The organism is Streptomyces sp. NBC_00316, assembly GCF_036158715.1.
Classification (GTDB): Bacteria; Actinomycetota; Actinomycetes; order Streptomycetales; family Streptomycetaceae; genus Streptomyces.
Map to the genome: position 1 here is coordinate 6,713,093 of NZ_CP108023.1, position 113,255 is coordinate 6,826,347.

Genomic DNA, 113,255 nt, shown 5'->3' on the forward strand with positions numbered 1-113,255 from the left:
GTGGTCAACGCGTACGGCGACCGGTACCCCTGGGCGCCCTGCATCGCTCAGCCCGCGGTCCGTGCCTACCTGGTGGAGCTGGCGCGCGAGGCGGCGGTGCGCGGCGGCACGCGCGGCACCGAGCTGGAGTCCTGCGGCTGGTACGGCTTCGCGCATCTGCACGCCCACGACAAGATCGCGGGCGTCGGTCTCGGGGACGCGGCGCAGTACCTGATGTCGCTCTGTTTCTGCCCCGACTGCCGGGCCGGATACGGCGCGCACGGCGTGGACGCCGACGATCTGGTCCTCGCCGTGCGCGCTGCCCTGGCGCCGGTCTGGGCCGGGGCCGGCTCCTCGGAGGCCGGCTGGCCGGGTGTCGAGAAGCTTCTCGGCGCCGATCTCGCCGCCGCCACCCTGGAGTTCCGCGGGAAGACGGCCCGCACGCTCCAGGAGTCCGCCGTCGCCGCTGTGCGGACGGCGGCCGCGGAGGGCTTCCAGGTGCTGCTGCACGCCGACCCCGCCCCGTACCGCACCGGTGCGAACGTGGGCGTCGACCCGCAGCACATCCTGTCCGTGGCCGACGGTGTGGTGCTGCCCTGCACCGGTGGTGACGCGGCGCGCGAGGCGGTACTCGGGCCGTTCGCCGGCCGGTCCGACCGGGTGCTCGCCGCCAACTTCACCGTGGTCACCGGCATGGGCGGCAGCCCCGCCACGCTGGAGCGCGACGCCGCGCACGCGGCCTCGCTGGGCGCGGACCAACTGCGCCTGTACCACGCCGGGCTGGCTTCCGGTCCGGACCTGAGCACGGTCGCCGGAGCGCTGTCACGTCTCGGTCGATGACGGAACCGGACCGGTGGGGGCGGCAGGCGCCCGCCCCCGCCGGTCCGTGACCAGCCAGGCCGCGGTCAGCAGCCCCACCGCGCCGGTCAGCGGCAGCAGAACCCGGATGTCCAGTACCGCGATCAGTCCCGCGCCGAGCGCCAGGGCCACCGCGTTCGGCACCATCATCAGCGAGTTGGCGGCCGCGGCCGTGCGGCCCAGCACGGCGTCCGGTGTCTCCCGCTGCACTGCCGCCATCGCGGCGATCAGCACACATGGCAGCCCGGCCCCGACGGCGGCGCTCGCGGCCAGTGCCACCGTGTCGTACGGCAGCGCCCGCACCCCGACCGCCACCGCGAACAGTCCGGTCCCGGCCGCCGTGAACACCCGCTCCGGCAGCCGCCGCAGCAACGGACCGGCCAGCAGCCCGATCGTGAGCGACCCGGCACCCTGTGCCGTGTACAGCACGCCCGCGTACGTGGGGGAGTGCCCGAGCCGGTCGTCCACGACGGCGTAGAGCGCCGCGCCGTTGAGCCCGGCGCACAGCATCGTCACCGAGCCCGTGAGCACGAGCGGCCGCAGCACCGGCGATGCCCACACCTGCCTGATCCCCGCGGCCGGTCCGTCCCGCCGGCCGGTGCGGGGCGGCCGGGCCGGTTCGTTCACCCGCAGGAGTGCGCAGACCCCGGCGGCCAGCGCGAACGACGCCGCGTCGAGCAGTGCGACCGCGCCGCCCCCGAACCGGGCGTACAGCCCTGCGCCGGCCAGCGGGGCGAGAAGTTTCGTGCCCTCGGCCGCCGTCATCCGGAGCCCGTTGAGGTCGCCGAGCAGCCGGGTGTCGACGGTGTGCGCGACGAGTGCCGACTCGGCCGCGTCCATCACGACCCCGCTCGCCCCGTAGAGGACCAGAACGGCGAAGAGGATCCAGATCCGGCCCGCCGAATCGATCGCGAGCAGTGTGGTGAGCAGCCCCGCCATCGCGAGGTTCGCCCCGATCAGCAGAGGCTTGCGGCGCATACGGTCGGCGAGGGCGCCGAGCGCGGGACCGGCCAGCGAGGGTAGCCACATGGCGAACACGGCGAGCGCCGCCAGACTGTCCGACCCGGTCAGGGACTTGACCCAGATCCCGGACGTGAGCCACATCGCCGACGTCCCGAACCCCGTGGCGACGACTGCCACCAGATACAGCCCTGCGTCGCGGTCCCTCAGCACCTTGCCCGCCGCCGACCCTGTCATTGCGCTCCCCGAACCTCGTCCGCCCGCATGTCCGCGGATGCGACTCATGCTGGCGAGTAAGGAGGCACCCGGGCATCGGGCAGATGCCCAGTCCGGCCGGCCCGGGGCGACCGCTCCGGGCTCAGCGCACGACGTGGATCCGGGTTCCCGTGGTGGCGAAGTCCCAGAGCTGCTTGCCGTCCGCGGTCCGCAGGCGTATGGCGCCGAGCCGCTGTCCGGGGGCCGGTTTCGGGGAGGAGTTGTCCACCGCCGCCGAGAAGGCGATCGTGGTGGTTCCGGACAACGCGAAGTAGACGACGTGCTCGACGGGAACGCCGTCGCTTCCGGTGGTTTCGGGGAGGCGGCCGGTGACCGCGTGGCCACCCGGAGCGGGATCCTCCGTGCCGGGCCACACCGGGAACGTGCCGAGCACCTTGCCCGCCTCGTCGACCAGCCAGGCGCGGTCCTGGCCCAGTGAGTAGACCACCCGCTTCCCGTTGCCCGAGTCCGCGGGGACCGCGGGAGGCCGCGGTGCGGCGGGTGCCTTGGCCGCGGAGGCCGACGGGCTGGGTCCGGCCGCCGGCCTGCCGGTGGCGGCGGCCTGCGGGGCGGCTCCGCCGGCCTGGAGCGCGAGCACGGTGACGGCGGCGAGCGCAGCTGCGGTGAGGCCCGTCACTGCTGCCCACGAAGGTATCTGGCGGGCCATCAGGCAACGGTCTCCTCGGTGGCTGTCCCGCCCCGGCGGGGGTCCCGGGGGGCGATCAGCCTATCCGTTCGTATGCCCGGCATCTTCGCCGGCCTGCCGTGCCGGGCGACGTCCCGGGGCGGTCGCCCGCCGACGGGCGTGATTCTCCGGAACTTCTTTTGCCAGAAGCGTTGACGAAACATTTGTGCCGCCTCTAGCTTCAACGCGTCGTACTTCGTACGTCATATATGAGACGCGATACGCGAGATGCGAGAGCCCTTCACCCATGACCTTTGCGCCCACCCCGATTCCGTCCCGCACCCAGTACGTGCTGGAGGCGATCAAGCACGCGATCCTCACGGCGCAGCTGAGACCGGGTCAGGCGCTCGTCGAGACCGAACTCGCCGCACAGTTCGGGGTCTCCAAGACCCCGGTGCGCGAGGCGCTCAAAACCCTCGCCGGTACCGGCCTCGTCGTCATGAGCCAGTACAAGGGCGTCACCGTGCGACTGGTCGACGCGGCGATGGCCCGCGAGGTGTACGACGTGCGACTGCTCCTCGAGCCGGAGGCGCTGCGTCGCTCCATCACCCGCAAGGCCTCGCTCGACGCGGCCCAGGAAGCCCTGGAGCGGGCCGACTCGGCCGGTGACAAGGCCGACCGGTCGCTCGCCAACCGGGACTTCCACCGGGCGCTGTACCTGCCCTGCGGCAACCCGCTGCTGGCTCGGATGCTCGACGAGGTCCGCGACCAGGCCGCACTCGTGTCGACCGTCGCCTGGGCGACCATCCCGTCGTGGGAGCGGGAGGCGGCCGAGCACCGGGAGATCCTGCGGCTCGCGCTCGCCGACGACGCGGACGCCGCGGCCGGCGCCCTGCACGACCACATCGCGTCGTTCGTCCGCCGCGCCTTCCCCGAGGGAGCACAGACCGAGGAAGGCGGGACATGAAACACCAGCACACCGACGAAAGGCCTGTCCGCATGGACCTCACACCGCTGAAGGCGGCCCTCGCAGATGTCGTGGCGATCCCGGTGACCCCGTTCGCCGAGGACGGGACCATCGACACGGCGGCTCACCGCGGACTGCTGCGGCGGCTCCTCGACGGCGGTGTACGGATCCTCACCCCGAACGGCAACACCGGGGAGTTCTACGCGCTCACCCCCGAGGAGCGGCGCACCGTCACCGAGCTGACCATCGACGAGGTGGGCGGACGTGCCACGGTCCTGGTCGGCGTCGGGCACGACGTACCGACCGCCGTGGCCGCCGCCGAGCACGCCCGTGACGCAGGCGCCGAGATGGTGATGGTCCACCAGCCCGTGCACCCGTATGTCTCGCAGGACGGCTGGGTCGACTACCACCGGGCCATCGCCGAGGCCGTCCCCGGGCTCGGTGTCGTCCCGTACATCCGCAACCCGCAGCTCGGCGGAGAGCGCCTCGCCGAGCTCGCCGGAATCTGCCCCAACGTCATCGGCGTGAAGTACGCCGTGCCGGACGCCGCGCGGTTCGCCGCGTTCGCCCGGGACGCGGGCCTCGACCGGTTCGTCTGGATCGCCGGCCTCGCCGAGCTGTACGCCCCCGCCTACTTCTCCGCCGGGGCGACCGGCTTCACCTCCGGACTCGTCAATGTCGCCCCCGGCGTCTCGTTCGCCATGCTGGAGGCGCTGCGGGCCGGCGACCACTCCTCGGCGATGAAGGTCTGGGAGCAGATCCGCCGTTTCGAGGAGCTGCGCGCCGACCAGCAGTCCGCCAACAACGTGACGGTCGTCAAGGAGGCCCTCGCCTCGCTCGGTCTCTGCCGCCGCGAGGTCCGCCCGCCCAGCCGGGTGCTGCCCGAGGCGCAGCGCGCCGAGGTCGCCGCCGAGGTCGCCGGGTGGTCGATATGACACGCGAGGACGGAAGAATCGGCTCCGAGGAGCTGCGCAGCCACCAGTGGTACGGGACGGACGGGCTCCGCTCGTTCAGCCACCGGGCCCGCACGCGGCAGCTCGGCTACCTCCCCGAGGAGCACCTCGGCAAGCCGGTCATCGCGATCCTCAACACCTGGTCGGACATCAACCCTTGCCATGTCCATCTGCGGGACCGCGCGCAGGCGGTCAAGCGGGGCGTCTGGCAGGCGGGCGGCTTCCCGCTCGAATTCCCGGTCTCCACCCTCTCGGAGACGTTCCAGAAGCCGACCCCGATGCTCTACCGCAACATGCTGGCGATGGAGACGGAGGAGCTGCTGCGCTCCTACCCGGTCGACGGCGCCGTGCTGCTGGGCGGCTGCGACAAGTCGACGCCCGCGCTGCTGATGGGCGCCGCATCGGTCGACCTGCCGACCGTCTTCGTACCGGCCGGGCCGATGCTGCCGGGGCACTGGCGCAACGAGGTCCTCGGCTCCGGCACGGACATGTGGAAGTACTGGGACGACAAGCGGGCCGGGCTCATCGGTGACTGCGAGATGGGCGAGCTGGAGAGCGGGCTCGCGCGCTCGCCCGGCCACTGCATGACGATGGGAACGGCGTCCACCCTGACGGCCGCCGCCGAAGCACTCGGTGTCACGGTGCCGGGGGCCTCGTCGATCCCGGCCGTGGACTCCGGGCACGACCGGATGGCGGCGCAGTCCGGACTCCGGATCGTCGAGCTGGTGTGGCAGCAGCGGAAGCTGTCGTCGATCCTCACGGCGGAGGCCTACGAGGACGCGGTCGCCACCGTTCTCGCGCTCGGCGGCTCCACCAACGCGGTCATCCATCTGATCGCCATGGCGGGCCGTTCCGGGGTGAAGCTCGGCCTCGACGACTTCGACCGGATCGCCCGCACCGTCCCCGTGCTCGCCAACCTCCGCCCCGGCGGGAAGTATCTGATGGAGGACTTCCACTTCGCCGGCGGGCTGCCCGGGTTCCTGGCCGGGCTCACCGACGTACTGCACCTGGACCGGCCCACCGTCTCGTACGACACCCTGCGCGAGCAGCTCGACGGGGCACTCGTGCACAACCGCGACGTCATCCGGGGACGCGACAAGCCCCTGGCCGAGGAGGGCGGCGTGGCAGTCCTGCGCGGCAACCTCTGCCCGGACGGCGCGGTGATCAAGCACATCGCCGCCGAGCCGGAACTGCTGCGGCACACCGGACCCGCGGTCGTCTTCGAGAACTACCAGGAGATGCAGCGCACCATCAACGACCCGGCCCTGGCCCTCACGCCCGACCATGTGCTGGTGCTGCGCAACGCCGGCCCCAAGGGCGGTCCCGGGATGCCCGAGTACGGCATGCTGCCGATCCCCGACTATCTGCTGAAGCAGGGCGTACGGGACATGGTGCGGCTCTCCGACGCCCGGATGAGCGGCACCAGTTACGGGGCGTGCGTCCTGCACATCGCGCCCGAGTCGTACGTCGGCGGACCGCTCGCCCTCGTCCGCACCGGTGACCTGATCACCCTGGACGTCGAGGCGCGGCTGCTCCATCTCGATGTCCCGGACGACGAGTTGGCCCGGCGACGGGCTGCCTGGACGCCGCCGCCCGCCCGGTACCAGCGCGGTTACGGCGCGCTCTACCAGGACCAGATCACCCAGGCCGACCAGGGCTGCGACTTCGCCTTCCTGGCACGGCAGGGCGAAGTGCCCGAACCGTACGCGGGCTGACCGCCCCACCGAGAATTCCGGCGCACCGTCTGTTCGGCATACCGAACGACATGCGGCAAGCGCTTACGCAATGCACGCACCACCAGCACTCGCGCCACCGAAACCCGCACTCCCCAAGAAACGGAGACGTGTCATGGCCCAAGCCGCCGCTGTGGCCACACCGCCCAAGGTGCCCCGGCGCCGCTCCGCGAACCCCCGCCGACTGCCCTATCTGCTGGTCGCCCCCGCGGGGCTGCTGATGCTGGGCTTCATCGCCTACCCGATGGTCAGCGTCTTCTACTACAGCCTGCAGAACTACAACGTCACCAAGCCGTGGCGGAACGGCTTCGCCGGCTTCGACAACTTCACCCGCATCTTCACCGAGGACGACCAGTTCTGGGCGACGCTCGGCTTCAGCGCCCAATGGGTCGTCACTCAGGTCGCGCTCCAGCTCACGCTCGGCCTCGCGCTCGCCCTGATCGTCAACCAGACCTTCATCGGCCGGGGCGTCTCCCGCGCCATGGTCTTCTCGCCGTGGGCCGTCTCCGGGGTACTGACCAGCACCATCTGGATCCTGCTGTACAACTCGTCGACGGGCTTCAGCCGTTACCTGGCGGACGCCGGGATCGGCGACTACGGCACCTCCGTGCTCTCCGACACCGGCACCGTCTTCTGGGCCGCGACCGTCGCCGAACTCTGGCGCGGGGTCCCCTTCTTCGCCATCCTCATCCTCGCCGACCTGCAGTCCGTCTCCAAGGAGCTGTACGAGGCGGCAGCGGTCGACGGCGCCGGACGGCTGCGGCAGTTCTTCCACATCACCCTGCCGCACCTGCGGGACGCGATCATCCTCTCCACGCTGCTGCGCGGCGTCTGGGAGTTCAACAACGTCGACCTGCTCTACACCCTCACCGGCGGTGGACCGGCCGGCGAGACCACCACCCTGCCGCTCTATGTCGCGAACACGGGCATCGAGGGCCACGACTTCGGCTACGCCTCCGCGCTCACCACCGTCGCCTTCGTGATCCTCCTCTTCTGCTCGATCGTCTATCTGCGCCTGAGCAAGTTCGGAGGCGACCACAAGTGACTGCCGCACTCGCCGAGAAGCACACCGGCACCGTCGCGGGGACCGTAAGCCCCACCCCGCCGCCCACCGAACACCGCCGCCGCGGGCGTGAGCGCGCCTTCGACGACGTACCGCGCTGGCAGATCTACGTACCGCTCGGCATCTATCTGCTCTTCACCCTCGTTCCGTTCTACTGGATGTTCCTCTTCGCCGTTCGGCCCACCGGATCCACCTCGCTCGTGCCGTGGCCGATGACGGCGGAGCACTTCTCCAAGGTCTGGAACGAGCGGAGCTTCGCCGTCTTCTTCCAGAACAGCATGATCGTCGGCGTCTGCACCCTGGTCGCCACGACGCTCGTCGCGCTGTGCGGCGGCTACGCCCTCGCCCGGTTCGACTTCCGGATCAAGAACGGCTTCATGCTCGCGCTGCTCTGCTCGCAGTTCATCCCCGGCGCGCTGATGCTCGTACCGCTCTTCGAGATCTTCAAGAACCTGCAGATGATCAACTCTCTCGGGAGCGTCGTCATCGCCGAGACGGTCTTCCAGCTGCCGCTCTCCATCATCCTGATCAGCGGCTTCATCAAGAACGTGCCGGTCAGTCTGGAAGAGGCCGCCTGGGTGGACGGCTGTTCGCGCTTCCGGGCCTTCTGCGCGGTGGTGCTGCCGCTGCTGCGTCCCGGACTGATCGCCGTCGGCTCCTTCGCCTTCGTGCACAGCTGGAACCACTTCCTGTTCGCCCTGATGTTCCTCAGCGAGCAGGACAAGCAGACGATCCCGGTCGGCCTGAACACCCTCATCGGCGCGGACAGCGTCGATCTGGGCGCGCTTGCCGCGGGCGGGGTGATCGCCGCGATTCCCGTGGTGATCGTCTTCGCCTTCATCCAGAAATGGCTGATCACCGGCTTCAGCGCCGGTGCCGTGAAGGGCTGACAGCCGCTCAGTGAGGCGCTGTCCCCACCCCCCCGCACGTCGCCCGGTCGAGGAGGACTCCACGATGACCGCACACCCGCTCACAGCCGAGGGACGCATACGGAGGGCCGGATGAACACGGTCCAGACGCCCCTCCCGGTCGTCCTCGCCGGCGCACGCGGCCACGGACGCTGGCATCTCGCCAACATCCGCCGCCTTCAGGACCAGGGCCTCGTCCGTCTCGTCGGCATCTGCGAGCTGACTCCGCTGACCGAGACCGAACTCGCCCCCTTCGCCGGTGAACTGCCGTCACAGTCCAGTGATTTCGGTGACCTCCTCGACTCCACCGGAGCCCGCGTCGCCATCATCTGCACCCCGATCCAGACGCACACCGCACTGGCCCTGACCGCTGCGGCCCGCTCCGTCCACCTCCTGCTGGAGAAGCCGCCCGCCGCGACATACGCCGACTTCGAGCGGATGGTCACCGGCGTGCGGGCGGCCGGCGTCTCCTGTCAGGTCGGCTTCCAGTCCTTCGGCTCGCACGCCGTGCCGGCGATCCGGGAGCTCATCGGCTCCGGGGCCATCGGCGCCGTGCAGGGCGTCGGCGCCGCGGGCGCCTGGGTCCGGGACGACGCCTACTACCACCGGGCGCCCTGGGCCGGGCGGCGCAGGATCGGCACGGTGGACGTCGTCGACGGCGTCCTCACCAACCCCCTCGCCCACGCCGTCGCCACTGCCCTCGAACTCGCCGACAGCGGGACAGCCGAGGATGTGGCGTCCATCGAGACCGAGCTGTTCCGCGCCCATGACATCGAGGCCGACGACACCTCCTGCGTACGCATCACCACCACGCGCGGGTTGCCCGTCACCGTCGCCGTCACTCTCTGCGCCGAAAAGCCGGGCGAGCCCTATGTCGTCGTCCACGGCGACCGCGGCCGGATCACGTTCTGGTACAAGCAGGACCGGGTCCTGGTCCAGCGCGCCGGGCACGGTCCCGAGGAGGCCGTGCACGGGCGGACCGACCTCCTGGAGAACCTCGTCGAACACCTCGCGGGGCGTTCCGCACTCCTCGTACCGCCGCAGCGCACCGGCGCGTTCATGCGGGTCGTCGAAGCCGTACGGACCGCCCCGGAGCCCGTCGCCCTGCCCTCCGATGCCTGGCACACCGAACCCGCGACAGCCTCCACCGGGACCCGCCGGGTGGTTCGCGGCATCGACGCCCTGGTCGCGGCGGGCGCAGACACCCTCACGCTCTTCTCCGAACTCGGCGCCTCCTGGGCGCTCCCCACCGAGGTGAGGTCATCGTGACCCCGACATCCGCACTGCTGAGCTGCGCCGGACGCCCCGTCGGTCGCTATACCTATATGCCCGCGGACGAGGGGCGCCCCTACTTCCACCCCGTCACCACCTTCGCGGGTGTCCCGGTCACCGAGGAACGCCCGGCCGACCATCTCCACCACCTGGGTACCTCGGTCGCCGTCCCGGACGTCGCCGGGCACAACTTCTGGGGCGGCCGAACCTTCGTACGCGGCCAGGGCCCCACCGCACTCGACAACCACGGCGTCCAGCGCCACCTCGGCTGGAAGCTCTGCGACCCGGACGGCTTCGTCGAGGAGCTGAGCTGGGTGGCGGACGACACCGAGCTGCTGCGCGAGCACCGCACCGTCGCCGTCGCCGAACTCTCCGACACCGCCTGGGCGCTGGACTTCTCGTTCTCGCTCACCAACCGCGGCACCGACGACCTCTCCATCGGCAGCCCCGCCACCAACGGCCGTCCCGGCGCGGGATACGGAGGCTTCTTCTGGCGAGCCCCGAAGGAACCGGCCGCGCCCGCCGTGTTCAGCGGCTTCGGCGACGGTGAGGAAGCGGTCCACGGGCGGGTCGCCGACTGGGTGGCCATGACGGGCGACGGCTGGACCCTCGTCTTCGCCGGCGCGACCGAGGAGACCCGGCGCGACCCGTGGTTCGTCCGGAGCGCCTCGTACCCGGGCGTCGGCTCCTCGCTCGCCGCCGCCGAGCGGCTGCCGGTGCCGGCCGGTGCGACCGTCGTACGCCGTGTGGTCACCGTCATCGCCGACGGCCGGCTCGACCGGGCCACGGCGGCCGCATACGTCCGCCGGGCGGTGACCGCATGAGCCGTCCCTGGACCGCCGACCTCGGTGACGGCACCTACCGCAACCCGGTCCTGAACGCGGACTGGTCCGACCCCGACGTCGTCCGGGTCGGCGACGACTACTACCTCACCGCGTCCAGCTTCGGCCGGGTCCCCGGACTGCCGCTGCTGCACTCCCGCGACCTGGTCAACTGGACACTCGTCGGCCACGCCCTCGACCGCCTCGAACCCGCCGCAGACTTCGCCGTGCCCCGCCACGACTGCGGGGTGTGGGCACCGTCCTTCCGGTACCACGCCGGCCGGTTCTGGATCTTCTGGGGCGATCCCGACCACGGTGTCCAGCAGATCAACGCCGAGTCGGTACGCGGCCCGTGGAGCACCCCGCATCTCGTCAAGGCGGGGAAGGGACTGATCGACCCCTGCCCGCTCTGGGACGAGGAGACCGGCGAGGCCTACCTCGTCCACGCCTGGGCGAAGTCGCGCTCCGGCATCAAGAACCGGATCACCGGCCACCGGATGAGCCCGGACGGACGCGAACTCCTCGACGAGGGGCAGACCCTGATCGACGCCGATCTGATCCCCGGCTGGTTCACCCTCGAAGGCCCCAAGCTCTACCGGCACGACGGCGAGTTCTGGATCTTCGCCCCGGCCGGTGGGGTCACCACCGGCTGGCAGGGGGCGTTCCGGTCGCGCGAGTTCTTCGGACCGTACGAGGAGCGCGTCGTCCTCGCCCAGGGCCGCACCGGCGTCAACGGACCGCACCAGGGCGGCTGGGTCCGGACCGCGGCGAACGAGGACTGGTTCCTGCACTTCCAGGACCGCGGGGCGTACGGGCGGGTGGTCCATCTCCAGCCGATGCGCTGGGGTGCGGACGGCTGGCCGGTCCTCGGCGACCACGGCGAACCCGTCGGCGTGCACCCCAAGCCGGTCGCCCCGGAGCAGCCCGTCGAAGCCCCGGCGACCAGCGACGACTTCCCCGGCGGGCGGTACGGCAGACAGTGGCAGTGGATGGCGAACCAGCGACCCGGCTGGACCGTCGAGCACGCCGGGGACGGGCTGCGGCTCAGCTGCGTACGGACCGCGTACGCGCACGACCTGCGGGCCCTGCCCAACGTCCTGGTCCAGCGGCTGCCGGCCGAGACGTTCACCGTCGAGGTCGAGGTCGCCCTCGGCAGCGACGAGACCGGGGCCAAGACCGGGCTGGCCGTGCTCGGCGACGCCTTCGGCTGGATCGGCCTCGAACGCGCCGAGGACGGCGGCATCCGCCTCGTGCACCGGTACGCCGAGACGGTCGCCGAGCACGAACGGGATGCCGAGCACAGCCGCCCGGCTCCCGACGGGCGGGCCCGGCTCCGGATCGAGGTCACTGCGGGCGCCCGCTGCCGCTTCTTCGCCGACACCGGCGACGGGACCGGGTTCTGTGCCTCGGGGCAGCCGTTCGCCGCGACTCCCTGGCGTTGGGTCGGCGCACTGCTCGGCCTTTTCGCCACCGCACCGGCCGGGACGGGACCGGCCGGGACGGCCGCCTTCACCGGTTTTCGCATCACCGATGGAACCGCACCAGAACCGACAGATCCCAGAGAGAAGAGCCGACCATGAACATCTCGAAGACACAGCGGGGACGTGCCGCGGCAGCGATGTCCCTCGCGACGGTGCTCGCCCTCACCGCCACCGCCTGCGGTGACGACGGCAGCGGGGCGGCGGGCGCCGAAGGGAGTGGCAAGGGCAAGATCGTCTTCTGGGACAACAACGGAGGTGTCCGTACCGACATCTGGAAGCAGATCATCGCCGACTTCGAGAAGAAGTACCCGAAGATCGAGGTCCAGTACGTCGGGGTGGCCGCCCCCGAGGCCCAGTCCAAGTACGACAACGCCATCCAGGGCGGCGGCCTGCCGGACGTCGGCGGTGTCGGCGCGGCGATGCTCGCCGGGATTGCCGCGCAGGACGCGCTGGAGCCGCTGGAGGGACGGATCGCCGGGTCCTCCCTCGAAGGCAAGCTGAACAAGGGCATGGTCGCGTCGGTGAAGAATGCCGGCGGCTCCGACGAGCACATGTACAACGTGCCGATCTCCGCCAACAACGGCGTCCTGTACTACCGCACCGACCTGTTCAAGAAGGCGAATCTGGCCGAACCGACCACCTGGGACACGTTCTACCAGGCGGCCGACAAGCTCACCGCCGCCAAGAAGAACGAGTTCGGCTACACCATCCGCGGCGGCGCCGGCTCCATCGCGCAGGCGATGGACGCGATGTACGGACAGTCCGGCATCACGTCCTTCTGGGACGCGAGCGGTGACAAGACCACGCTCAACGACCCGAAGAACGTCGCCGCGCTGGAGAAGTACACGGGCCTCTTCAAGAAGGTCACCCCGTCCGCCGACCTCAACAACGACTTCATCAAGATGGTCGCCCAGTGGGACTCCGGCACCATCGGCATGGTGAACCACAACCTGGGCTCCTACCAGGACCACGTGAAGGCCCTCGGCGCCGACAAGTTCCGCGGCATTCCGCAGCCCATCGGCCCCGGCGGCAAGCGGGTGCAGGTCTCCAACCCGGTCGACGGCCTCGGCCTGTTCAAGTCCTCCAAGAACAAGGAGGCCGCCTGGAAGTTCATCGAGTTCGCCGCCTCCCACGAGGCGAACTCGAAGTTCAACGAGTCGGCGGGCCTGATCCCGGCCAACACGGAGGCCGCCACGGACGCCTGGATCTCCAAGACCGAGCCGACCAAGCTCGCGGCCCAGACCCTCAACGACGGTTCCACCACCATCGTCCAGCTCCCGTACTACCTGCCGGACTGGAACACCGTCAGCAAGGCCGACAACGAGCCCGAGTTCCAGAAAGTGCTTCTCGGCAAGACCACCGCCAAGGCCTTCCTGGACAAGATGGCCGACGAGCTGAACAAGGCCCAGGCGGAGTGGAAGGACCAGAAGAAGAGCTGATCCGACCGACCGTTCTCCCACGGCCGGCGCCCCCGGTGACCGGGGACCGGCGGCGGTACGGGTCGCGCCCCGCCGCCGGTCCTCTCTTCCCGCACGACCGGAACATCCCGACCGCTCGCACGCTGCCGGGCGAGGGCGTCCCCGTACCGGGCGAGGCGCACCGCCCCGGCGCACCGGTCCCGGCGGACCGGATCACCCGGATCCGGGCCCGGCGCACGCAGCGCTCCGTACGTCACCCCACCGCTTCGTCACTTCACCACTCACCGTCGAAGGAACCGCCATGTCTGCACGCATGACTCATGCACGCGCCATCGCCCTGGTGATGGGCTGCGCCTCGCTCGCACTTGCCGTGACCGTTCCCGCACAGGCCGCTTCCCAGAAGGGACACCAGGTGCCCGGGCACCGGGGCATCGAGCGCGCCGTACTGCCCGCGGGCGACGGCTGGGCCGCCGCCGACGGCTCCACCACCGGCGGTTCCGCGGCGACCCCCGACCACGTCTACACCGTGACCAACCGGGCCGAACTGATCGCGGCCTTCCGGGATGCGGGCGACGCCCCGAAGATCGTCAGGATCGACGGAACCATCCACGGCAACGCGGACGCAGCCGGCAACCCGATCGACTGCGAGGACTACCGGACCGACGGCTACACCCTGGACAAGTACCTCGCCGCGTACGACCCGCAGACCTGGGGCAAGACGCTGCCGTCCGGACCGCTGGAGGACGCCCGCGCCGCGTCCGCCGCCCTGCAGAAGGAATCGGTCGAGGTGGAGGTCCCTTCCAACACGACCCTCGTCGGTGTCGGCGACGACGCCACCGTCATCGGCGCCAGCCTCCAGGTGATGGACGTCTCGAACGTCATCGTCCGCAACATCACCTTCGAGGACACCTACGACTGCTTCCCGCAGTGGGACCCCACCGACGGTGAGACCGGTGCCTGGAACTCCGAGTACGACAACCTCGTCGTCACCGGGTCCGACCATGTCTGGGTCGACCACAACACCTTCAGCGACGGCGACCGTCCCGACGCCGACCAGCCGCTCTACTACGGCGACGTGTTCCAGCAGCACGACGGCCTCTTCGACATCGTCCGCGGCGCCGACCTGGTCACCGTCTCCTGGAACGTGCTGAAGAACCACGACAAGACCATGCTGATCGGCAACAGCGACAGCGCCGCCACCGCGGCGATCGACCGCGGAAAGCTCCGTGTCACCCTGCACCACAACCTTTTCCAGGACCTCAAGGAACGCGCGCCGCGCGTCCGGTTCGGCGCCGTCGACTCGTACAACAACCACTTCGTCGCCACCCCGGACGCCCCGTACGGCTACAGCTACGGCGTGGGCATGGAATCCCGGATCGTCGCCGAGCACAACGCCTTCACCCTCGCGTCGCAGGTCGACCCGGCGACCATCCTGAAGAAGTGGAAGGAGTCCCCGATCACCGCCGGGGACAACTACGTCAACGGCCGCAGGACCGACCTGATCGCCGTTCACAACGCGGGAGTTCCCGCGGAGCAGCTCACCTCGGGCGCCGGCTGGACCCCGACCCTGCGCACCAGGATCGACAACCCGCGCGCCGTGCCGGGCATCGTCGACCACGGCGCGGGAGCCGGAAAGGGCTGCTGACCGGCGGGCGGCCGACGACCCGTCAACCCGCCCTCGCAGCAAGCGGATCCCCTCGTTCCCGCACCGCACCGGTCGAGGGGCTCCCCGTGGTGCTGTCAGCGGTCCACCGTGAAGCCGTCGCCCACGGAGACGGCCCGTCCGGTGGTCCGGGCCGCGTGCGCGGTGAAGTAGTCGCCGCCCGCGTCCCGTTCGCCCTCCGCGTGGTTGTACTGCCCGGCGAACATGTGCGTGCCGGCCGGCACCGTCCGCCCGGGCTTCAGCGTCCACCGGTAGACGAGGAATCCGCCCTCCTCCTGCGCCGATGCGGTGAAGTCCTCCACCGGCAGGGAGCGCCACGAACCGGTGGTGCGGACGCCGCCGGTCAGGGCGACGCGCAGCTCGACCGTGAGCGAGGAGAGCGGCTGCGTCGTCCTGAGCGTCACATTGCTCTGCGCCCAGTACGGGTTGCTGTGCGGGTCGATGACACCGTCCCCCCGCAACGGCCCGTCCTCGGCAAGCAGTTCCGGCACGTGCCCCGGAGCCGTCGGAATCGCGGACGGGGCCGAGGCGGACGGGACCGGGGGAGCCGCCGTCCGGCCGCCCCGAGTCTCGCCGCCGCCCGCCGAGGTGGCGACGAACGCCCCGGCGGCCAGCACGCTGCAGACCGCCGCAGCCGCCCCGGTGATCCGCAGCCAGGGCAGCGCGCCCCGCGGCGCGCGTGGAGCGGGGGTGCGGCGGCCGTCCGCCATCCCGCGTTCGACGTGCGCCAGCATCCGCTCCCGGTCGGGGTGGTGGGCCTCGGCCGCCTTGCGCAGCCCCTCACGCACCTCGTGGTCCCTCACTGCCTTCCTCCCCCGTGCTGCACCGCCACCGCCACCTGCACCTGCGGGGCGGGCGTATCGGGGCCGAGCAGGCGCTGCAGCTCCGTCACGGCACGCGAGGTCTGGCTCTTCACCGTGCCCACCGAAATCCCGAGAACCAGCGAGGTGTCCCGCTCCGACAGGTCGAAGGCGTGCCGCAGCACCACGCACGCCCGCTTGCGGAACGGAAGCTTACGGAGCGCCCATTGGACGTCGACCACCGCCGACACATCCGGATCCTCCACCGCGTACCCGTCGCCGCCCCCGCGCGGCGCCCAGAACAGGGCGATCCTGCGGCGCTCGCGCACGGCACTGCGAATCCTGGTCCGGGCGAGGTTGGTGACGACGCCCCGCGCGTACGCGACAGGATGGTCTGCGCGGCGGACCCGGTCCCAGCGGTGCCAGAGCGCCAGCAGCGCATCGGCCGCCAGATCGTCCGCGCCCTCCGCCTCACCGGTCAAGAGATGGGCGAACCGCGCGAGTTCGGCGTAATGGGCCTCGAAGAACTCATGGAACTCGGCGGCAGCGGCATCGTCGTCGACTGGGCCCACGGGTACCTCTCTGTGCACTCGATTCCCTGTACGCGCGCCGTCCCGCTGTGTACGTTCCCCGGTACCGTCCGCGGGGTGCGGGCGGGGAGCCTATCAGCGCACCCCGGAAGCGCTTCGACACGGGTGTGCGATCCCAGTAAGGCGTAACACGGCGAAAACCTGAAGACCCCGTGCGCGAAGGAACAATCCAGCTACCCGCCTGGGGATCTTCACCTACTGAGGGAGTGCCATGCCGGACAGCACCGTGGACAAGACCGACAGCGCCGACGCACCACCAGCCCCCACTGCGGCCGTTCCCGCGCAAAATGCCGTGGACCGCCACTTCTCGATCACTGCCCGCGGCTCCAGTTTCGGGCGCGAGATACGCGGCGGCTTCGCCACGTTCTTCACGATGGCCTACATCCTGGTCCTCAACCCGATCATCCTCGGCTCGGCCGAGGACAAGTTCGGCGCCCACCTCTCCGGCCCCCAACTCGTCACCGCCACCGCCCTGGTGGCCGCCGTGATGACCGCGATCATGGGGCTCGGCGGCAATCTGCCGCTCGCCGTCGCCGCCGGTCTCGGCCTCAACGCCGTCGTCGCGTTCCAGATCGCACCGCTGATGAGCTGGCCCGACGCGATGGGCCTGATCGTCATCGAGGGGCTGCTGATCTGCGTCCTGGTCGTCACCGGGCTGCGCGAGGCCGTCATGCAGGCCATCCCGCCCGCCCTCAAGCAGGCGATCAGCGTCGGCATCGGGCTCTTCATCGCGTTCATCGGCTTCATCGACGCGGGCTTCGCCACCCGCATCCCCGGGGACACCGGTTCCGTGCCCGTCCAGCTCGGTGCCACCGGGCAGCTCTCGGGATGGCCGGTCCTGGTCTTCTGCCTCGGGGTGCTGCTGACCGTCGCGCTGCTGGCCCGGAAGGTGAAGGGCGCCATCCTCATCAGCATCGTCGTGATGACGGCCGTCGCGATCGTCATCAACGAGATCGCCGACATCGTCCCGGCCGCCTGGGGGCTGACCGTCCCGTCCGTCCCCGACGACATCGTGGCCACACCGGACTTCGGGCTCGTCGGCTCCTTCAGCCTCTTCGGGGCGTTCCAGCAGACCGGCGTCCTCACCATCGTCCTGCTGGTCTTCACCCTGATCCTCAGCGACTTCTTCGACACCATGGGCACCGTCGTCGGCATCTCGAACGAGGCCGGGCTCCTCGACGAGGACGGCAAGGTCCCGAACCTCGGCCGGGTCCTGCTCATCGACGGCGCGGCGGCCGTGGCGGGCGGCGCGGCCTCCGCCTCGTCCAACACGTCCTACATCGAGTCCGCGGCCGGCGTCGGCGAGGGCGCCCGCACCGGCTTCGCCTCCCTGGTCACCGGCGCGCTGTTCGCCGTCGCCCTGTTCCTCACCCCGCTCGCCACGGTCGTCCCCGCCCAGGCCGCCGCTCCCGCCCTGATCGCCGTCGGCTTCCTGCTGATGGCCCAGGTCCGGCACATCGACTGGGAGAAGTACGAGATCGCCATCCCGGCGTTCCTCACGATCGCCGTCATGCCGTTCACATACTCGATCACCAACGGCATCGGGGCGGGCTTCCTCGCGTACGTCGTCATCAAGACCGTCCTCGGCAGGGCGCGCGAGGTGCACTGGCTGCTCTGGGGCACCTCGGCGCTGTTCGCCGTGTACTTCGCGATCGACCCGATCGAGCAGCTGCTCGGTGTGAAGTAACCGCCCCGCGCGGCTGGTCGTCACAGCCGCGTCGTCCGGTCCGGCACGGAGCCCCGGCCACCGTGCCGGACCGCACGACCTCTTACGCCTGGAGCGCCGCCTTCATCATCTTCTGCGCGACCGGCGCGGCCAGCCCGTTGCCGCTGACCTCGGAGCGCGCCGAGCCCGAGTCCTCGACGACGACGGCGACCGCGACCTCCTTGCCGGTGGACCTGTCCTTCGCGTACGAGGTGAACCAGGCGTACGGGGTGTTGCTGTTGCCCACGCCGTTCTGCGCGGTGCCCGTCTTGCCGCCGACCTCGGCCCCGTCGATCCGGGCATTGGTGCCGGTGCCCTGCTCGACGACGGTGACCATCGCGCTGCGCAGCTGCTCGGCGGTCGAGGCCGAGACCACCCGCCGGGTGTCGCCGTCCGCGAAGTCCTGCAGGGTCTTGCCCTCCGCGTCCGTCACCTCGGACACCATGTGCGGCGCCGCCAGCTCACCGCCGTTGGCGAGGGCCGCGGAGACCATCGCCATCTGCAGCGGGGTCGCCGTGACCTCGAACTGGCCGATGCCCGTCAGCGCCGTCGATGACGCGTCCATGCCGGACGGGTAGACGCTCGTCGAGGCGCGCACCGGCACATCCAGCTTCTGCGTGTTGAAGCCGAACTTCTCCGCCATCGCCCGCACCTTGTCCTGGCCGAGATCGGCGGCGACCTTCGCGAAGACGTTGTTGCAGGAGTACTGGAGCGCGGTGCGCAGGGTGGCGTTCTCGCAGGGTGCGGAGGCGCTCTCGTTCTTCAGGACCGTGGACGTGCCGGGCAGCGTGTAAGGGTCGGGGCTCTCCGTGCGCTCGTCCACCGAGCTGTAGAGGCCGTTCTCCAGCGCCGCTGACGCCACTACCAGTTTGAACGTCGAACCGGGCGCCAGCGGCTGCCGCAGCGCGCGGTTGACCAGGGGCTTGTCCGGGTCGGCGAGCAGCTTCTGCCACGTCTCGCCGTCCGACGTCCCGCTGATCCCCGTGGGGTCGTACGAGGGGGTGGAGACCATGCCCAGGATCTGCCCGGTCCGCGGCTCGATCGCGACCGCCGCGCCCTTGTCGTCACCGAGCGCCTCGTACGCCGCCTTCTGCACGTCCGGGTCGATCGTCGTCAGCACGTTGCCGGGCGCCGTCTGCTTGCCGGTCACCACGTCGAGGGGGTTCTTCAGCCGGTCGTCGGTGCCGTCGAGCACATGGCTGTAGATCCCCTCCAGCTGGGTCGCGCCGTACGCCTGCGAGCTGTACCCGGTGACGGCGGCGTAGAGCTCGCCCTCGGTGTACGTACGTCTGTAGGCGAGATCGCCGCCCTGGGTCCTCTTCGATCCGGTGACCGGTGACCCGGCCACGATGATGTTGCCGAGCGGCTGCGCGTACTGCGCGATCGTGTTCCGCCGGTTGTGTGTCTCGTCCGCGAGGGCTCGGGCCTGGTACGCCTGCACCCAGGTCGCCCGCCCCAGCAGGGCGAGGACCAGGAGCAGACAGAAGACCGAAGCGCGCCTGATTGTTCTGTTCATCCCGCTGGAGGGACGCGCGGAGAGGCCCGGTGCGTTCCTGTCCGTGCCGGTTCTCACCGTTTTCTCAGACGGCCCGGGCCGGCCCCGGTTCTCAGCCGGCCGGGGCCGTCAGCGTGAAGACCAGCTCGTCGGTCAGTTCACCGCGGGCGTGCGCGAAGCCCCGGTCCTCGCCCGTGACGGTGAAGCCGCACTTCTCCAGCACCCGGCGCGAACCGGTGTTGTCGGCCGCCGCCCGCGCGTGCAGCGGGCGTTCCGGTACGACGTCGAGCAGCGCCCGCAGCGCGGCGGTCGCGAGCCCGCGGCCCCAGTGGGCCCGGTCGATCCAGTACGTGACCTGGCGGTCGCCCGCGGGCCCGTACACCCCGGCGTTGCCGACCACGGCACCGTCGGCGAGCACCGTACGCATCACGATCGAGCCGTCGGCCAGCAGCCGCGCCCAGTGGGCGTCGAACGCGGCCCGGTCCGCCGGGTTCTCGCTCGTGAACGCGGCCGTGCGGACCGCCTCCGGGTCGCACATGTACGCGTAGAAGAGCGGCAGATCGCTGTCGTGCACCTCGCGCAGCGTCACCTCGGGCGTGCCCATGGGTCAGAGCCTCCGGGTGGCGAGCGTCAGCCGGTCCCGCGCGTCGAACAGCGCGTCCTTGACCATCTGCTCGTGCGCGGGGGTGAGCCGGGCGACCGGCACCGAGCAGCTGATCGCGTCGCGGGCCGGCGTCCGGTACGGGATCGCGATGCCGAAGCAGCGCAGCCCCAGGGTGTTCTCCTCGCGGTCCACGGCGTACCCCTGCTCGCGGATGACGTGCAGCTCCTCGATGAGCTTCTCGCGGTCGGTGAGGGTGTGCTCGGTCAGCGCGGGCAGCGTCTCCGGCAGCATCTTGCGGACCTGCTCGTCGCTGTGGGTGGCCAGCAGCGCCTTGCCGAGCGAGGTGGAGTGGGCGGGCAGCCGGCGGCCCACGCGGGTGAAGGGGCGCAGATAGTGCTGGGACTGGCGGGTGGCGAGGTAGACCACGTTCGTACCGTCGAGGCGGGCCAGGTGGATGGTCTCCGTGGTGTCGTCGGAGAGCCGGTCGAGCGTCGGGCGGGCGGCCGCGACGACCTCGTCGCCGTCGATGTACGACGTGCCGACCAGTAGGGCGCGTACGCCGATGCCGTACCGCGTCCCCGTCGCGTCGGTCTCCACCCAGCCCAGCTCGACCAGGGTGCGCAGCAGCATGTAGAGGCTCGACTTGGGGTAGCCGACGGCTTCCTGCACGGCCGCCAGCGAATGCATGCCGGGCCGTCCGGCGAAGTACTCGAGCAGCTCCACCGTCCGCACCGCGGACTTGACCTGTGCCCCACCTGACTCGGCAACCGACATCGCCCTACGCCCCTTCCAGCCCACTTGCGCATCCCTGCGACTTCTTGCCAACACGGAACGCCCGGAAATAGAGTCCCTACATATTCACGATCAGGAACTCTGTTCAGAATACCGAACAACTTCTTGATCTGTGGCAGTGAAGCGGAAGGAAACACGGTGGCAGCAGCACCAGTCTGGAGCGTCGACCCCCGCACCGGGAACCCGCGTGAGCAGGTTGCGGTGGAGGCTACAGCGGAGGAGGTCGACCGCGCCGTCCGGGCAGCACATGCTGTACGGAACTCGCTCGCCGACCGGACCGTACGGGCCGCTTTCCTGCGTACCGCGGCCGATCTGCTCACCGAGGCCGGGGAGCATGTGATCGAGGCCGCCGACGCGGAGACCGCACTCGGCCCGGCCCGGCTCACCGGTGAACTCGCCCGCACCGCGGCCCAGCTGCGGGCCTTCGCCGAGGTCGTCGACGAGGGCGCCTTCCTCGACATCCACATCGACCACGCGGACGACACCCGGACCCCGCCGTGGCCCGACCTGCGCCGCTACAAGATCCCGCTCGGCGTCGTCGCCGTCTACGCGGCCAGCAACTTTCCGCTCGCGTTCTCGGTGCCCGGCGGCGACACCGCCAGCGCGCTGGCGGCCGGCTGCCCGGTCGTCGTCAAGGCGCACCCCGACCACCCCGCCACCTCCGAGCTGTGCGCCTCCGTGCTGCGCCGGGCCGCCGCCCAGGTCGGCCTGCCCGAGGACGTACTGATCCTCGTGCACGGCTTCGAGGCGGGCATCGAGCTGGTCAAGCACCCGCTCGTGGCCGCCGCCGGATTCACCGGCTCGATCCGTGGCGGGAGGGCGCTGTTCGACGCGGCGGCCGCCCGGCCCGCCCCGATCCCCTTCCACGGCGAGCTCGGCTCCCTCAACCCCGTCGTGGTCACCGAGGCGGCCGCCGCCGAGCGCGGCGAGCAGATCGGTGCCGGGCTGGCGGGCTCCATGACCATGGGCGCGGGCCAGTTCTGCACGAAGCCCGGCTTCGTCCTGGCCCCGACGGGCGAGACCGGTGACCGGTTGCTGAAGTCGCTGACCGCGGCGGTCAGCGACAGCGAGGCCGCGGTCATGCTCGACCACCGGATGCGGGACGCCTTCGTCGCAGGGGTACGGGCCCGGGCCGAACTCCCGGAGGTGGACGCGCCCGTCACCCCCGGTTCCGGCGGCGACCACACCGTGTCCGCGGGCTTCCTGACCGTACCGGCGCACCTGCTGGCCGCCGAGGGCCCGCACGACGCGCTCCTGGAGGAGTGCTTCGGCCCGGTCACCGTCGTCGCCCGGTACGCCTCCGAGGACGAGATCACCGCCGTGCTCTCCCGGCTCCCCGGTAACCTCACCGCCACCCTCCAGATCGCCACCGAGGGCGCCGACGCCGACGCCCCCGGACTCCTCGAGGCCCTCACCCCGCTGGCCGGCCGGCTCCTCGTCAACGGCTGGCCGACCGGCGTCGCGGTCGCGCCCGCCCAGCACCATGGCGGCCCCTACCCGGCCACCACCTCCACCTCCACCTCGGTCGGCGCCACCGCGATCGAGCGCTGGCTGCGCCCGGTCAGCTACCAGACGACGCCGGAGGCCCTGCTTCCGCCGGAGCTGCGTGAGGACAACCCGCTGGGTCTGCCGCGCCGCGTCGACGGGCGTCGGGCATGACGGCGGCCGTTCCGGAACTCCCCTTCGAGCTGCGGCCGTTCGGCCCCGAGGGGCAGTGGACGTACGAGGACGGCGTGCTGACCGGACGGGCGGGCGCCCGGCAGGACCGGTTCGTACCGCCCGGTGGCCACTCCCTCGACCCGGCGAGCGACGCACCGCGCCTGCTCGGCGCCGCCCCGGACGGCGACTTCCAGCTGATCGCCCGGGTGAAGGTCGGCTTCGCCGCGGCCTTCGACGCCGGGGTGCTCTATCTGCACGTCGGGGAACGGGAGTGGGCGAAGCTCTGCCTGGAGCTCTCCCCGGCCGACCCCACCATCTGCACCGTGGTCACCCGCGGCCGCTCCGACGACGTCAACTCCTTCGTCGTGGACGGCGACAGCTTCTGGCTGCGGCTCAGCCGCACCGGCAGCGCGTATGCCTTCCACGCCTCGGCCGACGGCGAGAAGTGGACCTTCGTCCGCGTCTTCTCCCTCGGCGACGCGGACGGGGCGAAGGCGTCGATCGGCTTCCTCGTCCAGTCGCCGACCGGAGAGGGCTGCGAGGCGTCGTTCGACCGGATCGCGTTCCGGCCGGCCGGGCTCGACGACCTGCGCGACGGCAGCTGAGCCGCCTCGCACACGCGTGCCCGGCCGCCGAGCGGCCGGGCACAGCAAGGCGGCGGGACCGGGCATGCGGCCCGTCCGGCACTCCGGCACCGACCGGAGTGCCGGACGGGCCGCGTGCGTCGCAGCAGCGCACGACCCCGCACCGCCCACCGGGCCGGCCGGCGCAACCGCGGGCAGGCCCGTCGCGTCCCTCCCCGCATGATCAGAACTGCGACGCCCGCCGATCTCGACGCCGTGGTCGAGCTGCACACCGAGGCCCGCGCCACCTACTACCGGGGCCACCTCCCGGCGCAGGAGTACGCGGGGTCCGCCGAAGTCGGCCGCAGCCGCGCCGGCTGGTCCCGTGCGATCGACCACCCGGACGCCACCGTGCTCTGCGCCGAACGGGACGGAACCCTCGCCGGCATCGCGGCCTACGCCGTACGCGACGGCGCCATGCACCTGACCCAGCTCCATGTCTCCCCGTCCCGCTGGCGTTCTGGAGTCGGCACCGAACTCCACGCCGCCTGCGTCGACGCCTGGCGGCAGGCCGGAGTGGACAGCGCCCGGCTGGAGGTCTTCGTGCACAACACCCGCGCCCAGGCCTTCTACGCCGACCGGGGCTGGACCCCGGTTCCCGGCCACCCGCGCACCGGCACCCACCTCGTGCTGCGTCTCGCGCTCAGCTGACGGCCGAGATACTGCTGCCGCACCGGAGCCCTGCCGAGGCCCCTTGGGACCGGAGTTGGGCCCTGGGGCCCAAGACGTCCGCCCGGTCCCGCCCCTAGCCTGAGTGGTCATCAACCCGTTGGTGGGCAGGTCTGGTTGGGGGAACAAGGCATGTCGGCGATCGGTGGCATACCCGTGTACGGAGGCGACGCCCCGGCACCGGGCGAGGGGCGGCGGGAGCTGCCACGGGCGCTCCGCTCGGCACGGGTCCTGCTCCATGTCCTGTTCGGCGCAACGCTGCTGGGCGGTCTCGGCCTGTTCGGCTCCGCCCTCGCCGTGGACGCGATGGGCGGCGTCGTCATCGGCCTCGCGCTGTACGCGGCCGTGCCCGGAGTCGTCGGCTGGCTGCTCTCGCGACGCGTCTGGACCGGTGGCCGAGGCGTATGGGGCGGCCTGATCGCCGTACAGGTGTGGCTGATCCTCGGCGGACTGGGCAACATCGCGGACGGATCGGTGCACGGCTTCACCCAGCTGTTCGTGCCCACGCTGATCCTGGTGTTCCTCACCCGGAGGGAGAGCCGGGCGTGGTTCCGGCTCGCGACGCAGGAGCGGGCGGACAAGCCCGACTTCTCCCTCGCGCACATGATCACCTGGCGTCGTGACCGGGGGCAGACGGCCCTGGAGTACCTGGGTCTTGTCCTGATCGTCGTGGCGCTCATCGGGGCGCTCGTGCTGAGCGGTGCCGGCGGACAGATCACCGATCGCCTGCAGGCCGCGATCTGCTCCCTCACCGGCAGCTCGTGCCCGGCGGCGGGTACCGGCAGCGACACCGTCGGGGCCGGTGACGACAAGGGCGGTTCGGCCGCCGGCGGTTCCGCCGCGGGTGGCAGCGCGGTCGCGGGCGGCGCCGGCTCGGGCGGCGCTGCGGGCGGTGGCTCGGGCACCGGTGGTTCGGACTCGGGCGGCGCCGACGGAGGCGGCGCGGCTTCCGGTGGGACCAACAGCAGTGGTGGCTCCGACGGCGGCGGCACGAGCGGAACAGGCGGCGCGAACGGACCCGGCGGTACGAACGGAACGGGCGGTACCGCTTCCGGTGGGGGTATCGCAACCGGCGGTACCGCGGACGGTGGCGGCACGGGCGGACCCGACGGACCGGGCACCGACACCTATCCCGAGACCAGCACCGAGCCCGAGGCCACGTACGACACCCCCGTCTCGGACGCGGACTCCGACGACTCCGGCGACTCCGGGAACGGCGGGGACGAGAAGGAGGACTGCGGCGGCTGGGGCTTCTTCGGCTGCGCATGGGACCGCACCACCCAGGTCGTCAAGGGCCTGGCCGTCGACGGTGTCTGGGGTGATGTCACCGGCATCATCGACCTGTTCAAGCCCGAGACCTGGTCCGGCCTGGCCGATTACGGCAAGCAGCTGGGCAGCACGTGGATGCAGGACTCCAAGGACGCCGGGAGCAAGTGGGACAAGGGCGACTACTTCGGTGCGCTCGGCGACTGGGGCAAGGCGTCGTTCAACACCGTGGTGAAGGTCGGCGACGACATGTTCGTCGGCGACGAGGTACGGGACCGCTGGAACAACGGGGAGAAGACGCGGGCCGTCACCGACGTCGTCTGGAACGTCGGATCGCTCTTCATCCCCGGCTACGACGTCGCGAAGGTCGTCGGCAAGGCCAGCAAGCTCGGCAAGCTCGGCAAGGTCGCCGCGAAGGTGGCCGAAGCCGCCGAGAACGCGGGCAACGCCGCGCGCCGGGCCCGCAAGGCCGCCGAAGTCGGAGACATCGACGGTGTCCGCAAGGCCGCCAAGGAGGCCGACGAGGCGGCGGACGAAGCCGAGGACGCGGCACGCAAGACCGGTTGCAGCATCGCCCTCGGCCCCCGGGTGCGCTACGGCGGCACCGGCGGGATATCCGGGTCCGGAACCGGGGTGCTCGCCGCAGGACCCCCGAGCCATGTGATCCTCGCCGACGACGGCTGCGACAAGGACGCCGAGGCCAAGGCGAAGGAGGCCCGGGAACAGGAGCGGGCGGCTCACCTGGAGCAGAAGCGGGCCGAGGAGCCCGACCGCGCGGCCAAGGCGGAGCTGGCCAAGAAGCAGTGGCCCGAGCCCCGGCGCAACGACACCTCCGACCCGCGCAACTACAACCCGCCGGACTGGGCCGCGGACCTCAAGAAGCCGGACTACGGATCCGCCGACAACGGCGCCGGCTACTGGGCCAGCCGCGACCGCAATCCCCCGCCCAACTGGAAGAACGAGTCGTGGCTCCGCTACCAGGAGCAGGTCACCGGCACCGTGCGCGGCCGGGAGTACGTCGTGCCGCACCCCAAGGAGGGCAAGCCGGCGGTGGAGTACGACGGCTGGGACTCCAGCAGGCAGACGTTCCTGGAGGCGAAGAACGGCTACAAGGGGTACCTCTCGCAGACCGAGAAGGGCAGCCTCACCGCGTCCGGCAAGAACGAGTTCGTCACGGAGGCCCGGGCTCAGGTCGAGGCGGCCGGCGGCAAGGCCATCGAATGGCACTTCTCCGATCCGGACGTGGCCGAGGCCGCCGCCAAGGCGTTCCGGGAGGAGGGTCTGCCGATCACGGTCGTCCCCACCAAGCAGCTCCCGAGCAACAGCACCAGGAAGCCCGGGGCGTTCGACTGATGCCCCGCGCGACAGGCACTAGCCTGGCTCGGGCGGTGACTCTGGCCGGACCGGTGGACGACAGAAGACGGAGACAGGACATGCGGCGTGTGGTGCGGGGCTTCTGGGGTCCCCGGGAAGAGTCGGTCGAGGCGGTGGCCGGACGCTGGAAACTGATGCTGGACCGGCTCGCCGGGCTTCTGCCGGCCCCCGGGGCGGGCGGGACGTGGAGCCAGGTCCGCGAGTCCGGACCCGCCACCGACCTCGGCACGGACGAGGCGTCCCTGTTCGCCGCTCTGAAGGTGCAGCAGCAGGAGGCCAGGTACGCCTCGGACGGCGCCGGACTGTATCTCGTCACCAAGGACGGGCAGGGCTGGGAGATCGAGGCCAGGGGCCTGGCGGGCGGCGCCTCGGAGTTCCTGTTCAACTCGATGGTGATCGGTATCAAGTCGCCGGAGGGCGCGGATGTCCCCGACGCCGAGCTCCTCACGGCGGTCGCCGAGGTGTGGGGGCCGGACTTCGGGGATGTGACCGACGACGACGTGCTCGATGCACTGGGGGACAACGGGTTCGGTGTCGGAGCGCCCGGCGTCGGCTGGGTCGGCTATCTCTCCCCGGGACGCGCGGCCCTGCTGCCGGACGGCCTCACCTCCGCCCGCAAGGAGCTCGCCGGCGGAGGCGTCCTCCTCGACATCGCGCCGCGCGGCGACGCCGGGGCCGTGGTCCGGGCCTGCGTACAGCTGCGGGACGCCGGTGTGCTGGAGCCGCTGCCGCGCCCGATGGACCGGCCCGCACTGTGACGGCCCGGAGCGGCGAGACGTTCGAGCTCGGCCGCGCGGTCCGCGACGTCGAGGCGCTGCTCGCCGGGCCCGTACCGGCGGCCGGACCGACGGAGAGCGAGGGCGACCCGGTCACGGGGGAGTGGACCGGGACCTCCGGCGAGGGCTTCCGGTTCCTGCCGCTCTGGGAGAGCGGCAGCCTCGTCGGCGTGTACGCGCCCGAGTGGAATGACGCGGAGGAAGCCGCCCGCGGGCATCTGGACGACCTCGTGGCGGAGTTGGACCGCCGGTGGGGTGCGCACCGGAAGGTGGGCATGCGGGTGCCGATCTTCCGGAACATCGCGGACGAGCCCATGCCGCCGCTCTTCCAGGCGCTGTGCGACAACGACTGCCTCGGCGATCTGTCGGCGTGGGGGCCGGTGGCCGCCGGTCCCGGCGCCGCGGACGTGTGGGTGGCGGCCTCCGTCAATCAGTGCGACGGCGACGCCCCGATGATCATCGTGGCCCTCGTCAGCGACCGCCCGATCGTCGAGCTGGAGGATTAGCGGCCGGCGAACCTCCGGCCCGGTCGGGGAATGACAGGGTCCGGGCGTGCGTTGACCAGGGGAGCGGAGGGTGCCTCCGCGCTGCCCGCGCGCAACCGTGCCGGGACAGCCGCACGATCCGTCTGCAACAGCCTGGAGAGAAGAAGAGTCATGCGCGTCGAGATCTGGAGCGACATCGCCTGCCCCTGGTGCTACATCGGCAAGGCCCGCTTCGAGAAGGGCCTGGCGGGGTTCGCCCATCGCGACGAGGTCGAGGTCGTGCACCGTTCCTTCGAGCTCGACCCGGGGCGCGCCAAGGGCGACGCCGCGCAGGTGATCGACATGCTGGCGCAGAAGTACGGGCGCACACGTGAGGAAGCCCGGTCCATGGAGGCCAACGTCGCGGCCAACGCGCAGGCCGAAGGGCTCGGCTACCGGACCGAGGGGCGCGACCACGGCAGCACCTTCGACATCCACCGGCTGCTCCACCTCGCCAAGGCCCGCGGCCGCCAGGACGAGCTGCTGACGCTCGCCTACCGGGCGAACTTCGCCGAGGAGCGGTCCGTCTTCGACGACGACGTCATGGTCGAGCTCGCCGTCGAGGCCGGTCTCGACGGGGACGAGGCGCGCGCCGTGCTCGCCGATCCCCAGGCGTACGCGGCCGAGGTGCGGGCCGACGAGCAGGAGGCGTCCGCGCTGGGTGCCAACGCCGTGCCGTTCTTCGTGCTCGACCGGCGGTACGGGATCTCCGGCGGCCAGCCTGCCGAGGTCTTCGCACAGGCGCTGGAGCAGGCGTGGAAGGACCGCCCGCTGACCGCCATCGGCTCGGACGGGGCGGCCTGCGACGCCGACGGGGCCTGCGAGGTCCCGCAGTCCGGCGCCCAGGGCTGACCCGCACCCTCCGCCGAGCTGCACACATAAGCGCTGCTTGGGGGTTCCCCTCAACTCTGCACAATTGACGAAGAGTTGAGGGGGATTCAGGGTGGATGCATGGAGACTTCCTTGCTCACCCAGCTGGCAGGCGCCGAGTTCGCGCCCAAGACCACGTACCTCAACACCTCCAGCTGCGGGCTGCTGCCCCGCCGCACCGTCGAGGCGGTGAAGGCGCTCGTCGACGACAACGCCTCGGGCGCCGGCCCGGGTGCGGGCAGCTTCGACGTCGTGGATGCCGCGCGGTCCCGGTTCGCCGCGCTCGTCGGCGTCGGCCCCGACCGGGTCGCCACCGGCAGCTCGGTCGCCGTCCACGTGGGTCTGATCGCGGCCTCCCTGCGGGCGGGCTCCGAAGTGCTCGTTCCCGAAGGGGAGTTCAGCTCGGTCGTCGGTCCGTTCGCGGCCCGTCGTGATCTGCGGATGCGGTACGTCCCGCTGGACGGCATGGCCGAGGCGGTGCGGCCCGCGACCGCGCTGGTCGCCCTCTCCTCCGTGCAGTCCGCCGACGGCCGCCTCGCCGACCTCGACGCGGTCCGGGCGGCGGCCGCCGCGCACGGAGCCCGGGTCCTTCTCGACGCCACCCAGTCCGCGGGCTGGCTGCCGCTGGACGCCGGGGCGTACGACTACACCGTCACCGGCGGCTTCAAGTTCCTGCTCTGCCCGCGCGGCACGTCGTTCCTGACCGTCACGGAGGAGGCGCAGGAGACCCTGCCGCCCCTCTTCGCGGGCTGGGTGGCCGCCGAGGACCGCTGGAACAGCACCTACGGTCCGATCGACCGGCTCGCGGCGACCGCTCGCCGCTTCGACGAGGCGCCCGCTTTTCTCGCGTACCACGGGGCCGAGCACTCCCTCGCGCTGCTGGCCGAGATCGGCATCGATGCCGTGCACGCCCACGACACCGCACTGGCCGCCCGGTTCCGTACCGGACTGGCCGCGATCGGCCATGAGCCGGTGCCCGGCGGGACCGCGGTCGTCGCCGTGCCGGGACTCGGCAGCCGGGAGCCGGCGCTGGCACGGGCCGGCATCGCGGTCTCGCACCGGGCCGGGAACCTGCGGGCGGCCTTCCACCTCTACAACACGCAGGCCGACGTGGACCGCGCGCTGGAGGTGCTGGCGGGCTGACCTGCCGGCCCGCTCCGGTCAGCGGCCTTCCGGGCAGGCCTCGGCCTGGTGGCAGAGGTTCTCCTCGACCTTCGCCAGCAGCCGGGCCAGCTCGGTGCGCTCCGCCGCGTCCAGACCGGCGAGCGTGCGTTCCTCCAGATCCGTCCAGGCGCGCTCCACGCCCGAGTGCAGCGCACAGCTGTCGGCGCTGGCCTCGACGAGGACGGCCCGCCGGTCGTCGGGGTCGGGGCGGCGGCGGACATGACCGGCCTGCTCGAGCCGCTGGAGCATCTTGGTGACGGTCGACGGATCGAGGTCGGCCGCCTTGATCAGCTCCGACTGGCGCGCCGCACCCTTGTCCCACAGGTACATCATCAGGAACTCCTGGCCGGGGTAGAGCCCGGCGCACCTGAGTGCCTTGCCGGCGGCGATCCGGTGCAGCCGGGCGACCCGTGAGACGGCATGGCTGACCGGGCCGCCGCGGGCGGCGCTGGGCAGCTCGGTACAGACGGGGTCGACGGATTCGGCCTTCATGGGAACTCCCTCGGGGCGGTGCTCCGGCCGGTCCGGGACCGGCTCCGGCGCTTTCTGTGAACTTTACCTTGGTCGGCCAAGTAATGGGTTACAGTGGCGCACGCCGTTAATAATTGGCCGACCACATAATTTCTTGGGGGCTCCCATGACCACCGCATTCGACCCCATCGACCTGTCCGGCACCCAGCTCGCCAACCGGATCGCGATGGCCCCGATGACCCGCTCCCGGGCCGGTGAGGGCGGAACCGCCACCGACCTCACCGTCGAGTACTACGCCCAGCGCGCCTCGGCCGGGCTCATCATCACCGAGGGCGTCCAGCCGTCCGCGGTGGGCCAGGGCTACCCCTTCACCCCGGGGCTGCACAGCGCGGAGCAGGTCGCGTCCTGGCGCAAGGTCACCGACGCGGTGCACGCGGCGGGCGGCCGGATTTTCGCCCAGATCATGCACGCGGGCCGGATCGGCCACCCGGTCCTGCTGCCGGACGGACTGACCCCGGTCAGCGCCTCCCCGGTCAAGGCCGCCGGTCAGGTCTTCACCCACGAGGGGCCGAAGGACTTCGTCGAGCCGCATGAGCTGACCGAGGCCGAGATCCGGCAGACCGTGGCCGACTTCGCCACCGCCGCCCGCAACGCCGTCGACGCGGGCTTCGACGGCGTCGAGCTGCACGGCGCCAACGGCTACCTCATCCACCAGTTCCTCGCACCCAACACCAACCGGCGCACCGACCGGTGGGGCGGCTCCGAGGAGGCACGCATCCGGTTCGCCGTGGAGGTGGTCAAGGCGGTCGCCGCCGAGATCGGCGCGGAGCGCACCGGGCTGCGCATCTCGCCCGGAAACCCGTACAACGACATCGACGAGCCCGCGCCGGAGGCCGTCTACACCGCGCTGGTACAGGAGATCGAGCCGCTCGGCCTGGCCTACCTGCACATCATGGAGGCGGTGGAGATCCGCGATCTCACCCTCGCGCTGCGCAAGCAGTTCTCCGGCACCTTCGTCATCAATGTGCTGACGGACGGACCGACCGGACCGGCCGACCACTCGGTGATCGACGACGGGATCGCCGACATCATCTCGTACGGTGCCCTGTTCATCGCCAACCCCGACCTGCCCGCCCGGCTGAAGGCCGGCGGCCCGTTCAACACCCCCGACCCGTCCACCTTCTTCGGCGGGGACGCGAAGGGGTACGTCGACTACCCGGCACTGGACGCCGCGTAGCCGCGGCGGTCACGCCGAATCGCGGCGCACCAGTTCGGTGGGGAGGATCACCGCAGCCGGGTCCTCTCCACCGATCTGGGCCAGCAGCACCCGTACCATCTCGGCACTGATCCGGTCCCACGGCTGCCGGATCGTGGTCAGCTCCGGCCGGGACGCCAGCGCTGCGGGCGAGTCGTCGAAGCCGCCGACCGCGACGTCCTCCGGCACCCGCCGCCCGGCCTTCTCCAGCGCGGCCAGCACGCCCTGCGCCATCAGGTCGGAGGCGACGAACACCGCGTCGAGGCCGGGGGCCCGCTCCAGCAGCAGCGTGGCGGCCGCCTCGCCGCTCGCCCGGCTGTAGTCGCCCGGGACGATCAGCGCGTCGTCGGCGGGCAGCCCGCACTCGGCGAGCATCTCGCGGTAGCCCGCCAGCCGCTCGACGCCGCCCGGGGTGTCGAGCGGGCCGCTGACCGTTCCGATCCGGCGACGCCCCGACTCGTACAGGTAACGCACCATGTCGCGGGCACCGTCCCGGTCGTCGGCCGCCACATAGCTGACCTTCGAGCCCTGCCCGAGCGGTTTGCCGCAGGCGACGAGCGGGACCCCGGCCTCGTGCAGCTGGGCGGCGACCGGGTCGCCGGAGTGGCTGGAGACCAGTAGGACCCCGTCCACATGACCGGCGATGTACCGCATGTTCCGGCGGCGTTCGGCCTCCGTCCCCGCGATCATCAGCAGCAGCGGGATGTCGTGCGCGGCGAGTGCGGTGGTGCAGCCCCGCAGCAGCACATTGAAGTTGGGGTCCTCGAAGAACCGCTCCTGCGGCTCGGTGAGCAGGAACGCCACCGAGTCCGAGCGCCCGGTGATCAGCGATCTGGCGTGCCGGTTCACCGTGTAACCGGTCCTGCGGATTGCGGAGTTGACGGCGTCGAGCGCCGCCGCGCTGACATTGTGGCCGCCGTTGAGCACCCGGGAGACGGTGCCGCGGGAGACCCCGGCCTCCCGTGCCACGTCGTGAATGGTCGGCGGCCTGCGGCGTCCCGTGCCGGACGGTCCGGGCTGTCCGGGCTGTTCTGTGCGGCTCATGGTGCATGATCTTTCATCAATGGAAGCCCTGGTGGGGCCCCGGTCAGGACTTTACGGCGCCGGAGAGCAGGTCGAGGCTCCAGAAGCGCTGGATGACCAGGAACAGCGCGATCAGCGGGACGATCGCCAGCAGCGCCCCCGTGATCACCAGGGTATAGAGGGCCGGGGTGTTGGAGCCTTGCTGGAGCAGGGTGTACAGGCCCAGGGTGACCGGGAACTTCTCGTCGTCGCCGAGCATGATGTACGGCAGCAGAAAGTTGTTCCAGATCGCGACGAACTGGAACAGGAAGACGGTCACCAGGCCCGGCACCATCATCGGCAGCGCGAGGGTACGGAAGATCCGCCACTCACTGCCGCCGTCCATCCGCCCGGCCTCGATCACATCGCCCGGTACGGCGGCCGTCGCGTAGATCCGCGCGAGATACACGCCGTACGGGGAGAGGATCACCGGCAGCAGGACCGAGAGGTAAGAGTCCGTCAGGTCGGCCTTCGCCAGCAGCAGATACTGCGGCACGGCGAGGATCACCGGCGGCATCAGCACCCCGGCCAGCAGGATGTTGAAGATGCTCTCCTGCCCGCGGAACCGGTACATGGCCAGGGCGTACCCCGACAGTGCGGAGACGGCCGTGGACAGCAGCGCGCCGGCACCGGCATAGAACGCCGAGTTGGCCATCCACTTCCAGTACACACCGTCGCGGTACGCCGACAGGTCGGCGACGTTGCGGGTGAAACCGGTGCCCGGCAGGAAGGTGAAGGTGGAGAACAGCTCGCGTCCGGACTTGGTCGAGGCGACCAGTACCCAGGCGACCGGCAGCAGGCAGTAGAGCGCGCCGAGCAGCAGCGCGGCGGTCGGCACGAGCGCGAACCGGCGCGGACCGGCGGGGGTGGACGGGAGACGCAGCGTGCTCATCGGGAATCTCCCTGCCTGGTACGGGAGTTGGCTGCCCTGAGGAAGCCGAAGGACAGGGCGAGGGTGGCGACGGCGATGATGACCGCCTGAGCGGCCGCTGCATAGATGTCGTTGTTGACAAAGGCGTCCTGGTAGACCTTCATCAGCGGACTCCAGGTGGTGGACAGCGAGTTGGTGAGCGGCTTCAGCGTCGTCGGCTCACTGAACACCTGGAGCGTCGCGATGATCGAGAAGAAGAACGTCAGGACCAGGGACGGCGCCACCATCGGGATCTTGATCCGGAGCGCGACCTGCAGCTGCGAGCAGCCGTCCAGCCGGGCCGCCTCGAAGACCTCGGCCGGGATCGCCCGCAGCGAGGTGTAGATCACGATCATGTTGAAGCCGGTGCCGCCCCAGACCGCGATGTTGGCCAGGGCGAGATACAACGGGCCGCCGTCGAGCAGATCGGGCTGCGGCAGACCGGCCATGTCGAGGAGGTAGGAGAAGGGGCTGACGTCCGGGAGATAGAGGAAGCCCCACATCAGTGCGGCGACGACGCCCGGTATCGCGTACGGCAGGAAGATCGCGAGCCGGGAGAAGGCCTGCAGCCCGAGCCGGTCGGTGTCGAGGAGCAGCGCGAACAGCAGGGCGAGGCCGAGCATCACAGGGACGACGATCATGCCGTAGCCGAGGATGCGCAGGGCACCGTGCAGCAGCTCCGAGTCGGAGAGTGCGGATGCGTAATTGGCGAAGCCTGCCCAGATCTCCTCGCGGGCGCCCTTGCCCAGGCCGAGCCCCTTGACCTCGGTCCGGCGGAAGCTGAGGTAGAGCGCGTACCCGATGGGAAGGGCGAAGAAGAGCAGGAAGAGCACGGTGGCGGGGGCCAGGAAGGCGTACGGGGCGCTCTCGACCCCGTACGCACCCCTGCGGCGTGCGCGTGTCACTCGGAGACCCCGAAGCCCTGCTTCTTGAGGTCGGCGACGGTGGCGTCCTGCATCGCGGTCAGGGCGGGCCCGAAGTCCGACTTGCTCTTGGCGGCCTTGGCGAAGTTGTCCTTGAAGGCGGTGTACGCGACGTTCACGTTCGGGCCCCAGGCGGCGGGGGCGGTGCCCTGCGCGATCTCGGCGGCCTTCGTGTAGAAGTCGGGCTGGTTGGAGAAGTAGTCCGGGGCCTGGGCGAGCGCGCCGCCGGTCTGGGCGGCCGTGGCGGCGGGGTAGATGCCGCTCTCCTTGACGAGTGCGGCCAGCGCCTCCGAGTCCGTGTTCAGCCACTTCGCGAAGGTCGCGGCGGCGGCCTTGTTCTTGGAGTCGTTGGTGACGGCGGTGGAGGAGCCGCCCCAGCTGCCGGTGACGTTCTGGCCGGCCGTCCACTGGGGGAGCGGGGCCATGGCCCACTTGCCCTTGGTGTCGGGCGCCGCCGTGGTGAGGGTCCCGGGCGCCCAGACCGCACTGACCCAGGCGATCTGCTTGCCGGTGTTGAGCGCCTTGTTCCAGGCCGGGGTGTACATCGGCTGGTTGTCGACGGCGCCCTCCTTGACCAGACCGCCCCAGAAGTTTGCGACCTTCTGCGTGGCGGCGTCGTCGATGGCGACCTTCCACTTGTCGCCGCCGGTGGTCCACCACTGCGCCCCGGCCTGCTGGGCGAGGCCCGCGAAGAGACCGGAGTCGTTCGAGGAGAACGTGGTGAGGTCCTTGTCAGGCGCCTTCTTCTTCAGTGCGCGGGCCGTCTCGGCGAACTCGTCCCAGGTGGTGGGCACGGACAGGCCGTACTGCTTGAACAGGTCCTGGCGGTAGTAGAACATCAGCGGGCCGGAGTCCTGCGGTACGGCGTACAGGGCGTCCGATCCGAGAGTCGTCTGCTGCCATATGCCGTCGGCGAACTTGCCCTTGGCGTCGCCCGCCTCCTTGGATATGTCGGCGAGCACATCGTTGGAGACCAGGGTGGGGATGGCCTGGTACTCCGCCTGTACCAGGTCGGGAGCCTTGTGGGCCTTGGCCGCCGTGATGATCTTTGTGACCAGGTCGTCGCCCGATGCCTGCTTCTTCACCGTGACGGTGATGCCGGCTTTCTTGCCCTCGCCCGCGTTCCAGATGTCCGCGACCTTGTCCAGGCCGGGTGCCCAGGCCCAGTAGGTGAGCGAAACGGGACCGGTTGCGGCCGGGCCGTCCCCGCCGTCGCCGTCCGACGAGCCGCAGCCCGAGAGCAGGCCGGTGGCGGCGAGTGCAGCGGCCGTGGACACCGCGACGATGCGGTACTTCATGGGTTTCTCCCCTGACGAGAAGCGAGGGTGCAGCGCCGGACTGCGCTGTGAGCGTTCACAGTAGAGAAACGAATCCGACACTTGTCAATGGTTGATGCTGTGCGGTTATGTGGGCTCTGCGCCACCGCCAATGTGTGTGCACGTTCCCAGAAGTTGTACCGAAGAGCCCAGGAGACCCCCATGCCGCACACCGCGCCCGAGCCCGCCCCGCACGGTCTGCGCAGGCTCGCCTTCGGCGGCGACTACAACCCCGAGCAGTGGCCGGAAGAGGTCTGGCGCGAGGACGTGGCCCTGATGCAGGAGGCCGGCGTGACCATGGTCAGCGTCGGGATCTTCTCCTGGGCGCTCCTCGAACCCGAGCCCGGCGGTTACGACTTCGGCTGGCTCGACCGGGTCCTCGACCTGCTGCACGGGGCCGGTATCCGGGTCGACCTCGGCACGCCCACCGTCGCCCCGCCCGCCTGGTTCTACCGCGCCCACCCCGAGGCCCTCCCGGTCAGCCGGGAGGGGGTCCGGTACGCCTTCGGGTCACGCGGCGCGATCTGCCACAGCAACCCCGCCTACCGGTCGGCGGCGGCGAACATCACCGAACAGCTCGCCCGCCGGTACGCACACCACCCGGCGCTCGCGATGTGGCACGTCCACAACGAGTACGGCGTTCCGGTCAGCGCCTGCTACTGCGACAACTGCGCCGCCCACTTCCGCCGCTGGCTGGCCACCCGCCACGGCAGCGTCGACGCCGTCAACGAGGCCTGGGGCACCGCCTTCTGGGGGCAGCGCTACCGCAGCCTCGACGAGATCGACCCGCCCCGCGCCACCCCGACCGTCGCCAACCCGGCCCAGCGTCTGGACTACGCCCGCTTCGCCGACGCCACCATGCGCGAGAACTTCTGCAGCGAACGGGACATCCTGCACCGCTTCGCTCCCGGTATCCCGGTCACCACCAACTTCATGACCGCCCTCAGCCAGTGCGACTCCGTCGACTACTGGGCCTGGGGCCGCGAGACCGACCTCGTCACCAACGACCACTATCTGATCACCGACGGCCGCCGCACCCATGTCAACCTCGCGATGGCCGCCGACCTCACCCGCTCCGTCGCGGGCGGCGCACCCTGGCTGCTCCTGGAGCACTCCACCAGCGGCGTCAGCTGGCAGCCCCGCAACCCCGCCAAGCGCCCGGGTGAGATGGCCCGCAACAGCCTCGCGCATGTCGCGCGCGGCTCCGACGGGGCCATGTTCTTTCAGTGGAGGCAGTCACGCAGCGGCGCGGAGAAGTTCCACTCGGCGATGGTGCCGCACGCCGGTACGGACTCCCGGGTGTGGCGCGAGGTCGCCGCGCTCGGTGCCGGCCTCGGCCTGCTGAGCGGTGTCCGCGGCACCCGGACCGTCGCGGACGCGGCCATGCTCTGGGACTGGCAGTCCTGGTGGGCGCAGAAGCTGGAGTGGCGCCCGAGCGAGGACCACGACGCCCGCGAGCGCGCCGACACCTTCTACGCCTCGCTGTACGACCGGCATCTCACCGTCGACTTCGCCCACCCGGACACCGATCTTTCCGGGTACCCGCTGGTCGTCGTCCCGGCCCTCTACCTCGCCACCGAGGAGACCGGCCGGAACCTCCGGCGCTACGTCGAGAGCGGCGGCACGCTCGTCGTCTCGTACTTCTCCGGCATCGTCGACACCCATGACTCCGTGCACCCCGGGCCGTACCCGGGCGCCCTGCGGGACGTACTCGGGCTGACGATCGAGGAGTTCTCACCGCTCGGAGAGGGCGGGACGGTCCGCCTGATCACGCCCGAGGGCGCCCCCGAGGGCCCGGAGCTGACCGGCGACCTGTGGTCGGACGTGGTGATCCCGCGCGGTGCCGAGACCGTCTGGTCCTACGCCGACGGCATGCCCGCCGGCCGCCCCGCCGTCACCCGGCACCGCCTGGGCAGGGGCACCGCCTGGTACATCTCCACCCGGCTGTCCGGATCCCATCTCGACGCCGTCCTCGAACGGGCCTGTGACGACGCCCGGATCGCGCCGCGCACCGGCCTCCCGCACGACGTCGAGGTCGTACGGCGCACCGGCGACAGCGGCACGTACCTCTTCGCGATCAACCACACCCGGGACGACGCGAAGCTGCCGCTCGACGGCCCCGGCACCGAACTTCTCACCGGCGAGCACGCCGTGGGCCACCTCGCCGTTCCGGCGGGCGCGGTCAGGGTCGTACGCCTCGACGGCTGAGGTGCCCACCCGCGTCCCGAACCGCCGCGGTCCCGGCGCCGTGTACGGGAAGCCCGCCCGGACCGCCGTCGGCGGCAGCGGACGGGACCCGGCAGTTCCGCCCTCCGGCACACGTGGGAGGACCAGGCGCTGTTCGACCACAACGCGACGCTGCTTCCGGCAGCGAGCTGGTGCTCCCACCGGTGGGAACCGGGGAGTCCGCGCAGCCTGGTGCTGTGACCGGAAAGGTTCACCGGCTCGCGCCGCCCGGCACGGCACCTCGCCGCGTTGTCGCATCACCCGAGTACATCCAGTACGCGGTGCGATGCTCCGCCTTGCGATGCACCGCACCGGACGCCGCGAGCTTCCCGGCAAACCCTTCCGGTCACAGCACTAGACGGTATCGAGCGGCGCGCTGCGCCACTTCCACGAGGTGACGCGCTCGCGCCCGGGCAGCTCGGCCCGGCCGGTGGACCAGAGCAGGACGGTCCACCGGTCGGCGTCGTCCGGGGCGTCAGGGAACAGCCGGGCCAGCGCGCGGTCGCACAGGTCCGCGGGTGGCGCCCAGGGGATGTCCAGGCCTTGGACGACATCGTGCGTATGGACCAGGGTCTCCACGATTCCCATGGCCGCGAAGCCCTCCGGGTCGGACACCCCGTACGAGTGGTAGGAGCGGACGTCCGCCGCGGTCGTCCGTACCATCGCCGTCAGCAGGGCGCCGCTCGCTTCCAGGGTCTGGAGCAGGCCGATCGGCCCTGCGTCGGGGTTCGCGAAGATCGAATTCGCCGGGCCGCCCTTGCGGTCGGCTCCCCAGCGGTACGGCACCTCGCGGTCCAGCGACGGCTTCTTCGGGCCCAACTGGGCCGCGTACGCGAAGAGATCATCGTTCAGGTGCTCCACCGTCTCCCAGGAGTCCCACTCCAGCGTCCCGGCGGGCGCCCGCCAATGGTCCTCAGGAACCCGGCGGAGCGCGGCGAGCGCGAGGTGGACGGCCGTGGTCACATCATCGGCGGTGACGGGCAGCCGCGTCGCGGTCAGCGCCGCCCGTTCGGCAGCGCTGCACTCCACGCAGAACTCATTGCCCTCGGGGTCGGCGAGCGTCGCCCAGCCCCGGCCGTTGGGCTTGCGATGGTCGCCGACGAGCGTGGCACCGAGGGCGAGCAGCCGCTCGACCTCCTCGTCCCGGGTGCGGTCCTGCGGCTGGATGTCCAGATGGACGCGGTTCTTGACGCTCTTCGGCTCGGGTACCGAAATGAACAGCAGCGCGGCACCGGGGGTCGCGACGAGCGCCTCGGGATCACCGGGCGCATCGTCGTCGTGCAACCGGGCACCGAGCACCTCGGCCCAGAAACTGCCGAGCTTGTAGGCGTCGGCACAGTCGATGGTGATGTGGCGTACGAGTGAAGTCATGCGGTCACTCTCGCTGTTGACGGGCGGCCGGTCCAGCCGGTTTCCGGAGGCGGGGACCGCGGCGGCGCAGCCTCCGCTCAGAGCCCCGGCGGGCCGCTGCCGGCCCCGGACGGATGCGGAGGAGCACCGTCCGGGTGGTCGCCGGAGAGCGGGAGAGTGAGAGGGGACGGCCGAGGTGCAGGAAGCACGGTGCGGTGTCGCGGGCCGGGACGTGGTCCTCCGGCGGGCGGGCGGCCCAGGGGCGGGTCCGCGGGCCCGGCTTCCGCAACCGCGGGTGTCCTCCGGGGGCGGCGCGGGAAGACGACGGCGAGTATCCCGGCCGCGGTCAGCGTGATCAGACCGGCGACGGCCGAGATCCGGATCCCTAAGGAGACATTGGGCAGGAGGAACCCCACGGCATCGAGACCGAAGGCCGCCGCGGTGACCATGGCCAGCGAGGCGGCGACGCGGTTGAGGCGGGTGTCCAGGGCCTCGGCACGCTGAGACGACGCGGCCAGCAGCGAACTGCCGACATAACCGAGCAGTTTGTCGGCTCGTTCGTGGGTGCCGTCCAGTCCGATGGACTCGCGGGCGGCCAGGTAGGTGGACCGGTGGTTCTGCGTGGACTCTATGCGGTAGCTGTCGAGATGGTGGTAGTCCGACCAGACGCCGTCGAGGAAGCGGCGGAACGCATGGACGTCGACGCTCCTGGCCTGGCCGGCGGCCAGGTCCGCGAGGATACGGCGGCCGCCCACCAGGGCACCGACGAGCAGCGACTGCTGTGCCACCGCGATATCCGTGGGTTCCGTCATGGTCAGCAGATCCAGCAGCCCGGTCCCGGGATCGGCGTCCCAGGCGTAGGTGTACGGCAGGAGCACACGGCAGGCCGGTCCCGAGCTGAGCGCAGGAACGCGTGGATCGGGCTGCCAGGGCGGCGCCTGGGTGACGAAATGGCAGTTGTACCGCGCCGACCGGCGGTCCACCGGTGCCTGCTCGCCACTGAGGGCGAGATCCGGCCGCAGGACGAGGTCCTTGATCAGCCCGCTGCGTACCGCGGCGGTGAGCACCGCCGTGAGGAGAGAGGAGTCCGCCTCGCGCAGCTGCCGGTTGATCCGCGCGTCGAACGCATCGAGGTCGTGGAGGGACAGCTCCCGGAGGTCCACGTCATGGCGCAGGGCGTAGGCCACCAGGATGCTGCCCGCGCTCAGGATCCGCGCATGACAGCCTACGATCTCGGTTCCGGGCAGGGTGATCTTCGTGGTGATCAGCCCGGTCAGGTCCAACTCGATCGTGAAGTCCGGGTTGTACGCGAGCGTTCCGAGCTCTCCGGTGAACGGCCGCAGTTCGCCGTGATCCGGCACGGTGACGGACTCCAGAGCGAGGACGGGCAGACTGTGGTGCAGTGGGTACGCCCGGCTCTGGAGATGGAGCACGTCGGTCATCCGGCTGCCCCGGCCTCTTCGGGAACGTTCCACGACACGGCGACGTACTCGGGAATCAGGTCGGACTCGGGCACGATCACCTGGTCGAGATACCGGCGTTGCAGGTCCTCGGGCCCACGGTCCTCGATCTCTGTGCCGAGCAGCGAGGTCAGCTCGTCATGGGTGAGATAGGCGGCTTCCTCGGGGACCGAACGACTCCGGAACCAGTCCCGCTGATCGGCGAGCACCTGGCTGCCCGCGGCCGCCGCCGGCCAGTAGCTGACGGCGGTGACCGCACACGAGTCGAAGGCCGCGCCGAGGCCGACCACTGCGCGCGCGGCCTCCGGCGACAGATAGAAGACCAGCCCTTCGGCCACGTACGCCACCGGCCGGCCGTCGGCCAGTTCGCGTACCAGCGACGAGAGTTCGTCCCGTCCGGCTCGGCTGCCGAGGTCCACCGGCAGATGCCGGACGTCGCGCTCCGGCAGGACTCCGGACGCCACCAGCTTCGCCACGCGCCGCTGCTTGGCCTCGATCATGTCCGGCAGGTCCACCTCCAGCGCCACCTTGAAGGGGAGCAGCCACGGGTACGAGGAGAAGCCGGCGCCGCACACCACGAGCACCGTGTCGGGATCCTTGCGCAGCGCGGCTGCAAGAGTGTCCATGATGTACCGTCCGCGCAGCGACACGACCAGGTCGTCGTGCGGATACACGACGTCGGCGAACTCGTTCCACAGGGCGCGCACCGCCGGCCGGTCGCTGTCCGGGATCCACGCGGCTGCCAGCGGGTCCTCCGCGAGATCGGGCTGCCGGGCCCGGGATTCGTTGACGAGAAAGGCGGTCAGCTCAACTCCACGGTGCATTGCTGCGTACTCCAGAGATCATGGGTGTGTTGTCCCGTGAGCCACGGTCGCGCCGGACGGCTCGTCAACTGCGGCCCGGGGGAGTGTCTTTGACGCGCCGCAGCGGACCGCACGGGAACGGTGCGGGCGAGGGGCGACGAGGGGGCGGGCAGGCCGTATGCGGCAGTCCCGGCAGGATGGAGCCGGGAGGGTGGGAGTGATGCCGAGACCGTCCGGCACATGGTCTCCCCCGAGATCGCCAGCGGATGTGATCAGGTCTCACATAGTAGGTGCCCGGGCCGGGCACCCGCCAGGGAGCGTGGCACGGGGCGGTGTGGGCCGTGGGGTTCCGGCCACCGTGCCCGGGTGGACAGAAAAATGCGGGGAGCCGCCCTGAGGCAGCTCCCCGCACCGAAGAGACCGATACGTCCGGTCCGTCGCCGGACCGGACGGATCTACACGCTCGGCCAGGCCTCCGACACGGCCTTGCGGGCGGCCTCGAAGTCGACCTCCCGGCCCTCGTCGGCCAGCGCCGCCCCCAGTGCGGCGATCGAGGACTGCACCGCGCCCCGGGTCGCGTCCACACCGTAGTGATTGACCCGGATCATCTCCTTGGACAGCGCCCCGCCGCCCGCGATCAGCGGCAGCGAGGGGTCGGCGGCGAGCGCCTTGGCGACCAGCCCGGAGGCGTCGACTCCGGCCGGGGCGCGCAGCGTTGTGGCGACGGGCGCCGCGTCCTTCGCCTCGTGCACATACGGCGCCAGACCGCCGCCGAGCGCCACGGCGCCTGCCCGCGTCGCCGCGGCGGCCGCGGCGTGCCGCGCCATAAGCGGCTGGAGGCCCTCCGTCTCGATCCGCTCCAGGCACGCCTCCAGCGCCAGCATCTCCAGCTGTGCGGGGGCGTGCAGGAGCGCCTGGCGGCCGCCGTCGATCCAGCGCTCCTTCCAGTCCAGCAGCGAGAGGTATGAGTGGCGCGGGGCCTCGGGGTTGGCGGCGATCCGCTCCCAGGCGCGCTCGCTCACCGACACCGCCGACACCCCGGCCGGGCCGCCCATCGCCTTCTGCGCACCGATCACGCACAGGTCGACGCCCCACACGTCCGGCAGCAGCGGCTCGGCGCCCACCGAGGCGACCGCGTCCAGCATGAAGAGGGCTCCGTGCGCCCGGACGACCTCGCCGATCTCGGCGACCGGGTTGGTGTTGCCGGTCGCCGCCTCCGCGTGGACCACCGAGACGAAGTCGATCTCCGGGTGCGCGGCGAGCGCCTGCGCGACCTGGTCGGCGGTGACCGCCGTGTGGAACGGCACCGCGAGATCGATGACATTGGCACCGCAGTCCCGCAGCCAGTTGCCGAAGGTCTGCCCGTACGGCCCCGTGACCACGTTCAGCGCGGTCGAGCCGGGCCGGGCGCCGCCCCGGATGCAGCCTTCGAGGGGAAGCAGCGCCTCGCCCTGCATGATGACGACGTCCTGCTCGGTGGCGAGCAGACCGGCCACCCGGCGCTCGATGGCAGCGAAGTGCGCGGCGGTGAGCGGGGCGAGGTCGAGGAGGGGGTGCGTCACGGTGGTGCTCTCTTCGGATCGGGTCGGCCTGCGGTTCGGCGTACGGACGGTGCTTCCGTCGAGAGTACCCAGAGCCCCGGAGACCGCCCCTCGTACAGTGCTGCCATGAGCGATCACAAGGCGCAGCCGGTGCTGCACGTGAAGGGGCGGGTGCTCGTCGGTCCCGACGACGTCAGGGACGAGCTGTGGGCGGTCGGCGGGCGGATCTCGTACGAGCGGCCGCCCGGCGCGGACGCGGCGGAGACCGTTACCGGCTGGGTGCTGCCGGGCCTCGTCGACGCCCACTGCCATGTGGGGCTCGACCACCACGGCCCGGTCGACGCCGCCACCAGCGAGAAGCAGGCGCTGACGGACCGGGAGGCCGGCACGCTGCTCATCCGGGATGCCGGATCGCCCTCCGACACCCGGTGGATCGACGACCGGGAGGACCTTCCCAAGATCGTCCGGGCCGGCCGCCACATCGCCAGGACCCGCAGGTACATCCGGAACTACGCCCATGAGATCGAGCCCGGAGACCTGGTGGCGTACGTCGCACAGGAGGCGCGGCGCGGCGACGGCTGGGTGAAACTGGTGGGTGACTGGATCGACCGCGACGCCGGCGACCTGACCGCCTGCTGGCCGCGCGGCGAGGTCGAGGCCGCCATCGCCGAGGCGCACCGGCTCGGCGCCCGGGTCACCGCGCACTGCTTCGCCGAGGCCGCCCTCGTCGATCTCGTCGAGGCCGGGATCGACTGCATCGAGCATGCGACGGGTCTGACCGAGGACACCATTCCGCTCTTCGCCGAGCGCGGTGTCGCGATCGTCCCGACGCTGGTCAACATCGCCACGTTCCCGGACCTCGCGGCGGGCGGCGAGGCCAAGTTTCCTCGCTGGTCGGCGCATATGCGGCAGCTCTACGAGCGCCGCTACGACACCGTGCGCGCGGCGTACGACGCCGGGGTGCCGATCTTCGTGGGGACCGACGCGGGGGGCTCGCTGGCCCATGGGCTGGTGGCGGACGAGGTCGCCGAACTGGTCGAGGCGGGGATCCCGGCGCGCGAGGCGCTGTCCGCGACGGCCTGGGGTGCGCGTGCCTGGCTGGGGCGGCCGGGGCTCGAGGAGGGCGCCCCGGCGGACCTGGTGGTGTACGACGAGGACCCGCGGGTGGACGTACGGGTGCTGGCGGCACCGCGCCAGGTGGTGCTGAACGGTCGCGTGATCGGCTGACGCCGCTCCGTCCCGGCACATGGCCGGGTTGACAGCCCCGTGACGGAACACCGCTCCTGCTCGTTGCAGCACGTTTGCGCACACTCCGGCGCGGTCGGCCGAAATCCCGCACGCGCTCAACGGATCGGGTGACACAGGAGAACAACACAGGAACAGGCGTACCGAGATATTCGAATACAGGCGCGGAAACCCCCCTTTGGAGTGAACTCGCCTCAGCTGTGCGCCAGTTCACTCTCTGTGCGTAAAGATTCACGGAGTCGAGGCCACCGGTGCCCGCGATGTCCCCCATTGGGCGGCGCCGGTGGCTCCATGTCTCTTGTGGGGGTTCCACCATCTTGAACAGCAACACCTTCCGCCTCGCCGCCCTGGCGGTCGCCGCCGCGCCCGTCGCCCTGCTGGTCGCCGTCCCGGCGCACGCCACCGGGGCCACCACGACCACCGGCGGCGGGAAGGCGAGCGCGGCCGTACTCCGTGCCGCACTCGATGTCTCACTCATGAACAAGACGGTCGATGTGCCGCTCCGGGCCTCGCTCAACGAGGTGCACGCACCGGCGAGCGCCGAGGAGACCGCGCTCAGCGTGCGGCTCGACGGCGTGAACCGCGGGCGGCCGTTCAGCGTGCTGCGTGCCGATGTCGCCACGGCGGACGCCACCGTCGACAAGCACCGGGCGGAGGCCCGCAGTAATCTGGCCAAGGCCCGTGTCCATGTGCCCGGACTGCCGTTCCTCTCGCTCGTACAGGTCGAGAAGGTCACTTCCAAGGCGGTCTGCGAGGTGGGCCGCAGGCCCGTGGCCGAATCGAACGTGCTGGGCCGGATCTCGGTCCTCGGCAAGCGGGTCACGCTCACTGCGGGAGGCCCCACGCGGGTCCGTGTGCCGCATGTGGGCGAGGTGACGCTCGACCTGTCGAAGACGCAGACCACCTCGCGTACCGCCGCGGCCGTCGCGCTCCGGCTGACGGTGTCCGTCAACCCGCTCGATCTGAACGTCGCCGACGTCAAGGGCGAGGTCACGCTCGCCGAGGCGGCCTGCGAGACCCCGAAGGGCGGCAGGCCGACGAAGCCGGGGGGCGGCAGTGACGGCGGCTCGGACGACGGCGGGACCACGGGCGGCAGCGGCGACGGCGGGACCACGGGCGGCTCGGGTGACGGCGGAACCAGCGGCGGTGGCGACGGGGGAACCACCACCACCGGGGGCAGCGGCGACGGCGGCACGGACGTGAAGCCCCAGACCGGGACCGGCCACGCCCCGGCGGCAGTCGACACGAGCCTCGCGGAGACCGGAAGCAGTTCCACGACCCCGTACATCGCGGGTGGTGCGGCCCTGCTGCTGGCCCTCGGCGCGGGCGCCACGGTTGTGGCCCGCAGGCGCGGCGCGCAGGACTGACCCGACCGGGCCCGAGGGGGCGGCCGGAGGCCGTAGGGGCAAGCGGGGCCAAAGGGGGGGGCGGGGAGCGGCGTGCACGCAGGGGCACGCCGCTCCGCGCTCCTGCGGGGGGATCAGCCGGCTGCCGTGCCCGTTCCGTTCACCGGCCGACGAGCAGCAGTGCCTGATCGAGCGCCTGCAGGAAACGGTTGGTCGTCGCACGGTCGCGCACGGCCAGCCGCAGCCACCCGGGGCCGAGCCCCGGGAACGTGTCCCCGCGCCGCGCTGCGAACCCCAGCGTCCGCAGACGCTCCCGTACCTGTGCCCCCCGCTCCAGCCGGACCAGCACGAACGGCCCCTCGGCCGGTTCCGCGACCCGCACCTCGGTGAACTCCGTGAGCCCGGCGATCAAATGGGCCCGGTCCACCGCGATCCGGTCCGCCGCCGCGGCCGCCTCGACCAGCGCCCGCGGTGCCATGCACGCCTCGGCCGCCGCCAGCGCCGGGGACGACACCGGCCACAGCGGCTGCGCCGCCTGCAGCGTGCCGATGGTCTCCGGGGCGGCCAGGACATAACCGATCCGCAGACCTGCCAGCCCCCACGTCTTGGTGAGGCTGCGCAGTACGACGAGGCCGGGGATGTCCGTACGACCGCACAGCGCCTCGCGCTCGCCCGGCACCGCGTCCATGAACGCCTCGTCGACCACCAACGTCCTTCCGGGGCGTGCCAGTTTCTCCAGTGCGGCCGCCGGATGCAGGACCGACGTCGGGTTGGTCGGATTGCCGACCACCACCAGATCGGCCTCCTCGGGCACGGTGGCAGGATCCAGCCGGAAACCGTCCTCGGGGCGCAGCAGCACCCGCCCCACCTCGTGCCCGGCCGCGCGCAGAGCCGCCTCGGGCTCGGTGAACTGCGGATGCACCACGACCGGCCGCCGGGCCGGCAGCGCCCGCGCGATCAGCACGAAAGCCTCGGCCGCACCCGCCGTCAGCAGCACCCGCTCCACCGGCAGCCCATGGCGCTCCGCGACCGCGGCCCGCGCCCGGTCCCCGTCCGGATAGGCGGCGAGGGTGCAGAGAGAGGCGGCTATGCGTTCCTTCAACCAGCCCGGGGGCGTATCCGTGCGCACATTGACGGCGAGATCGGTCAGATTGCGGCCGCGCACCTCCGCGTCACCGTGATGACGCAGATCGTGCCCGCCCGCGCTGTTCACATCGGGACTCTCAGTGGGAGTGTGCATGACTTCCAAGGGGGTGTGGGGGGTGAGTTCATGACCGTGGGGGTGGAGCGACAGCAGGACGACTATGTGCCCGGCACCGGGTTCCACGCAACGGTCGGATCCGGATGCGCGTGCGACACCCGCCGGGCCAGCGCACACGTCACCTTTCCCACCCGCCCGCGGGGGCTCGACTTCCGCTTCGGCACGAGCAGTTCCTCCGCGCCGACGAGAGCCGCCGCCTCCGCGACCGACGGGGTACCGGTCGCGGACAGCGAGGCGCCCGACGGATTCGGTACGACGACCGCGGCCAGCTCGTCCGCGCGGTACGCACGCACGGGTACGCCCAGCCGCGCCGCCGCCCCGACGATGCCCGGCTCGCCCGCCTTGGCGTCGACGGTCGCCAGCTCCACGACGCAGCGCGCCGGGAACCCGGCCTCGCGCAGCACGGAGGAGACGAGCTCCAGCACCTCGTCGACCGTCACGCCGCTGCCCGACCCGACCCCGACGACCAACTGCGCCGCGGGCGGCCGGGTCGCCCGGCGCGTGCGGACCGGCGGTGTCACCCCGCGGCCCACTCCACGAACCGCCGGGCGATGCCCGGTGCCGAAGCCCAGTGCGTATGCAGATAGCTGGCATGGATGCCCTGCTGCACAAAGCCCTCCACACGCCGCTCCGGCAGATGCATGCCCCACGCGGGAGCGGCACCGGCACCCGGCTCCAGCACCGTCCGGTGGAACTCGTGCCCGCGCAGCCGGGTGCCGGCCGCGGCCAGCGGACTGTCGGTGATCGCGACGGCCTCCCGGTAGCCGAGCGTCAGCCGCTCCGACATCCGGCCCTCGGCGTCGAGCACCCCGCACATGGGCAGTCCGTCGAGCGAACGCGACAGATAGAGCAGCCCCGCACACTCCGCGGCGACGGGCGCCCCGGTGGCCGCCAGATCGGCAACGGCCTTGCGGAGCGGTTCGTTGGCGGACAGCTCCGGGGCGTACACCTCCGGGAACCCGCCACCGATGACGAGCCCACGGGTGCCCTCGGGCAGCGCCTCGTCCCGCAGGGGATCGAACGTCACGACATCGGCCCCGGCGGCGGCGAGGAGCTCGCTGTGCTCGGCGTAGGAAAAGGTGAACGCGGGCCCGCCGGCAACGGCGACGACGGGAGCGACGCCCTGTGGCGACGCAGCCCCGCCCGGCGTGCTCTCCGGCCCGCCCGGGTGGAGGTCCGGCCCGTCCGGCGATCGAGCACCGGGGTCCGGTGCGGAGCCGCGGTCCGGGGAGGGTGCGGGCAGGGGAGCAGGTCCGCCGCGGGCGCCCCCCACCCGCACCGGGCCCACCGCCGCCTCCGGATCCCACGCCTCCGCCGCCACAGGCGTCCCCGGCGCCGACCGAGCCAGCCTCATCAGCGCTTCCAGGTCGCACCCTCCCGCCACCTGCGCCCCCATCGCCGCGACGGCTGCCATCGCATCGCCGCGCCGTTCGGCCACCGGTACCAGCCCCAGGTGCCGCGAGGGCGTGGCCACCTGCTCGGCCCTCCGCAGTACCCCCATCACCGGCACGCCGGACTCGTCGAGCGCATCCCGGAGCAGCATCTCGTGCCGGTCCGAGCCGACCTTGTTGAGGATCACCCCGCTGATCCGTACTTCCGGGTCCCACGAGGCGAAACCGTGCACCAGGGCGGCCACGGACCGGGACTGCGACGACGCGTCCACGACGAGCACCACGGGCGCCCGCAGCAGCTTCGCCACATGTGCGGTCGACGCCAGTTCGCCCTGCCCGGACGCCCCGTCGTACAGCCCCATCACGCCTTCGACGATCGCCAGGTCGCATCCCCGGGCCCCGTGCGCGAACAGCGGAGCGATCAACTCCGGCCCGCACATGTACGCGTCGAGGTTGCGCCCCGCCCGCCCGGTGGCCAGCGAGTGGTAGCCGGGGTCGATGTAGTCGGGGCCGACCTTGTGCGGCGACACGGCGAGACCGCGCTGCGCGAACGCCGCCATGAGCCCCGTCGCCACGGTGGTCTTGCCGCTTCCGGAGGCCGGCGCGGCAATGACCAGTCGCGGAATCATCACCACTCGATGCCCCTCTGGCCCTTCTGGCCGGCGTCCATCGGGTGCTTCACCTTCGTCATGTCGGTCACCAGATCAGCGGCCTCGACGAGCTTCTCCGGGGCATGGCGACCGGTGATCACCACATGCTGGGTGCCGGGGCGGTTGCGCATCACGTCGACGACCTCGTCGGTGTCGATCCAGCCCCAGTGCATCGGATACGCGAACTCGTCGAGGACATACAGCTTGTACGTCTCGGCGGCCAGGTCGCGTTTGACCTGCTCCCAGCCCTCCCGGGCCTTCTCCTCGTTGTCGAGCTGATTGTCCCGCTGCACCCACGACCAGCCCTCGCCCATCTTGTGCCAGGCGACCGTGCCGCCCTCACCGCTCGCGCCGAGCACCTTCAGCGCGTTCTCCTCGCCGACCTTCCACTTCGCCGACTTGACGAACTGGAACACCCCGATCGGCCAGCCCTGGTTCCAGGCCCGCAGCGCGAGTCCGAAGGCGGCCGTCGACTTGCCCTTGCCGATGCCGGTGTGGACGAAGAGCAGCGGGCGGTTGCGGCGCTGACGGGTGGTGAGTCCGTCGTCCGGCACGTTGGTCGGCTGTCCCTGCGGCATCAAGCGGCCCTTCTGCTGGGTGTGTTGGTTCCCCGGACGTCCCTGATCAGTCCGGCGATCGAGTCGGCGCGCAACTCGTCGAGAGTGACGGCGGTGCCGCCGAGATCGCGGGCGAGTGCGGTGGCCAGCCCGAGTCGCACATGCCCCGACTCGCAGTCCACCACCACGGATGCGGTGCCCTGCGCCTCGTGCAGGCGCGCGGCCCGCGCCGCCAGCGCCACCGGCTCCGGGCCGCCGGTCGCCCGCCCGTCCGTCACCACGACCAGCAGCGGCCGCCGCGACGGGTCGCGCAGCCGCTCCACCCGCAGGACGTCATGGGCCCTCAGCAGCCCGGCCGCCAGCGGGGTACGCCCACCGGTCGGCAGGGTCTCCAGCCGTGCTGCGGCCGCGTCCACGGACGACGTCGGCGGCAGCGCGACCTCGGCGGTCCTGCCGCGGAAGGTGATCAGACCGACCTTGTCCCGCCGCTGGTAGGCGTCCAGCAGCAGCGACAGCACCGCGCCCTTCACCGCGGCCATCCGCTGCCGGGCGGCCATCGACCCGGAGCCGTCCACGACGAAGAGCACCAGGTTGCCCTCGCGCCCCTCCCTGGTGGCCTGCCGCAGATCGTCGCGCCGCACCACGAGGCCGCGCCCGGTGCGTCCGCGCGCATGCTGGTGCGGGGCGGCGGCCTGCACGGTCGCGGCCAGATGCAGCTTGGTCAGGGCCCCCTCGGGGCGCCGTGCGCCGGTGGTGCGACCGTGTTCGGTACGTGCCCGGGACCGTCGCCCCGCCGCGCCCTCGCCGATCCCCGGCACGCTGAGCATCTTCGTACGGTACGGCTCGGCAGCACGTACCGGCTGCTGCTCACCGCCCCCGGCCGGGCGGCCCTGCGAGGGGAGTCCGGGCGTGTCGCCGTCCCCCGCACCGGACTGCGGCGGCGTGTCGGGGGCGTCCCCCTGCGGGGGCTGCCCACCCCCGCCGGGCCCGTCCGGATCCGGGTCGTCCCCTTCCCCCTCACCGCTGTTCTGCTGCAGCGTGTCGTCGAGCCTGTCCTCGTCGAGACCGGGCGCGTCGAACGGGTTGCGGCGACGCCGATGGGGGAGTGCGAGGAGGGCGGCCTGCCGGACGTCCTCGGCGAGTACGTCGGTACGTCCGGCCCACGCAGCCAGTGCGGTCGCCGTGCGGGCCATCACGATGTCGGCCCGCATCCCGTCGACCTCGAAGGCCGCACAGGTGGCGGCGATCTGTCGCAACGCACGGTCCCCGAGCGCCACCTGGGGAAGCAGCGCCCGCGCGGCGACGATCCGCTCCCGCAGCGCTCCCTCCTCCTCGGCCCAACGGCCGGCGAACCCGGCGGGATCGTCGTCGTACGCGAGCCGCCGCCGCACCACCTCGACCCGCTGGTCCGTCTCGCGCGACGCCGCGACCTCGACGGTCAGACCGAACCGGTCGAGCAACTGCGGCCGCAACTCGCCCTCTTCGGGGTTCATCGTCCCGACGAGAAGGAAGCGCGCGGCATGCCGTACGGAGACGCCTTCGCGCTCCACGTACGAGGCACCCATGGCGGCCGCGTCGAGCAGCAGGTCCACCAGGTGGTCGTGGAGCAGGTTGACCTCATCGACGTAGAGGATCCCGCGATGCGCATCGGCGAGGAGCCCCGGCTCGAAGGCCTTCACCCCGTCGGCGAGCGCCCGCTCGATATCGAGCGCACCGACGAGCCGGTCCTCGGAGGCCCCCACCGGCAGCTCAACGGTCCGCGCCGCCCGCGACACGCCGCCCCCGGCCTCATGGGGCCCATCGGGACACGCCGGATCGGGCGCCCCGGGATCACACGAGAACCGGCACCCGGCGACAACGGGAACCTCCGGCATCAGCGCGGCAAGGGCCCGCACGGCGGTGGACTTGGCGGTCCCTTTCTCGCCACGGACGAGCACGCCACCGACAGCGGGCGACACGGCGTTCAGCAGCAGCCCGAGCCGCAGATCGTCCTGCCCGACGATGGCGGTGAAGGGGTACGCGGTACTCACAAAGTCTCCTCGACGACGTCATCCATCCAAGAACCGGTGCCCCGGTCACGGGGCGGGGCGGGCAGGGCAACAAGGCCCGCCGCACACGCCCCCCTCACGAGCACTCCCCGGTCACCGCGGCCCCACGGGCCACCGGCACCACCGGCGCCCCGGGGCCCACGAACGGCAACCCCCCGGGTACCCCCGCCTCGATCAGCCTCAGCAGCGCGTCCGTGTCCGCATGCTCCTCGATCAAGTCCCCCAGCCGGTCAAGCTGTTCCTCCCGCAGTGCCCCGAAACTCGTGTCCGGCGCCGGCACGAACCGCCGCCCCGCCGCCGTCGCGACCTCCGCCAGGAAGCGCCGCCGGAACGCATCGCTCTCCAGCGACCCGTGCCAGTGCGTCCCCCATACGGCGCCCACCCGGCACCCGTCCAGGAACGGCTCGCCGCCCCGCACATCGGCGACCCCGTGATGGATCTCGTACCCCTCCACCCGCTCCCCGAGGGCCGAACCGACCGGCCGGGCCAGGGTCTTCTCCCGGTCGAAGCGGATCCGTACCGGAAGCAGCCCGAGCCCCTCGACCTGCCCGGCCCGCGACTCCACCTCGTCCTCGATCCGCTCCCCGAGCACCTGGAAACCGCCGCAGATGCCGAGTACCGGCAGCCCCTGCGCCGCCCGCCGCAGCAGCGCGTCGGCCAGCCCGCGTTCGCGCAGCCAGGCCAGCGCCTTCACCGTGCCGCGGGTGCCGGGCACGATCACCAGATCCGCGTCGGCGAGCTCCTCCGCCCGGTCCACGAACCGCACCACCACCCCCGGTTCGGCGGCCAGCGCGTCCACATCGGTGAAGTTCGACATCAGCGGCACCGCGCACACGGCGACCCGCAGCACGTCCTCGCCGTGCGGCGGCGCGACGACCGACTCGCGTACGGCTCCGCGCAGCGAGACCCGCAGCCCGTCCTCCTCGTCGATGCCCAGCCCGTGGGCGAACGGCAGCACCCCGTACGTCGGCCGCCCGGTCAGCCCGTACAGCATGTCGAGCCCCGGCTCCAGCAGCGAGACGTCGCCGCGGAACTTGTTGACCAGATAGCCCGCGATCAGCGCCTGGTCCTCGGCGCTCAGCAGCGCCGTGGTACCGAAGAACGAGGCGAAGACGCCGCCACGGTCGATGTCGCCGACCACGACCACTGGGAATCGCGCGGCCCGCGCGATCCCCATGTTCACGATGTCGGTGCGCCGCAGATTGATCTCGGCCGGGCTGCCCGCCCCCTCGCAGATCACGGCGTCATACGTGCCCCGAAGCTGCTCCAGGCAGTCCACGACCGTGGAGAGAAGCGTCTCCTGCCGCCCCCCGTGGTAGCCGCGCGCGCTCATCTCGCCCACCGGCCTGCCCATCAGGACGACCTGGCTGGAGCGGTCGCTGCCGGGCTTGAGCAGCACCGGGTTCATCAGCGCAGTCGGCTCCACCCGGGCGGCCTGCGCCTGCATCGCCTGCGCGCGTCCGATCTCCGCGCCCTCGCGGGTGACGAACGAGTTCAGCGACATGTTCTGCGCCTTGAAGGGTGCGACCTTCACACCCTGGCGCACCAGCCAGCGGCAGATGCCTGCCGTGACGACGCTCTTGCCCGCGTCCGACGTGGTTCCGGCGACCAGCAGTCCACCGCTCATTTCCCTCTCCGTCCCGCGGCCGGGAGCCGCCCCGCGGGCGACCGCCGTCCCGCGATCAGCCGGCCCGCCGCGCACACGCCGAGGGCCAGCACCCCCACCCGGCGCGACAGCCGCACCGCACGTTCGATGTCCTCGGTCGCCACCGCACGGCCGGCCGTGCCGTTCAGCACCGGCCGGTGCTCGACCCGGCCGCCGTACGCGAGGGTTCCGCCCAGCCGTACGCCGAGCGCGCCCGCGAACGCCGCCTCCACCGGCCCGGCGTTGGGGCTCGGGTGCTTGCCTGCGTCGGCCCGCCAGGCCCGTACCGCCTGCCGTGGCAGCCCCCCGGCAACCACGGCGAGCGCAGCCGTGAGCCGGGCGCCGGGCCAGCCCACGACGTCGTCGAGCCGGGCCGAGGCCCAGCCGTAGCGCAGATGGCGCGGCGATCTGTGCCCGACCATGGCGTCCAGGGTGTTGACGGCCCGGAAGGCGACGAGCCCGGGCACACCGCCCAGGGCACCCCACACCAGCGCGCCGACCACCGCGTCCGAGGTGTTCTCGGCGACGGACTCGACCACGGCGCGGGCGATCTGCGGCCCGTCGAGGCACTGCGGATCGCGTCCGCACAGATGGGGGAGCCGCTCACGGGCCCGTTCGATGTCACCGGCGGCCAGCGCGCCGCCGATGGCACGCGCCTCGCGCCCCAGCGACGTACCGCCGACGACGGACCAGGTGGCGGCCGCGGTCAGTACGACGGAGACGACGGGACGACGGCGTACGGCACGGGCGGCCAGCGCGGCCCCGCCCGCGGCGCCTCCGGCGCAGACCAGGGTGTGCAGTGCGCCCCATCCGCGGTGGTCGCGCCACAGCCGGCGCTCGACGCCCGCGGCGGCCCGCCCGAACGCGGCGACCGGATGGCCCCGGCGGGGATCACCGAGCAGCAGGTCGCCGATCAGGCCGGCCGTGGCGCCGTACGCGAAGATGCGGTCGGCTCGCACAGCTCACCCCGCCGTTGCGCCTCGGAGGACCTTCGTACAGCCGGCTCCCGGTGGGAGCGGCACAGAAACGGACGACGACGCACGGCAGCCGGGCATGGCGATATGTCCTCACTCAGGGTCCGCGCCCTGGTTCGACGTGACCGGCGGCGAGAGTCTCCTGGCTCCCGGATCCGCAGGTCCCCCGGTCTTCCAGCCCGCGTGCGCGCGCCGTGACGTCCGGTGTGGGGGACCGCTCCCCGGTGACAGTGGCGGGACCGCGCCGGATTCGCACCGGCTTCCTCTGCTGTCGCCGTAAATGGCTCCGGCAGTCCACCACGCTCCGCGAACGCCCGTCAACCTGGCGTTGACCTGCGGTGGCGCAGTGTGGGCAGACACACAACGGGCCGGACACACACGAGGTGTGTCCGGCCCGCCGGAGGAGTGCGGCCCGGTGAAGGGCTGCGGGAAGGGGCTCAGGCGACGATCAGATAGATCCCGTACGCCACCGCTGCCGCGCACAGTGCGAAGCAGACGTACGCGCCCGTGCGGGCGAGCACCACGGAACCCCCGGAGGAGCCACCCTGCGCCGCCGGTTCCGGCTGCTTGGAGAGCCCGACGATGCCCAGGGTGAAGAGGCCCACCAGCGCCACGGTGACGACGAGCGAGACGCCGAAGACGGAGCCGAGAGCTGCCCAGTCGATGTTCATGCTGATCTGTCCTTACACCGTGGCCGGCCGCGCCGGATCGGCGACGGTTCCGGCCGGGGCCGGGATGGTGGTCATGAGGTCCGTGGCTGCGTCGGCCGTCACGGTTGCGCCCGCGTCCGCCGTGGCGGCCGCGGCCCCGGTGGGCGGCGGGGTGACGGCCGCGATGGCGGTGGTGACGACCCCCGCCGGTTCGGCTGCCGGGCCGGCCGGGGCGACATCGCCGTGACCGACCGGCTTGCGGCGGGACAGCAGCCAGATGGCGGCGGAACCACCGACCAGAAGGACGGCGACGGCAACGACACCCCAGGTGCCCTGCTTGGTGAGGAACTCCGCGCCCGCACCGACCAGACCGGCGGCCGGCAGGGTCAGACCCCAGGCGACGAACATCCGGGTGGCGGTGGACCAGCGGACCACACCGCCCCGGCGGCCCAGGCCCGCGCCCATCACGGCGCCGGAGCAGGACTGGGTGGTGGAGAGGGAGAAACCGAGGTGCGAGGAGGCCAGGATGACCGTGGCCGCGCTGGTCTGGGCGGCGAAGCCCTGCGGCGGCTTGAGCTCGGTGAGGCCACTGCCCATGGTGCGGATGATGCGCCAGCCGCCCAGGTAGGTGCCGAGCGCGATGGCCATACCGGCGGAGACGATGACCCAGACCGGCGGGTTGGAGCCGGGGGAGAGCACGCCGCCGGTGACCAGGGCCAGGGTGATGATGCCCATGGTCTTCTGTGCGTCGTTGGTGCCGTGGGCGAGCGAGACCAGTCCGGCCGAGGCGATCTGCCCGGCGCGGTAGCCCTTGGCGGTGGCCTTCTCCTGGGCGTCGTTACGGACCTTTCCGCCGATCCGGTACGTCAGCCTGGTCGCGAGCAGCGCCGCGAGACCGGCGACGACCGGGGCGGCGACCGCGGGGAGCAGCACCTTGGTGACGACCGTGCCGCCGTCGACCGACGACCAGCCGGCGGACATCACCGCGGCGCCGATCAGACCGCCGAAGAGAGCGTGGGAGGAACTGGACGGCAGGCCGACCAGCCAGGTCAGCAGATTCCAGAGAATGGCGCCGACCAGGGCCGCGAAGATGACTTCTGTTCGCAGCCCGTTCTCGTTGATGATCCCGCCGGAGATCGTTTTGGCGACCTCCACGGACAGGAACGCGCCGACGAGGTTGAGAGCGGCGGACATGGCCACCGCTGTCTTGGGTTTGAGAGCACCGGTCGAGATGGTGGTGGCCATCGCGTTGGCGGTGTCATGGAAACCGTTCGTGAAATCGAACACTAGAGCTGTCACGATCACAATCGCGAGGAGCAGCGTGATGTGTTCCATTTACCCAGGCAATCGTTCGACGTCATTGGCTCGTGGACCGTAGGCAACCTGGGTGAACGGAAGATGAACTGGACGGGGCACTGGGGTGTCTCCAAACGGATCGAGGTCGTTCGCTTCGTCCGCTGCGCGACGGCCGGGACGGGGCGCAGGGCCTGCGGTGGCCGGATTTCGTCGCCCTGGCCGGCCCGGTGAACCGGCGAACCCGAGGGATGATCCAGCGAAAATCCGGCCAAAAGAGATGTCGGTCACCCTGCGGCCTCCCGCCGCGTCCACGGCACTGCCAGGATCTTGCTCATGAGCGATCGCACCCATGACGCGCAGGAAGTCCACGACGCACAGGACGCCGTCGAACGGGCCTGGTGCGACGTCGTGGCCACGGCCCGCAGGACCGCTGCGGACGGACTGGTCGTCGGAACCTCGGGCAACGTGTCGGCGCGCGTCGGCGACCTCGTCCTGGTCACACCGAGCGGCGTGCCCTACGACCGGCTCCGCCCCGGCGACACCGTCGGCGTCGACCTGCAGGGCAGGCAGGTCCTCGGCGAGCTGGCCCCGACCAGCGAACTCCCGCTCCACCTGGCGGTCTACCGCAACAGCGACGCGGCTGCCGTCGTGCACACCCACGCGGTCCACGCCACGGCCGTCTCCACCCTCGTCCCCGAGGTACCGCTGGTGCACTATGCCGCTGCCATGCTGGGCGGACCCGTCCGTACCGCGGCCTATGCGCGGTACGGAACGCAGGAGCTGGCCGACCGCATGCTGGACGCCCTGCACGACCGCACGGGCTGCCTCCTGCGCAACCACGGGACCGTCACCTACGGCTCCACCCTCGACGAGGCCTACGACCGCACCGCCCAGCTCGAGTGGATGTGCCGGCTCTGGCTCACCGCGAGCTCAGTTCCGGGCCGCTCCCCTTCCCTGCTCACGCGGGCCCAGCTGAACGAGGTCCAGGACGCCCTGAAGGGGTACGGACAGCCCGGCTGACCTCGCGTACCCCGGCTCCCGCCGGCACAGAGGAGGGGCCGGGGCGCGCGGCGGCACCGGACGGCCCCCGTCCACTGGCAGGGCGCGGCACACCCACCGACACTGAAGCCGTGCGCCCGGCTACAGCGACGGCAGCAGCCGTCACCACCGTCCTCGGCGTCGGCGCGGCAGCGGTCGCGGCCGGCCGGTACGCCAGCGACGCCGCCCTCGGGGTGCCGTCGGAGCGCCCCCTTCCCGCGGACCGCAAACTCACCGTGCATGCCACGGCGGCCGGACAGATCACGCTGACCCGCTCCTTCGCCGCGCTCCGGCCCGGTACGTACGGGCTGGTGGGAGACGGCGTCCACGCCGTCGTCGGCCCGGTGATCGAGCAGGCACCGCACGCCGCCGACGCCGTCGTACGCCGGCTGGAACGCGTCAGCAGCGGCAGCCTGGAACCCGGCGTCCAGGTGCGCATCACCCCTGCGGTGTACAGCGGCGACCCCCGCACCGCCCTCGGCCTCGACCACCAGGACGTCGAGATCCCCGGCGAACTCGGGATCCTGCCGGCCTGGTTCCTGCCCGGACCCAGGAGCACCTGGGTCATCACCGTGCACGGCCTCGGCACCACTCGCGAACACCCCATGAACGTCATGGAGTTCCTGCACGGGCTGCGGCTCCCGGTGCTCGACCTGGCCTACCGCGGCGACCCCGGAGCGCCGCGCTCCCCGGACGGCCTCGCCCACCTCGGCGAGTCCGAATGGCGCGACCTGGACGCGGCCATCCGATTCGCCGTGCGGTACGGCGCCGAGAACGTCGTCCTGCACGGCTGGTCGACCGGCGCCTCGATGGCCCTGCACGCGGCCGTGAACTCCGCACTCCGCGACCGGATCTGCGGCCTCGTCCTGGACTCCCCGGTGCTCGACTGGGCCACCACCCTGCGTGCGCTGGCCACCGCCCGGGGCGTTCCGTCCGTGCTGATCCCGCTCGCCGTCCGCGCCGCCCAGGGCCAGACCGGACTGCACGGCGCCCGGCTCCTGGACCCCTCCGTGCCGCAGGTCCTGCACGTCCCCACGCTGATCTTCCACGGCCCCGACGACACCCTGGCCCCCTGGCAGCCGTCCCGCGATCTCGCCGCGCGCCGCCCCGACCTGGTCTCCCTGCAGTCCGTACCGCTGGCTCCGCATGCGGCGATGTGGAATGCCGGTCCGGACCGCTACGAAGAGGCCATGCGGCGCTTCCTCACGCCCCTGATGTGACCTGATGCGAGGGATCATCCGGTTGGTCCGGGCCCGCCCCGCCGCCCGTTCCCCCGCCAATTCGGGTTCCGTTTGGGCTTTCGGGCCGTCAGAGGCAAGACTGCTCCCGTGACGTCCCGTACCCCGCGCGACTCCAGGCTGCGACTTGTCCGCCCGCGATCCCTCGCCACGGCCCGCACGGCCGTGACCACCCGGCGCACCAGGCCGGCCCCCCGGCCGCCGGAGGGCACCCCGCCCCGTGCGGAACTGGCCCGCCAGGCCAGGACCGTGCTGGCCGACGCCGTACGGATCGCCCGCTGGGCCGCCGACGGTGCAAGCCCCGGTACGGCCCCGCTCGCCGCCCACGCTCTTCAGCGGGCCGCGGCCGCACTCGAACTCTCCCCGGCCCAGGTGCGCTCCGGCTGGGACCGGGCCCGCCTGGCCGGCCTCGTGGAACTGCACGGCGAGACCGCACGCCCGGGCTGGCGGCTGCGCGCCTGGGACGGCGACGACTCCGCCGTGCTCCGCGGCTGGGTGGCACTCTTCGACGCCTGGTCGCTCGTCCACCCGGCACCGGAGGACATAGAGGCCACCGCGGTCGCCGAAGCCGTCGAGGCCGTGCCCCAGGTGCTCTCCCTCCTCCAGCTCTCGGCAGGCCCGGTCACCGTGCCCGCCCTCCTCGATCTCCTCGGCCAGCGTGTCGCCGAACTCCATGAGGAACGCTGTGAGGTGCCGTACGGGCCGCAGGTGCCGCACCAGCCGGCCGAACCCGCCCCCACCGCGCACCCCGCCGCGCTGATCGCGCTGCTCCTCGACTGGGCCCTGGAAGGACTGGCCGCCGTCGGCGCGCTGACGCTCGGCGCCGGCCACGCCACCCTCACCCCGCTCGGCAACTGGGCGGTCTGGGTCAAGCTGGAACAGATCTGCGTCGCCGCCCAGAGCCCGGCCGGGAACATCGAACAGTCCGCGGCCGACATGCTGCTCGGCTGCGCCCGGCTCACCCCTGGGCCGGCCCGCGCCGAATACCGCGCCTGGCTCGCCGCCCGTCCCGTCGGCAGCGCCGTCGCCGAACTGCTCGCCGTCGCCCGCGGCGAGGACGCGCTGCTGCGCGGACTCGCCTTCGAGGCGCTCCGGGTCGTCGGGGCCCCCGCCGAGCCCGAGGTGCGCTCCGTCGTCACCGACCCTTCGCTGCGCCCGTACGCGCTGCTCTGGCTGGCCGAGTACGACGGAGCCGACCCCGAGGACGCCCAGGAGGTCCTCAGCCGCGAGGAATCCACCTGGCTCTGGGTCGACACGGCGGCGGCCGTCGCCGATCACGGGGAGACCGCGCTGCTGGTCCGCCATCTCGACTCGGCAGTCCAGGGCACCGTCCCGGCCCTGCTCGACGAGGTACGGGCCGTCGGGCACCCGCGCACCGTCCAGGTACTCGTCGCGCTGGCTGCCGCCCACCCCGATCCGGCCCTCGCCAAGGCCGTCCGCCGCGCGGCCTTCCAGGTCCACACCGGCGGCGCCTGACCGACCCGCAGCCCGAGGGCGTGCGCGCGGACACGCCCGTGCCCGTCCTCGGCCCCGCACCGGACCCGGCGTCGAGGACAGGCACTCAGCCCGCGGACCCCGGGGCGTACGTCCCGAAGCTCCACACATTGCCCTCCGCGTCCCGCGCCATGTACTCGCGCGAGCCGTAGTCCTGGTCCGTGGGCGGCAACAGGATCTCCACCCCGTGCTCCACCGCCCGGGCATGGTGGGCGTCGACCTCGTCGACCACGACGTACACACCGCTCGGCCCCGCGCCCGCCATCGCCTTGGCGAAAATCCCCTCACGGCCCCTGGAGCCCAGCATCACCCTGCCGTTGCCGCAGGACAGCTCCGCGTGCAGCACCACGCCGTTCTCCCCCTCGTGGACGGCTTCCTCGGTGAACCCGAGTCCCTCCGTCAGGATCCTGATCGCGGCCTTCGCGTCGTCGTACAGAATCGTCGGACAGATCGTCGGAACCCCGGCCGGTGCGCCCGCCATGGCGCTCACCCCATTTCGCACTCCGTCTGAGCCTGCTCTGTGATGTGCGTCTCAGTCTTGCACCGGCCACCGACAACGGGCCGGAGCCGCTCAGCGGAAGGTGTTGCAGTCGGCCATGTCGCCGCTGCGGAAGCCGGTGGTGAACCACTGCTGGCGCTGCGCGGCCGAGCCGTGCGTCCAGGACTCCGGGGTGACCTGGCCCTGGAACCTCTCCTGGATCCGGTCGTCGCCCACCGCCGCGGCCGCGTCGAGCCCGTCCCGGATGTCCGCCTGCGTCAGCGACGTGATCAGCGGCCGCCCGGTCGCTTCGTCGGGCGTGGTCGTCGCGTGGTGCGCCCAGACCCCCGCGTAGCAGTCGGCCTGCAGCTCCACCTTCACCGCGTTGCTGTTCGAGCCCGTACGGCTGTCCTGCGCCCGGCTCAGCGTCCCCATCTGGTCCTGCACATGGTGGCCGTACTCGTGCGCGACGACGTACGCCTCGGCGAACGGGCCGCCGCTCGCTCCGAACTTCGTCCGCAGTTCGTCGAAGAACCCCAGGTCCAGATAGACCTGCCGGTCGCCCGGGCAGTAGAACGGCCCGACCGCCGAGGTCGCCGCGCCGCAGGCGGTGCCGACCCGGTCGGTGAACAGAACGGTCCGCGCATTCCCGTACTTCGCCTCCCGCCGGGCGAATTCCTGGCGCCAGAAGTCCTGCACGCTGTTGACCACGGCGACGGTCCGGCAGTCGTCCCTGGTGTTCGCGTCCTGGCCGGTCCGGCAACTCTGTTCGACCTGCGCCGCCGAGGACTCGGTCGCCGTCGTGCCCGAGTCGCCCGACGAGAGACCCAGCTGGTCCGGGCCGACGCCGAAGAACAGCCCCAGGATCAGCGCGATGATGCCGACGATGCCGCCGCCCACCGTGGCCCTGCCGCCGGGGATGCGGCTGCCGCGCACGTCCTGGACCTCGGACGTGTCCAGATCGGCGTCGTCGTCGAACTGCATGGGGGAACCACCCTCTGATCCGGCTGCGGCTGCCTCACCGCCCTGCGCCGAGTATCGGATAGTTCATACAGACATGCCCCTTTTCGGTGACGGGGTGCAGTGGACCGGCCGCGCAGGGCGAGCGCCCGGGGCTCCTGGAGCGGCGGCGGCAGCAGCACGCGGAAAAGCAGTTGCACACCGCCAGTAGAATGAGCCCTATGGCAATTCTCCTTGTGCACTAGACGGCGTCGAGATAACTCCGCCCGTCGTCCCGCCCGCCGTCCATACCGCCCTGGAGTTTTACCCGTGATCACCGCTTCCGGCATCGAGCTGCGCGCCGGCGCCCGCATCCTCATCGAGTCCGCCTCCTTCCGTATCGCCAAGGGCGACCGCATCGGCCTCGTCGGCCGCAACGGAGCGGGCAAGACCACCCTCACCAAGTGCCTCGCAGGCGAAGGCGTACCCGCCGGCGGCACCATCACCCGCTCCGGCGAGGTCGGCTACCTCCCGCAGGACCCGCGCACCGGTGACCTCGACGTCCTCGCCCGCGACCGCATCCTCTCCGCCCGCGGTCTCGACGAGATCCTGCGCAGGATGCGGGAGAACGAGGAGCGGATGGCGAACGGCAAGGGCGCCACCCGCGAAAAGGCGATGAAGAAGTACGAGCGCCTGGAGACGGAGTTCCTCACCAAGGGCGGATACGCCGCCGAGGCGGAGGCCGCCACCATCGCCGCCGCACTCAGCCTTCCCGACCGGGTGCTCGGACAGCCGCTCCACACGCTCTCCGGCGGTCAGCGCCGCCGGGTCGAGCTGGCCCGCATCCTGTTCTCGGACGCCGACACCCTGCTGCTCGACGAGCCGACGAACCACCTCGACGCCGACTCGATCGTCTGGCTGCGCGACTACCTGAAGAGCTACCGCGGCGGCTTCATCGTGATCTCCCACGATGTCGACCTCGTCGAGACGGTCGTCAACAAGGTCTTCTACCTCGACGCCAACCGCGCGCAGATCGACATCTACAACATGGGCTGGAAGCTCTACCAGCAGCAGCGCGAGGCCGACGAGAAGCGCCGCAAGCGCGAGCGCCAGAACGCCGAGAAGAAGGCCGCGGCCCTCAACTCGCAGGCCGACAAGATGCGCGCCAAGGCCACCAAGACGGTGGCCGCGCAGAACATGGCCAAGCGCGCCGAGCGGCTGCTCTCCGGCCTGGAGGCCGTGCGGGTCTCCGACAAGGTCGCCAAACTGCGCTTCCCCGAGCCCTCGCCCTGCGGCAAGACGCCCCTGATGGCGGAGGGGCTCTCCAAGTCGTACGGCTCGCTCGAGATCTTCACCGATGTCGATCTCGCCATCGACAAGGGCTCCCGCGTCGTCATCCTCGGCCTCAACGGTGCCGGCAAGACCACTCTGCTGCGGCTCCTCGGCGGCGCCGAGAAGCCCGACACCGGTGAGGTCATCGAGGGTCACGGACTCAAGCTCGGCTACTACGCCCAGGAGCACGAGACCCTCGACCCGGACCGCTCCGTCCTGGAGAACATGCGCTCCGCCGCCCCGGATCTCGACCTCGTCGAGGTCCGCAAGACGCTGGGCTCGTTCCTCTTCTCCGGTGATGACGTCGACAAGCCGGCCGGGGTCCTCTCCGGTGGTGAGAAGACCCGTCTCGCCCTGGCGACCCTGGTGGTCTCCTCCGCCAATGTGCTGCTCCTCGACGAGCCGACGAACAACCTCGACCCGGCGAGCCGCGAGGAGATCCTCGGTGCGCTGCGCACGTACAAGGGCGCGGTGGTGCTCGTCACGCACGACGAGGGCGCGGTCGAGGCGCTCCAGCCCGAGCGGATCATCCTGCTGCCGGACGGCGTCGAGGACCTGTGGGGCGCGGACTACCAGGACCTGGTCGCACTGGCCTGATCCCGGGGCCCCGGCCGCTCCGGTCGGGGTCTTCGCGGTCCCTGATCCACTCGGACTGGATCATTCGGCCCAGTCGTGATCCATCATCTGTGTGAGGACCTCTCGTACCGCGGCGCGGCGCCCGGCAGATAGCTGCCGGGTGCACCCATGTGGGGCCGCGTTCCCCGCACCGCCCTGACCTGCTCGTTCGTCCCGGGTCCACAGCAACTCGCCCCCATAGCACTGCGGAATGCGTGATTCCGCTTGTGAGGGCGCATTCCCGGGGCGCAAAACCGGTCGTACGGACCTTGCCGAATGGGTGGCCAGGAAGGCTTCGAGGGGTGATCATGAGAGTCCAGAGCGCACTTCCCATGAGGAGGCACGGGTGGCCGAGACTCTGAAGAAGGGCAGCCGGGTGACCGGCGCCGCGCGCGACAAGCTCGCGGCAGACCTGAAGAAGAAGTACGACTCCGGTGCGAGCATCCGGGCGTTGGCCGAAGAGACCGGCCGCTCCTATGGATTCGTCCACCGGATGCTGAGCGAGTCCGGAGTCACTCTGCGAGGACGCGGCGGAGCGACGCGCGGCAAGAAGGCCGCCGCGGCCTGACGGCCGTCGGCGGATCGGGACACGTCGCAGGACGGACGTGCCCGGGGGCTCACCGGTTTCGGCGGTGGTCACCCGGTCGACCGTGCGGTCGACCGGGTGGTTACTGTTCAGTCACTTAGCTTGCTGACTGCACCCGATCCCGGAGGCGCCCCATGACCTCGCTCGACTCTGTGCTCGACCAGGACGGCGTACGACTCACCGTCGACGACGCGGTTGCCACGGTGACTCTCACCAATCCGGCCAAGCGCAACGCTCAGTCCCCCGCTCTGTGGCGGGCGTTGACAGCGGCCGGACGGGCACTGCCCGGCAGCGTGCGGGTCGTCGTGCTGCGCGGCGAGGGCAAGTCCTTCTCCGCCGGCCTCGACCGGCAGGCGTTCACCCCCGAGGGGTTCGACGGCGAGCCGTCCTTCCTCGACCTGGCGCGTGGCCCGGAGTCCGAGCTCGACGCGACCATCGCCGAGTACCAGGAGGCGTTCACCTGGTGGCGCCGCAACGACATCGTGTCGATCGCGGCCGTCCAGGGGCACGCCATCGGTGCCGGCTTCCAGCTCGCCCTCGCCTGCGATCTGCGGATCGTCGCCGAGGACGTGCAGTTCGCCATGCGCGAGACCAGCCTGGGGCTGGTCCCCGACCTCACGGGCACCCACCCCCTGGTGAACCTGGTGGGGTACGCCCGCGCGCTCGAAATCTGCGCCACCGGCCGCTTCGTGTACGCGGAGGAGGCCGAGCGCACCGGCCTCGCCAACCTCGTCGTCCCCGCCGAGCAGCTCGACGCGGCGGCCAGTGACCTCTGCGCCGGGCTGCTGGCGGCCCCGCGCGACGCCGTCATCGAGACCAAGGCGCTGCTGAGCGGCGCGGTCTCGCGTACGTACGAGGACCAGCGCGCCGCCGAACGCGCCGCACAGGGCCGTCGCCTGCGCGACCTGGCGGGCGTCACCGACTGAGGCCACGGCACCCGGCCGGTGCACCGCGTCCGAGGGGCGCGGCATCGGCCGCGCGCCCGCCGCCGACGGCGGACGTGGCACCGGCCCGGACGCCTGCCACCGGAGGGGACGGGCCGCCCGGCCACTTCCTTCACCCGTCCTCCACCACCGCGGTGACCAGCACCGTGACCGGCGGATGCCCGTCCACGGCGTCCGCCACCGCCGTACGCACCGCCCGTACCACGTCGAGCGCCCGGTGGTCCGCCGTCGTCGCCAGCTCGACCCGCACATGGTCCGGACCCGTGTGCACCGCGCTGCCCAGCACCCTGGTCAGCGCCGCAACGCCGGGGACCCCGGCGGCCGCGGTCCCCGCCGTGCCCTCCGGTTCCACTGCGCGCACTGCGGCCGCTTCCGGCACCGGCCGCTCCGGGGCCGCGTCCAGCAGCTCCGTCACCCGCAGATCCACCTCGCCGACCACCAGGCCCAGCCGCTCCGCGGCCGCCGTCAGCAGCGCCGAGCGCAACGCGGCCGCGGCGGCGGGCAGCGGCTGCTCGGCCGTCGCGGACATGGTCGCCTCGATCCGCAGGGGTCCGGGCGGCAGCGCACTCGGCGGGGCCGGCAGCGCGGGGCGCGGGGCGGCGTCCGGATCCGCCACCGCGATCCGTACGTCACCGAGCACCGGGCCGGGGCCCGGCGCCCCCGTCGCGCGGCGCAGCACCGCCACCGCCGCCCGCTCCGAGATCCACGCCCCGTCCGCCGGACCGCCCAGAGGGAGCAGTCGGCCCAGGCCGAGCCTCTGCCGTACCGCAGCTGTCCATTCGTCGGCCCTGTGCGGGCTGTCAGCCGTCGTCATTGCTCCAGCCTGCCGCATCCGCGGCGCGGGACCGGGCAAGCGCACTTAGTGTGGGCAGCGAAGTCCGACCCTGCCCCGAAGGGAAGAGTGGCGATGACCGAAACCCCACAGCGGACCCGGCCCGAGACCCCCGACCACGCGGCGGGGGACGACGGAAGAAGGAACCCGCTGACCAAACGCGGAGGTGGCGACCCCGCCACCCGTGGCCGCACCACCATCGCCGACGGCGTGGTCGAGAAGATCGCCGGCATGGCGGCGCGGGACGTGGTCGGTGTCCACGCCATGGGCAGCGGTCTCTCCCGGACCTTCGGCGCGGTACGCGACCGGGTCCCCGGCGGTGGCAAGTCCGTGACCCGCGGCGTCAAGGCGGAGGTCGGCGAGCTGCAGACCGCCCTCGACCTGGAGATCGTCGTCGACTACGGCGTGTCGATCTCCGAGGTCGCCCGCGACGTGCGCGAGAACGTCATTGCGGCGGTCGAACGGATGACCGGACTCGAGGTCGTCGAGGTCAATATCGCGGTCAGCGATGTGAAGCTGCCCGACGAGGAGGACGAGGACCAGTCCGAGCCGCGTCTGCAGTAGGCCTCCCACCCGCAGCAGTTGAGGAGCGCACGATGAGCATGGCTGTGGTCGGCCTGTTGGCCGGCATGGCGCTCGGATTCGCCGGGTACTTCGGTGGGTTCGGGGCCTTTCTGCTGGTCGCCGCGTTGGGGGCGGTCGGCTTCGTCGCCGGCCGCTTCCTGGACGGCGACCTGGAACCCGGCGACTTCTTCCGAGGTCGCGATCGCGGCGACCGACGGCGGTGACGGCATTGTCGGGGGTGCTGGGCCGGGTCCCCGCCGCGGAGCGCGGGGCGACCCGGATCGCCGACCGGGTGGTCGCGAAGATCGCCGCGCAGGCGGCGAAGGAGACAATCGACGAACCGCCGAAGGAGTGCGCCGCACCGCGCGCCACCGTCACCGTGCACCGTGACACCGCCCGGGTACGGGTCAGTCTCGAACTCGGATACCCCACCGACATCGGCCACCAGTGCGGTGCCGTGCGTCGACAGGTCACCGAGCGGGTAAAAGCGTTGGCGGGCATGGACGTGCCCGAGGTGGTCGTACAGGTCGAGCGTCTGTACCCCGCTGGAGCGAGCGTCGCGGCACAGGGGAGGATCCGATGACCGAGCCCCAGGACCCGGGGAAAAGTACGCCGCACCTGCCCACCGCCGGCCCCGCGGAGCACGGCGGGACGGTGGCCCTGGACCAGTCGGCCTCCGCCGCGTCGTTCGATCCGCCGCCGGCGAAGGAGCACAGCGGCGGCAGCGCCGGCCGCTTCTGGTCCGCCCGCCGCATCCCCGCCGGCCTGGTCGCGCTGGTGGTCCTCGGCTGCACGGGACTGCTGCTGTACGACGTGGCGGCGGTACGGGCCGGCCGTCCGGCGATGCAGTGGCGCCGTTCGCTCGCCGACCACCTGGCGCAGCGGCCCCTGAGCAACGCTTGGGTGCTGACCGGTGCGGGCCTCGCCGTGGTGATCGGCCTGTGGCTGCTCGTCCTCGCCGTCACGCCCGGCCTGCGCGACCTGCTGCCGATGCGCCGCGACCGCCCCGGGGTACGGGCCGCCCTCGACCGGACCGCCGCCGCTCTGGTCCTGCGCGACCGGGCCGTCGAGGTGTCCGGTGTGCAGTCGGTGCGGGTCCGGATGGGGCGCAGCAAGGTCGCGGTGCGCGCCGTGTCGCACTTCCGTGAACTCGACGATGTACGGGCCGACTTGGACACCGTGCTGGCGACGGGCATCGACGAACTGGGCCTGGCGCGACCGCCGGGCCTGTCCGTGCACGTCCGCCGTCCGGCGAAGAAGGGGTGACCGCCGTGCTCACGACCGTCAACCGGGTCCTGCTCGGCCTGGCCGGGCTGGTGCTGATCTGCGCCGGCGGCGCGGTGCTCGCAGCCGGGCTGGGCCTCTCCGTACCGTCCTGGTGGCCCTGGTACGGCAGGACCGATGTGCCGCTCTCCGAGGCGGACCGGCACCGCTGGCGCGCCGACGGCTGGTGGTGGCCGACCGTGATCCTGGTTCTCGCCGTGCTGGTCGTCCTCGCCCTGTGGTGGCTGCTCGCCCAGCTGCGCCGTGCCCGCCTCGCCGAGGTGCTCGTCGACAGCGGTGACGGTGCGGGGGCGCTGCTGCGCGGCCGGGCCCTGGAGGGCGTTCTCGCCGGTGAGGCGGGGACGATGGACGGGGTGGCCGGCGCGCAGGTGATGCTGGTCGGCCGGCGCAGCTCGCCGCAGGCCCGGATCAGTCTGCAGATGGAACCGCACGCGGCTCCGGACGAGACGCTCGGCCGTCTCACGGACGAGGCGCTGGCCCACGCCCGGGACTCGGCGGGTCTGGCGGAACTGCCGGCCGAGGTGCGGCTGCGGGCCGTCAGGCATCGCGCGGAACGCGTGAGCTGACGGCCGCGGCACCGGGGAAGGCGGCCGTCCGGTGGACGCCCGCCGGCGCCCCCTCAGAACCCGTGCCGCACACCCCCGTCCACCGGAACCATGATCCCCGTCAGATACGACGCCGCGGGCGACAGCAGGAAGGCCGCCGTGCGGCCGAACTCCTCCGGCGTCCCGTACCGGCGCAGCGGAATGCGCGCCTCGGCCGCAGCCCGCGACGCCTCCGCATCGCCGGACAGCGCGTCCAGCTCCCGCACCCGGTCCGTGTCGATCCGGGCGGGCAGCACCCCCACCACGCGGATGCCCCGCGGGCCGAGCTCGTCGGCCAGGGACTTGGCGAATCCGGCCAGGCCCGGCCGCAGACCGTTCGAAATGGTCAGCCCGGCAATCGGCTCATGGACCGAGCCGGAGAGCACGAAGCCGATGACCCCGCCCTCACCGAGCGCCGCGGCCGCCGTACGGGCCAGCCGTACCGCACCCAGGAACACCGAGTCGAACGCCGACTGCCACTGCTCGTCCGTGTTGTCGGCGACAAGGCCGGGGGCGGGTCCGCCGACGCTGATCAGGATGCCGTCGAGCCGCCCGAACCGCTCATGGGCGGCGTCCACCAGCCGCTGCGCCGCTACGGGTTCCGCATTGTCGGCGGCGAGGCCGACCACGTCCGGACCGAGTTCGGCGGCGGCCGCCTCGACCCTCTTCTCGTCACGGCCGGTGATGATCACCTTCGCGCCGTCCGCCACCAGCTCCCGAGCCGTGGCGTTCCCCAGCCCCCGGGTCGCGCCGGTGACGATGTACACACGTTCCTTCAGTCCAAGATCCATGGCCCCTATCCTGCCGCCTCGGTCTCCAGCATGTCTTCCCCGGTCAGGGCTACGGCGGTGCCCACCAGTCCGATGTGGCTGAATGCCTGAGGGAAGTTGCCGAGCTGCCGCTGCGCCACCGTGTCGTACTCCTCCGCGAGCAGCCCCACATCGTTGCGGAGTGCGAGGAGCCGTTCGAAGAGCTCCCTGGCCTCCTCTGCGCGACCGGTCAGGAGCAGCGCGTCCGCCAGCCAGAACGAGCACGCCAGGAACGCCCCTTCGTCGCCAGGCAGCCCGTCGATCGAGACGCCCTCCGTGCTGTAGCGGCGGACCAGCCCGCCACTGCCCAGCTCGGCCCGGACGGCGTCGACCGTGCCGATCAGGCGCGGATCGTCCGGCGGCAGGAATCCGGTCCGCGCGATCAGCAGCGTCGCGGCGTCCAGGTCCCGGGAGCCGTACGACTGCGTGAACGTGTTCCGCACCGGGTCGTAGCCCTTCTCGCACACCTCCCGGTGCACGGCGTCGCGCATCACCCGCCACCGGCCGGCGTCCCCGGCCAGCGACGGGTTCGCCTCCAGGGTGGACACAGCCCGGTCGGCGGCCACCCACGCCATCACCTTCGAGTGCACGAAATGACGGCGCTGGCCGCGGATCTCCCACAGTCCCTCGTCCGGCTCGCGCCAGGTGGACTCCAGGAACCCGAGCAGGCTGAGCTGCAGGCTCCAGGCGTGCGGCTGGTCGGCCATGCCCGCCTCGCGCGCGAGCCGGAGCGAGTCGATGACCTCGCCGTACACATCGAGCTGCCGCTGCCGGACCGCCGCGTTGCCGATCCGGACCGGGCTGGAGTTCTCGAATCCGCGCAGCCACGGCAGCTCCACTTCGGGCAGCCGCCGTTCGCCCGACAGGCCGTACATGATCTGCAGGTCGGCCGGGTCCCCGGCGACGGCGCGCAGCAGCCAGTCCCGCCAGGCGGCTGCCTCTTCCACATAGCCGGCCGAGAGCAACGCGTTGAGCGCCAGGGTGGAGTCCCGCAGCCAGCAGTAGCGGTAGTCCCAGTTCCGCACGCCGCCGATCTCCTCCGGCAACGAGGTGGTGGTGGCCGCCACGATGCCGCCGGTCGGGGCGAAGGTGAGCGCCTTGAGCGTGATCAGCGAGCGGATCACGGCCTCGCGGTACGGGCCCCGGTACTTGCAGCGGGCCGACCACTCGGCCCAGTCGGAAAGGGTGTTCTTCAGCGCCTCGTGCGGATCGACGAGGTCGGGGCGCGGTGAGTGCGAGGGGTGCCAGGTCAGTACGAACGCCACCTGCTCGCCCGCGGAGACGGTGAACGACGAGCAGGTGGAGAACTCCTGACCCCATGTCTTGACCGGCGGCTCGCTGCGCAGCCAGACCGAGTCGGGTCCGGCGACCGCCACCCGGTGGCCCTGCGAGCGGCGCACCCACGGCACGATGGAGCCGAAGTCGAAGCGCAGCCGGAGCACCGATGCCATGTCGACGGTGCCGCTGATCCCCTCGACGATCCGCATGACGTCGGGTTCCTGGTCGCGCTGCGGCATGAAGTCGATGACCTTGACCGTGCCGGTGCGGGTCTCCCAGTACGTCTCCAGGACGAGGGAGTCACCCACATAGCCTCGCCGGGTGCAGATGTCCGCACCCTTCGGCGCGATGCGCCAGTGTCCGTTGTCGTCGTCGCCGAGCAGAGCGGCGAAGCAGGCACCCGAGTCGAAGCGGGGCAGACAGAGCCAGTCCACAGAACCGTTCCTGCCGACCAGGGCGGCTGTCTGCAGATCGCCGATGAGGGCGTAGTCCTCGATACGTGGGGTCACGTTCTGCCGTGTTCCCGAACCGGGGCCCCGCTAAGCAGCCGGTGTCCCACGGGCGGACGCAGTCGCCGGCCGGACCGGCGCGGGCACCGCGCGTCAGGCCGTCGCGGGCTGGGGCTTCTCCGGCGTCGCCTCCGGCTCCCCGGCGGCCTCGGCCTTGGCCGCCGCCTCCACCCGGTCACGCTTCTCGCGCCGGGCGAGCACCACGTATCCGACCGGGACACCCGCGGCGAACAGCCACCACTGGACCGCGTAGGCCATGTGCGGACCGATGGAGCTGTCGTCGGGGGCCTCGATCAGCTCCGGAACGTCGCCGGACGGCTCGGGTGCGGTCTGCTCGATGTAGCCGCCGAGAACCGGCCGGGAGAGCGCCTTGGCCTGCTGGGCGCTGTTGATCAGCATCACCTGACGGTCCGGCAGGTCCGACAGGTCCTTGATGCCGCTGGTGCCCGTCGTCTCGTCGGCCTTGAGCCGTCCGGTGACGGTCACTTCGCCCTTGGGGACGGCCGGGATGTCCGGGAAGGCCCGCTGGTCGGCGGCGGTCGGGATCCAGCCGCGGTTGATCACGACCGTACCGCCGCCCTTGAGGTCGAGCGGGATCAGTACGTGGAAGCCGATGCTGCCGTCGGTGGAGGTCCGGCGGCGCACGACGACCTCGTGCGCCGAGTCGTACGTCCCCGTGGCCGTCACCGCACGCCAGTAGTCGGAGCGCGGGACCGTGTGGCCCGGAGAGGTGAGCGAGGTGACCGGTACCGGCTTCGCCTCGAGGTTGTGCGAGATCAGGGAGTTCTGCGCCACCCGGTGCTCATGCCGGTGGAGCTGCCAGAAGCCCAGCTCGACCATCGTGGGAATGAGGACGAGGGTGATCAGGGCGAGGATCAGCCACTGCCGGGTCAACAGGAAGCGGTACACCCCATGACGGTACAACTGCGTCATGGGGTGCATGGCGGAGGGGGTGGAGTAAGGCGCGCGGCGGCCTGCGGTCAGACTTTGTCGATGATGCCCACCTTCCCCTCGGCCCGGGCGCAGTGACCTCCGCAGAACCAGTGCCCGTCGACCTCGACGCCCTGCCCGATGACCTGGACCCGGCAGTGCTCGCAGATGGGCGCCATGCGGTGGATGGCGCAGGAGAAACAGTCGAAGACGTGCACCGCGCCCTGCGCGTGCACCTCGAACGACATGCCGTAGTCGTTTCCGCAAACCTCACAACGTGCCATGCGCCACAGGGTGGGATGCCGGGATGCCGGGCGGCGAGCGGCGGACGGGCGAGTCGCCCCCGGTTCACTCCGATGACGGCGTCGGCAGGGGAGCGGCCACGGGTGCCCCGGTCGTCGCCGACACCTGCGCCACGTCCCGCAGCAGGTGGGTGAAAGCGCTCTCGTCCACGATCGGTGTACCGAACGCCTTCGCCTTCACCGTCTTCGACGTCGCCGCGTCCGGGTCGTTGGTGACCAGCAGGCTGGTCAGCCGCGAGACGCTCGACGCCACGTGCAGTCCGGCCTCGATCGCCCGGTCCTCCAGCAGTTCACGGTCGATGGAGGTGTCCCCGGAGAACGCCACCCGCATGCCCTGCATGAGAGGCCTGTCCTTGTCGTACCGTCCGGGATTCGGATACGGGCAGGCCGGCCGCTTGCGCGAAGGGCGCCAGCTGCTCTGGCCGCCGTACGAGGGCTGGTGGCCGACCCGCGGGGTGACCGGGGAGTCCGACCACTCGGTGAGCGGACGGCACTCCAGCAGCGGCAGCCGCACCCCGTCGCGCGCCGCCGCATGCAGGCTCGGCCGGAACGCCTCGGCCAGCACCCGGGCGTCGTCCAGCGCGTGGTGCGCATGCTGCTGCACGACTCCGAAGTGCGCGGCCAGCGACGCCAGCTTGTGGTTGGGCAGCGGCAGCCGCAGCTCCTTGGCGAGGGCGATGGTGCAGAGCCGGTGCTCGACCGGGGCGACGGCGGACGCGCGCGCGTACTCCCGGGCCAGCATCGACCAGTCGAAGGCGGCGTTGTGCGCGACGAGGACGCGGCCCGCGAGCCGCTCGGACAGCTCGGCGGCGACCTCCGGGAAGAGCGGGGCGCCCTCCAGGACATCGCTCGTCAGGCCGTGGATCCAGACGGGTCCGGGGTCCCGCTCCGGGTTGACGAGGGTGTACCAGTGGTCCTCGACATTGCCCTGCGCGTCCAGCCGGTAGACGGCGGCGGAGATTATCCGGTCGTCCCGTGCGAGTCCGGTGGTCTCCACGTCGACGACCGCGTACCCCTGCGGGTAGGCGGTCGGCCACGGTGCTGCGGTCTGGCGGTCGTCGAGCATGGTCACAGAGAATACGGGCCGGGACTGACACTCCCGTATCCGGGAGCCGTCCGTCCGGCCCGGAGTTCCGGACCGGGCGGGTCGGTCCGCGTCCGGTGACGGAACCCGGTGAGACCATCCCCGGGTGATGTATCCCCAGGCCCATGAGGAGCCCCACGGCAGTGGCATCGGCGCACGGCTGAACTGGCTGCGCGCCGCGGTCCTCGGTGCGAACGACGGTGTCGTCTCCACCGCGGGCCTCGTCGTCGGCGTCGCCGGCGCCACCGGCGACCGCGGCGCCCTGCTGACGGCGGGCCTCGCCGGGCTGCTGGCCGGCTCCATGTCGATGGCCGCGGGCGAATACGTATCGGTGTCCACCCAGCGCGACTCGGAACAGGCCGCGCTGGCGACGGAGAAGCAGGAACTGCAGGAAGCCCCGGAAGCGGAACTCGTCGAACTGACCGGTCTGTTGGAGGGCAAGGGCCTGAGCCGGGACGTCGCCCGCGAGGCCGCCCTGCAGCTCACCGAACGCGATGCGCTGCGCGCCCACGCGGTCGTGGAGCTGGGCATCGACCCGGACGACCTGACGAACCCGTGGCATGCGGCGGGCGCGAGCTTCCTGGCGTTCACGGTGGGTGCGCTGCTGCCGCTGCTGGCGATCGTGCTGCCGCCGGCGCCGCTGCGGCTGACCGTCACGGTCCTGGCGGTCCTGGCGGCACTGGCGCTCACGGGGTGGTGGAGCGCGCGGCTGGGCGACGCGGCGGTGGGGCGCGCCGTGCTGCGGAACATGGGCGGGGGAGCGGTGGCCATGGGGGTCACCTATGCGGCAGGGGCGCTGCTGGGGGCGGCAGGCGTCTGATCCCGTGCGGGTGTTGGCAGAAGTCACCAAAAGCTGCTGACATCGCGTCTCGCATACTTGTTGGTAACAACGTCTAGTCCCCGGCCGACCACCGGCTCTACGGTGCTCGCATGGAGCCGAACCTGCCCGATGTCGTGCTGTGGTCCATACCGGCCTTCGTCCTGCTCACTGTTGTCGAAATGGTCAGCCACCGCATTCACCCGGATGAGGACGCCGCCGGGTACGAGACCAAGGACGCCGTGACCAGCGTCTCCATGGGTCTCGGCAGTCTCGCGTTCGATCTGCTGTGGAAAGTGCCCATCGTGGCGATCTACTCCGCGGTCTACGAGCTGACGCCGCTCCGCGTCCCCGTCCTGTGGTGGACCGTCCTGCTGATGCTGCTTGCGCAGGACTTCCTCTACTACTGGTCCCATCGCGGCCACCACGTCATCAGGATCCTCTGGGCCTGCCATGTGGTCCACCACTCCAGCCGGAGGTTCAACCTCACCACCGCCCTGCGCCAGCCGTGGACCTCGCTGACCGTCTGGCCGTTCTACGTTCCGCTCGTCGCCTGCGGTGTCCATCCGGCGGCGCTGGCGTTCTGCTCGTCGGCCAACCTCGTCTACCAGTTCTGGGTGCACACCGAGCGGATCGACAAGCTGCCCCGGCCCTTCGAGTACGTACTGAACACGCCCTCCCACCACCGGGTGCACCACGCGTCCCAGGGCGGCTACCTCGACCGGAACTTCGGCGGCATCCTCATCCTCTGGGACCGGTTCTTCGGCTCCTTCACCGCCGAGACCGAGCGCCCCGTCTACGGGCTCACGAAGAACATCGCGACCTACAACCCGCTGCGCGTCGCGACCCATGAGTACGCCGCCATCGCCCGCGACGTACGTGCCGCGGGCAGCTGGGGCGAGCGCGCCGGGCGGATCTTCCGCGGCCCCGGCTGGGAGCCGGCGCCGGCGGCCGCCCCGGCGGCCACTGCATCCACCGCCGTCCCCGCCCAGGAAAGCACCGGATGAGCGCCGGCACCGGCACGGATCCGCGGGCGCGTTTCGTACGCCCCCTGCTCATCGCGTTCCTCGCCGCCTCCGCCGTCGACCTCTTCGGTGTCCTCGCCGACGCCGGGGTCGCCCATCTCGTCGCCAAGCCGCTGCTGATGCCGTTGCTCGCCGGGTACGCCGTCGCCCGCCGCGGCCCCAGGCTGCTCGTCGCGGCGCTCCTCTTCGGCTGGGGCGGCGACACCCTTCTGCTGGCCGGCTCCGATACCGCCTTCCTCGTCGGCATGGGGTCGTTCGCCGCAGGCCATGTCTGCTATCTGTGGCTCTTCGGGCGTGCCCGCACCTCCCTGTTGCTCGCAGCGGCGTACGCCGTCTTCCTGGCCGGCTTCCTCGCGCTGCTCTGGGGCGGGCTGCCCGCGGACCTCCGGATCCCGATGACCGGGTACAGCCTGCTGCTCACGGCCATGGCCTACCGGTCCAGCACCTGCGGCCGGTACGCCGCGCTCGGCGGGGCGCTCTTCCTGCTGTCCGACGCGCTGATCGCCACCGGCATCGCCGACTGGCCGCAGCTGCCCGCGCCCGACTTCTGGGTCATGCTCACCTACCTCGCGGCGCAGTTCCTGCTGACCGTCGGGGTGCTCGTACCGGGCGCGAAGTGGGCCGTCGTCCCCTCCGGGGCGTACCGTGAGCGGAGTATCAGAATCTGAGACGAGCGAGGACTTCCACGCATGCGCGCCACCGTCATCCACGCCCCCCACGACATCCGTGTCCAGGAGGTGCCGGACCCTGCGATCCAGCAGCCCACCGATGTGGTGCTGCGCGTCCTGCGGGCCTGTATCTGCGGCAGCGACCTGTGGGCGTACCGTGGCGAGGCCGCACGGGAGCCCGGCCAGCGCATCGGCCACGAGTTCATCGGGATCGTCGAGGAGGCAGGACCGGAGGTCCGGGGCTTCGCGGCCGGTGACCTCGTCGTCGCCCCCTTCGTCTGGTCCGACGGCACCTGCGAGTACTGCGCCGAGGGCCTGACGACGTCCTGCAGGCAGGGCGGCTTCTGGGGTTCGGTCGGCTCCGACGGCGGGCAGGGCGAGGCCGTGCGGGTCCCGTTCGCCGACGGCACGCTGGTCAAGCTCCCGGCCGCCGCCGCGTCCGACGATCACCTGCTCACGGCGCTTCTGGCCCTGTCCGACGTACTCGGCACCGGGCACCACGCGGCCGTCGGCGCGGGCGTGAAGCCCGGCACCACGGTCGCGGTGGTCGGTGACGGGGCGGTCGGCCTGTGCGGCGTCATGGCCGCCAAGCGGCTCGGCGCCGAGCGGATCATCGCGCTCGGCCGCCACCAGGTGCGCACGGACATCGCCCGCACCTTCGGCGCCACGGACGTCGTCGCCGAGCGCGGCGAAGAAGCCGTCGCCGCCGTGCGGGAGCTGACCGGCGGCGCCGGTGCCCACGCCGTCATCGAGGCCGTCGGCACCGAGCAGTCGATGCGCACGGCGATCGGGGTCGCCCGCGACGGCGGCTCGATCGGCTACGTCGGAGTGCCGCACGGCAGCGGCACCGGCCTGGACCTCGGCGTCATGTTCGACCGGAACATCGCCCTGCGCGGCGGCGTCGCCCCCGTGCGCACGTACATTCCGGAACTGCTCCCCGACGTCCTGGCCGGCACGATCGACCCGTCGCCCGTCTTCGACCTCACCATCGGCCTCGACGAGGTCCCCGCCGGCTACAAGGCGATGGACGAGCGCACGGCGCTCAAGGTCCTCATCAAGCCGTAGCGGCACGCCACTTCGGCTCATCCGCGCCCAACCGGCCCGGCGGACGTGACCAGTTCGCCGGGCCGCCCGCGAAGGCGACCGGCGGCAGGGCGTACCGCAGCCGGCCGAGCGCGCTGTCCGTGGTGGCGAGGTACGTCTCGGCGTCGTACGGCTGCGACGCGCCGGCATCGGCAGGAGCCTGCTGCGCGAGCCCGTCGCACAGCCAGTGCGCCGTCTGCCCGAGCGCCAGCCGCAGCAGCCGCGAACCGCCGTCGTGGTGCTGCCCGGTCAGCGCCCGCAGCACGCCCGCGGCCAGCAGATAGCCGGTGCCGTGGTCGAGGGCCTGCGCAGGCAGCGCGCCCGGCGCTGCGGCGTCCCCCTCCGCGGCCGCGATCCCGGTGGCGACCTGCACCAGACTGTCGAAGCCGCGCCGTTCCTGCCACGGCCCGTACCGCCCCCACGCGGAGACCTGGGCCAGCACCAGACCGGGACGGCGTACGGCGAGCTCCTCCGGGGTCAGCCCGTATGCCTCCAGCGAGCCCGGCCGGTACCCGGTGACCAGCACATCGGCGGCGGCAAGCAGTTCGTCGAACGTCGCCCGGTCCGCCCGGTCGCCCAGATCCAGGGAGACCGACCGCTTGCCGAACCCCGTGTCGTTGTGGGCGTCCTGGCTCTCGGGCAGTTGCGGCGCATCGATCCGCAGGACGTCCGCACCCAGCAGCGCCAGCGTGCGGGTGGCGACCGGACCCGCGAGGACCCGGGTCAGATCGAGGACCCGGAGCCCGGCGGCGGGCAGCAGCGGCGAGGCGGGCAGGGGGGCGGGACGGCGCGGCACCACGGCGGCCGGGCCCTCGGTCCGGTCGAGCGTCAGCAGCGGGCGCGCCGCGATCGCGGCGCCCTGCTCGTGCGCCGCCCACTGCCGGGGGGTGCGCAGGGCGACGGCCAGGCCGCCTGCGGCGTACACCGTCTCCTCGACCTCCACCGCGCGCCGTTCGGCGAGTACGGCGGCCGCCGTGTCCGCCCCGGCGTCAGCGGCGAGGTCGAGCGCGGCGAGCAACCGGGCCCGGTGGTGCGGGTAGTTGGCATGCGTACGGACCCAGCCGTCGGCCGTCCGCCAGAACCGGGACAGCGGGGCGAACGTGGTCGGCGCGCGCCCGCCGACGCGCAGATGACGCTCGCTGAGGAACGCGGTGGCCACCGCACCGTCGTCGACCCGGACCCGCTGCACCGCGCCCCCGGTGCGGCACGCCGCCAGTTCGGCGGCGGCCAGGGCACAGACGGCGACGGTGGAACGGGCCAGCTCCATGACCGGCAGCCGCGCGGGCAGCAGTCCGGCCGGTCCGCCGCCACCGACACGGTCCAGGAGTGCGGGATCGCCGCCGAGGGCGGCCCAGGCCTGCCCCGCACCGGAGTCCGGCGCTTCGGTCACAGCTGTCACATCTGTCATGACCGCACTATGGCACTGCGTGCCACGGCGGTACGGCGCAGGGACCGGGAAACTCGGTCCCCGGCCCCTGCCTCCGAACGATCACCCGCGAACGATCACCGCAGGACCTTTGCCAGCGGACCGCGTCCAGCGCGTCCACGACACCGGCGCCGTAGAAGCCGTTGCGGTTCTTGGAACCCTCGCAGACGGCATCGATCGTGCCGTCACCGTTGATGTCGTACGGCGCGCCGCACGCGGTGGCGTCCGCCTCGACCGTCAGCAGCGCCTTCACGACGGCCGCCGAGGCGTGCGGGTGCGACGACTTGATCAGGGCCACCACACCGGCGACATGCGGGGAGGCCATGGACGTACCGGCCTTGTAGCCGTAGCCGCCACCCGGCAGCGTCGACAGGATCAGACCGCTTGTGGCCGGCGGTGCGGGCGTCTGGTAGACGGTCGAGTCGCCGCCGGGGGCAGCCACATCGATGACCCCGTGGCCGTAGTTGGAGTAGGAGGCCTTGAGGCCCTTGGCGCCGGTCGCGGAGACCGTCACCACGCCCGGCAGCATCGTCGGGATGTCGAAGCAATTGCGCGGGTCGACCGTCCGGTGGACCGGCGTGGTGTCGTTCGGGCTGGTCGAGTCCTCCAGCTCGTCGGCGGCCAGGTCCTCGCCGCTGTTGCCGGCCGCGGCCACGTTGACGGTGCCCTTGCGCTCCGCGTACTGGGTGGCGCGGGTGACCGCCTCGACCAGGGCGCCCTGGTCGGGGTCGTTCTTGCAGTTGTACAGCCAGGGGTCGGTGTAATAGCTGTTGTTCGTGACATCGACGCCGTGCTCGGCGGCCCAGACGAAGCCGCAGACGACGGCCTCGGTGTAGAAGAACCCGCTCGGGGTCGCCACCTTGATGCCCGCCACCTTCACGCCCGGCGCGACGCCGGTGACGCCGATGCCGTTCTTCGCGGCGGCGATGGTGCCCGCGACATGCGTGCCGTGGTCGCTCTCGCCGGCCTTCGGGCGCCAGGAGCCGTCCGTCGTGTCCGGCGCGCCGGTCACGCAGTTCGCCGACGCCTGACGGTCGAAGTTCGGTGCCAGGTCCGGGTGCGTGTCGTCGACACCCGTGTCGATGACCGCGACCGTGACCTTGCTGCTGCCCAGCGACACCTGGTGCGCCTTGTCCGCCTTGATGGCAGGCAGGTCCCACTGGAGGGGCTCCAACGGGTCCTGACCGGCCGTCGCGTTCGCGGACGCGGTCCGTGCCTGCTCGGCGGAGAGCGGCTGCTCGACCCCGATGTCCTTGGTGGCCTGCGGAACGATGGGGTTGGTCCGGGTCGCGCCCGCCGACTCCACACCCTTGACCCGGCGGATCGACGCGGCGAAGGCCGGGTTCTGCGAGTGGACGACGATGACGCCGATCTGCTCGTAGGCGATCACCACCGTGCCACCGGCCCGGGCTATCTCCTTCTTCACCTGCTTGACCGTGCCGTGGCCGCCGCGGGTGTTGACGACGTACGAGAGCGTCGGGCCGTCCGTCGAGACCGCCGCCGTGGGCAGTCCGTCCGACGGTGCGGCGGATGCGGTGCTTGTCGGCAGGAAGCCGAGCGAGGCCGTGAGGGCCAATCCGACGGGCAGTGTCAGTGCGCGCGTCCGTCTGGATCCCAGATGAGCCATGGGGTCTCCACATCATCCGTGTCAGTCGGCCGGACACAGGGTGTGTTCGGCCGCGTACATGAAGAGCGAAGCTATCGCCGATCATCCCGGCTCATCAACGAATTGACGGAACTGCGTTCGAAGTTGAGATCGGCGGGCGGGGCCAGAAAGTAGCGGTCCGCGGTGAACCGATGCGCCGTGCCCCCCGTGCCGTTGTCAGGGGAGGCGCATCACCGGCCCCCCGATACCGAGGTTTTCCGTGAAATCCAACGTCCCCAGCACCGTACCCGCGTCGCGAGGAGATTCCGTGGCTACCGATGCCGATGCACCGCCCCCCGAGGCCATCCCCGACACCGTCCCTGCCCGGCCCACGACGGAGGAGTTCGTCGCGGTCCAGGAGAGCGCGGAGTTCGCCGAACTGCGGCATGCGCACCGCTCGTTCGCCTTCCCCCTGACCGTCGCCTTCGTCCTCTGGTACCTGCTCTACGTGCTGCTGTCGAACTACGCGGCCGGCTTCATGGGGACCAAGGTGGTCGGCAACGTCAACGTGGCGCTCGTCTTCGGACTCGCCCAGTTCCTCACCACGTTCCTCATCGCCTGGTTCTACTCGCGCCACGCCGCCGGCAAGCTCGACCCGAAGGCCGCCGCGATCAAGTCCCGTATGGAGGCCGACGCATGAGCGCCGCCCACGCCGCATACCCCACGGTCCAGCTCGCCGCCGAAGGCGCGAGCGAGCACCGGCCGCTGATCATCACGCTCTTCGCGTGCTTCGTCGTCGCGACCCTCTTCATCACCGTGTGGGCGGGCCGGCAGACCAAGGATGCCGCCGACTTCTACGCGGGCGGCCGCCAGTTCACCGGCTTCCAGAACGGTCTCGCGGTCTCCGGCGACTACATGTCCGCCGCGTCGTTCCTCGGCATCGCGGGCGCCATCGCGCTCTTCGGCTACGACGGCTTCCTGTACTCCATCGGCTTCCTGGTCGCCTGGCTCGTCGCCCTGCTGCTGGTCGCCGAACCCCTGCGCAACTCCGGCCGCTACACGATGGGCGACGTCCTCGCTTACCGCATGCGCCAGCGTCCCGTCCGTACCGCCGCGGGCGCCTCCACCATCGTCGTGTCGATCTTCTACCTGCTCGCGCAGATGGCGGGCGCCGGTGTCCTCGTCTCGCTGCTGCTCGGCATCACCAGCGACGGCGGCAAGATCGCCATCGTGGGACTGGTCGGCCTGCTGATGATCGTGTACGTCACCATCGGCGGCATGAAGGGCACCACCTGGGTGCAGATGGTCAAGGCCGTGCTGCTCATCGCGGGCACCGTGCTCATCACCTTCCTGATCCTGCTGAAGTTCCACTTCAACATCTCCGACCTGCTCGGCACCGCGGCGGAGAACAGCGGCAAGGGCAAGGCGTTCCTCGAGCCCGGCCTCAAGTACGGTGCCACCGGCACCTCGAAGCTGGACTTCATCTCGCTCGGCATCGCGCTGGTCCTCGGCACCGCCGGACTCCCCCACATCCTGATCCGCTTCTACACCGTGCCGACCGCCAAGGCCGCCCGTAAGTCGGTGAACTGGGCGATCGGCATCATCGGCGCCTTCTACCTGATGACGATCGTGCTCGGCTTCGGCGCCGCCGCGATCCTCAAGCCGGCCGACATCATCGCCTCGAACAAGGCGGGGAACACGGCGGCCCCGCTGGCCGCCCTGGAGATCGGCGGCGGCTCCGGCTCCACCGGCGGCGCCATCCTGCTCGCCGTCATCTCCGCGGTCGCCTTCGCCACCATCCTCGCCGTCGTCGCCGGCCTGACCCTGGCGTCCTCGTCGTCGTTCGCGCACGACATCTACGCCAACGTCATCCGCAAGGGCAAGGCCACGGAGAAGGAGGAGGTGCGCGCGGCCAAGTGGGCGACCGTCGCCATCGGCATCGTCTCCATCGCACTCGGTGCCCTCGCCCGCGACCTGAACGTGGCCGGACTGGTCGCCCTCGCCTTCGCTGTCGCCGCGTCGGCCAACCTGCCGACGATTCTGTACAGCCTGTTCTGGAAGCGGTTCACCACCCAGGGCGCCCTCTGGTCGATCTACGGGGGCCTGGCCTCGTCCGTCCTGCTGGTGCTGTTCTCCCCGGTCGTCTCCTCCAAGCCCTCGTCGATGTTCCCGGACGTCGACTTCGCCTGGTTCCCGCTGGAGAACCCGGGCCTGATCTCCATCCCGCTGGGCTTCCTGCTCGGCTGGCTCGGCTCCCTGCTCTCGAAGGAGGAGCCGGACAAGGGCAAGTACGCCGAGCTGGAGGTCAAGTCCCTCACCGGCGTCGGAGCCCACTGACGGGGAAGAAACGCCGGAGAGTCCACGTCACGCACCATGCGGTTCCCGCGGCCGCGTCGTAGAGTCCTACGACGCGGCCGCGCCGCTCCTCGTGCCAAACGGGCCACCTGCGTGTCACACGTCTCGCGTAGTCTCGAACGAGTCAGATCCGCAACCGGTCATGTCACCGGGGGAGGGGGCCCACTGTGCTCATCGACACCTACGATCGGGTCGCCACCGACCTGCGCGTTTCGCTGACCGACCGCTGCAACCTGCGGTGCACCTACTGCATGCCCGAAGAAGGCCTGCAGTGGCTGGCCAAACCGGACCTGCTCAGCGACGACGAGATCGTCCGGCTCGTCCGTATCGCCGTCACCCGGCTCGGGGTCACGGAAGTCCGCTTCACCGGCGGTGAACCGCTGCTCCGCCCCGGCCTCGTCTCCATCGTCGAGCAGTGCGCGGCCCTGACCCCCCGCCCGAAGATGTCGCTCACCACCAACGGCATCGGGCTGAAGCGCACGGCGGCCGCTCTCCAGGCCGTCGGCCTCGACCGGGTCAACGTCTCGCTGGACACCCTGCGCCCCGACGTCTTCAAGACCCTCACCCGCCGCGACCGCCACCACGACGTGCTGGCAGGCCTCGAGGCCGCCCGCGACGCCGGTCTCACCCCGGTCAAGGTCAACACCGTGCTGATGCCGGGGCTCAACGACGACGAGGCCCCCGACCTGCTCGCCTGGGCCGTGGAGAACGGCTACGAGCTGCGCTTCATCGAGCAGATGCCGCTCGACGCCCAGCACGGCTGGAAGCGTGACGGCATGATCACGGCAGGGGACATACTCGCCTCCCTGCGCACCCGCTTCGCGCTCACCGCCGAGGGAGAGGGCGAGCGCGGCTCCGCCCCCGCCGAGCGATGGCTCGTCGATGGCGGACCCCACCGGGTCGGTGTCATCGCCTCCGTCACCCGTCCGTTCTGCCGGGCCTGCGACCGCACCCGGCTCACTGCCGACGGCCAGGTGCGGACCTGCCTGTTCGCGCGTGAGGAGACCGATCTGCGCGGCGCGCTGCGCTCCGAGGCCCCGGACGAGGAGATCGCCCGGCTCTGGCGGCTCGCCATGTGGGGGAAGAAGGCCGGATCCGGTCTGGACGACCCGTCCTTCCTGCAGCCCGACCGCCCGATGTCGGCGATCGGCGGCTGAGCGGACGGCCGTCAGTCCCCGGCGGCCGAGGACTCCCACTCCGCCAGCGTCACGACGTCCTTCAGGAAACCGCGCACCCCGAGGAACGAGGAGAGGTGTTCCCGGTGCTCGTCGCAGGCGAGCCAGGTCTTGCGGCGCTCCGGGGTGTGCAGCTTCGGGTTGTTCCAGGCCAGCACCCATACGGCGGCCGCACGGCAGCCCTTGGCGGAACAGATCGGTGCGGCGGAAGCAGCGCTCTCGGCGGCATTTCCGGGGGAGCCCGGGAAGTTCGGGAAGTTCGGGAAGTTCACGGACCCAACCCTAGGTCAGCCGTACGGCCGTCCCGGTGACGCATCCCCGCCGGAGAAAAAGCGACGCCGAGCAGCCACGGGGGGAGCTGCCCGGCGTCGGTCCGTCGCTCCGACGGGGGATGCGGAGCGCGTACGAAGTATGTCACGGGGACCGGGGTGCGGTGCACCTGAACTTCATGATTGATCTGAGCTTTTCTTGAGCATTCGGCGTGCCGCGCGCTCAGCTGTGCTCCTGCGGATCCGGGGTGCTGCGGGCCCGGTCGGAGTCCGCCGGACCGGCCACCGGCGCGGCCTCGAGCGCCGGCCTGACGGGCGCCGGAACGAACGTCGACGGCAGTGAAGGGGGGCTCTCCCGGCCCGCGTTGGCGATGACGACGGCCACGTACGGAAGCAGGGCGCCCAGCGCGAGCGCCACGACGGCCACAGGCCGCTCGACGTTCCACAGCACCGCCGCCAGGACCACCGAAACCGTCCGCACGGACATCGAGATCACATAGCGCCGCTGCCGGCCGCGCACGTCCTCGGCGAGACCCTGCCGGGCCCCCGTGATCCGGAAGACCTCCGCACCACTCCGCTTCCGCATCACGATCCCGCCACCCTTCCCCTGGCTGCTCACCGAGCCGTTCCCACGGTACGCCCGGCATCCGACGGGATCGAGACCGGGGCATGCCGAATGCGCGCACACCGGCCCAGGTGCGGCACGTATGGACCTGTCCGACATGCGACGTACCGCCGATGCGTCGAGACTTGCGCACATGCGCGACACGGCGCCGCACGAGGAGGCGACATGAGTTGGCTGTGGGCAATCATCGTGGGTCTGGTCCTGGGCCTGATCGCGAAGGCGATCCTGCCCGGAAAACAGCAGATCCCACTGTGGCTGACGACCATTTTCGGCATCATCGGCAGTGTCCTCGGCAATGCTGTCGCGACGTGGATCGGCGTCAATGACACCCGGGGCATCGACTGGACGCGCCATCTGCTCCAGCTGATCGGTGCCGTGGTCGTCGTCGGCCTCGGCGACATGGCCTGGACATCGCTGCGCGGTACGAAGAAACAGAGGGCCTGAGCGCAGGATCGGCGGCGAGGCGCACGACACGACGGCGGCCGGGCACGCGCGATGCGTGCCCGGCCGCCGTCGTGTCGTGCCCCGCTGTCAGCCGGCCGTGACCTCGATCGCCGCGAGGTTCTTCTTGCCCCGGCGCAGCACCAGCCAGCGCCCGTGCAGCAGCTCCTCGCGGGCCGGTGCGGCCTCGCCGTCCACGACCTTGACGTTGTTCACGTAGGCGCCGCCCTCCTTGACCGTACGGCGGGCCCCCGACTTGCTCGGTGCCAGACCGACCTCCACCAGGAGGTCCACCAGCGGGCCCAGCTCGGTGACCTCGGCGTGCGGCACCTCGGAGAGCGCCGCGCTCAGCGTCGCCTCGTCCAGGTCACCCAGCTCACCCTGGCCGAACAGCGCCTTCGACGCCGCGATCACCGACGCGCACTGCTCGGCGCCGTGCACCAGCGTCGTCAGCTCCTCCGCCAGCGCACGCTGCGCCGTCCGGGCCTGCGGACGCTCCTCGGTGAGCTTCTCCAGCTCCTCCAGCTCGGCGCGGCTCCTGAAGCTGAGGATGCGCATGTACGTCGAGATGTCCCGGTCGTCCACGTTCAGCCAGAACTGGTAGAACGCGTACGGCGTGGTCATCTCCGGGTCGAGCCAGACGGCCCCGCTCTCGGACTTGCCGAACTTGGTGCCGTCCGCCTTCACCATGAGCGGCGTGGCCAGCGCGTGCACCTCGGCCGCCGGCTCCAGACGGTGGATCAGGTCGATGCCCGCGGTGAGGTTGCCCCACTGGTCGCTGCCGCCCTGCTGGAGGGTGCAGCCGTACCGCCGGTACAGCTCCAGGAAGTCCATACCCTGCAGCAGCTGGTAGCTGAACTCCGTGTAGCTGATGCCCTCCTGGGACTCCAGCCGGCGGGCGACCGAGTCCTTGGTGAGCATCTTGTTGACCCGGAAGTGCTTGCCGATGTCCCGCAGGAACTCGATCGCGGACATCCCCGCGGTCCAGTCCAGGTTGTTCACCATGACAGCGGCGTTCGCGCCCTCGAAGGAGAGGAACGGCTCGATCTGGGAGCGCAGCCGCGTCACCCAGTTCGCGACGGTCTCCGGGTCGTTCAGCGTCCGCTCGGCCGTCGGCCGCGGGTCACCGATCTGACCGGTGGCCCCGCCCACCAGGGCGAGCGGCCGGTGCCCGGCCTGCTGCAGCCGGCGCACGGTGAGCACCTGCACCAGATGGCCCACGTGCAGGCTCGCCGCGGTCGGGTCGAAGCCGCAATAGAACGTGACGGGACCGTCCGCGAGAGCCTTGCGCAATGCGTCCTCGTCAGTGGACTGGGCGAACAGCCCGCGCCACTTCAGCTCGTCGACGATCTCCGTCACTGTCCTGGGTCTCCTTCGCATACGTGCATGGATGTGCACGGTCAGTTTAGACCGGCCGGCACATGGGGGGCGGCGTCGCGGGGCTGGGTACGCACGTCTGCCGCGTTGTCGTCAGTCACCGACGCTCCGCGTTGACTCCCTCGTCCGCCTCGCAGCTGCACGCACCCAGCCCCGCTCCTTCTCCCACCCCCCCCCATGTGCCGGTCGGTCTTGGGATCACACCCCGAGGCTGACCGAACTCATATTGAAGTCCGGGATCCGCAGCGCCGGCATCGCGGCCCGGGTGAACCAGTCGCCCCACTCGCGCGGCAGCGTCTTCTCGGTGCGGCCCGCCTCGGTGGCCCGCGACAGAAGATCGACCGGCGACTCGTTGAACCGGAAGTTGTTCACCTCGCCGACCACCTCGCCGTCCTCCACCAGATACACCCCGTCCCGGGTCAGTCCGGTCAGCAGCAGCGTCGCCGGATCGACCTCCCGGATGTACCAGAGGCAGGTCAGCAGCAGGGCCCGGCCGGTCGTCGCCGCCACCATCTCGTCCAGCGACCGCTCACCGCCGCCGTCGAGCACCAGGTTGTCGATCGCGGGGGCGACCGGCATCCCGGTCAGCCCGGCCGTGTGCCGGGTGGTGGTCAGCCGGTTCAGCCGGCCGGCCCGGATCCAGTCGGTCTTCGACAGCGGCAGCCCGTTGTCGAAGACGGAGGCGCCGTCCCCGGACGAGTGGGCGATCACGAACGGCGCGGACTCGAGCCCGGGCGCGTTCGGGTCGCTGCGCAGGGTCAGCGGCAGCCCGGACAGCGTCTCGCCGAGCCGGGTGCCACCCCCCGGCTTGGAGAAGACCGTCCGTCCCTCGGCGGCGTCCCGGGCTGTCGACGACCACAGCTGGTAGATCAGCAGATCGGCCACGGCGGTGGGCGGCAGCAGCGTCTCGTACCGCCCGGCGGGCAGCTCGATACGGCGCTCCGCCCAGCCCAGCCGCTGCGCCAGCTCCGCGTCCAGCTCGGCCGGGTCGACATCCTTGAAGTCCCGGGTGGAGCGGCCCGCCCAGGCGGAACGCGACCGGTCGGGGGACTTGGCGTTCAGCTCCAGCGTTCCGTTCGGCTGGTCGTGGCGCAGCCGCAGGCCCGTCGACGTACCCAGATACGTCGAGGTCAGCTGGTGGTGTGCGAAGCCGTACAGCTCGCGGCCGCCGGCCCGGGCGCGGGCGAAGGCGTCACCGAGCGCCGGGGCGAACTCCGCGAACACATCCGAACCCGTCTCGGCCGGCGCGTCCGTGAAGTCGGGCGACGGGGATACCCCGGTGACCAGCGGCTGCGCGTCCTCGGCGGGCCCGGCCCCGCGCGCGGCGGCCTCGGCGGCCCGCACCAGCGGTTCCAGCTCGTCGGCGGTGACGGCCGAACGGGACACCACACCGGACGCGGCGCCCTCGGCGCCGTCGACCGTGGCGATGACGGTCAGGGTCCGCCCCCGGGTCACCCCGTTCGTGGTCAGCGCGTTGCCCGCCCAGCGCAGGTTGGCGGAGGACTCTTCGTCGGCGATGACCACACAGCCGTCGGCGGTGGACAGTTCGAGCGCGCGCTCGACGATCTCGTACGGCTTGCTGACGCGGCTCATCGGCCCGCCTCCTGCGTCGTGTTGAGACTGTGCTGCCCCGGGGGGCGACCCCCGGACCCCCAGCCGGTTCCGTGGTGAGCGCTCATCGGCCCGCCTCCTGCGTCGTGTTGAGGATGTTCACGCCTCGGAAGAGGGCGGAGGGACAGCCGTGCGAGACGGCCGCGACCTGACCCGGCTGGGCCTTGCCGCAGTTGAAGGCGCCGCCCAGGACGTATGTCTGCGGGCCGCCGACCTTCTCCATCGAGCCCCAGAAGTCCGTCGTCGTCGCCTGGTACGCGACGTCGCGCAGCTGACCGGCCAGCCTGCCGTTCTCGATGCGGAAGAACCGCTGTCCGGTGAACTGGAAGTTGTAGCGCTGCATGTCGATCGACCAGGACCGGTCGCCGACCACATAGATGCCGCGCTCCACCCCGCCGATCAGATCCTCGGTGGACAGCCCGCCCGGATCCGGCTGCAGCGACACGTTCGCCATCCGCTGGACGGGGACATGGCCCGGCGAGTCCGCGTACGCGCACCCGTTGGACCGCCCGAGACCCGTCAGCTTCGCGATCCGCCGGTCCAGCTGGTAGCCGACCAGCGTCCCGTCCTTGATCAGGTCCCAGGACTGGCCCTCGACACCCTCGTCGTCGTACCCGACGGTCGCGAGCCCGTGCTCGGCGGTGCGGTCGCCCGTCACGTTCATCACGGGGGAGCCGTACGCCAGCTTGCCCAGCTGGTCGAAGGTGGCGAACGAGGTTCCGGCGTACGCCGCCTCGTAACCCAGCGCCCGGTCCAGCTCGGTGGCATGCCCGATCGACTCGTGGATCGTCAGCCAGAGATTCGACGGGTCCACGACCAGGTCGTACCTCCCCGCCTCGACGCTCGGCGCCCGCATCTTCTCGGCGAGCAGCCCCGGGATCCGCTCCAGCTCGGAGTCCCAGTCCCAGCCGGTGCCCGTGAGGTACTCCCAGCCCCGCCCGACCGGCGGCGCGATGGTCCGCATCGAGTCGAACTCACCGGTCGTCCCGTCCACGGCGACCGCGGTGAACTGCGGATGCAGCCGCACCCGCTGCTGCGTGGTGACGGTGCCGGCGGTGTCCGCGTAGAACTTGTTCTCGTGGACGGTCATGAGCGAGGCGTCCACATGCGCGACACCCTCGGCGCCCAGCAGCCGGCTGCTCCACTCGGCCAGCAGCCCCGCCTTCTCCTCGTCCGGTACGGAGAACGGGTCGACGTCGTACGCCGACACCCAGGTCCGCTCGCCGTGCACCGGCTCGTCCGCCAGCTCCACACGCTCGTCCGAGCCCGCCGCCGCGATCACCTTCGCCGACAGCTTCGCCATGGCGACCGCCTGGGACGCGACCTTCGCCGCGGCGTCCATGGTCAGATCGACCCCCGACGCGAACCCCCACGCCCCGCCGTGCACCACCCGGACCGCGTACCCGAGATCGGTGGTGTCCGACGTCCCGGCGGGCCGGGCGTCCCGCAGCCGCCAGGACGCACTGCGTACCCGCTCGAAGCGGAAGTCCGCGTGGACGGCGCCCAGCGCGCGGGCCCGGGCCAGCGCCGCGTCGGCGAGGGCCCGTAGCGGCAGGGCCAGGAATGACTGATCTACCTCATGGGGCACGTCGGCTTTCCCCTTCTCGACCTGTGCGATGTGTCTCCGCAGTGAATCATGCGCCGCGAGCCCGTCAGAGGCCCTTGGTTTTCCCGTGATTTTCCGTGGCGGGCCCGGCGGCGCGGGGGGTCGCACTGTAGGAACCCCACAGTGCCTCGCGGAAGCCACTGTCAGGGGCCGATTCTCCGTGGAGCACCTGCTACCGATAGGTTTTCGAGGTACCAGACCGCTATCGAAAGGGTGATCCGTTGAGCCGCTCGGTTCTCGTCACCGGAGGAAACCGGGGCATCGGCCTCGCCATCGCCCGCGCTTTCGCCGACAACGGCGACAAGGTCGCGATCACGTACCGCTCGGGCGAGCCGCCCCAGGCCCTCACCGAGGCGGGCGTCCTGGCCGTCCGGTGCGACATCACCGACAGCGAGCAGGTGGAGCAGGCCTACAAGGAGATCGAGGAGAAGCACGGTCCCGTCGAGGTGCTGGTCGCCAACGCCGGTATCACCAAGGACCAGTTGCTGATGCGGATGTCCGAGGAGGACTTCACGTCCGTACTCGACACCAACCTCACCGGCACCTTCCGGGTCGTCAAGCGCGCCAACCGCGGCATGCTGCGCGCCAAGAAGGGCCGCGTCGTCCTCATCTCCTCCGTCGTCGGCCTCCTCGGCTCGGCAGGACAGGCCAACTACGCCGCCTCCAAGGCCGGTCTGGTCGGATTCGCCCGGTCACTGGCGCGCGAGCTCGGCTCGCGGAACATCACTTTCAACGTCGTCGCGCCCGGTTTTGTCGACACCGACATGACCCAGGCGCTCACCGAGGAGCAGCGCAAGGGCATCGTCGCCCAGGTGCCGCTCGCGCGCTACGCGCAGCCCGAGGAGATCGCCGCCGCGGTGCGCTTCCTCGCCTCCGACGACGCGTCGTACATCACTGGAGCCGTCATCCCCGTTGACGGCGGATTGGGCATGGGTCACTGATCAGCATGAGCGGAATTCTCGACGGCAAGCGCATCCTCATCACCGGTGTGCTGATGGAGTCGTCCATCGCCTTCCACACCGCCAAGGTGGCACAGGAGCAGGGCGCCGAAGTCATCCTGACCGCCTTCCCCCGGCCCACGCTGACGGAGCGCATCGCCAAGAAGCTGCCCAAGCCCGCCAAGGTCATCGAGCTGGACGTGACCAACACCGAGCACCTGGACCGGCTCGCGGGCCTGGTCCGTGACGAGCTCGGTTCGCTGGACGGCGTCGTCCACTCCATCGGCTTCGCGCCGCAGGACGCGCTCGGCGGCAACTTCCTCAACACGCCGTTCGAGTCCGTCGCCACCGCGATGCACGTCTCGGCGTTCTCGCTGAAGTCGCTCGCCATGGCCTGCAAGCCGCTGATGAGCGAGGGCGGCTCGATCGTCGGCCTCACCTTCGACGCACAGTTCGCCTGGCCGCAGTACGACTGGATGGGCCCGGCCAAGGCAGCGCTGGAGGCCACCTCCCGCTACCTCGCCCGCGACCTGGGCAAGGACCACATCCGCTGCAACCTGATCTCGGCCGGACCGATCGGCTCGATGGCCGCCAAGTCCATCCCCGGTTTCACGGAGCTCGCGGACGTCTGGAACACCCGTTCCCCGCTCGCCTGGAACATGGCCGACCCGGAGCCCGCCGGCCGTGGTGTCGTCGCCCTGCTCTCGGACTTCTTCCCGAAGACCACGGGCGAGATCATCCACGTCGACGGTGGCGTGCACATGATGGGCGCCTGACCCCGCAGGACCCCGCACGGCACGGCCGCGTACCACCTCCGAGGAGATGGTGCGCGGCCGCCGTGCGTCCCGCTCCGGGTTCCCCCGCTCAAGTCGAAAAGAAGGTCGTTCCACCGCAGAATGTGGTGGAACCGGACTTTTGGTCGGGCTGCGGGGAGGAGATCGCTGTGCGCCCCACACGTCGCCGAACCTGGGCCCTGCTGGCGGCCTCGGTCGCCGTCGCCGCACTTGTGGCCCCCCTGGGCCTGTCCGGCATGGGGCGGTTCGGGGCGTCCGCGCCCGCCGCGCCCGTCCCGGACCCTTACGGGGCCGACTGCCGCACCTCCGTCCAGGGATCCCGGGTGATCGCCTACTGCCACAACCCGTACCCCTCCATCGACCGCGTACAGCTGCATACCGAATGCGACCGCTGGTGGGACATAGACGCGGACGGCATACCCGTCGAGGTCGCTCCCGGGCAGACGGTGCGGCTCGACGACCGCTGCTGGAAGGAAGTCGCCTCCGTCTGGGTCAGCCACGAACGGGTGTAGGACCGCTCGTCCGGATCAGGCGCGGTCGACCAGACAGCTCAGCGCATGACTCGCGGCCTCGGCGGCCGCGGTCTCCGGATCACCGGCCCGGATGGCCTCGACCAGCCGTGCATGGTCCATGTGGTTCTCGGGCCGCAGCTCGTGCCCGACATCGCCCCGGAGATAGTCGCGCAGCAGATCTCCGAGGTCGGCGTAGAGACCGGTCAGCACGTCGTTGTGCGACGCGGCGACCACGGCCAGATGCAGCGTCGCGTCCGCGGCCACGAACGCCTCCACGTCCCCCGCGGCCCAGGTCTCCTCGCGACGCACCATGAGCGCGTCCAGCTGCTTCAGATCGCGCTCGGTGCGCCGCGTGGCCGCCAGCCGGGCGGCCGACGACTCCAGAGTCGAGCGCAGCTCGGCGACATGCCGGGGATCGGCGGCCGCGAACCGGCGGTGCATCACCCCGGCCAGCTCGCTGGTGGCGACGACATACGTACCCGACCCCTGGCGGATGTCCAGCAGCCCGTTGTGCGCGAGCGCGCGCACGGCCTCGCGGACGGTGTTGCGGGCCACCCCCAGCTGCTCCACCAGCTCGGGTTCGGTCGGAATCCGTGAACCGACGGGCCATTCGCCCGAGGTGATCTGATTCCTCAGCTGGGCGATCACCTGGTCGGCGAGTGCCGAACGACGCGGAGACGTCAGCGCCATGATGCTCCTTGCTCGGATCCTCGGGACTTCCGGATTCTCCGGCACGCGTGCCGACCGGCGGTTTCCGAAGGCTCTCCTGCGAGTGGACAACCAATCATCCCATGATTCTATGATGGACCACATGCCCGAAGACGAGACCCAGCACCGGACCCGGACCAGCCCCACCGCCACGGCGTACGCCTCCTCCGGCATGGCGTACGCGTCCTCCGACATGGGTGCCACTGCAGCCCCGCAGACCATCACGGGCCCCAACGCCTGGACGCTCCGTCTGGTCACCGTCGGTCTCGTCCTCACCGCACTCAACCTCCGCCCCGCCATCACCAGCCTCGGCGCCCTCCTCGAAGACGTACGGGACGGGCTGCACATGAGCGGCAGCGTCGCAGGTGTCCTCACCTCCGTACCGCCGCTCTGTTTCGCGGTCTTCGGCATCATGGCGCCGCGCCTCGCGCGGCGCTTCGGCCCCGGCGCGGTCGTCTGTGCCGGCATGGCCGCCATCGCGGCCGGCCTGGTGATCCGGCCGCTCGTCGGCTCCACGGCAGGATTCCTCGCCGCCAGCGCGCTCGCCCTCATGGGGATAGCCGTCAGCAACGTCCTGATGCCGGTGATCGTCAAGCGCTGGTTCCCGGACCGGGTCGGCTCCATGACCGGCCTCTACTCGATGGCGCTCGCCCTCGGCACCGCACTCGCCGCAGCGATCACCGTGCCCATGACCGATGCTCTCGGCGGCAGCTGGAAGGCCGGCCTCGGCATCTGGGCCGCGCTCGCCGCCGCCGCGGTCCTGCCCTGGATCCCGGTGGTACGGGACCGGAAGAACGCCCCCGGACAGGCCGCCGCCCCGCAGCACGGGGACGCCCCGGCCCTGCGGATCACCCGCAGCCGCACCGCCTGGGGTCTTGCCTGCTTCTTCGGCCTGCAGGCCACCGCCGCTTACATCACCATGGGATGGCTGCCGCAGATCTTCCGCGACGCCGGGGTCTCGGCCGGCACGGCGGGCGTCCTGCTCGCTGTGACCATGGCCATGGGTGTGCCGCTCGCCTTCGTCATCCCCCGGGTCGCCGGCCGGATGAAGAGCCAGGGCCCGATCGTCGTCCTCCTCAGTGCCTGCGGCCTCGTCGGCTACGCGGGGCTCTACCTCGCACCGGTCGGCGGCGCCTGGGTCTGGGCGCTGCTCCTCGGCATCGCCAACTGCGCCTTCCCGCTCGCCCTCACCATGATCGGCATGCGGACCCGCAGCGGCGCCGGGGTGGTCCGGCTCTCCGCGTTCGCCCAGTCCACCGGCTACCTGATCTCGATCCCCGGCCCGCTGCTCGTCGGCGTGCTGTACCAGCACAGCGGCGGCTGGGGGCTGCCGATCGCGCTGATGGCGGGGCTGATGGTGCCGCAGATGGTGGCCGGCATCCTCGCCGGGCGGGACCGGACGATCGAGGACGAATGCTGAGATGCGAGACTGGCTCCATGCCAGTCCTTGACCCGAATCCGCAGAACGGACAGAAGAAGCTTCTCCTCGTGCTCGGGGCGATGCTCTTGATCTCGGTGATCATCGGAGTGATCGCCTCGATCGCCTCCCCCTGACACCGTGCGCAGCGCCGCCTCCGGGGCCGATGGTGGGGCCAGCACCACCTTCCCCTAGGGGGCCAGGGTCAGGGTGAAGTGGGTGGCTCACCGGATGGGACCGGCGCCCCCGTGTCCGTAGGTTCTTGGTATCAGCACCGATGCCCCACGGAGGCGGACATGGCGGCCCGTACGCACACCCGATCGCCCCGCCCGGCCCCGGCTGGTGTCGAGGTCAGGCTGCCGTGGTGGGCCGTCGCGCTGCCCGCGGTCGCGTTCGCCGCGCTGCTGCTGCTGATCTCGGGATCCGGCGAGGCGCACGCCGCGACGACCGATCCGGCGGTCGGTCAGTTGCTCGCGCGCATCGTCGGCCTGCTGACCCTCTGACGTCGTTCACCCTCGGTGGGGAAGCCCTCCAACACCCTGCGCCGGGCGGCACATTTCGTGCGAAGCTGAGGTGTATGAGCGTCGATACACCTCGCAGGATCGTCCTTCTCAGGCATGCAAAGGCGGAATGGTCGCAGGACTCCGACCATGAGAGGCCGCTCGCGGAGCGCGGTCGCAAGGATGCGCCGGTAGCCGGCCGCAAACTCGTCGATTCCGGTGTCACCATCGATCTGGCCCTCTGCTCGACTGCCGCCAGGACGCGCGAGACCTGGAAGCTGGCGGTGCACGAAATGCCTCACCGGCCCAGGACCGTGTACGAGGAGCGGCTGTACGAGGCCTCCCTCGGCGAGCTGATCGCCCTGCTCAACGAGACCCCCGACGACGTACGCAATATCCTGCTCATCGGCCACAACCCCGGCATGCACGCCGTCGCGGACGCCCTCGCCGGATCGGCGGAGGGCGACGCCCTGGCCCGGATGGGCCGCGGCGGCTTCCCGACCGCGGCGTTCGCCGTGATCGAGTTCTCCGGCTCCTGGAAGGGCGTGGAGCACGGGGTGGGCAAGCTCGTCGAGTACTGGACGCCGAACGACTGATCGCGCCGCCGTACACGGAAAGGCCCCGGCACCGGGACGCTTCGGTCACGAGTGCCGGGGCCTGTGCCGTGCGCACGGCACGAGGCCGGCCGGTCAGACCTGGTGACCGTCGGCGGCCTCGACCTCCTCGCGGGTGATCCCGAGCAGATACAGCACGGTGTCCAGGAACGGCACGTTCACCGCGGTGTGCGCGGCCTTGCGGACGACCGGTTTCGCATTGAAGGCGACCCCGAGGCCGGCCGTGTTCAGCATGTCCAGGTCGTTCGCACCGTCACCGATCGCTACGGTCTGCGCCAGCGGCACCCCGGCCTGCTCGGCGAAGCTGCGCAGCAGCCTGGCCTTGCCCGCCCGGTCCACGATGTCGCCGACGACCCGGCCGGTGAGCTTGCCGTCGACCACCTCCAGGGTGTTGGCGGAGGCGAAGTCGAGCCCGAGCCGTTCCTTGAGATCGTCGGTGACCTGGGTGAACCCGCCGGAGACGACGCCCACTTGGTAGCCGAGCCGCTTCAGCGTGCGGATCAGGGTGCGGGCACCGGGCGTCAGCCGCACCTCGGCGCGCACCTTGTCCACCACCGACGCATCGAGCCCCGCCAGCAGCGCCACCCGCGCGTGCAGCGACTGTTCGAAGTCGAGCTCGCCGCGCATCGCCTGCTCGGTCACCTCGGCGACCTTGTCCTCGCAGCCGGCGTGGGCCGCGAACAGCTCGATCACCTCGTCCTGGATGAGCGTCGAGTCGACATCCATGACGACCAGCCGCTGCGCACGGCGGCTCAGTCCGGCCGATACGACGGCCACGTCGACCCCGATCCCTGCGGCCGCGGTCGCCAGAGCGGTCCGCAGCTCCTCGGTCCCGGTGCCGGACACGGCGAACTCGACGGCCGTGACCGGGTACTTCGCCAGCCGGAAGATCCGGTCGATGTTGCCGCCCGTCGACGTGATCGTGGCCGCTATGGCGGCGGTCGACTCGGCGGTCAGCGGGTGCCCGAGGACGGTCACATGGGAGCGCCCGTATCCGCGGGGCCGGTTGTCCCCGGTGCCGGAGATGATCTCGGCCTGCAGCTTCAGCGATTCGGCCCAGCTGTGCACGGTCGCCCGCAGATCGCCCTCGGTGGTACCGCCCGCGGTCGGGGTGGTGACCAGCGCGCACAGGACGATGCGGCCACGGGTGACGACCTGCTCGATGTCGACGACGTCGACCGAGTAGGCGGCGAGTGTGTCGAAGAGCCCGGCGGTGATTCCGGGACGGTCCTTCCCGAAGATCTTGACGAGAAGGGTGGGGGTGTCGGTGCCCTGAGGAGGCTCAGGGTGCTCAGGAGACGGGGGAGACTGAGGGGGCTGAGATGCGCTCATGGTGCCTCCACCGTATCGGTACGCCTCTTGCCCCCGAAGCCCGTCCCGCGGACCGGACACCGGCCACGGATTCCCGACCGGCGCGTTTCCGTGCAGGTCCGGTGCGCGGGAGACGAAATGTTCACCCGGTGTTACCGCAGTCACCGGTGCCAGGGAGGACGAACGTTCATTCTCGCGCGGGGGGCCGGTCCGAGGGCGCCGGCCGCTCCCGGCCGCCGTTTTCCGGCGCCGGTCCGGGCCCCGGGGGCGGCACCTTCGGCGGGGCGAGCGGGCCGATCGGCCCCGCCACCGTCGGCGCCCCGTGCATCGCATCGGACGGATGCGGACGCAGATACGGGTTGGTCTCCTCGTGCGGCGGCCGGTAGGGCCGCGACGGCGTATACGGGCCGGGCACCCCACCGGCGCCGCTCCCGCCGGCACCGTCGCCCCCGCCACCGTTCCAGCCCGGCGCCCCCGGCGCGAGCGCCGCGGCCGCGGGGACCGCGGGAGTCGCCCCCGCCGCGCACGCCACCAGCGCACCCACCCCACCCGCACCCGCGCCCCACACCGCACCCAGCGCCGCGGCCGTCCCCATCTCCCCGTGCAGCTCGATCCCGGCCCCGAACGCATCGAAGCCCAGCACCGACAGGGAGGCGCCCGCCGACACCTGCGTCAGCCACACCAGCAGAGGGAGCGCCGCCGCCGATACGCCCGCGAGCCGCAGCGCACACCGCCCCGTGAACCCGGCGACGGTCGCCTCCCCCCGGTCGGTACGTGTTGCGGCGAGCACCCCCGCGTACAGCATCATCACCACGGCGGCGACCGCCAACAGCCAGACCCGGGCGTCCAGTTCGGCCAGCGACCCGACCGTCACCGGCTCGTCGGCGGAGATCCGCAGCAGCTCGTCCAGCGGGTCGGGGAGCAGCTTCGCCAGCTCGCCGGTCGCCTGCCCCTGCCACGGCACGAAGAGGCCGATCGGTACCCCGAGCCATGCCCCGTTCGGCGCCCCGAGCAGCGCGGCACCCGCGATCCGCTTCGGGTGGTCGTCGCCGGCCGCCGCGTACGCCGCGGCCGCGCAGCCGGCGACCACCGCGACCAGCAGGACCGACACCAGCGCGGACACCGCCGGGCGTACGGTGCGGTGGAGCCGCGCCGCAGCGGACGGCAGCGGCGTGCGACGTGAGGCCAGCACCGCGATCACCAGTACGCCGAGTACCCAGCAGGCACCGCCCGCCAGCGACTTCAACGGGTCGACCGTGAAACCGACATGGGCCTGCGCCCGCGCGAGATCCGCCAGCCGGTCCGGCAGCAGCCCGCCGAGGTCACCCAGGTCGCCGAGCCCGTCCGGCAGCAGGCCGCCGACGTCTCCCGCCCCACCGGGCCCGTCGCCGCCCGCCCCCGGCACCCGGTCCAGCCCCAGCGACCCGCCGTCGATCGTCACGACGTCGTGCCCCGCCCAGGCGAGCCCGCCGAGCACGGCGACGAACATCGCCACCACCGCCCCTGCGCGGACCGCGAGTTCGGCACCGGAGAGAACCGGCCCCGCCCCGCGCAGCGACCGCAGGAAGAAGAAAGAGAGGAACAGCGCGCCGGCGAGCCCCACCCCCAGGGGCGTGACCGACAGAGCGGTGTGCGCCTCGGCCGCGTCCAGGCCGAACGCCGACACATCACCCGACGGAGAGACCGATCCGCCCGCCCCCAGCACCACCACGGCCGCGGTCATCGGACCCAGCGCCCCCGCCGAGTCGGCGCCGAGCAGATGCAGTCCGAGGGCCGCCGTCCCCGCCATCGCGGCCATCGCCCAGCTCACCGAGGCGATGGCTGCCAGCACTGCATCTCCCCAAGGGATGCGCCCCGTACCGCCGTCGCCGCCCCCGCGCACGTCCCTGGCCATGAGGCCCCCCTCAATCCGCGCCGAGATGCCCCGAGTTGACCTGTTCGCTCATGATCCGTACGCACTCATGGGCGCTTACCACTCTCCGAGCCCGTATCTCCCGAGTCAACGGCGCGTACCGGGAGGTCTCGTCACGGTCCTGTCCCTGCCCGACTTTCGTATCGAGGACTGCTCCTGGAATAGTTCCCCACGATGTTCAGCATCCCTAGACTCCCTGTGATGGGGGTAACTCGGGGGACAACTAGTGGGGCGCGGAGTGCCGGAACTCGTACTGGAATTGAATGGAAGGACCTGGACGCTCGATCCGTCCAGGCCGTACACCCTCGGGCGCGATCCGCAGGGCGACCTGTCGATCGACGACGCCAGGGTGTCGTGGCGGCATGCCACGATCAGCTGGGGGGGCCGCAGTTGGTTCATCGAGGACCACGGCTCGACCAACGGCACGTATGTGCAGGGCCGGCGCATCCATCAGATGGAGATCGGGCCGGGCTCGTCCGTGCACCTGGGGAACGCCACTGACGGACCGCGGCTGAGCTTCAGCGGCGCAGCCGCGGGCGCCGATGTGTACAGCGGCCAGGGTGCGGGCGCACAGCAGCCGCAGCAGGGCGGCGCCGGCTGGCCGGGCCACCCGGACCCGGCGCCGCAGCAACAGCAGCAGGCCTGGCAGCAGGCCCCGCAGGGCGGGCCGCCGCCGCAGCCTCATGTGCCGCACCAGCAGGGCGCGGCGAAGACACCCGGTGCAGGTGGGCCCGGCGGCGCCGCGGGGGCTCCGCCGGTCTACGGCGACCGCAGCCCGACCACCTTCCACCAGCTGGACCTCGGCCGTGTGATGCGCATCGGCCGTGCGCTGGAGAACGAGCTCGTCGTCTCCGACCTCCAGGTCTCGCGCCACCACGCCGAGTTCCACGCGACCCCCGACGGCCGCTTCGAGATCCGCGACCTCGGTTCCCACAACGGCACGTACGTCAACGGTCAGCCGCTCCACAAGTCGGGCTCCGCGCTGATCGGCCCGAACGACATCGTCGGTGTCGGCCACTCGACGTTCCGCCTGGTCGGCGACCGGCTCGAGGAGTTCGTCGACACCGGTGAGGTCTCCTTCTCCGCCCGCCACCTCACGGTGACGGTCGACGGCGGGAAGCAGATCCTCAAGGACGTCTCGTTCGGCGTCCCGGAGAAGTCGCTCATCGCGGTCATCGGCCCGTCGGGCTCCGGCAAGTCGACCCTGCTCAAGGCGCTCACCGGCTACCGGCCCGCCAACCAGGGCGATGTCCTCTACGACAACCGGAACCTGTACAAGCAGTTCGCCGAGCTGCGCCAGCGCATCGGTCTGGTCCCGCAGGACGACATCCTGCACAAGGAACTCACGGTCACCAAGGCCCTCAAGTACGCGGCCAAGCTCCGCTTCCCCGCGGACACCACCGAGGCCGAACGGCAGGCCCGGATCCATGAGGTCCTCGCTGAGCTCAAGCTCGACATCCACAAGGACAAGAAGGTCACCTCGCTCTCCGGTGGCCAGCGCAAGCGTGTCTCCGTCGCACTCGAGCTGCTCACCAAGCCGTCGCTGATCTTCCTGGACGAGCCGACCTCCGGCCTCGACCCGGGCATGGACCGCGATGTCATGCAGCTGCTGCGCGGCCTCGCCGACGACGGCCGTACGGTCCTCGTCGTCACGCACTCGGTGGCCGAGCTGGCGATCTGCGACAAGCTGCTCGTGATGGCGCCCGGCGGCTCCGTCGCCTACTTCGGTCCGCCGGAGGAAGCGCTCAACTTCTTCGGCTACACCACCTGGGCCGACGTCTTCTCCGCGTTCGAGAACTACCGCGACTACGACTGGGCGGGCCGCTGGCGCGGTTCGCAGCACTACCAGATGTACGCCGCGGACATCGACGCCGTCGCCGCACAGTCCGTACACATGCCGCCGCCGCAGCAGATGCGTCCGCCGAAGCCGCAGGGCTGGATGGCGCAGCTGTGGACGCTCATCCGTCGATATGTGTCGGTGATCGCGTCCGACAAGGGCTTCATGGGTCTGATGGTGATCCTGCCCGCGGTGCTCGGCATCGTCAGCGTGGTCATCCCGGCCGACTTCGGCCTGGCCCCGCCGAAGCCGCCGTCGAAGTTCAACGGAGACGCCGGAACGATCATGCTGATCCTCGCGGTCGGCATGTGCTTCTCCGGTGCGGCCAACTCCGTACGAGAGCTGATCAAGGAACGCGTCATCTACGAACGGGAACGGGCCACCGGTCTCTCCCGCTCCGCCTATCTGATGTCCAAGGTGATCGTCCTCGGTCTGATCACGGCCATCCAGGGTGTCATCATCTGCGGCATCGGCTTCGCCTCCCGCGATCTGCCCGAAGAGGGCCTGATCATGCCGCCGGCCGTCGAGCTCTGCGTCACGATCACCGCCCTCGGCTTCACCTCGATGATGTTCGGCCTGGTGATCTCCTCACTGGTGAAGACCGCCGAGAAGACCATGCCGCTGCTGGTCATGTTCGCGATCGTCCAGGTCGTCTTCACCGGCATCCTCTTCCAGGTGTACGGATCGCCCGGCCTGGAGCAGTTCGCCTGGCTGATGCCGTCCCGCTGGGCCATCGCCGCGGCGGCCGCGACGCTCGACCTCGCGCACCTGATGCCGCCGTGGGACCAGAAGAACCCGACCGACCTGGACCCGCTGTGGGAGCACACGGCCGGCCAGTGGGGGATGAACATCGCGGTGCTGCTGTTCCTCGGCCTCATCTGCGGCTTCGCGGTCGCGCGGCTGCTGCGGCGCCACGAGCCGGAGGTCATGCGCAAGTAGGGCAGGGGCGCAGCACGCACGGAACGCCGAAGGGCGGCACCCGGAATGGGGTGCCGCCCTTCGGCGTTGTCCATGCTGACATGGGCCGATCAGTAGGCGCTGTTGACGTTGTCGATCGAGCCGTACCGGTCGGCGGCGTAGTTGGCCGCGGCGGTGATGTTGGCGACCGGGTCGTAGATGTTCGACGAGGTGCCGGGGACGTGGTAGGCGTTGAACGTCGGCTGGATGACCTGCAGCAGGCCGCAGGACGGGGTGCCGTTCTGGGCGTTGACGTCCCAGCCGTTCACCGCGTTCGGGTTGCCGGTCGACTCGCGCATGATGTTGCGGTACAGACCGTTGTACGAACCGGGGATGCCCTTGGCCTTCATGATGTCCAGCGCCTCGGTGATCCAGCCGTTCAGGTTGTTGGCGTAGACCGGGGTACGGGCGGCGGAGCGGCTGGCGGCCTGGGTGGACCGCTTCGCGACGTCGGCCTTCGCCTTGGCGGCGGCCTTGGCCTTCGCCTTCGCGGCGTGCTCGGCCTTCGCCTTGGCCACGGTGGCCTTGGCCTTCGCTTCGGCCTTCGCCTTGGCGGCGGCCTTCTTCGCCTTGACGGCGTCGGCGGCCTTCACCAGCTTCTCGGCGGTGGAGTGCTGCTCGATGATGCTGGCCTGGATGGTCCTGGCCTGCGGAGCGCTGGCGGCGAAGACCACCGGAGCGGTGGACGGCGCCTGCGGCTCGGTCTGCGGCTTGGCCTGGGTCTCGGCGTGGGCCGGAACGAGGGAGAGCGAGAGAGCGGCGGCGGCGACGGCGGAGACACCCGCGGCGGAGAGCTTCTGCGTCTTGTTCAGACGGTGAAGACGGCTGGTGATGCTGAACGCGGACATACAGTCGTACCTCTTCGAATTGCGGGGTCCTCACGGAGGACGGCGACGGGTGCGACGGGTTCGCATCTCCGTCGGGGACGAGAGCAATTCTTAGCGACCGCAAAATCTTGTGGCAATCATGTGACCTACGACCTCGGATAGTGGATCACGGTCCTACTCGCCCACCGCGGCTCGCACCCCTCCCCGGTGGTGCACTACGTCGCCGCACTGTCGGGTCATCCACTAGCGCGCCTCGTAAGTGACGTGGGTCCTATGCGCGGCCTCACATCGGGCGTGTAACAATCTCGCCGACCGTTGCTTCAGCAATTCGGAGTGTCACGTTCCGGTTCTGGGAGCAGCAGATGTACGTCCCCGAACTCGTGCCAGAGGTACCGATGGCGCAGCGCCTGGGCGTATCCGCTCTGCAGCGCCGCCCGCCCGGCGATCGCCTCCAGCATCAGCAGATGCGAGGCCTCGGGCTCGTGCAGCCCGGTCAGCAGCCCGTCCACCACCCGCACGCCGCGCTGCGGCGTCACGACCAGATCCGTCCAGCCCGCGGCCTCCCGCACCACCCCGTCCGCCCCCACCGACGACTCCAGCGCCCGCACCGACGTCGTACCCACCGCGACGACGAGCCCACCCGCCGCCCGCGCCGCATTGACCAGCCAGGCCGTGGTGCGCGGCACCGCGAAACGCTCCGGGTAGGGCGGCTCGTGCGCCTCCGCCGACGCCACCCCCGTATGCAGCGTCACCGGCGCGAACTGCACACCGCGGCTCACCAGCGCGGCCACCATCCGCGCGGTGAACGGCCGGGCGGCGCTCGGCATCTCCGCCGAACCGCTTCCGTCGGGGGAGTCCACCGCGAAGACCGTCTGATAGGCGGACAGCGGCTGGTCCCGCTCCGTGTACCCGTAACGGATCGGCCGCCCGTACCGCCGCAGCAACCCCGCCACCCCCACCGGCACCCGCGCCCACCACAGCCTGGCCCCCCCTGTCGCGCCCAGCACCCCCGGCCCGTACCCACGGGGGCCGCCCAGCGGCTCCTCCAGCACGAGCCGCGAGCCGTCCGGCAGACGGACGACCGCCCCGGCCGGCCCACCACGGCGCGGCACCGTCGCACCCGTACCGTCCGGCCGCCGCAGCTCCACGGCCCACCGCCCGTCCTCACCCCGCGTCGAGAAGTGCACGACCACGCGCTCACCGCCCACCCGCCCGTTCACCGCGGCGGCCAGCGTCGGTGACGTATTGACGACGAGCACGTCCCCGGCCCGCAGCTGCCCCGGCAGCTCCCGGAACGCATGGTGCGAGACCTCCTGTCCCCGGGACACCAGCAGCCGTACGTCATCACGCCCCGCGCCCCGCTGCTCCGCAGGCACCCGTGCCAGGAGTTCCGCAGGCACCCGCAACGCCTCCAGCGCGGTCACGCTCCCTCCCCGTGCAGCTCCGACCCGGCCGGACCCGATGCCGTGTACCGGCCGCTCGGCGGCCGACGCTCCAGAAGCCGCAGGAACACGGGCACCGCACTCTCCGGAAGCGGCCGCGGAGCGTCGTCCTCCGGTACCGCCGCCGCATAGAGGCCGGTCTGCATGTCTCCCGGGTCGACCGCCCACACCCGCAGCCCCGGCTCCTCCACCCCCAGAACGGCGGCCAGCTGGTCGAGCGCCGCCTTCGACGCCCCGTAACCGCCCCAGCTCTCGTACGGCTCCGCCGCCGCGTCCGAACTCACCACCACGACCGTGCCCGCCGCCGCGGCCCGCAGCAGCGGCAGCGCCCCCTGCACCAGACCGAGCGCCGCCACCACATTGGTCTCCAGCGCCTGCCGCAGCCCGTCCGGCGGCAGCGCATCGAGCCGCACGAGCGGCTCGACACCCAGCGCACTCGCATTGCTCACCAGCAGATCGAGCCCGCCGAGCTCCCCGGCAGCGGTCACCAGCTCCGCGCGGTGCCCGGCATCCGTGACATCGCCGGGAACCGCGACCACCCGCGCCCCGAACCCCGCGAGCTCCTTCGCGGTCTCCTCCAGCGCCGCCGTGGTCCTGGCGTCCAGCACCAGATCCCAGCCCTGCTGCGCGAGCGCCGCGGCCAGCGCACGCCCCAGCCCCTTCGAAGCACCCGTGATCAATGCGACAGGCATGCCAACCGTCCCCTTGTTGCTCACGTCCGATGACGTCGGTCCTCGCCGGTGGACCCCGGCACACCCAACGTAGGAACGCCCCGGCCTCCCGCGCCTCGTCCGCGAGCCGCACCCCCACAAGGCACTTCGGCCTAGTCCCAACGCCCTAAGCACCGGCCGTCCACAGGCCGATACGGCCAGGCCACGCCGCCGGTACCGTGAGGCCATGAGCCACAGCCCACCCTCGGGCCTCGCAGCGGTGAGTGCCGCCCTGCTCGCGATGAGCCGGCACCTCGAAATGCGTGACGTCCTGAAGACGATCGTCGTCTCCGCCCGCGAACTGCTGGAAGCCGAGTACGCGGCCCTGGGTGTCCCCGACGACCACGGCGGCTTCGCCCAGTTCGTCGTCGACGGCGTCAGCGACGAGCAGTGGAAGGCCATCGGACCGCTGCCCCGTCAGCACGGCATCCTCGCCGCGATGCTCCACGAGGCGAAGCCCGAGCGCCTCGCCGACGTCCGCAAGGACCCCCGCTTCGAGGGCTGGCCGGCCGCCCACCCCGACATGTCCGACTTCCTCGGACTGCCCATCAGGGACGGCGACGAGATCATCGGTGCGCTCTTCCTCGCCAACAAGCGGTGCCCCAAACCACAGGGCAGCTGCGGCTTCACCGCACAGGACGAGGACCTGCTGTCGATACTCGCCCAGCACGCGGCGATCGCCCTCACCAATGCCCGGCTGTACGAGCGCAGCCGCGAGCTCACCATTGCCGAGGAGCGGTCCCGTCTCGCCCACGAGCTGCACGACGCGGTCAGCCAGAAGCTGTTCTCGCTGCGGCTGACGGCCCAGGCCGCCGCCGCCCTGGTCGACCGCGATCCGGCGCGCGCCAAGGGCGAGCTCCAGCAGGTCGCCGCGCTGGCCGCCGAGGCGGTGGACGAGCTGCGGGCGGCCGTCGTCGAACTGCGCCCGGCCGCGCTCGACGAGGACGGACTCGTCGCGACGCTCCGCACCCAGATCCAGGTCCTGGACCGCGCCCACACCGCCCGCGTCACCTTCGAGAGCCTCGGTGTACGGGCCCTGCCCGCCGCCCAGGAGGAGGCACTGCTCCGGGTCTCCCAGGAGGCCCTGCACAACGCGCTGCGTCACTCGGGCGCCGGCCGGGTCGACGTCACACTGGGCCGCCACGGCTCGGGCGCGGTGCTGCGGATCACCGACGACGGCAGCGGATTCGAGCCCGGGGCCACGCGGCAGGCAGGACGCCATCTGGGCCTGGTGTCGATGAGGGACCGGGCGAGCGGCGTCGGCGGAAGGCTCACCGTTGAATCGGCGCCCGGCAGGGGCACCACGATCGAGATGGAGGTACCCGGTGGCTGACAGGATCATCAGGGTGCTGCTGGTCGACGACCACCAGGTGGTCCGCCGCGGTCTGCGTACGTTCCTGGAGATCCAGGACGACATAGAGGTGGTCGGCGAGGCGGCCGACGGCGCGGAGGGCGTGGCCAGGGCGGAGGAGATGCGCCCCGACGTGGTCCTGATGGACATCAAGATGCCGGGCACGGACGGCATCGAGGCACTCCGCAGGCTCCGGGAGCTGGACAACCCCGCCAAGGTGCTGATCGTCACCAGCTTCACCGAGCAGCGCACGGTGGTGCCCGCCCTGCGCGCGGGCGCCTCCGGTTACGTGTACAAGGACGTCGACCCGGACGCACTGGCCGGCGCCATCCGCTCGGTGTACGCGGGCCATGTCCTGCTCCAGCCGGAGGTCGCCGGAGCCCTGCTCGCCCAGGAGGACGCGGGCGGCGGTACGGGCCGGGGGAGCACCCTCACCGATCGCGAGCGGGAAGTGCTGGGCCTGATCGCCGACGGCCGCTCCAACCGTGAGATCGCCCGGGCGCTGGTCCTCTCCGAGAAGACCGTCAAGACGCATGTCTCGAACATTCTGATGAAGCTGGATCTGGCGGACCGCACCCAGGCGGCCCTCTGGGCCGTCCGGCACGGGGCGGCGGGCTGATCAGCGCCGAGTCGGGAGACGGTTCCCTCCGGACCGAGATTCATACTGTCGGGTGTATGTCACCCGAACGGCGCATCCTGCCGGGCCCGGGGGCGTTCTCCATGCATGCTGCGGCGGCCGGCCGCGGCAACGCGAGGAGGATCCTGAAGTGAAGAACCTGAAGAAGGCCGCTGCCGTCACCATGATCGCCGGTGGCATCATCGCCGCAGGCGCGGGCGCGGCCTCTGCCACGGGCCACGGCTCGGGCGCGGGCGCCCACGGTGTGGCGACCCACTCCGCGGGCGTGGCCAGCGGCAACGTCATCCAGGTCCCGGTCCACGTCCCGGTGAACGTGGTCGGCAACACGGTCAATGTGATCGGACTGCTCAACCCGGCTTTCGGCAACTTCGGCCTGAACGGCTGACCGCTCCAGGTCCTCCGACGCCGGACGGGCAGGAAGCCCGTCCGGCGTCGGAGGGCAGACGGGCCACCGGAACGGCCCGGACACTCCGTCCGCCGTCCGGCTACCCCCGTTCCCGGTCCTCCACATACGCGTTGTACGCCGCCACCTGAGCCCGCCGGGCGACCCGCTCGACCGGCCGCAACGCTTCCGCCCGGGCCGCGATCTCCGACGCGCTCACCGCCCCGCCGTGCCCGGTCTCGTACGCCACCGAGATCAGCAGCCCCACCCGCTGGGCCAGTTCCAACACCCGCACCGCCCGCGGCGGATACCCCGGTGCGAGCACTTCGCGCCCCCGCTCCGCCCGTGCCCGGTAGGCGTCCACCGCCGCCTCCGCCACCGGTCCCGAGCCGGCCACGTCCAGCCGCGACAGCACTGCCGTCGCATCCCGCAACGCCTCCGCGAGCTCCCGCTCCGCCTCGCTCAGCGACGGCACATCGGCCGGCGGCGCCTCCCGTACCGGCAGACAGCGCCAGACCACCTCGACGTGCAGGTCCCCGGCCGGTCCCACCTCCCGCACCTCGGGCACCAGTCCGTACGGCACACCGGACGCGACCACCGCCTCCTCGGCCTCCAGCGCCCGCGCGTTGAACTCCGGCGGACCGCTGAGCCCCAGCGGATGCCCCGGCGCCGGCAGCGCGACCCTGAAGCCCGTCGCCCCCAGTCTCCGCAGCCGCCCCAGTGCAAGCGTGAGCCCGACCGACCCCGTCTCACCCGGCAGTCCCTCGACGCGGTGCACCGCGTCCTCCCCGACAATCGCGTGCGCTGCGTCGTCCGGCGACACAAGTCCGGCCAGAAGCGCGTTTCCCCATGCGGCCAGCAGCCCTGAGCGTGGTTCCGAAAGCATGGGAACAGCCTAGGGAACCGGACCTAAGAGCTGGACCACTCCGCGGGTGGCGTAGGTTTTCCCTGGGAGCTGTGCCCACAGGCACGCGACGATCTCGAGACTGCATGGGGAGACAACGCGCTCATGAGCGATGTACTGGAGCTGGTGGACGTATCCGTGGTCCGCGACGGACGCGCTCTGGTGGACGACGTCTCCTGGTCGGTCAAGGAGGGGGAGCGCTGGGTCATCCTCGGCCCGAACGGCGCCGGCAAGACCACCCTCCTCAACATTGCGTCCAGCTACCTCTTCCCGACCCGGGGCAGCGCCAGGATCCTCGGCGAGCAGCTCGGCGGCGTCGGCACCGACGTCTTCGACCTGCGCCCCCGGATCGGCATCGCGGGCGTCGCCATGGCCGAGAAGCTGCCCAAGCGCCAGACCGTTCTGCAGACGGTGCTCACCGCCGCGTACGGCATGACCGCCACCTGGCACGAGAACTACGACGCCGTCGACGAGGACCGCGCCCGCGCCTTCCTCGACCGGCTCGGCATGACCGAGTACCTCGACCGCAGGTTCGGCACCCTCTCCGAGGGCGAGCGCAAGCGCACACTGATCGCCCGCGCCATGATGACCGACCCCGAGCTGCTCCTCCTCGACGAGCCCGCCGCCGGTCTCGACCTCGGTGGCCGCGAGGACCTGGTCCGCCGCCTCGGCCGGCTCGCCAGGGACCCCCTCGCTCCCTCCATGATCATGGTCACCCACCATGTCGAGGAGATCGCCCCGGGCTTCACGCACGTCCTCATGATCCGCCAGGGCAAGGTCCTCGCCGCGGGCCCCATGGAGACCGAGCTCACCTCCCGGAACCTCTCCCTCTGCTTCGGTCTGCCGCTCATCGTCGAGCACGCGAGCGACCGCTACACCGCGCACGGCCTTCCGCTGTCCTGAATGTCCTGATCGCTGCCCTGTCGGCGAAGGGGCCGCGGTCCTACCATGACCACGTGGACATCGACGCGTGGGTGTGGTGGCTGATCGGTGCTGTCGGACTGGGTATTCCCCTCGTCCTGACCGCGATGCCCGAGTTCGGGATGTTCGCCGTCGGAGCGGTTGCCGCGGCAGTCGTCGCAGCGCTCGGCGGCGGCATCGTGGCCCAGGTCCTGGTCTTCGTCGTGGTCTCCGTCGCGCTCATCGCGGTGGTCCGCCCGATCGCCGCCAGGCACCGCGCCGACCGGCCGCAACTCGCCACGGGTATAGATGCGCTGAAAGGCCGTCAGGCCGTCGTCCTGGAACGGGTCGACGGCGGTGGTGGCCGGATCAAGCTGGCGGGGGAGATCTGGTCGGCCCGTGCGTACGACGGGGACCAGAGCTTCGAACCCGGCCAGCAGGTGGACGTCGTGGAGATCGACGGGGCTACGGCCGTCGTCATGTGACCGAACCGCACACACGGCGGACCGCGGTCTGCCAGACTCGATGTCGATCATCGTGAAGTCCGGACCTCCCACAGATCCGGACTTCAGGGGATCCGACCTCGATCATCGCGATCCGCCGGCAACCGAAGGGCACGAGGAACACGATGCAACCGATCATCATCGTCCTGATCATTCTGGTGGTGCTCGTCTTCATCGCCCTGATCAAGACGATCCAGGTCATCCCGCAGGCCAGTGCCGCCATCGTGGAGCGCTTCGGCCGCTACACCCGTACGCTCAACGCAGGCCTGAACATCGTCGTTCCGTTCATCGACACCATCCGCAACCGGATCGACCTCCGTGAACAGGTCGTCCCGTTCCCGCCGCAGCCGGTGATCACCCAGGACAACCTGGTCGTCAACATCGACACCGTCATCTACTACCAGGTGACGGACGCGCGGGCCGCGACGTACGAAGTCGCCAGCTACATCCAGGCGATCGAGCAGCTCACCGTCACCACCCTCCGCAACATCATCGGCGGCATGGACCTGGAGCGGACCCTGACCTCCCGCGAGGAGATCAACGCCGCCCTCCGCGGAGTTCTCGACGAAGCCACCGGCAAGTGGGGCATCCGCGTCAACCGCGTCGAGCTCAAGGCGATCGAACCGCCCACCTCCATCCAGGACTCGATGGAGAAGCAGATGCGCGCCGACCGTGACAAGCGCGCCGCGATCCTCCAGGCCGAAGGAACGCGGCAGTCCGCGATCCTCACCGCGGAGGGCGAGAAGCAGTCCGCGATCCTGCGCGCCGAAGGCGAGGCCAAGGCCGCGGCCCTGCGCGCGGAGGGCGAGGCGCAGGCCATCCGTACGGTCTTCGAGTCCATCCACGCCGGCGACCCGGACCAGAAGCTCCTCTCGTACCAGTACCTCCAGATGCTCCCGAAGATCGCCGAGGGCGACGCCAACAAGCTCTGGATCGTGCCCAGCGAGATCGGTGACGCCCTCAAGGGCCTCAGCGGTGCCTTCGGTAACCTCGGCACCGGTGTCCCGGGCTTCAACACCGGCAAGGAGCGCCGCGAGGAACCCCCGGTCGACTGACGGCGGACACGACTCGTGCATGACCGGCGCACGGAGCGCCTGTCATGCACGAAGCCCGTCTTCGTGCGTACGAAGACGGGCTCACGTCGCTGCGAAATGCGCAGAGTGCCTACGCCGCAGACCGGTCCAGCCACTCCGGCAGCGCAGCCCGGTCACCGGCCCCCAGCGCCAGCAGCATGGCCTGCGCGGGCGACGGTACGAACGGCTGCCGCAGCAACGGCATCCCCGCCTGCTCCGGCGTCTGGGCCGCCTTGCGGTGATTGTCCTCGGCGCAGGACGCCACCGTGTTGAGCCAGGTGTCCTGACCACCCTGGGCGCGCGGCACCACGTGGTCGACGGTCGTCGCCCGCCGCCCGCAGTACGCGCACCGGTGCTGGTCCCGTATCAGCACACCCCTTCTCGACCACGGCGCCTGTCTTCGGAACGGCACCCGTACGTACCGGCAGAGTCTGATCACCCGGGGCACCGGAATGTCCACCGCGGCACCACGCATACGGAGATCGGGGTGGGACTGCTCGACGACAGCCTTGTCCTGCAGGATCAGCACCACTGCACGGTTCAGCGTCACCGTCGACAGCGGCTCGAAGCTCGCGTTGAGAACCAGCGTGTCCCGCATTTCGCCCACCTCCCGTGTGCCACCCGCCCCCTGGCAGGCCCGGATCAACTCTGGCTGGGCAGGCCGTGATGGACAACGCAATAAAAAATGCCCTGCCCTGATCTCTCCAAGACCAGGGCAGGGCAAACAGCAGAGGAACTCTCGGCTCACGGAGTACTACGCGGGACCCCGGTACTCACCGATCAGCTGAGCACGTCCCAGGGTGTGGAACCGCAAATTGAATCCGACGACCGCGGGCGACGCATCGCTGTCGGCCCCCAGCTTCTCGGTGTCCACCGCGTACACGGTGAAGACATAGCGGTGGTTCTCACCGGCCGGCGGCGCGGCCCCGCCGAACTCCTTCGGCCCGTAGTCGTTACGGGCCTGAACGGCACCCTCGGGCAGCCCGTCGAACTTCCCGCTGCCCGCACCGGCCGGCAGCTCCGTGACGGACGCCGGGATGTCGAAGACGACCCAGTGCCAGAACCCGCTGCCCGTCGGGGCGTCGGGATCGAAGCAGGTCACGGCGAAACTCTTGGTCTCCGCCGGGAAGCCTTCCCACCGCAGCTGCGGGGAGGTGTTCCCGGCCGCGAACACCTGGGCATCCGCCAGCACGGCCCCGGGAGCGAGATCCTCGCTCACCACCGCGAACGACGGTACCTCGGGATGGAAGTCGTGCGGCAGCGGCGGCCTCTTCGACTCGGTCACGTCAACACCTCTCCTGATCGGTTCCGGTATCTCGCCACCGACCTTAGAGCCAGTTGCGCTGACCGCCGACCTGGGCGAGCCACTGGTTGAGGTACGCCGCCCAGTCGGTCCCCTGGAAGTCGTTCAGATCCACCTTGAACGACCGGTACGAGTCGCTGCCCTCACTGAAGAGCCCCGGCTTCTTGTCCATCTCCAGCACGACGTCCATCTCGCGGTCGTCCGCGACGAACGACAACTCGACCTGGTTCAGCCCCCGGTACTGCTGCGGCGGGAAGAACTCGATCTCCTGGTAGAACGGCAGCCGCTGACGCGTACCGCGAATGTGACCGCGCTCCATGTCCGCGCTGCGGAAGCCGAATCCCAGCCGGCCGAACGCGTCCAGGATCGCCTGCTGCGCCGGCAGCGGGTGCACATTGATCGGGTCGAGGTCGCCCGAGTCCAGGGCCCGCGCGATCTCCAGCTCGGTCGTCACACCGATGTTCATGCCGTGCAGATGCTGGCCGGCGAACATCGTGATCGGCGTCTCCCACGGAATCTCGAGTCCGAACGGCACGACGTGCACCGCACCGGCCTGCACCTCGAACGCGCCACCGAGACGCAGCTTGGTGAACTCGATGTCCTGCTTCATCTCCTGGTCGTTGCCCTCGACCTCGACGCGCGCCTGCAGGCCGACCGACAGTCCCTCGATCTGCTGCGCCACGGAGCCGCCCTGGATCCGCACCTCGCCCTGGACGACCCCGCCCGGTACGACGTTGACCTCGGTCAGTTCCGTCTCCACCGAAGCACCACCGGCACCCATGCTCGCGAGCAGCCGCTTGAAGCCCATATTCACTCCTCCTTGGTCCTGACCCCTACATACGCGCCACGACCGTAGTCGGTTCCCGGTACCCTCGAGCGCCATGATCGAGGGCTTGGACCGTACGCCGCTGAATCGCGACTTCTTCGACCGCCCCGTCCTGGACGTGGCCCCCGACCTCCTGGGCCGCACACTGGTACGGAACACCGCCGCCGGCCCCATCGAGCTCCGGCTCACCGAGGTGGAGGCGTACGCGGGCGAGATCGACCCCGGCTCGCACGCCTTCCGCGGCCGCACCCACCGCAACAGCGTGATGTACGGACCACCCGGCCATGCGTACGTCTACTTCACCTACGGCATGTCAAGGCGGTCAGCATGAACGTCATGGATCTTGCTCACCCCGCTGAAGAAGTCGCCCCCAAGCTGCTCGGTGCCATCCTCACCCACGAGACCCCCGAGGGAACCGTGAGCATCACCATCACGGAGACCGAGGCGTACTCCGGTTCGGCCGACCCTGCCTCCCACGCCTACCGAGGCAGGACACCCCGAAATGCCGTCATGTTCGGACGTGCGGGACACCTGTACGTCTACCGGTCTCACGGACTCCACTGGTGCGCCAACGTCGTCACCGGGGCAGACGGCATCGCTACAGCTGTCCTCATCCGGGCAGGCAGGGTCATCGCAGGGGAAGACCTGGCCCGCGAGCGGCGAGGGGGCAAGGTCGAGAGTCCACGTCTCGCGCGAGGTCCGGGGAACTTCTGCCAAGCGCTCGGCATCACGGCAGAGCACAACGGCACAGACCTACTGACAGGCGCCTCGGTCGCGCTGTCCGAGGGCGAGCCGGTACCCGCCGCACTCATCCGGGTTGGTCCTCGGGTAGGCGTGAGCAAAGCCCACGACTGGCAGCACCGCTTCTACCTCGCGGGGGATCCAACGGTCTCGGCGTACCGACTGAGCCCGAGAGCCAAGCCGTCCGCCGGAGCCTGAGCCGCTGTGCGCCTCGCTCGCGGCTCGCCGATGGGTCGGCGCGGAGTTGGGCCCGAAGATGTGTGACCGCTCGCGAGCGTGGCGCGTGACGCGTTCCCGGCCGGTCGGGTGACTGTCGACGTGCCCCGACCCGGGCCTGAGGGGTGGGGGATGACCCCTTGGTGCGTTCTTCCGCACCGCCAGGATCCCGGTCACCGTGCACAACGACGAGCAGCCAACGGTATACATCAACGGACGGCCGCTTACGACTCTTGATGAGGGACGGGTCATCGTCCCGCTCGGGCGGGCTGTCATGGTCTTCCCCCGCGACTTCACCGATCTCATCCGCAAGACGACCGCTATTCACAGCGACCGGTAAGAACAGAGCAGCACCACACGGGAGGGCTCCCTATAGGGCCCTTGTGTTACGACGGCCTGACACTTCGAGCAGCGGACCACGCCGGACAACAGAGCCTTGCGCTTCCCTCCGCCGCCCGTGTTGCGCTCAGGGTCGCTCAGGTAGCGCGCCAGGGCCCGGAACATGCCCTCGGAGACGAGCGGCTCCCAGTTGGCTGTGCCGGTCCCCTCGGTCACGCGTACGCGTCTCCCATCCGGCTTCTCGACCCACTGGGAGTACGTCTGGATGCCCGCGTTCCTCGGCTTCAAGAGGACGCCCCGGAGGTTCGAGCTGCGCCACTCGTTGCCGTGCGGCGAGAGCAGCTCGCGAGCGTTCCAGTCCTTCGCGATGGACCACAGGGAGACACCGGCCAGGACATCCCGGTACGCCTGCTGCAGGGCTTCCGCCTCCTCGTCGCCATGCGTGCCGTCG

At 71.2% G+C, this 113,255-nt stretch carries 106 protein-coding genes, 3 pseudogenes and 1 riboswitch (2 of these 110 running past the window's edge); of the genes and pseudogenes, 59 read left to right on the forward strand and 50 right to left on the reverse strand.

From position 1 onward, the window contains the following. On the forward strand, positions 1-819 hold the 3' portion of the coding sequence (locus OG878_RS29875; RefSeq protein ID WP_328889648.1) for a hypothetical protein. It extends 363 nt beyond the left edge of the window; only the last 819 of its 1,182 coding nucleotides appear in the window; the start codon falls outside the window, past its left edge; the stop codon is at positions 817-819. Here the strand turns inward: OG878_RS29875 and OG878_RS29880 are convergent. Both OG878_RS29880 and OG878_RS29885 read right to left on the reverse strand, forming a co-directional pair. Continuing rightward, the gene (locus OG878_RS29880) at positions 802-2,034 is read right to left on the reverse strand and encodes an MFS transporter (RefSeq protein ID WP_328889649.1); all 1,233 of its coding nucleotides are present in this window, start codon (positions 2,032-2,034) and stop codon (positions 802-804) included. The two genes, OG878_RS29875 and OG878_RS29880, sit on opposite strands and share 18 nt — an antisense overlap. Before the next feature lie 121 nt (positions 2,035-2,155). Then, positions 2,156-2,719, reverse strand: a complete 564-nt coding sequence (locus OG878_RS29885) for a L,D-transpeptidase (RefSeq protein WP_328889650.1) — start codon at positions 2,717-2,719, stop codon at positions 2,156-2,158. A gap of 265 nt (positions 2,720-2,984) precedes the next feature. Between OG878_RS29885 and OG878_RS29890 the strand changes: the two genes are divergently transcribed. The 10 genes from OG878_RS29890 to OG878_RS29935 all read left to right on the forward strand — a co-directional run bounded on the left by OG878_RS29890 (position 2,985) and on the right by OG878_RS29935 (position 14,938). After that, complete coding sequence (locus tag OG878_RS29890; RefSeq protein WP_328889651.1) at positions 2,985-3,644, forward strand: GntR family transcriptional regulator; 660 nt, start codon at positions 2,985-2,987, stop codon at positions 3,642-3,644. 32 nt (positions 3,645-3,676) lie between these two features. Beyond that, on the forward strand, positions 3,677-4,579 hold the full coding sequence (locus OG878_RS29895; protein WP_328891427.1) for a dihydrodipicolinate synthase family protein: 903 nt from the start codon (positions 3,677-3,679) through the stop codon (positions 4,577-4,579). Continuing rightward, positions 4,576-6,312, forward strand: a complete 1,737-nt coding sequence (gene araD / locus OG878_RS29900; RefSeq protein ID WP_328889652.1) for an L-arabinonate dehydratase — start codon at positions 4,576-4,578, stop codon at positions 6,310-6,312. Before OG878_RS29895 ends, araD begins: the two co-directional genes overlap by 4 nt. A gap of 133 nt (positions 6,313-6,445) precedes the next feature. Next, positions 6,446-7,375 carry a carbohydrate ABC transporter permease gene (locus OG878_RS29905; RefSeq protein ID WP_328889653.1) on the forward strand — a complete coding sequence of 310 codons (930 nt, stop codon included), beginning with the start codon at positions 6,446-6,448 and terminating at the stop codon, positions 7,373-7,375. Then, on the forward strand, positions 7,372-8,283 hold the full coding sequence (locus tag OG878_RS29910) for a carbohydrate ABC transporter permease (protein ID WP_328889654.1): 912 nt from the start codon (positions 7,372-7,374) through the stop codon (positions 8,281-8,283). Before OG878_RS29905 ends, OG878_RS29910 begins: the two co-directional genes overlap by 4 nt. Positions 8,284-8,394: 111 nt before the next feature. Further along, complete coding sequence (locus OG878_RS29915) at positions 8,395-9,570, forward strand: Gfo/Idh/MocA family protein (RefSeq protein WP_328889655.1); 1,176 nt, start codon at positions 8,395-8,397, stop codon at positions 9,568-9,570. 56 nt (positions 9,571-9,626) lie between these two features. Next, entirely contained in the window at positions 9,627-10,397 is a 771-nt protein-coding gene (locus OG878_RS29920) for a PmoA family protein (RefSeq protein WP_051878080.1), read from the forward strand. Beyond that, complete coding sequence (locus OG878_RS29925; RefSeq protein ID WP_328889656.1) at positions 10,394-11,974, forward strand: glycoside hydrolase family 43 protein; 1,581 nt, start codon at positions 10,394-10,396, stop codon at positions 11,972-11,974. The genes OG878_RS29920 and OG878_RS29925 overlap by 4 nt, the downstream gene beginning before the upstream one ends. Then, positions 11,971-13,314: an ABC transporter substrate-binding protein gene (locus tag OG878_RS29930; protein WP_328889657.1), complete on the forward strand. Its 1,344-nt coding sequence runs from the start codon at positions 11,971-11,973 to the stop codon at positions 13,312-13,314. Before OG878_RS29925 ends, OG878_RS29930 begins: the two co-directional genes overlap by 4 nt. 280 nt (positions 13,315-13,594) lie before the next feature. Further along, positions 13,595-14,938, forward strand: a complete 1,344-nt coding sequence (locus OG878_RS29935) for a pectate lyase family protein (protein WP_328889658.1) — start codon at positions 13,595-13,597, stop codon at positions 14,936-14,938. Between the two features lie 95 nt (positions 14,939-15,033). On the opposite strand, the gene OG878_RS29940 is transcribed toward OG878_RS29935, so the two are convergent. Both OG878_RS29940 and OG878_RS29945 read right to left on the reverse strand, forming a co-directional pair. After that, entirely contained in the window at positions 15,034-15,759 is a 726-nt protein-coding gene (locus OG878_RS29940) for a hypothetical protein (RefSeq protein ID WP_328889659.1), read from the reverse strand. Further along, positions 15,756-16,328 (reverse strand): SigE family RNA polymerase sigma factor, encoded by a 573-nt coding sequence (locus OG878_RS29945; protein WP_328889660.1) that lies wholly within the window; start codon positions 16,326-16,328, stop codon positions 15,756-15,758. Before OG878_RS29945 ends, OG878_RS29940 begins: the two co-directional genes overlap by 4 nt. 229 nt (positions 16,329-16,557) lie before the next feature. On the opposite strand from OG878_RS29945, the gene OG878_RS29950 reads away from it, so the two are divergent. After that, positions 16,558-18,033 (forward strand): NCS2 family permease, encoded by a 1,476-nt coding sequence (locus tag OG878_RS29950; protein WP_328889661.1) that lies wholly within the window; start codon positions 16,558-16,560, stop codon positions 18,031-18,033. An 82-nt stretch (positions 18,034-18,115) separates the two neighbouring features. Here the strand turns inward: OG878_RS29950 and OG878_RS29955 are convergent, their stop codons facing one another. From OG878_RS29955 to OG878_RS29965, 3 genes are all read right to left on the reverse strand, one after another. After that, a complete protein-coding gene (locus OG878_RS29955; protein ID WP_328889662.1) occupies positions 18,116-19,567 on the reverse strand; it encodes a peptidoglycan D,D-transpeptidase FtsI family protein in 1,452 nt (483 codons plus the stop codon). Positions 19,568-19,658: 91 nt separating this feature from the next. After that, positions 19,659-20,150: a GNAT family N-acetyltransferase gene (locus OG878_RS29960; RefSeq protein WP_328889663.1), complete on the reverse strand. Its 492-nt coding sequence runs from the start codon at positions 20,148-20,150 to the stop codon at positions 19,659-19,661. A 3-nt stretch (positions 20,151-20,153) separates the two neighbouring features. Further along, positions 20,154-20,924, reverse strand: coding sequence for an IclR family transcriptional regulator (locus OG878_RS29965; protein ID WP_030919961.1), 771 nt, complete (start codon positions 20,922-20,924; stop codon positions 20,154-20,156). A 156-nt stretch (positions 20,925-21,080) separates the two neighbouring features. Here OG878_RS29965 and OG878_RS29970 point away from each other — a divergent pair, with 156 nt between their 5' ends. From OG878_RS29970 to OG878_RS30005, 8 genes are all read left to right on the forward strand, one after another. Further along, positions 21,081-22,601 (forward strand): aldehyde dehydrogenase (NADP(+)), encoded by a 1,521-nt coding sequence (locus OG878_RS29970; RefSeq protein WP_328889664.1) that lies wholly within the window; start codon positions 21,081-21,083, stop codon positions 22,599-22,601. Next, complete coding sequence (locus OG878_RS29975; RefSeq protein ID WP_328889665.1) at positions 22,598-23,206, forward strand: DUF1349 domain-containing protein; 609 nt, start codon at positions 22,598-22,600, stop codon at positions 23,204-23,206. Before OG878_RS29970 ends, OG878_RS29975 begins: the two co-directional genes overlap by 4 nt. A gap of 198 nt (positions 23,207-23,404) precedes the next feature. Continuing rightward, the gene (locus OG878_RS29980; RefSeq protein ID WP_328889666.1) at positions 23,405-23,875 is read left to right on the forward strand and encodes a GNAT family N-acetyltransferase; all 471 of its coding nucleotides are present in this window, start codon (positions 23,405-23,407) and stop codon (positions 23,873-23,875) included. A gap of 150 nt (positions 23,876-24,025) precedes the next feature. Beyond that, the gene (locus OG878_RS29985; RefSeq protein WP_328889667.1) at positions 24,026-26,512 is read left to right on the forward strand and encodes a Tox-REase-5 domain-containing protein; all 2,487 of its coding nucleotides are present in this window, start codon (positions 24,026-24,028) and stop codon (positions 26,510-26,512) included. 80 nt (positions 26,513-26,592) lie between these two features. Then, on the forward strand, positions 26,593-27,291 hold the full coding sequence (locus tag OG878_RS29990; protein WP_328889668.1) for an Imm52 family immunity protein: 699 nt from the start codon (positions 26,593-26,595) through the stop codon (positions 27,289-27,291). After that, positions 27,288-27,815 (forward strand): hypothetical protein, encoded by a 528-nt coding sequence (locus tag OG878_RS29995; protein WP_328889669.1) that lies wholly within the window; start codon positions 27,288-27,290, stop codon positions 27,813-27,815. Before OG878_RS29990 ends, OG878_RS29995 begins: the two co-directional genes overlap by 4 nt. A gap of 150 nt (positions 27,816-27,965) precedes the next feature. Then, positions 27,966-28,685 carry a DsbA family oxidoreductase gene (locus OG878_RS30000; RefSeq protein ID WP_328889670.1) on the forward strand — a complete coding sequence of 240 codons (720 nt, stop codon included), beginning with the start codon at positions 27,966-27,968 and terminating at the stop codon, positions 28,683-28,685. A 99-nt stretch (positions 28,686-28,784) separates the two neighbouring features. Continuing rightward, positions 28,785-29,846, forward strand: coding sequence for an aminotransferase class V-fold PLP-dependent enzyme (locus OG878_RS30005; RefSeq protein WP_328889671.1), 1,062 nt, complete (start codon positions 28,785-28,787; stop codon positions 29,844-29,846). Between the two features lie 18 nt (positions 29,847-29,864). Here the strand turns inward: OG878_RS30005 and OG878_RS30010 are convergent, their stop codons facing one another. Beyond that, a complete protein-coding gene (locus OG878_RS30010) occupies positions 29,865-30,359 on the reverse strand; it encodes a MarR family winged helix-turn-helix transcriptional regulator (protein WP_328889672.1) in 495 nt (164 codons plus the stop codon). A gap of 145 nt (positions 30,360-30,504) precedes the next feature. On the opposite strand from OG878_RS30010, the gene OG878_RS30015 reads away from it, so the two are divergent. Next, positions 30,505-31,575 carry an alkene reductase gene (locus OG878_RS30015; RefSeq protein ID WP_328889673.1) on the forward strand — a complete coding sequence of 357 codons (1,071 nt, stop codon included), beginning with the start codon at positions 30,505-30,507 and terminating at the stop codon, positions 31,573-31,575. A gap of 9 nt (positions 31,576-31,584) precedes the next feature. Here OG878_RS30015 and OG878_RS30020 read toward each other — a convergent pair whose 3' ends face one another. The 4 genes from OG878_RS30020 to OG878_RS30035 are packed head-to-tail and all read right to left on the reverse strand — an operon-like array spanning position 31,585 to position 35,786. Beyond that, a complete protein-coding gene (locus tag OG878_RS30020; protein WP_328889674.1) occupies positions 31,585-32,637 on the reverse strand; it encodes a LacI family DNA-binding transcriptional regulator in 1,053 nt (350 codons plus the stop codon). Between the two features lie 43 nt (positions 32,638-32,680). Further along, positions 32,681-33,547 (reverse strand): carbohydrate ABC transporter permease, encoded by an 867-nt coding sequence (locus OG878_RS30025; RefSeq protein ID WP_328889675.1) that lies wholly within the window; start codon positions 33,545-33,547, stop codon positions 32,681-32,683. Then, a complete protein-coding gene (locus OG878_RS30030) occupies positions 33,544-34,470 on the reverse strand; it encodes a carbohydrate ABC transporter permease (protein ID WP_328889676.1) in 927 nt (308 codons plus the stop codon). Before OG878_RS30030 ends, OG878_RS30025 begins: the two co-directional genes overlap by 4 nt. Next, positions 34,467-35,786 (reverse strand): extracellular solute-binding protein, encoded by a 1,320-nt coding sequence (locus OG878_RS30035; RefSeq protein WP_328889677.1) that lies wholly within the window; start codon positions 35,784-35,786, stop codon positions 34,467-34,469. The genes OG878_RS30030 and OG878_RS30035 overlap by 4 nt, the downstream gene beginning before the upstream one ends. A 180-nt stretch (positions 35,787-35,966) precedes the next feature. Here OG878_RS30035 and OG878_RS30040 point away from each other — a divergent pair, with 180 nt between their 5' ends. After that, positions 35,967-38,012 carry a beta-galactosidase gene (locus tag OG878_RS30040; RefSeq protein WP_328889678.1) on the forward strand — a complete coding sequence of 682 codons (2,046 nt, stop codon included), beginning with the start codon at positions 35,967-35,969 and terminating at the stop codon, positions 38,010-38,012. Between the two features lie 372 nt (positions 38,013-38,384). On the opposite strand, the gene OG878_RS30045 is transcribed toward OG878_RS30040, so the two are convergent. The 4 genes from OG878_RS30045 to OG878_RS30060 all read right to left on the reverse strand — a co-directional run bounded on the left by OG878_RS30045 (position 38,385) and on the right by OG878_RS30060 (position 43,205). Beyond that, positions 38,385-39,401, reverse strand: a complete 1,017-nt coding sequence (locus tag OG878_RS30045; RefSeq protein ID WP_328889679.1) for a VOC family protein — start codon at positions 39,399-39,401, stop codon at positions 38,385-38,387. A gap of 77 nt (positions 39,402-39,478) precedes the next feature. Further along, positions 39,479-40,822: a hypothetical protein gene (locus tag OG878_RS30050; RefSeq protein WP_328889680.1), complete on the reverse strand. Its 1,344-nt coding sequence runs from the start codon at positions 40,820-40,822 to the stop codon at positions 39,479-39,481. Then, positions 40,819-41,664 carry a class I SAM-dependent methyltransferase gene (locus OG878_RS30055; RefSeq protein ID WP_328889681.1) on the reverse strand — a complete coding sequence of 282 codons (846 nt, stop codon included), beginning with the start codon at positions 41,662-41,664 and terminating at the stop codon, positions 40,819-40,821. The genes OG878_RS30050 and OG878_RS30055 overlap by 4 nt, the downstream gene beginning before the upstream one ends. Before the next feature lie 434 nt (positions 41,665-42,098). After that, on the reverse strand, positions 42,099-43,205 hold the full coding sequence (locus tag OG878_RS30060) for a pyridoxal-phosphate-dependent aminotransferase family protein (RefSeq protein ID WP_328889682.1): 1,107 nt from the start codon (positions 43,203-43,205) through the stop codon (positions 42,099-42,101). Positions 43,206-43,310: 105 nt separating this feature from the next. On the opposite strand from OG878_RS30060, the gene OG878_RS30065 reads away from it, so the two are divergent. Then, positions 43,311-44,411: an amidohydrolase family protein gene (locus OG878_RS30065; protein ID WP_328889683.1), complete on the forward strand. Its 1,101-nt coding sequence runs from the start codon at positions 43,311-43,313 to the stop codon at positions 44,409-44,411. Positions 44,412-44,746: 335 nt separating this feature from the next. Beyond that, positions 44,747-45,796, forward strand: a complete 1,050-nt coding sequence (locus OG878_RS30070) for an SCO1860 family LAETG-anchored protein (protein WP_328889684.1) — start codon at positions 44,747-44,749, stop codon at positions 45,794-45,796. Positions 45,797-45,935: 139 nt separating this feature from the next. On the opposite strand, the pseudogene cobC reads toward OG878_RS30070, so the two are convergent. The 8 genes and pseudogenes from cobC to OG878_RS30110 form a co-directional block, all read right to left on the reverse strand. Next, positions 45,936-47,557: pseudogene (gene cobC / locus OG878_RS30075) on the reverse strand (Rv2231c family pyridoxal phosphate-dependent protein CobC). After that, the gene (locus OG878_RS30080) at positions 47,554-49,056 is read right to left on the reverse strand and encodes a cobyrinate a,c-diamide synthase (protein WP_328889685.1); all 1,503 of its coding nucleotides are present in this window, start codon (positions 49,054-49,056) and stop codon (positions 47,554-47,556) included. Before OG878_RS30080 ends, cobC begins: the two are co-directional and overlap by 4 nt. After that, complete coding sequence (gene cobO, locus OG878_RS30085) at positions 49,056-49,655, reverse strand: cob(I)yrinic acid a,c-diamide adenosyltransferase (protein WP_277325484.1); 600 nt, start codon at positions 49,653-49,655, stop codon at positions 49,056-49,058. The genes OG878_RS30080 and cobO overlap by 1 nt, the downstream gene beginning before the upstream one ends. Continuing rightward, positions 49,655-51,664: a putative cobaltochelatase gene (locus OG878_RS30090; RefSeq protein WP_328889686.1), complete on the reverse strand. Its 2,010-nt coding sequence runs from the start codon at positions 51,662-51,664 to the stop codon at positions 49,655-49,657. The genes cobO and OG878_RS30090 overlap by 1 nt, the downstream gene beginning before the upstream one ends. 94 nt (positions 51,665-51,758) lie before the next feature. After that, the gene (locus OG878_RS30095) at positions 51,759-53,309 is read right to left on the reverse strand and encodes a cobyric acid synthase (protein ID WP_328889687.1); all 1,551 of its coding nucleotides are present in this window, start codon (positions 53,307-53,309) and stop codon (positions 51,759-51,761) included. Then, a complete protein-coding gene (locus OG878_RS30100) occupies positions 53,306-54,286 on the reverse strand; it encodes a cobalamin biosynthesis protein (protein WP_328889688.1) in 981 nt (326 codons plus the stop codon). Before OG878_RS30100 ends, OG878_RS30095 begins: the two co-directional genes overlap by 4 nt. A gap of 151 nt (positions 54,287-54,437) precedes the next feature. Continuing rightward, a riboswitch (cobalamin riboswitch) is annotated at positions 54,438-54,566 on the reverse strand. Between the two features lie 172 nt (positions 54,567-54,738). Continuing rightward, positions 54,739-54,972, reverse strand: a complete 234-nt coding sequence (locus OG878_RS30105) for a hypothetical protein (RefSeq protein WP_328889689.1) — start codon at positions 54,970-54,972, stop codon at positions 54,739-54,741. Between the two features lie 12 nt (positions 54,973-54,984). Continuing rightward, positions 54,985-56,286 carry an inorganic phosphate transporter gene (locus OG878_RS30110; protein ID WP_328889690.1) on the reverse strand — a complete coding sequence of 434 codons (1,302 nt, stop codon included), beginning with the start codon at positions 56,284-56,286 and terminating at the stop codon, positions 54,985-54,987. A 294-nt stretch (positions 56,287-56,580) separates the two neighbouring features. Between OG878_RS30110 and OG878_RS30115 the strand changes: the two genes are divergently transcribed. The 3 genes from OG878_RS30115 to OG878_RS30125 all read left to right on the forward strand — a co-directional run bounded on the left by OG878_RS30115 (position 56,581) and on the right by OG878_RS30125 (position 59,999). Next, on the forward strand, positions 56,581-57,267 hold the full coding sequence (locus tag OG878_RS30115; RefSeq protein ID WP_328889691.1) for a class II aldolase/adducin family protein: 687 nt from the start codon (positions 56,581-56,583) through the stop codon (positions 57,265-57,267). 110 nt (positions 57,268-57,377) lie between these two features. Beyond that, a complete protein-coding gene (locus tag OG878_RS30120; RefSeq protein WP_328889692.1) occupies positions 57,378-58,505 on the forward strand; it encodes an alpha/beta hydrolase in 1,128 nt (375 codons plus the stop codon). A gap of 183 nt (positions 58,506-58,688) precedes the next feature. Continuing rightward, positions 58,689-59,999: a hypothetical protein gene (locus tag OG878_RS30125; protein WP_328891428.1), complete on the forward strand. Its 1,311-nt coding sequence runs from the start codon at positions 58,689-58,691 to the stop codon at positions 59,997-59,999. An 85-nt stretch (positions 60,000-60,084) separates the two neighbouring features. Here OG878_RS30125 and OG878_RS30130 read toward each other — a convergent pair whose 3' ends face one another. Continuing rightward, a complete protein-coding gene (locus OG878_RS30130) occupies positions 60,085-60,498 on the reverse strand; it encodes a VOC family protein (RefSeq protein ID WP_328891429.1) in 414 nt (137 codons plus the stop codon). Positions 60,499-60,588: 90 nt separating this feature from the next. After that, the gene (gene ypfJ / locus OG878_RS30135) at positions 60,589-61,479 is read right to left on the reverse strand and encodes a KPN_02809 family neutral zinc metallopeptidase (protein ID WP_328889693.1); all 891 of its coding nucleotides are present in this window, start codon (positions 61,477-61,479) and stop codon (positions 60,589-60,591) included. Positions 61,480-61,764: 285 nt separating this feature from the next. Here ypfJ and OG878_RS30140 point away from each other — a divergent pair, with 285 nt between their 5' ends. The 3 genes from OG878_RS30140 to OG878_RS30150 all read left to right on the forward strand — a co-directional run bounded on the left by OG878_RS30140 (position 61,765) and on the right by OG878_RS30150 (position 64,893). Beyond that, positions 61,765-63,363, forward strand: coding sequence for an ABC-F family ATP-binding cassette domain-containing protein (locus OG878_RS30140; RefSeq protein WP_328889694.1), 1,599 nt, complete (start codon positions 61,765-61,767; stop codon positions 63,361-63,363). Between the two features lie 364 nt (positions 63,364-63,727). After that, positions 63,728-63,949 (forward strand): helix-turn-helix domain-containing protein, encoded by a 222-nt coding sequence (locus OG878_RS30145; protein WP_007263382.1) that lies wholly within the window; start codon positions 63,728-63,730, stop codon positions 63,947-63,949. 152 nt (positions 63,950-64,101) lie between these two features. Continuing rightward, positions 64,102-64,893 carry an enoyl-CoA hydratase/isomerase family protein gene (locus tag OG878_RS30150; protein ID WP_328889695.1) on the forward strand — a complete coding sequence of 264 codons (792 nt, stop codon included), beginning with the start codon at positions 64,102-64,104 and terminating at the stop codon, positions 64,891-64,893. Between the two features lie 130 nt (positions 64,894-65,023). On the opposite strand, the gene OG878_RS30155 is transcribed toward OG878_RS30150, so the two are convergent. Then, entirely contained in the window at positions 65,024-65,725 is a 702-nt protein-coding gene (locus OG878_RS30155; protein ID WP_328889696.1) for a hypothetical protein, read from the reverse strand. 93 nt (positions 65,726-65,818) lie between these two features. Between OG878_RS30155 and OG878_RS30160 the strand changes: the two genes are divergently transcribed. From OG878_RS30160 to amaP, 5 genes are read left to right on the forward strand one after another with little or no spacing between them, the layout of a single operon-like run. Further along, positions 65,819-66,307: an Asp23/Gls24 family envelope stress response protein gene (locus tag OG878_RS30160; protein ID WP_328889697.1), complete on the forward strand. Its 489-nt coding sequence runs from the start codon at positions 65,819-65,821 to the stop codon at positions 66,305-66,307. A gap of 32 nt (positions 66,308-66,339) precedes the next feature. Continuing rightward, positions 66,340-66,531, forward strand: a complete 192-nt coding sequence (locus OG878_RS30165; protein ID WP_328889698.1) for a hypothetical protein — start codon at positions 66,340-66,342, stop codon at positions 66,529-66,531. Positions 66,532-66,536: 5 nt separating this feature from the next. Then, positions 66,537-66,890 carry a hypothetical protein gene (locus OG878_RS30170; protein ID WP_328891430.1) on the forward strand — a complete coding sequence of 118 codons (354 nt, stop codon included), beginning with the start codon at positions 66,537-66,539 and terminating at the stop codon, positions 66,888-66,890. Then, entirely contained in the window at positions 66,887-67,573 is a 687-nt protein-coding gene (locus OG878_RS30175; protein WP_328889699.1) for a DUF6286 domain-containing protein, read from the forward strand. The genes OG878_RS30170 and OG878_RS30175 overlap by 4 nt, the downstream gene beginning before the upstream one ends. Beyond that, entirely contained in the window at positions 67,570-68,157 is a 588-nt protein-coding gene (amaP, locus tag OG878_RS30180) for an alkaline shock response membrane anchor protein AmaP (RefSeq protein ID WP_328889700.1), read from the forward strand. Before OG878_RS30175 ends, amaP begins: the two co-directional genes overlap by 4 nt. Before the next feature lie 53 nt (positions 68,158-68,210). On the opposite strand, the gene OG878_RS30185 is transcribed toward amaP, so the two are convergent. From OG878_RS30185 to OG878_RS30205, 5 genes are all read right to left on the reverse strand, one after another. Then, entirely contained in the window at positions 68,211-68,966 is a 756-nt protein-coding gene (locus OG878_RS30185; protein ID WP_328889701.1) for an SDR family oxidoreductase, read from the reverse strand. 5 nt (positions 68,967-68,971) lie between these two features. After that, positions 68,972-70,771, reverse strand: coding sequence for a glycoside hydrolase family 15 protein (locus OG878_RS30190; RefSeq protein ID WP_328889702.1), 1,800 nt, complete (start codon positions 70,769-70,771; stop codon positions 68,972-68,974). A 93-nt stretch (positions 70,772-70,864) separates the two neighbouring features. Then, positions 70,865-71,680, reverse strand: a complete 816-nt coding sequence (locus tag OG878_RS30195; RefSeq protein ID WP_328891431.1) for an SURF1 family cytochrome oxidase biogenesis protein — start codon at positions 71,678-71,680, stop codon at positions 70,865-70,867. A 71-nt stretch (positions 71,681-71,751) separates the two neighbouring features. After that, the gene (locus OG878_RS30200) at positions 71,752-71,985 is read right to left on the reverse strand and encodes a hypothetical protein (protein WP_078852816.1); all 234 of its coding nucleotides are present in this window, start codon (positions 71,983-71,985) and stop codon (positions 71,752-71,754) included. Positions 71,986-72,049: 64 nt separating this feature from the next. Continuing rightward, positions 72,050-73,075, reverse strand: coding sequence for a DEDDh family exonuclease (locus OG878_RS30205; RefSeq protein ID WP_328889703.1), 1,026 nt, complete (start codon positions 73,073-73,075; stop codon positions 72,050-72,052). 121 nt (positions 73,076-73,196) lie between these two features. Between OG878_RS30205 and OG878_RS30210 the strand changes: the two genes are divergently transcribed. From OG878_RS30210 to OG878_RS30225, 4 genes are all read left to right on the forward strand, one after another. After that, entirely contained in the window at positions 73,197-73,907 is a 711-nt protein-coding gene (locus tag OG878_RS30210; protein ID WP_328891432.1) for a VIT1/CCC1 transporter family protein, read from the forward strand. Positions 73,908-74,017: 110 nt separating this feature from the next. Then, on the forward strand, positions 74,018-74,911 hold the full coding sequence (locus OG878_RS30215; RefSeq protein ID WP_328889704.1) for a sterol desaturase family protein: 894 nt from the start codon (positions 74,018-74,020) through the stop codon (positions 74,909-74,911). After that, positions 74,908-75,597: a lysoplasmalogenase gene (locus tag OG878_RS30220; RefSeq protein WP_328889705.1), complete on the forward strand. Its 690-nt coding sequence runs from the start codon at positions 74,908-74,910 to the stop codon at positions 75,595-75,597. The genes OG878_RS30215 and OG878_RS30220 overlap by 4 nt, the downstream gene beginning before the upstream one ends. Positions 75,598-75,618: 21 nt before the next feature. Continuing rightward, positions 75,619-76,662, forward strand: coding sequence for a zinc-dependent alcohol dehydrogenase family protein (locus tag OG878_RS30225; RefSeq protein ID WP_328889706.1), 1,044 nt, complete (start codon positions 75,619-75,621; stop codon positions 76,660-76,662). Here the strand turns inward: OG878_RS30225 and OG878_RS30230 are convergent. After that, positions 76,652-78,088 (reverse strand): CoA transferase, encoded by a 1,437-nt coding sequence (locus OG878_RS30230; protein WP_328889707.1) that lies wholly within the window; start codon positions 78,086-78,088, stop codon positions 76,652-76,654. The genes OG878_RS30225 and OG878_RS30230 overlap by 11 nt on opposite strands. A 112-nt stretch (positions 78,089-78,200) precedes the next feature. After that, positions 78,201-79,733, reverse strand: a pseudogene (locus tag OG878_RS30235) (S8 family peptidase); the annotation flags it as partial. A 286-nt stretch (positions 79,734-80,019) separates the two neighbouring features. On the opposite strand from OG878_RS30235, the gene OG878_RS30240 reads away from it, so the two are divergent. The 3 genes from OG878_RS30240 to moaA all read left to right on the forward strand — a co-directional run bounded on the left by OG878_RS30240 (position 80,020) and on the right by moaA (position 83,203). Then, positions 80,020-80,391 carry a DUF485 domain-containing protein gene (locus OG878_RS30240; protein ID WP_328889708.1) on the forward strand — a complete coding sequence of 124 codons (372 nt, stop codon included), beginning with the start codon at positions 80,020-80,022 and terminating at the stop codon, positions 80,389-80,391. Next, positions 80,388-82,028: a solute symporter family protein gene (locus OG878_RS30245; RefSeq protein WP_328889709.1), complete on the forward strand. Its 1,641-nt coding sequence runs from the start codon at positions 80,388-80,390 to the stop codon at positions 82,026-82,028. Before OG878_RS30240 ends, OG878_RS30245 begins: the two co-directional genes overlap by 4 nt. 185 nt (positions 82,029-82,213) lie before the next feature. Next, positions 82,214-83,203: a GTP 3',8-cyclase MoaA gene (gene moaA / locus OG878_RS30250; protein ID WP_277325459.1), complete on the forward strand. Its 990-nt coding sequence runs from the start codon at positions 82,214-82,216 to the stop codon at positions 83,201-83,203. A gap of 11 nt (positions 83,204-83,214) precedes the next feature. Here moaA and OG878_RS30255 read toward each other — a convergent pair whose 3' ends face one another. Both OG878_RS30255 and OG878_RS30260 read right to left on the reverse strand, forming a co-directional pair. After that, complete coding sequence (locus tag OG878_RS30255) at positions 83,215-83,493, reverse strand: hypothetical protein (protein ID WP_443049178.1); 279 nt, start codon at positions 83,491-83,493, stop codon at positions 83,215-83,217. A 220-nt stretch (positions 83,494-83,713) separates the two neighbouring features. Further along, positions 83,714-84,076, reverse strand: coding sequence for a DUF3099 domain-containing protein (locus OG878_RS30260; protein WP_328891434.1), 363 nt, complete (start codon positions 84,074-84,076; stop codon positions 83,714-83,716). A 204-nt stretch (positions 84,077-84,280) separates the two neighbouring features. Here OG878_RS30260 and OG878_RS30265 point away from each other — a divergent pair, with 204 nt between their 5' ends. Next, positions 84,281-84,559, forward strand: a complete 279-nt coding sequence (locus tag OG878_RS30265; RefSeq protein WP_328889710.1) for a GlsB/YeaQ/YmgE family stress response membrane protein — start codon at positions 84,281-84,283, stop codon at positions 84,557-84,559. 87 nt (positions 84,560-84,646) lie between these two features. Here the strand turns inward: OG878_RS30265 and tyrS are convergent, their stop codons facing one another. The 3 genes from tyrS to OG878_RS30280 form a co-directional block, all read right to left on the reverse strand. Next, positions 84,647-85,915, reverse strand: a complete 1,269-nt coding sequence (gene tyrS / locus OG878_RS30270; protein WP_328889711.1) for a tyrosine--tRNA ligase — start codon at positions 85,913-85,915, stop codon at positions 84,647-84,649. Positions 85,916-86,131: 216 nt separating this feature from the next. Further along, positions 86,132-87,526: a metallopeptidase TldD-related protein gene (locus OG878_RS30275; protein ID WP_328889712.1), complete on the reverse strand. Its 1,395-nt coding sequence runs from the start codon at positions 87,524-87,526 to the stop codon at positions 86,132-86,134. Positions 87,527-87,608: 82 nt separating this feature from the next. Beyond that, positions 87,609-89,132, reverse strand: coding sequence for a TldD/PmbA family protein (locus OG878_RS30280; RefSeq protein WP_328889713.1), 1,524 nt, complete (start codon positions 89,130-89,132; stop codon positions 87,609-87,611). Positions 89,133-89,371: 239 nt separating this feature from the next. Here OG878_RS30280 and fabG point away from each other — a divergent pair, with 239 nt between their 5' ends. From fabG to OG878_RS30295, 3 genes are all read left to right on the forward strand, one after another. Then, positions 89,372-90,091 carry a 3-oxoacyl-[acyl-carrier-protein] reductase gene (gene fabG / locus OG878_RS30285; protein ID WP_328889714.1) on the forward strand — a complete coding sequence of 240 codons (720 nt, stop codon included), beginning with the start codon at positions 89,372-89,374 and terminating at the stop codon, positions 90,089-90,091. 5 nt (positions 90,092-90,096) lie between these two features. Beyond that, entirely contained in the window at positions 90,097-90,864 is a 768-nt protein-coding gene (gene fabI / locus OG878_RS30290) for an enoyl-ACP reductase FabI (protein ID WP_277325453.1), read from the forward strand. Between the two features lie 167 nt (positions 90,865-91,031). Then, positions 91,032-91,394, forward strand: coding sequence for a hypothetical protein (locus OG878_RS30295; RefSeq protein ID WP_328889715.1), 363 nt, complete (start codon positions 91,032-91,034; stop codon positions 91,392-91,394). A 15-nt stretch (positions 91,395-91,409) separates the two neighbouring features. Here OG878_RS30295 and OG878_RS30300 read toward each other — a convergent pair whose 3' ends face one another. Continuing rightward, positions 91,410-92,084 carry a FadR/GntR family transcriptional regulator gene (locus OG878_RS30300; RefSeq protein ID WP_328889716.1) on the reverse strand — a complete coding sequence of 225 codons (675 nt, stop codon included), beginning with the start codon at positions 92,082-92,084 and terminating at the stop codon, positions 91,410-91,412. A gap of 121 nt (positions 92,085-92,205) precedes the next feature. Here OG878_RS30300 and OG878_RS30305 point away from each other — a divergent pair, with 121 nt between their 5' ends. The 4 genes from OG878_RS30305 to OG878_RS30320 all read left to right on the forward strand — a co-directional run bounded on the left by OG878_RS30305 (position 92,206) and on the right by OG878_RS30320 (position 94,615). Continuing rightward, complete coding sequence (locus OG878_RS30305) at positions 92,206-93,522, forward strand: CynX/NimT family MFS transporter (protein ID WP_443049179.1); 1,317 nt, start codon at positions 92,206-92,208, stop codon at positions 93,520-93,522. 17 nt (positions 93,523-93,539) lie between these two features. Beyond that, complete coding sequence (locus OG878_RS30310) at positions 93,540-93,656, forward strand: SGM_5486 family transporter-associated protein (protein WP_277325449.1); 117 nt, start codon at positions 93,540-93,542, stop codon at positions 93,654-93,656. A 159-nt stretch (positions 93,657-93,815) separates the two neighbouring features. Further along, positions 93,816-94,022, forward strand: a complete 207-nt coding sequence (locus OG878_RS30315; RefSeq protein WP_328889717.1) for a hypothetical protein — start codon at positions 93,816-93,818, stop codon at positions 94,020-94,022. A gap of 74 nt (positions 94,023-94,096) precedes the next feature. After that, positions 94,097-94,615 (forward strand): SixA phosphatase family protein, encoded by a 519-nt coding sequence (locus OG878_RS30320; RefSeq protein ID WP_328889718.1) that lies wholly within the window; start codon positions 94,097-94,099, stop codon positions 94,613-94,615. Positions 94,616-94,708: 93 nt separating this feature from the next. Here the strand turns inward: OG878_RS30320 and serB are convergent, their stop codons facing one another. Both serB and OG878_RS30330 read right to left on the reverse strand, forming a co-directional pair. Next, positions 94,709-95,965: a phosphoserine phosphatase SerB gene (gene serB / locus OG878_RS30325; RefSeq protein WP_328889719.1), complete on the reverse strand. Its 1,257-nt coding sequence runs from the start codon at positions 95,963-95,965 to the stop codon at positions 94,709-94,711. Positions 95,966-96,131: 166 nt separating this feature from the next. Continuing rightward, positions 96,132-97,838 carry a streptophobe family protein gene (locus OG878_RS30330; protein ID WP_328889720.1) on the reverse strand — a complete coding sequence of 569 codons (1,707 nt, stop codon included), beginning with the start codon at positions 97,836-97,838 and terminating at the stop codon, positions 96,132-96,134. A 244-nt stretch (positions 97,839-98,082) separates the two neighbouring features. Here OG878_RS30330 and OG878_RS30335 point away from each other — a divergent pair, with 244 nt between their 5' ends. After that, positions 98,083-100,632, forward strand: a complete 2,550-nt coding sequence (locus OG878_RS30335) for an ABC transporter ATP-binding protein/permease (RefSeq protein ID WP_328889721.1) — start codon at positions 98,083-98,085, stop codon at positions 100,630-100,632. A gap of 89 nt (positions 100,633-100,721) precedes the next feature. Here the strand turns inward: OG878_RS30335 and OG878_RS30340 are convergent, their stop codons facing one another. The 3 genes from OG878_RS30340 to OG878_RS30350 all read right to left on the reverse strand — a co-directional run bounded on the left by OG878_RS30340 (position 100,722) and on the right by OG878_RS30350 (position 103,611). After that, positions 100,722-101,498: a transglycosylase SLT domain-containing protein gene (locus OG878_RS30340; RefSeq protein WP_328889722.1), complete on the reverse strand. Its 777-nt coding sequence runs from the start codon at positions 101,496-101,498 to the stop codon at positions 100,722-100,724. 299 nt (positions 101,499-101,797) lie between these two features. Further along, positions 101,798-102,901, reverse strand: a complete 1,104-nt coding sequence (locus tag OG878_RS30345) for an S-adenosylmethionine:tRNA ribosyltransferase-isomerase (RefSeq protein WP_328889723.1) — start codon at positions 102,899-102,901, stop codon at positions 101,798-101,800. Further along, a complete protein-coding gene (locus tag OG878_RS30350; protein WP_328889724.1) occupies positions 102,898-103,611 on the reverse strand; it encodes an SDR family NAD(P)-dependent oxidoreductase in 714 nt (237 codons plus the stop codon). Before OG878_RS30350 ends, OG878_RS30345 begins: the two co-directional genes overlap by 4 nt. Positions 103,612-103,816: 205 nt before the next feature. On the opposite strand from OG878_RS30350, the gene OG878_RS30355 reads away from it, so the two are divergent. From OG878_RS30355 to OG878_RS30365, 3 genes are all read left to right on the forward strand, one after another. Further along, the gene (locus OG878_RS30355) at positions 103,817-104,962 is read left to right on the forward strand and encodes a GAF domain-containing sensor histidine kinase (RefSeq protein WP_328889725.1); all 1,146 of its coding nucleotides are present in this window, start codon (positions 103,817-103,819) and stop codon (positions 104,960-104,962) included. Continuing rightward, a complete protein-coding gene (locus OG878_RS30360; protein WP_328889726.1) occupies positions 104,955-105,599 on the forward strand; it encodes a response regulator transcription factor in 645 nt (214 codons plus the stop codon). The genes OG878_RS30355 and OG878_RS30360 overlap by 8 nt, the downstream gene beginning before the upstream one ends. Positions 105,600-105,747: 148 nt before the next feature. Continuing rightward, positions 105,748-106,002 carry a chaplin family protein gene (locus tag OG878_RS30365; protein WP_328889727.1) on the forward strand — a complete coding sequence of 85 codons (255 nt, stop codon included), beginning with the start codon at positions 105,748-105,750 and terminating at the stop codon, positions 106,000-106,002. A gap of 100 nt (positions 106,003-106,102) precedes the next feature. Here the strand turns inward: OG878_RS30365 and OG878_RS30370 are convergent, their stop codons facing one another. After that, on the reverse strand, positions 106,103-106,885 hold the full coding sequence (locus OG878_RS30370) for a hypothetical protein (protein WP_328889728.1): 783 nt from the start codon (positions 106,883-106,885) through the stop codon (positions 106,103-106,105). Between the two features lie 123 nt (positions 106,886-107,008). Between OG878_RS30370 and OG878_RS30375 the strand changes: the two genes are divergently transcribed. From OG878_RS30375 to OG878_RS30385, 3 genes are all read left to right on the forward strand, one after another. Beyond that, entirely contained in the window at positions 107,009-107,806 is a 798-nt protein-coding gene (locus OG878_RS30375; RefSeq protein WP_277325436.1) for an ABC transporter ATP-binding protein, read from the forward strand. A 53-nt stretch (positions 107,807-107,859) separates the two neighbouring features. After that, positions 107,860-108,288 (forward strand): NfeD family protein, encoded by a 429-nt coding sequence (locus OG878_RS30380; RefSeq protein ID WP_328889729.1) that lies wholly within the window; start codon positions 107,860-107,862, stop codon positions 108,286-108,288. Positions 108,289-108,431: 143 nt separating this feature from the next. Then, a complete protein-coding gene (locus OG878_RS30385) occupies positions 108,432-109,361 on the forward strand; it encodes an SPFH domain-containing protein (RefSeq protein WP_030920228.1) in 930 nt (309 codons plus the stop codon). A gap of 109 nt (positions 109,362-109,470) precedes the next feature. Here the strand turns inward: OG878_RS30385 and OG878_RS30390 are convergent, their stop codons facing one another. The 3 genes from OG878_RS30390 to OG878_RS30400 form a co-directional block, all read right to left on the reverse strand. Next, the gene (locus OG878_RS30390; RefSeq protein WP_328889730.1) at positions 109,471-109,977 is read right to left on the reverse strand and encodes an HNH endonuclease; all 507 of its coding nucleotides are present in this window, start codon (positions 109,975-109,977) and stop codon (positions 109,471-109,473) included. Between the two features lie 156 nt (positions 109,978-110,133). Next, positions 110,134-110,664: a YbhB/YbcL family Raf kinase inhibitor-like protein gene (locus OG878_RS30395; protein ID WP_328889731.1), complete on the reverse strand. Its 531-nt coding sequence runs from the start codon at positions 110,662-110,664 to the stop codon at positions 110,134-110,136. Positions 110,665-110,707: 43 nt separating this feature from the next. Then, the gene (locus OG878_RS30400) at positions 110,708-111,490 is read right to left on the reverse strand and encodes a sporulation protein (protein ID WP_328889732.1); all 783 of its coding nucleotides are present in this window, start codon (positions 111,488-111,490) and stop codon (positions 110,708-110,710) included. A 73-nt stretch (positions 111,491-111,563) separates the two neighbouring features. Between OG878_RS30400 and OG878_RS30405 the strand changes: the two are divergent. Together OG878_RS30405 and OG878_RS30410 are read left to right on the forward strand one after the other, a co-directional pair. After that, positions 111,564-111,821 (forward strand): annotated as a pseudogene (locus OG878_RS30405) (DNA-3-methyladenine glycosylase); the annotation flags it as partial. A 14-nt stretch (positions 111,822-111,835) separates the two neighbouring features. Next, positions 111,836-112,447 (forward strand): DNA-3-methyladenine glycosylase, encoded by a 612-nt coding sequence (locus OG878_RS30410; protein WP_328889733.1) that lies wholly within the window; start codon positions 111,836-111,838, stop codon positions 112,445-112,447. 342 nt (positions 112,448-112,789) lie between these two features. Here OG878_RS30410 and OG878_RS30415 read toward each other — a convergent pair whose 3' ends face one another. Continuing rightward, a protein-coding gene (locus OG878_RS30415) for a recombinase family protein (protein WP_328891436.1) crosses the window boundary here: on the reverse strand, positions 112,790-113,255 show its end. Its footprint extends 557 nt past the window's final position; 466 of the gene's 1,023 nt are visible here — the last part of the coding sequence; its start codon lies off the right edge, out of view; the stop codon is at positions 112,790-112,792.

Coding starts and splice junctions, on each gene's coding strand:
- OG878_RS29925 (WP_328889656.1), top strand. CDS start 10,394: ATGAGCCGTCCCTGGACCGCCGACCTCGGTGACGGCACCTACCGCAAC.
- OG878_RS30220 (WP_328889705.1), top strand. CDS start 74,908: ATGAGCGCCGGCACCGGCACGGATCCGCGGGCGCGTTTCGTACGCCCC.
- OG878_RS29920 (WP_051878080.1), top strand. CDS start 9,627: ATGCCCGCGGACGAGGGGCGCCCCTACTTCCACCCCGTCACCACCTTC.
- OG878_RS30055 (WP_328889681.1), bottom strand. CDS start 41,664: ATGCACCGTGGAGTTGAGCTGACCGCCTTTCTCGTCAACGAATCCCGG.
- OG878_RS29955 (WP_328889662.1), bottom strand. CDS start 19,567: ATGAACAGAACAATCAGGCGCGCTTCGGTCTTCTGTCTGCTCCTGGTC.
- OG878_RS29930 (WP_328889657.1), top strand. CDS start 11,971: ATGAACATCTCGAAGACACAGCGGGGACGTGCCGCGGCAGCGATGTCC.
- OG878_RS30115 (WP_328889691.1), top strand. CDS start 56,581: ATGAGCGATCGCACCCATGACGCGCAGGAAGTCCACGACGCACAGGAC.
- OG878_RS30330 (WP_328889720.1), bottom strand. CDS start 97,838: ATGGCCAGGGACGTGCGCGGGGGCGGCGACGGCGGTACGGGGCGCATC.
- OG878_RS30035 (WP_328889677.1), bottom strand. CDS start 35,786: ATGAAGTACCGCATCGTCGCGGTGTCCACGGCCGCTGCACTCGCCGCC.
- OG878_RS30175 (WP_328889699.1), top strand. CDS start 66,887: ATGACCGAGCCCCAGGACCCGGGGAAAAGTACGCCGCACCTGCCCACC.
- OG878_RS29965 (WP_030919961.1), bottom strand. CDS start 20,924: ATGTCGGTTGCCGAGTCAGGTGGGGCACAGGTCAAGTCCGCGGTGCGG.
- OG878_RS29895 (WP_328891427.1), top strand. CDS start 3,677: ATGGACCTCACACCGCTGAAGGCGGCCCTCGCAGATGTCGTGGCGATC.
- OG878_RS30165 (WP_328889698.1), top strand. CDS start 66,340: ATGAGCATGGCTGTGGTCGGCCTGTTGGCCGGCATGGCGCTCGGATTC.
- araD (WP_328889652.1), top strand. CDS start 4,576: ATGACACGCGAGGACGGAAGAATCGGCTCCGAGGAGCTGCGCAGCCAC.
- OG878_RS30400 (WP_328889732.1), bottom strand. CDS start 111,490: ATGGGCTTCAAGCGGCTGCTCGCGAGCATGGGTGCCGGTGGTGCTTCG.
- ypfJ (WP_328889693.1), bottom strand. CDS start 61,479: ATGCAGTTCGACGACGACGCCGATCTGGACACGTCCGAGGTCCAGGAC.
- OG878_RS30390 (WP_328889730.1), bottom strand. CDS start 109,977: ATGCGGGACACGCTGGTTCTCAACGCGAGCTTCGAGCCGCTGTCGACG.
- OG878_RS30110 (WP_328889690.1), bottom strand. CDS start 56,286: ATGGAACACATCACGCTGCTCCTCGCGATTGTGATCGTGACAGCTCTA.
- OG878_RS30210 (WP_328891432.1), top strand. CDS start 73,197: ATGTATCCCCAGGCCCATGAGGAGCCCCACGGCAGTGGCATCGGCGCA.
- OG878_RS30385 (WP_030920228.1), top strand. CDS start 108,432: ATGCAACCGATCATCATCGTCCTGATCATTCTGGTGGTGCTCGTCTTC.
- OG878_RS30040 (WP_328889678.1), top strand. CDS start 35,967: ATGCCGCACACCGCGCCCGAGCCCGCCCCGCACGGTCTGCGCAGGCTC.
- OG878_RS30155 (WP_328889696.1), bottom strand. CDS start 65,725: ATGACGACGGCTGACAGCCCGCACAGGGCCGACGAATGGACAGCTGCG.
- cobO (WP_277325484.1), bottom strand. CDS start 49,655: ATGCCGCAGGGACAGCCGACCAACGTGCCGGACGACGGACTCACCACC.
- OG878_RS30315 (WP_328889717.1), top strand. CDS start 93,816: ATGGCGGCCCGTACGCACACCCGATCGCCCCGCCCGGCCCCGGCTGGT.
- OG878_RS30015 (WP_328889673.1), top strand. CDS start 30,505: ATGACCACCGCATTCGACCCCATCGACCTGTCCGGCACCCAGCTCGCC.
- OG878_RS30095 (WP_328889687.1), bottom strand. CDS start 53,309: ATGAGCGGTGGACTGCTGGTCGCCGGAACCACGTCGGACGCGGGCAAG.
- OG878_RS29950 (WP_328889661.1), top strand. CDS start 16,558: ATGCCGGACAGCACCGTGGACAAGACCGACAGCGCCGACGCACCACCA.
- OG878_RS30310 (WP_277325449.1), top strand. CDS start 93,540: ATGCCAGTCCTTGACCCGAATCCGCAGAACGGACAGAAGAAGCTTCTC.
- OG878_RS30370 (WP_328889728.1), bottom strand. CDS start 106,885: ATGCTTTCGGAACCACGCTCAGGGCTGCTGGCCGCATGGGGAAACGCG.
- OG878_RS30260 (WP_328891434.1), bottom strand. CDS start 84,076: ATGCGGAAGCGGAGTGGTGCGGAGGTCTTCCGGATCACGGGGGCCCGG.
- OG878_RS30185 (WP_328889701.1), bottom strand. CDS start 68,966: ATGGATCTTGGACTGAAGGAACGTGTGTACATCGTCACCGGCGCGACC.
- OG878_RS29985 (WP_328889667.1), top strand. CDS start 24,026: ATGTCGGCGATCGGTGGCATACCCGTGTACGGAGGCGACGCCCCGGCA.
- OG878_RS30150 (WP_328889695.1), top strand. CDS start 64,102: ATGACCTCGCTCGACTCTGTGCTCGACCAGGACGGCGTACGACTCACC.
- OG878_RS30245 (WP_328889709.1), top strand. CDS start 80,388: ATGAGCGCCGCCCACGCCGCATACCCCACGGTCCAGCTCGCCGCCGAA.
- serB (WP_328889719.1), bottom strand. CDS start 95,965: ATGAGCGCATCTCAGCCCCCTCAGTCTCCCCCGTCTCCTGAGCACCCT.
- OG878_RS30350 (WP_328889724.1), bottom strand. CDS start 103,611: ATGCCTGTCGCATTGATCACGGGTGCTTCGAAGGGGCTGGGGCGTGCG.
- OG878_RS29980 (WP_328889666.1), top strand. CDS start 23,405: ATGATCAGAACTGCGACGCCCGCCGATCTCGACGCCGTGGTCGAGCTG.
- OG878_RS30320 (WP_328889718.1), top strand. CDS start 94,097: ATGAGCGTCGATACACCTCGCAGGATCGTCCTTCTCAGGCATGCAAAG.
- OG878_RS30005 (WP_328889671.1), top strand. CDS start 28,785: ATGGAGACTTCCTTGCTCACCCAGCTGGCAGGCGCCGAGTTCGCGCCC.
- OG878_RS30410 (WP_328889733.1), top strand. CDS start 111,836: ATGAACGTCATGGATCTTGCTCACCCCGCTGAAGAAGTCGCCCCCAAG.
- fabI (WP_277325453.1), top strand. CDS start 90,097: ATGAGCGGAATTCTCGACGGCAAGCGCATCCTCATCACCGGTGTGCTG.
- OG878_RS30045 (WP_328889679.1), bottom strand. CDS start 39,401: ATGACTTCACTCGTACGCCACATCACCATCGACTGTGCCGACGCCTAC.
- OG878_RS30305 (WP_443049179.1), top strand. CDS start 92,206: ATGCCCGAAGACGAGACCCAGCACCGGACCCGGACCAGCCCCACCGCC.
- OG878_RS29880 (WP_328889649.1), bottom strand. CDS start 2,034: ATGACAGGGTCGGCGGCGGGCAAGGTGCTGAGGGACCGCGACGCAGGG.
- OG878_RS30200 (WP_078852816.1), bottom strand. CDS start 71,985: ATGGCACGTTGTGAGGTTTGCGGAAACGACTACGGCATGTCGTTCGAG.
- OG878_RS30275 (WP_328889712.1), bottom strand. CDS start 87,526: ATGAGCCGCGTCAGCAAGCCGTACGAGATCGTCGAGCGCGCGCTCGAA.
- OG878_RS30375 (WP_277325436.1), top strand. CDS start 107,009: ATGAGCGATGTACTGGAGCTGGTGGACGTATCCGTGGTCCGCGACGGA.
- OG878_RS30355 (WP_328889725.1), top strand. CDS start 103,817: ATGAGCCACAGCCCACCCTCGGGCCTCGCAGCGGTGAGTGCCGCCCTG.
- OG878_RS30265 (WP_328889710.1), top strand. CDS start 84,281: ATGAGTTGGCTGTGGGCAATCATCGTGGGTCTGGTCCTGGGCCTGATC.
- OG878_RS30050 (WP_328889680.1), bottom strand. CDS start 40,822: ATGACCGACGTGCTCCATCTCCAGAGCCGGGCGTACCCACTGCACCAC.
- OG878_RS30000 (WP_328889670.1), top strand. CDS start 27,966: ATGCGCGTCGAGATCTGGAGCGACATCGCCTGCCCCTGGTGCTACATC.
- OG878_RS30215 (WP_328889704.1), top strand. CDS start 74,018: ATGGAGCCGAACCTGCCCGATGTCGTGCTGTGGTCCATACCGGCCTTC.
- OG878_RS30080 (WP_328889685.1), bottom strand. CDS start 49,056: ATGATTCCGCGACTGGTCATTGCCGCGCCGGCCTCCGGAAGCGGCAAG.
- OG878_RS29905 (WP_328889653.1), top strand. CDS start 6,446: ATGGCCCAAGCCGCCGCTGTGGCCACACCGCCCAAGGTGCCCCGGCGC.
- OG878_RS30020 (WP_328889674.1), bottom strand. CDS start 32,637: ATGAGCCGCACAGAACAGCCCGGACAGCCCGGACCGTCCGGCACGGGA.
- OG878_RS30105 (WP_328889689.1), bottom strand. CDS start 54,972: ATGAACATCGACTGGGCAGCTCTCGGCTCCGTCTTCGGCGTCTCGCTC.
- OG878_RS29885 (WP_328889650.1), bottom strand. CDS start 2,719: ATGGCCCGCCAGATACCTTCGTGGGCAGCAGTGACGGGCCTCACCGCA.
- OG878_RS30300 (WP_328889716.1), bottom strand. CDS start 92,084: ATGGCGCTGACGTCTCCGCGTCGTTCGGCACTCGCCGACCAGGTGATC.
- OG878_RS29990 (WP_328889668.1), top strand. CDS start 26,593: ATGCGGCGTGTGGTGCGGGGCTTCTGGGGTCCCCGGGAAGAGTCGGTC.
- OG878_RS30025 (WP_328889675.1), bottom strand. CDS start 33,547: ATGAGCACGCTGCGTCTCCCGTCCACCCCCGCCGGTCCGCGCCGGTTC.
- OG878_RS30340 (WP_328889722.1), bottom strand. CDS start 101,498: ATGTCCGCGTTCAGCATCACCAGCCGTCTTCACCGTCTGAACAAGACG.
- OG878_RS30010 (WP_328889672.1), bottom strand. CDS start 30,359: ATGAAGGCCGAATCCGTCGACCCCGTCTGTACCGAGCTGCCCAGCGCC.
- OG878_RS29890 (WP_328889651.1), top strand. CDS start 2,985: ATGACCTTTGCGCCCACCCCGATTCCGTCCCGCACCCAGTACGTGCTG.
- OG878_RS30230 (WP_328889707.1), bottom strand. CDS start 78,088: ATGACAGATGTGACAGCTGTGACCGAAGCGCCGGACTCCGGTGCGGGG.
- OG878_RS29935 (WP_328889658.1), top strand. CDS start 13,595: ATGTCTGCACGCATGACTCATGCACGCGCCATCGCCCTGGTGATGGGC.
- OG878_RS30065 (WP_328889683.1), top strand. CDS start 43,311: ATGAGCGATCACAAGGCGCAGCCGGTGCTGCACGTGAAGGGGCGGGTG.
- OG878_RS29915 (WP_328889655.1), top strand. CDS start 8,395: ATGAACACGGTCCAGACGCCCCTCCCGGTCGTCCTCGCCGGCGCACGC.
- OG878_RS30160 (WP_328889697.1), top strand. CDS start 65,819: ATGACCGAAACCCCACAGCGGACCCGGCCCGAGACCCCCGACCACGCG.
- OG878_RS30225 (WP_328889706.1), top strand. CDS start 75,619: ATGCGCGCCACCGTCATCCACGCCCCCCACGACATCCGTGTCCAGGAG.
- OG878_RS29975 (WP_328889665.1), top strand. CDS start 22,598: ATGACGGCGGCCGTTCCGGAACTCCCCTTCGAGCTGCGGCCGTTCGGC.
- OG878_RS30130 (WP_328891429.1), bottom strand. CDS start 60,498: ATGGCGGGCGCACCGGCCGGGGTTCCGACGATCTGTCCGACGATTCTG.
- OG878_RS29960 (WP_328889663.1), bottom strand. CDS start 20,150: ATGGGCACGCCCGAGGTGACGCTGCGCGAGGTGCACGACAGCGATCTG.